This is a genomic window from Phycisphaerales bacterium (assembly GCA_020852515.1).
Taxonomy (GTDB): domain Bacteria; phylum Planctomycetota; class Phycisphaerae; order Phycisphaerales; family UBA5793; genus UBA5793.
Map to the genome: position 1 here is coordinate 461,372 of JADZAS010000013.1, position 115,343 is coordinate 576,714.

Annotated in this window: 104 protein-coding genes and 1 tRNA gene (2 of these 105 running past the window's edge); 49 read left to right on the forward strand and 56 right to left on the reverse strand. The window is 65.6% G+C overall.

Features of this window, described 5'->3' with window-relative positions; all coding sequences use genetic code 11:
* On the reverse strand, positions 1 to 805 hold the 5' end (the start) of the coding sequence (locus tag IT430_08065; GenBank protein MCC6907877.1) for a hypothetical protein. The gene continues 1,691 nt to the left of window position 1, outside the view; the window shows 805 of its 2,496 coding nt (coding positions 1–805); it begins with the start codon at positions 803 to 805; its stop codon lies off the left edge, out of view.
* Between the two features lie 196 nt (positions 806 to 1,001).
* On the opposite strand from IT430_08065, the gene IT430_08070 reads away from it, so the two are divergent.
* The 3 genes from IT430_08070 to IT430_08080 all read left to right on the forward strand — a co-directional run bounded on the left by IT430_08070 (position 1,002) and on the right by IT430_08080 (position 3,506).
* Positions 1,002 to 1,382 carry an STAS/SEC14 domain-containing protein gene (locus IT430_08070; GenBank protein ID MCC6907878.1) on the forward strand — a complete coding sequence of 127 codons (381 nt, stop codon included), beginning with the start codon at positions 1,002 to 1,004 and terminating at the stop codon, positions 1,380 to 1,382.
* 60 nt (positions 1,383 to 1,442) lie between these two features.
* On the forward strand, positions 1,443 to 2,309 hold the full coding sequence (locus IT430_08075) for an alpha/beta hydrolase (GenBank protein ID MCC6907879.1): 867 nt from the start codon (positions 1,443 to 1,445) through the stop codon (positions 2,307 to 2,309).
* 177 nt (positions 2,310 to 2,486) lie between these two features.
* Positions 2,487 to 3,506, forward strand: a complete 1,020-nt coding sequence (locus IT430_08080) for a hypothetical protein (protein ID MCC6907880.1) — start codon at positions 2,487 to 2,489, stop codon at positions 3,504 to 3,506.
* A 110-nt stretch (positions 3,507 to 3,616) separates the two neighbouring features.
* Here IT430_08080 and IT430_08085 read toward each other — a convergent pair whose 3' ends face one another.
* The 6 genes from IT430_08085 to IT430_08110 all read right to left on the reverse strand — a co-directional run bounded on the left by IT430_08085 (position 3,617) and on the right by IT430_08110 (position 11,991).
* On the reverse strand, positions 3,617 to 5,140 hold the full coding sequence (locus IT430_08085) for a VCBS repeat-containing protein (protein MCC6907881.1): 1,524 nt from the start codon (positions 5,138 to 5,140) through the stop codon (positions 3,617 to 3,619).
* A gap of 29 nt (positions 5,141 to 5,169) precedes the next feature.
* Positions 5,170 to 6,741 carry a hypothetical protein gene (locus tag IT430_08090; protein ID MCC6907882.1) on the reverse strand — a complete coding sequence of 524 codons (1,572 nt, stop codon included), beginning with the start codon at positions 6,739 to 6,741 and terminating at the stop codon, positions 5,170 to 5,172.
* Positions 6,742 to 6,753: 12 nt separating this feature from the next.
* Positions 6,754 to 8,313 (reverse strand): hypothetical protein, encoded by a 1,560-nt coding sequence (locus IT430_08095; protein MCC6907883.1) that lies wholly within the window; start codon positions 8,311 to 8,313, stop codon positions 6,754 to 6,756.
* A 27-nt stretch (positions 8,314 to 8,340) separates the two neighbouring features.
* Positions 8,341 to 9,837 carry a hypothetical protein gene (locus IT430_08100; protein ID MCC6907884.1) on the reverse strand — a complete coding sequence of 499 codons (1,497 nt, stop codon included), beginning with the start codon at positions 9,835 to 9,837 and terminating at the stop codon, positions 8,341 to 8,343.
* A 184-nt stretch (positions 9,838 to 10,021) separates the two neighbouring features.
* Positions 10,022 to 11,182, reverse strand: coding sequence for an alpha/beta fold hydrolase (locus IT430_08105; GenBank protein ID MCC6907885.1), 1,161 nt, complete (start codon positions 11,180 to 11,182; stop codon positions 10,022 to 10,024).
* Positions 11,183 to 11,232: 50 nt separating this feature from the next.
* Positions 11,233 to 11,991 carry a zinc ribbon domain-containing protein gene (locus tag IT430_08110; GenBank protein ID MCC6907886.1) on the reverse strand — a complete coding sequence of 253 codons (759 nt, stop codon included), beginning with the start codon at positions 11,989 to 11,991 and terminating at the stop codon, positions 11,233 to 11,235.
* A gap of 351 nt (positions 11,992 to 12,342) precedes the next feature.
* On the opposite strand from IT430_08110, the gene IT430_08115 reads away from it, so the two are divergent.
* Positions 12,343 to 13,047: a hypothetical protein gene (locus IT430_08115; GenBank protein ID MCC6907887.1), complete on the forward strand. Its 705-nt coding sequence runs from the start codon at positions 12,343 to 12,345 to the stop codon at positions 13,045 to 13,047.
* Positions 13,048 to 13,341: 294 nt separating this feature from the next.
* Here IT430_08115 and IT430_08120 read toward each other — a convergent pair whose 3' ends face one another.
* Positions 13,342 to 13,971 carry a hypothetical protein gene (locus IT430_08120; protein MCC6907888.1) on the reverse strand — a complete coding sequence of 210 codons (630 nt, stop codon included), beginning with the start codon at positions 13,969 to 13,971 and terminating at the stop codon, positions 13,342 to 13,344.
* A gap of 9 nt (positions 13,972 to 13,980) precedes the next feature.
* Positions 13,981 to 14,067 (reverse strand) — tRNA-Ser (locus IT430_08125).
* A 164-nt stretch (positions 14,068 to 14,231) separates the two neighbouring features.
* Here IT430_08125 and truB point away from each other — a divergent pair.
* Entirely contained in the window at positions 14,232 to 14,951 is a 720-nt protein-coding gene (gene truB, locus IT430_08130; GenBank protein ID MCC6907889.1) for a tRNA pseudouridine(55) synthase TruB, read from the forward strand.
* Here truB and metG read toward each other — a convergent pair.
* The 4 genes from metG to tsaB form a co-directional block, all read right to left on the reverse strand.
* Positions 14,944 to 15,300: a methionine--tRNA ligase subunit beta gene (metG, locus tag IT430_08135; protein MCC6907890.1), complete on the reverse strand. Its 357-nt coding sequence runs from the start codon at positions 15,298 to 15,300 to the stop codon at positions 14,944 to 14,946. The two genes, truB and metG, sit on opposite strands and share 8 nt — an antisense overlap.
* A 76-nt stretch (positions 15,301 to 15,376) precedes the next feature.
* A complete protein-coding gene (locus IT430_08140; protein MCC6907891.1) occupies positions 15,377 to 15,826 on the reverse strand; it encodes a hypothetical protein in 450 nt (149 codons plus the stop codon).
* A 93-nt stretch (positions 15,827 to 15,919) separates the two neighbouring features.
* The gene (locus IT430_08145) at positions 15,920 to 16,504 is read right to left on the reverse strand and encodes a response regulator (protein ID MCC6907892.1); all 585 of its coding nucleotides are present in this window, start codon (positions 16,502 to 16,504) and stop codon (positions 15,920 to 15,922) included.
* Positions 16,505 to 16,859: 355 nt separating this feature from the next.
* Positions 16,860 to 17,552 (reverse strand): tRNA (adenosine(37)-N6)-threonylcarbamoyltransferase complex dimerization subunit type 1 TsaB, encoded by a 693-nt coding sequence (tsaB, locus tag IT430_08150; protein MCC6907893.1) that lies wholly within the window; start codon positions 17,550 to 17,552, stop codon positions 16,860 to 16,862.
* Positions 17,553 to 17,761: 209 nt separating this feature from the next.
* Here tsaB and pdhA point away from each other — a divergent pair, with 209 nt between their 5' ends.
* The 4 genes from pdhA (at position 17,762) to IT430_08170 (ending at position 22,404) form a co-directional block, all read left to right on the forward strand.
* Positions 17,762 to 18,862, forward strand: coding sequence for a pyruvate dehydrogenase (acetyl-transferring) E1 component subunit alpha (gene pdhA / locus IT430_08155; protein MCC6907894.1), 1,101 nt, complete (start codon positions 17,762 to 17,764; stop codon positions 18,860 to 18,862).
* A 57-nt stretch (positions 18,863 to 18,919) separates the two neighbouring features.
* Entirely contained in the window at positions 18,920 to 19,918 is a 999-nt protein-coding gene (locus tag IT430_08160; protein MCC6907895.1) for a pyruvate dehydrogenase complex E1 component subunit beta, read from the forward strand.
* Positions 19,919 to 20,008: 90 nt separating this feature from the next.
* A complete protein-coding gene (locus IT430_08165) occupies positions 20,009 to 21,373 on the forward strand; it encodes a 2-oxo acid dehydrogenase subunit E2 (GenBank protein ID MCC6907896.1) in 1,365 nt (454 codons plus the stop codon).
* Between the two features lie 119 nt (positions 21,374 to 21,492).
* Positions 21,493 to 22,404, forward strand: coding sequence for a hypothetical protein (locus IT430_08170; protein MCC6907897.1), 912 nt, complete (start codon positions 21,493 to 21,495; stop codon positions 22,402 to 22,404).
* Between the two features lie 83 nt (positions 22,405 to 22,487).
* On the opposite strand, the gene IT430_08175 is transcribed toward IT430_08170, so the two are convergent.
* Positions 22,488 to 24,056 carry a hypothetical protein gene (locus IT430_08175; GenBank protein MCC6907898.1) on the reverse strand — a complete coding sequence of 523 codons (1,569 nt, stop codon included), beginning with the start codon at positions 24,054 to 24,056 and terminating at the stop codon, positions 22,488 to 22,490.
* A 114-nt stretch (positions 24,057 to 24,170) separates the two neighbouring features.
* Here IT430_08175 and IT430_08180 point away from each other — a divergent pair, with 114 nt between their 5' ends.
* The 6 genes from IT430_08180 to IT430_08205 all read left to right on the forward strand — a co-directional run bounded on the left by IT430_08180 (position 24,171) and on the right by IT430_08205 (position 30,352).
* Positions 24,171 to 24,662: a hypothetical protein gene (locus IT430_08180; protein ID MCC6907899.1), complete on the forward strand. Its 492-nt coding sequence runs from the start codon at positions 24,171 to 24,173 to the stop codon at positions 24,660 to 24,662.
* A gap of 151 nt (positions 24,663 to 24,813) precedes the next feature.
* Entirely contained in the window at positions 24,814 to 26,376 is a 1,563-nt protein-coding gene (locus IT430_08185) for a VCBS repeat-containing protein (protein ID MCC6907900.1), read from the forward strand.
* Positions 26,377 to 26,470: 94 nt separating this feature from the next.
* Positions 26,471 to 26,830 carry a CoA-binding protein gene (locus IT430_08190; protein ID MCC6907901.1) on the forward strand — a complete coding sequence of 120 codons (360 nt, stop codon included), beginning with the start codon at positions 26,471 to 26,473 and terminating at the stop codon, positions 26,828 to 26,830.
* Positions 26,831 to 26,866: 36 nt separating this feature from the next.
* On the forward strand, positions 26,867 to 28,270 hold the full coding sequence (locus tag IT430_08195; protein MCC6907902.1) for a short-chain fatty acid transporter: 1,404 nt from the start codon (positions 26,867 to 26,869) through the stop codon (positions 28,268 to 28,270).
* The gene (locus IT430_08200; protein ID MCC6907903.1) at positions 28,252 to 28,659 is read left to right on the forward strand and encodes a hypothetical protein; all 408 of its coding nucleotides are present in this window, start codon (positions 28,252 to 28,254) and stop codon (positions 28,657 to 28,659) included. Before IT430_08195 ends, IT430_08200 begins: the two co-directional genes overlap by 19 nt.
* Before the next feature lie 340 nt (positions 28,660 to 28,999).
* A complete protein-coding gene (locus IT430_08205) occupies positions 29,000 to 30,352 on the forward strand; it encodes a hypothetical protein (GenBank protein MCC6907904.1) in 1,353 nt (450 codons plus the stop codon).
* A gap of 122 nt (positions 30,353 to 30,474) precedes the next feature.
* On the opposite strand, the gene IT430_08210 is transcribed toward IT430_08205, so the two are convergent.
* The 4 genes from IT430_08210 to IT430_08225 form a co-directional block, all read right to left on the reverse strand.
* The gene (locus IT430_08210) at positions 30,475 to 30,984 is read right to left on the reverse strand and encodes an N-acetyltransferase (protein MCC6907905.1); all 510 of its coding nucleotides are present in this window, start codon (positions 30,982 to 30,984) and stop codon (positions 30,475 to 30,477) included.
* A gap of 47 nt (positions 30,985 to 31,031) precedes the next feature.
* Positions 31,032 to 31,919: a methyltransferase domain-containing protein gene (locus tag IT430_08215; GenBank protein MCC6907906.1), complete on the reverse strand. Its 888-nt coding sequence runs from the start codon at positions 31,917 to 31,919 to the stop codon at positions 31,032 to 31,034.
* 151 nt (positions 31,920 to 32,070) lie between these two features.
* Entirely contained in the window at positions 32,071 to 33,897 is a 1,827-nt protein-coding gene (locus tag IT430_08220; protein MCC6907907.1) for an ABC transporter ATP-binding protein, read from the reverse strand.
* Between the two features lie 80 nt (positions 33,898 to 33,977).
* Positions 33,978 to 34,922: a GNAT family N-acetyltransferase gene (locus IT430_08225; GenBank protein MCC6907908.1), complete on the reverse strand. Its 945-nt coding sequence runs from the start codon at positions 34,920 to 34,922 to the stop codon at positions 33,978 to 33,980.
* A 111-nt stretch (positions 34,923 to 35,033) separates the two neighbouring features.
* Here IT430_08225 and IT430_08230 point away from each other — a divergent pair, with 111 nt between their 5' ends.
* Both IT430_08230 and rpmA read left to right on the forward strand, forming a co-directional pair.
* Positions 35,034 to 35,663 (forward strand): hypothetical protein, encoded by a 630-nt coding sequence (locus tag IT430_08230; protein MCC6907909.1) that lies wholly within the window; start codon positions 35,034 to 35,036, stop codon positions 35,661 to 35,663.
* Positions 35,664 to 35,730: 67 nt separating this feature from the next.
* On the forward strand, positions 35,731 to 36,018 hold the full coding sequence (gene rpmA / locus IT430_08235; protein ID MCC6907910.1) for a 50S ribosomal protein L27: 288 nt from the start codon (positions 35,731 to 35,733) through the stop codon (positions 36,016 to 36,018).
* A gap of 171 nt (positions 36,019 to 36,189) precedes the next feature.
* On the opposite strand, the gene IT430_08240 is transcribed toward rpmA, so the two are convergent.
* Complete coding sequence (locus IT430_08240; protein MCC6907911.1) at positions 36,190 to 37,485, reverse strand: glycosyltransferase; 1,296 nt, start codon at positions 37,483 to 37,485, stop codon at positions 36,190 to 36,192.
* 57 nt (positions 37,486 to 37,542) lie between these two features.
* Here IT430_08240 and IT430_08245 point away from each other — a divergent pair, with 57 nt between their 5' ends.
* The 5 genes from IT430_08245 (at position 37,543) to IT430_08265 (ending at position 41,010) form a co-directional block, all read left to right on the forward strand.
* A complete protein-coding gene (locus tag IT430_08245; GenBank protein MCC6907912.1) occupies positions 37,543 to 37,914 on the forward strand; it encodes a multidrug efflux SMR transporter in 372 nt (123 codons plus the stop codon).
* A gap of 162 nt (positions 37,915 to 38,076) precedes the next feature.
* Positions 38,077 to 39,324 (forward strand): DUF1573 domain-containing protein, encoded by a 1,248-nt coding sequence (locus tag IT430_08250; GenBank protein ID MCC6907913.1) that lies wholly within the window; start codon positions 38,077 to 38,079, stop codon positions 39,322 to 39,324.
* Between the two features lie 47 nt (positions 39,325 to 39,371).
* Positions 39,372 to 40,052 carry a rhodanese-like domain-containing protein gene (locus IT430_08255; protein ID MCC6907914.1) on the forward strand — a complete coding sequence of 227 codons (681 nt, stop codon included), beginning with the start codon at positions 39,372 to 39,374 and terminating at the stop codon, positions 40,050 to 40,052.
* Between the two features lie 19 nt (positions 40,053 to 40,071).
* Positions 40,072 to 40,620, forward strand: coding sequence for a DoxX family membrane protein (locus IT430_08260; GenBank protein MCC6907915.1), 549 nt, complete (start codon positions 40,072 to 40,074; stop codon positions 40,618 to 40,620).
* 6 nt (positions 40,621 to 40,626) lie between these two features.
* Entirely contained in the window at positions 40,627 to 41,010 is a 384-nt protein-coding gene (locus IT430_08265) for a hypothetical protein (GenBank protein ID MCC6907916.1), read from the forward strand.
* Here IT430_08265 and IT430_08270 read toward each other — a convergent pair.
* The 5 genes from IT430_08270 to IT430_08290 all read right to left on the reverse strand — a co-directional run bounded on the left by IT430_08270 (position 40,928) and on the right by IT430_08290 (position 44,084).
* Positions 40,928 to 41,524: a hypothetical protein gene (locus IT430_08270; protein MCC6907917.1), complete on the reverse strand. Its 597-nt coding sequence runs from the start codon at positions 41,522 to 41,524 to the stop codon at positions 40,928 to 40,930. The two genes, IT430_08265 and IT430_08270, sit on opposite strands and share 83 nt — an antisense overlap.
* A gap of 2 nt (positions 41,525 to 41,526) precedes the next feature.
* Positions 41,527 to 42,672, reverse strand: a complete 1,146-nt coding sequence (locus tag IT430_08275; protein MCC6907918.1) for an ankyrin repeat domain-containing protein — start codon at positions 42,670 to 42,672, stop codon at positions 41,527 to 41,529.
* An 8-nt stretch (positions 42,673 to 42,680) separates the two neighbouring features.
* Entirely contained in the window at positions 42,681 to 42,860 is a 180-nt protein-coding gene (locus IT430_08280; GenBank protein MCC6907919.1) for a hypothetical protein, read from the reverse strand.
* A gap of 15 nt (positions 42,861 to 42,875) precedes the next feature.
* Complete coding sequence (locus IT430_08285) at positions 42,876 to 43,106, reverse strand: hypothetical protein (protein MCC6907920.1); 231 nt, start codon at positions 43,104 to 43,106, stop codon at positions 42,876 to 42,878.
* A 144-nt stretch (positions 43,107 to 43,250) separates the two neighbouring features.
* Positions 43,251 to 44,084 (reverse strand): sterol desaturase family protein, encoded by an 834-nt coding sequence (locus tag IT430_08290; protein ID MCC6907921.1) that lies wholly within the window; start codon positions 44,082 to 44,084, stop codon positions 43,251 to 43,253.
* Between the two features lie 479 nt (positions 44,085 to 44,563).
* On the opposite strand from IT430_08290, the gene IT430_08295 reads away from it, so the two are divergent.
* Positions 44,564 to 45,217 (forward strand): VWA domain-containing protein, encoded by a 654-nt coding sequence (locus tag IT430_08295; GenBank protein MCC6907922.1) that lies wholly within the window; start codon positions 44,564 to 44,566, stop codon positions 45,215 to 45,217.
* A gap of 83 nt (positions 45,218 to 45,300) precedes the next feature.
* Here IT430_08295 and IT430_08300 read toward each other — a convergent pair whose 3' ends face one another.
* Together IT430_08300 and IT430_08305 are read right to left on the reverse strand one after the other, a co-directional pair.
* On the reverse strand, positions 45,301 to 45,951 hold the full coding sequence (locus IT430_08300) for a type II secretion system protein (protein MCC6907923.1): 651 nt from the start codon (positions 45,949 to 45,951) through the stop codon (positions 45,301 to 45,303).
* Positions 45,952 to 46,116: 165 nt separating this feature from the next.
* A complete protein-coding gene (locus IT430_08305; GenBank protein ID MCC6907924.1) occupies positions 46,117 to 47,880 on the reverse strand; it encodes a response regulator in 1,764 nt (587 codons plus the stop codon).
* A 228-nt stretch (positions 47,881 to 48,108) separates the two neighbouring features.
* On the opposite strand from IT430_08305, the gene IT430_08310 reads away from it, so the two are divergent.
* Genes IT430_08310 through IT430_08325 form a run of 4 tightly spaced genes read left to right on the forward strand, consistent with a single transcriptional unit; the run spans position 48,109 to position 53,419 of the window.
* Positions 48,109 to 49,059, forward strand: coding sequence for an ATP-binding cassette domain-containing protein (locus tag IT430_08310; protein ID MCC6907925.1), 951 nt, complete (start codon positions 48,109 to 48,111; stop codon positions 49,057 to 49,059).
* Positions 49,056 to 49,775 carry an ABC transporter permease subunit gene (locus IT430_08315; protein ID MCC6907926.1) on the forward strand — a complete coding sequence of 240 codons (720 nt, stop codon included), beginning with the start codon at positions 49,056 to 49,058 and terminating at the stop codon, positions 49,773 to 49,775. Before IT430_08310 ends, IT430_08315 begins: the two co-directional genes overlap by 4 nt.
* Positions 49,766 to 51,949: a Gldg family protein gene (locus IT430_08320; protein ID MCC6907927.1), complete on the forward strand. Its 2,184-nt coding sequence runs from the start codon at positions 49,766 to 49,768 to the stop codon at positions 51,947 to 51,949. Before IT430_08315 ends, IT430_08320 begins: the two co-directional genes overlap by 10 nt.
* 30 nt (positions 51,950 to 51,979) lie before the next feature.
* Positions 51,980 to 53,419 (forward strand): DUF4340 domain-containing protein, encoded by a 1,440-nt coding sequence (locus IT430_08325; protein ID MCC6907928.1) that lies wholly within the window; start codon positions 51,980 to 51,982, stop codon positions 53,417 to 53,419.
* Positions 53,420 to 53,432: 13 nt separating this feature from the next.
* On the opposite strand, the gene IT430_08330 is transcribed toward IT430_08325, so the two are convergent.
* Genes IT430_08330 through IT430_08365 form a run of 8 tightly spaced genes read right to left on the reverse strand, consistent with a single transcriptional unit; the run spans position 53,433 to position 63,672 of the window.
* Positions 53,433 to 54,368 (reverse strand): hypothetical protein, encoded by a 936-nt coding sequence (locus IT430_08330; protein MCC6907929.1) that lies wholly within the window; start codon positions 54,366 to 54,368, stop codon positions 53,433 to 53,435.
* Positions 54,368 to 57,199, reverse strand: coding sequence for a hypothetical protein (locus IT430_08335; GenBank protein MCC6907930.1), 2,832 nt, complete (start codon positions 57,197 to 57,199; stop codon positions 54,368 to 54,370). Before IT430_08335 ends, IT430_08330 begins: the two co-directional genes overlap by 1 nt.
* Positions 57,196 to 59,859: a hypothetical protein gene (locus IT430_08340; protein ID MCC6907931.1), complete on the reverse strand. Its 2,664-nt coding sequence runs from the start codon at positions 59,857 to 59,859 to the stop codon at positions 57,196 to 57,198. Before IT430_08340 ends, IT430_08335 begins: the two co-directional genes overlap by 4 nt.
* The gene (locus tag IT430_08345; GenBank protein ID MCC6907932.1) at positions 59,840 to 60,262 is read right to left on the reverse strand and encodes a biopolymer transporter ExbD; all 423 of its coding nucleotides are present in this window, start codon (positions 60,260 to 60,262) and stop codon (positions 59,840 to 59,842) included. The genes IT430_08340 and IT430_08345 overlap by 20 nt, the downstream gene beginning before the upstream one ends.
* Entirely contained in the window at positions 60,262 to 60,699 is a 438-nt protein-coding gene (locus IT430_08350) for a biopolymer transporter ExbD (protein MCC6907933.1), read from the reverse strand. The genes IT430_08345 and IT430_08350 overlap by 1 nt, the downstream gene beginning before the upstream one ends.
* Positions 60,696 to 61,517: a MotA/TolQ/ExbB proton channel family protein gene (locus tag IT430_08355; protein ID MCC6907934.1), complete on the reverse strand. Its 822-nt coding sequence runs from the start codon at positions 61,515 to 61,517 to the stop codon at positions 60,696 to 60,698. The genes IT430_08350 and IT430_08355 overlap by 4 nt, the downstream gene beginning before the upstream one ends.
* Positions 61,514 to 62,677, reverse strand: coding sequence for a hypothetical protein (locus IT430_08360; GenBank protein ID MCC6907935.1), 1,164 nt, complete (start codon positions 62,675 to 62,677; stop codon positions 61,514 to 61,516). Before IT430_08360 ends, IT430_08355 begins: the two co-directional genes overlap by 4 nt.
* Positions 62,674 to 63,672 carry a VWA domain-containing protein gene (locus tag IT430_08365; GenBank protein ID MCC6907936.1) on the reverse strand — a complete coding sequence of 333 codons (999 nt, stop codon included), beginning with the start codon at positions 63,670 to 63,672 and terminating at the stop codon, positions 62,674 to 62,676. The genes IT430_08360 and IT430_08365 overlap by 4 nt, the downstream gene beginning before the upstream one ends.
* A gap of 313 nt (positions 63,673 to 63,985) precedes the next feature.
* On the opposite strand from IT430_08365, the gene IT430_08370 reads away from it, so the two are divergent.
* The 3 genes from IT430_08370 to tnpA all read left to right on the forward strand — a co-directional run bounded on the left by IT430_08370 (position 63,986) and on the right by tnpA (position 66,419).
* Positions 63,986 to 64,717: a UMP kinase gene (locus tag IT430_08370; GenBank protein MCC6907937.1), complete on the forward strand. Its 732-nt coding sequence runs from the start codon at positions 63,986 to 63,988 to the stop codon at positions 64,715 to 64,717.
* A 141-nt stretch (positions 64,718 to 64,858) separates the two neighbouring features.
* A complete protein-coding gene (locus IT430_08375; GenBank protein MCC6907938.1) occupies positions 64,859 to 65,749 on the forward strand; it encodes an undecaprenyl-diphosphate phosphatase in 891 nt (296 codons plus the stop codon).
* Positions 65,750 to 65,966: 217 nt separating this feature from the next.
* Positions 65,967 to 66,419, forward strand: a complete 453-nt coding sequence (gene tnpA, locus IT430_08380; protein MCC6907939.1) for an IS200/IS605 family transposase — start codon at positions 65,967 to 65,969, stop codon at positions 66,417 to 66,419.
* A gap of 133 nt (positions 66,420 to 66,552) precedes the next feature.
* Here the strand turns inward: tnpA and IT430_08385 are convergent, their stop codons facing one another.
* Complete coding sequence (locus IT430_08385; GenBank protein MCC6907940.1) at positions 66,553 to 67,521, reverse strand: alcohol dehydrogenase catalytic domain-containing protein; 969 nt, start codon at positions 67,519 to 67,521, stop codon at positions 66,553 to 66,555.
* A gap of 5 nt (positions 67,522 to 67,526) precedes the next feature.
* On the reverse strand, positions 67,527 to 68,354 hold the full coding sequence (locus tag IT430_08390; protein MCC6907941.1) for a HEAT repeat domain-containing protein: 828 nt from the start codon (positions 68,352 to 68,354) through the stop codon (positions 67,527 to 67,529).
* Between the two features lie 169 nt (positions 68,355 to 68,523).
* Between IT430_08390 and IT430_08395 the strand changes: the two genes are divergently transcribed.
* Complete coding sequence (locus IT430_08395; protein ID MCC6907942.1) at positions 68,524 to 69,759, forward strand: insulinase family protein; 1,236 nt, start codon at positions 68,524 to 68,526, stop codon at positions 69,757 to 69,759.
* 33 nt (positions 69,760 to 69,792) lie between these two features.
* Here the strand turns inward: IT430_08395 and IT430_08400 are convergent, their stop codons facing one another.
* The 5 genes from IT430_08400 to IT430_08420 form a co-directional block, all read right to left on the reverse strand.
* Positions 69,793 to 70,185, reverse strand: a complete 393-nt coding sequence (locus IT430_08400) for a hypothetical protein (protein ID MCC6907943.1) — start codon at positions 70,183 to 70,185, stop codon at positions 69,793 to 69,795.
* Between the two features lie 153 nt (positions 70,186 to 70,338).
* Positions 70,339 to 70,776, reverse strand: coding sequence for a hypothetical protein (locus IT430_08405; GenBank protein ID MCC6907944.1), 438 nt, complete (start codon positions 70,774 to 70,776; stop codon positions 70,339 to 70,341).
* A gap of 131 nt (positions 70,777 to 70,907) precedes the next feature.
* Positions 70,908 to 71,201 carry a hypothetical protein gene (locus tag IT430_08410; GenBank protein ID MCC6907945.1) on the reverse strand — a complete coding sequence of 98 codons (294 nt, stop codon included), beginning with the start codon at positions 71,199 to 71,201 and terminating at the stop codon, positions 70,908 to 70,910.
* Positions 71,202 to 71,203: 2 nt separating this feature from the next.
* Positions 71,204 to 71,974 (reverse strand): hypothetical protein, encoded by a 771-nt coding sequence (locus IT430_08415; protein MCC6907946.1) that lies wholly within the window; start codon positions 71,972 to 71,974, stop codon positions 71,204 to 71,206.
* Between the two features lie 213 nt (positions 71,975 to 72,187).
* A complete protein-coding gene (locus tag IT430_08420; GenBank protein MCC6907947.1) occupies positions 72,188 to 72,868 on the reverse strand; it encodes a class II aldolase/adducin family protein in 681 nt (226 codons plus the stop codon).
* Positions 72,869 to 72,981: 113 nt separating this feature from the next.
* Here IT430_08420 and IT430_08425 point away from each other — a divergent pair, with 113 nt between their 5' ends.
* The 4 genes from IT430_08425 to speB all read left to right on the forward strand — a co-directional run bounded on the left by IT430_08425 (position 72,982) and on the right by speB (position 76,664).
* A complete protein-coding gene (locus IT430_08425; protein ID MCC6907948.1) occupies positions 72,982 to 73,230 on the forward strand; it encodes a hypothetical protein in 249 nt (82 codons plus the stop codon).
* 4 nt (positions 73,231 to 73,234) lie between these two features.
* The gene (locus tag IT430_08430; GenBank protein ID MCC6907949.1) at positions 73,235 to 73,603 is read left to right on the forward strand and encodes a helix-turn-helix transcriptional regulator; all 369 of its coding nucleotides are present in this window, start codon (positions 73,235 to 73,237) and stop codon (positions 73,601 to 73,603) included.
* Positions 73,604 to 73,752: 149 nt separating this feature from the next.
* Positions 73,753 to 75,738 (forward strand): biosynthetic arginine decarboxylase, encoded by a 1,986-nt coding sequence (gene speA / locus IT430_08435; protein ID MCC6907950.1) that lies wholly within the window; start codon positions 73,753 to 73,755, stop codon positions 75,736 to 75,738.
* 41 nt (positions 75,739 to 75,779) lie between these two features.
* Positions 75,780 to 76,664, forward strand: coding sequence for an agmatinase (speB, locus tag IT430_08440; GenBank protein MCC6907951.1), 885 nt, complete (start codon positions 75,780 to 75,782; stop codon positions 76,662 to 76,664).
* An 86-nt stretch (positions 76,665 to 76,750) separates the two neighbouring features.
* Here the strand turns inward: speB and IT430_08445 are convergent, their stop codons facing one another.
* The 5 genes from IT430_08445 to IT430_08465 form a co-directional block, all read right to left on the reverse strand.
* A complete protein-coding gene (locus IT430_08445) occupies positions 76,751 to 77,776 on the reverse strand; it encodes a Gfo/Idh/MocA family oxidoreductase (protein ID MCC6907952.1) in 1,026 nt (341 codons plus the stop codon).
* Between the two features lie 25 nt (positions 77,777 to 77,801).
* The gene (locus IT430_08450) at positions 77,802 to 78,785 is read right to left on the reverse strand and encodes a hypothetical protein (protein MCC6907953.1); all 984 of its coding nucleotides are present in this window, start codon (positions 78,783 to 78,785) and stop codon (positions 77,802 to 77,804) included.
* A 150-nt stretch (positions 78,786 to 78,935) separates the two neighbouring features.
* The gene (gene rpsG / locus IT430_08455) at positions 78,936 to 79,430 is read right to left on the reverse strand and encodes a 30S ribosomal protein S7 (protein MCC6907954.1); all 495 of its coding nucleotides are present in this window, start codon (positions 79,428 to 79,430) and stop codon (positions 78,936 to 78,938) included.
* A 184-nt stretch (positions 79,431 to 79,614) separates the two neighbouring features.
* Positions 79,615 to 79,986 (reverse strand): 30S ribosomal protein S12, encoded by a 372-nt coding sequence (locus IT430_08460; protein MCC6907955.1) that lies wholly within the window; start codon positions 79,984 to 79,986, stop codon positions 79,615 to 79,617.
* A gap of 606 nt (positions 79,987 to 80,592) precedes the next feature.
* Positions 80,593 to 81,387, reverse strand: a complete 795-nt coding sequence (locus IT430_08465; GenBank protein ID MCC6907956.1) for a hypothetical protein — start codon at positions 81,385 to 81,387, stop codon at positions 80,593 to 80,595.
* Positions 81,388 to 81,810: 423 nt separating this feature from the next.
* On the opposite strand from IT430_08465, the gene IT430_08470 reads away from it, so the two are divergent.
* The 5 genes from IT430_08470 (at position 81,811) to IT430_08490 (ending at position 91,037) form a co-directional block, all read left to right on the forward strand.
* Complete coding sequence (locus IT430_08470) at positions 81,811 to 83,832, forward strand: right-handed parallel beta-helix repeat-containing protein (GenBank protein ID MCC6907957.1); 2,022 nt, start codon at positions 81,811 to 81,813, stop codon at positions 83,830 to 83,832.
* Between the two features lie 123 nt (positions 83,833 to 83,955).
* Positions 83,956 to 85,422, forward strand: coding sequence for a DNA repair protein RadA (gene radA, locus IT430_08475; GenBank protein MCC6907958.1), 1,467 nt, complete (start codon positions 83,956 to 83,958; stop codon positions 85,420 to 85,422).
* Between the two features lie 23 nt (positions 85,423 to 85,445).
* Positions 85,446 to 86,876, forward strand: a complete 1,431-nt coding sequence (locus IT430_08480; protein MCC6907959.1) for a serine/threonine-protein phosphatase — start codon at positions 85,446 to 85,448, stop codon at positions 86,874 to 86,876.
* Complete coding sequence (locus IT430_08485) at positions 86,873 to 88,369, forward strand: serine/threonine-protein phosphatase (protein MCC6907960.1); 1,497 nt, start codon at positions 86,873 to 86,875, stop codon at positions 88,367 to 88,369. The genes IT430_08480 and IT430_08485 overlap by 4 nt, the downstream gene beginning before the upstream one ends.
* 46 nt (positions 88,370 to 88,415) lie before the next feature.
* A complete protein-coding gene (locus IT430_08490; GenBank protein ID MCC6907961.1) occupies positions 88,416 to 91,037 on the forward strand; it encodes a hypothetical protein in 2,622 nt (873 codons plus the stop codon).
* Positions 91,038 to 91,086: 49 nt separating this feature from the next.
* Here IT430_08490 and IT430_08495 read toward each other — a convergent pair whose 3' ends face one another.
* Genes IT430_08495 through IT430_08505 form a run of 3 tightly spaced genes read right to left on the reverse strand, consistent with a single transcriptional unit; the run spans position 91,087 to position 92,854 of the window.
* Positions 91,087 to 91,902 carry a class I SAM-dependent methyltransferase gene (locus IT430_08495; protein ID MCC6907962.1) on the reverse strand — a complete coding sequence of 272 codons (816 nt, stop codon included), beginning with the start codon at positions 91,900 to 91,902 and terminating at the stop codon, positions 91,087 to 91,089.
* Positions 91,892 to 92,386, reverse strand: coding sequence for a hypothetical protein (locus tag IT430_08500; protein ID MCC6907963.1), 495 nt, complete (start codon positions 92,384 to 92,386; stop codon positions 91,892 to 91,894). Before IT430_08500 ends, IT430_08495 begins: the two co-directional genes overlap by 11 nt.
* Positions 92,387 to 92,392: 6 nt before the next feature.
* Positions 92,393 to 92,854, reverse strand: coding sequence for a hypothetical protein (locus tag IT430_08505; protein ID MCC6907964.1), 462 nt, complete (start codon positions 92,852 to 92,854; stop codon positions 92,393 to 92,395).
* Between the two features lie 240 nt (positions 92,855 to 93,094).
* Here IT430_08505 and IT430_08510 point away from each other — a divergent pair, with 240 nt between their 5' ends.
* The 7 genes from IT430_08510 (at position 93,095) to IT430_08540 (ending at position 104,207) form a co-directional block, all read left to right on the forward strand.
* Positions 93,095 to 97,138 (forward strand): PQQ-binding-like beta-propeller repeat protein, encoded by a 4,044-nt coding sequence (locus IT430_08510; GenBank protein MCC6907965.1) that lies wholly within the window; start codon positions 93,095 to 93,097, stop codon positions 97,136 to 97,138.
* Positions 97,139 to 97,269: 131 nt separating this feature from the next.
* Positions 97,270 to 97,524 carry a hypothetical protein gene (locus tag IT430_08515; GenBank protein MCC6907966.1) on the forward strand — a complete coding sequence of 85 codons (255 nt, stop codon included), beginning with the start codon at positions 97,270 to 97,272 and terminating at the stop codon, positions 97,522 to 97,524.
* Positions 97,525 to 97,849: 325 nt separating this feature from the next.
* On the forward strand, positions 97,850 to 98,080 hold the full coding sequence (locus tag IT430_08520; GenBank protein MCC6907967.1) for a hypothetical protein: 231 nt from the start codon (positions 97,850 to 97,852) through the stop codon (positions 98,078 to 98,080).
* A gap of 206 nt (positions 98,081 to 98,286) precedes the next feature.
* Positions 98,287 to 99,993, forward strand: coding sequence for an FG-GAP repeat protein (locus IT430_08525; GenBank protein ID MCC6907968.1), 1,707 nt, complete (start codon positions 98,287 to 98,289; stop codon positions 99,991 to 99,993).
* Entirely contained in the window at positions 99,986 to 101,737 is a 1,752-nt protein-coding gene (locus tag IT430_08530; protein MCC6907969.1) for an FG-GAP repeat protein, read from the forward strand. The genes IT430_08525 and IT430_08530 overlap by 8 nt, the downstream gene beginning before the upstream one ends.
* 185 nt (positions 101,738 to 101,922) lie before the next feature.
* On the forward strand, positions 101,923 to 103,176 hold the full coding sequence (locus IT430_08535) for an HlyC/CorC family transporter (protein MCC6907970.1): 1,254 nt from the start codon (positions 101,923 to 101,925) through the stop codon (positions 103,174 to 103,176).
* Complete coding sequence (locus IT430_08540; GenBank protein MCC6907971.1) at positions 103,173 to 104,207, forward strand: DUF21 domain-containing protein; 1,035 nt, start codon at positions 103,173 to 103,175, stop codon at positions 104,205 to 104,207. Before IT430_08535 ends, IT430_08540 begins: the two co-directional genes overlap by 4 nt.
* A gap of 50 nt (positions 104,208 to 104,257) precedes the next feature.
* Here the strand turns inward: IT430_08540 and IT430_08545 are convergent, their stop codons facing one another.
* The 6 genes from IT430_08545 to IT430_08570 form a co-directional block, all read right to left on the reverse strand.
* On the reverse strand, positions 104,258 to 105,385 hold the full coding sequence (locus IT430_08545) for a hypothetical protein (protein MCC6907972.1): 1,128 nt from the start codon (positions 105,383 to 105,385) through the stop codon (positions 104,258 to 104,260).
* A gap of 391 nt (positions 105,386 to 105,776) precedes the next feature.
* Positions 105,777 to 106,796, reverse strand: a complete 1,020-nt coding sequence (locus IT430_08550; GenBank protein ID MCC6907973.1) for an AAA family ATPase — start codon at positions 106,794 to 106,796, stop codon at positions 105,777 to 105,779.
* Positions 106,797 to 106,863: 67 nt separating this feature from the next.
* Positions 106,864 to 107,607, reverse strand: a complete 744-nt coding sequence (locus IT430_08555; protein ID MCC6907974.1) for an SIMPL domain-containing protein — start codon at positions 107,605 to 107,607, stop codon at positions 106,864 to 106,866.
* 181 nt (positions 107,608 to 107,788) lie between these two features.
* A complete protein-coding gene (gene ccsA, locus IT430_08560; GenBank protein MCC6907975.1) occupies positions 107,789 to 109,630 on the reverse strand; it encodes a cytochrome c biogenesis protein CcsA in 1,842 nt (613 codons plus the stop codon).
* Positions 109,627 to 112,065, reverse strand: coding sequence for a hypothetical protein (locus IT430_08565; protein MCC6907976.1), 2,439 nt, complete (start codon positions 112,063 to 112,065; stop codon positions 109,627 to 109,629). The genes ccsA and IT430_08565 overlap by 4 nt, the downstream gene beginning before the upstream one ends.
* A gap of 116 nt (positions 112,066 to 112,181) precedes the next feature.
* Positions 112,182 to 113,426, reverse strand: coding sequence for an amidohydrolase family protein (locus IT430_08570; protein ID MCC6907977.1), 1,245 nt, complete (start codon positions 113,424 to 113,426; stop codon positions 112,182 to 112,184).
* 126 nt (positions 113,427 to 113,552) lie between these two features.
* Between IT430_08570 and IT430_08575 the strand changes: the two genes are divergently transcribed.
* Both IT430_08575 and IT430_08580 read left to right on the forward strand, forming a co-directional pair.
* Complete coding sequence (locus IT430_08575; protein MCC6907978.1) at positions 113,553 to 114,401, forward strand: OmpA family protein; 849 nt, start codon at positions 113,553 to 113,555, stop codon at positions 114,399 to 114,401.
* Between the two features lie 103 nt (positions 114,402 to 114,504).
* Positions 114,505 to 115,083, forward strand: a complete 579-nt coding sequence (locus IT430_08580; protein ID MCC6907979.1) for a superoxide dismutase family protein — start codon at positions 114,505 to 114,507, stop codon at positions 115,081 to 115,083.
* A gap of 60 nt (positions 115,084 to 115,143) precedes the next feature.
* Here IT430_08580 and IT430_08585 read toward each other — a convergent pair whose 3' ends face one another.
* A protein-coding gene (locus tag IT430_08585; protein ID MCC6907980.1) for a hypothetical protein crosses the window boundary here: on the reverse strand, positions 115,144 to 115,343 show its final stretch. 568 nt of this gene lie beyond the right edge of the window; the window shows 200 of its 768 coding nt (coding positions 569–768); its start codon lies off the right edge, out of view — the gene reads right to left on this strand; the stop codon is at positions 115,144 to 115,146.

The following is a 115,343-nucleotide window of genomic DNA, read 5'->3' on the forward strand; positions in this document are numbered from 1 at the left end:
TGATGTTCGGATCGAGATTCGGATTGAGCGGATCGCGATATGGAGGCACGAACAGCCGCTCGCCGCTGCTGCCCTGCTGATGCACATCCCAGTAGATCTGCGGAAACCACTCCGTATAGAGCAGTTCGCTCACGATGCGTGTTTCGTTCTGCGTCAGCATGAACCAGTCGCGGTTGTTGTCGTGCCCGGAGTAGTACTGGTACAACTTGAGCAGGTCAGCGCCCTCGTGCGGCGTGCCGACGGTCTGGCGATACCAGTTCGTCACGTGATCGATGCCGTCCGGATTGGTCATGTAGAGCACGACGACCATCTTGTCGCGCGCGCTCTTCCACGGCTCATCATCTGACGTCGCCAGGGTGTAGGCGAACTCCATGCCGAACTGCACGCCGGCGCATTCGGTGGCGTGCATGGCGCACGAGACAAACAGCGTCACCCGCCCGTCGCCCGCGGCGCGCTCGATCTCCTCGGCGCTGCGGCCGCGCGGGTCGGCAAGGATTCGCGCATTGGCCTTGATGGCGTCGAGGTCGTTGAGGTTGGCCTCGCTGGAGATGATGCTGATGAGAAAGTCGCGGCCTTCGGTCGTTGTGCCGACTTTCGTGGTGATGACGTTTGGGCTTTCTTCGCCCAGGCGAAGGAGATAGGAACTGGTCTCCGCCCAGTCGGTCAGGGTGAAGTCGCCGCCAACGGGCCGGCCGAGGTGCTCGGCGGGCGACGTAACATCGGTGCCCGAGTGAACCGTGAGTCCCAGGGTCGGCTGCAGCGCCAAGCAGCCCAGCACACACGCCGCCACCATATCCCGCATCATGCCTGCTCCCGTCATCAGGTCTCTCCGCAACCGGCGCACCGCGGCGCCGGCGTGCACTCTAGCCAGCCGGGCCCGCCGCCGCGCCGCACCCCCGGCGGGCGACGGCGGGGCGCAGAGCGAATCCCTCACCCGCGGGGACGGGCGGGCGATGCACAATTGAGATGACACCGATCCGAAGATCGCAAGGAGGTCGAGTATGTCGCTCACCGTGCACGCTATTGAGATGACCACGCGCGCCGACGGCCGGACCATCGTCTTCCGCCTGACCGGCAAACTCACGCGCGATGACTACGAAATGTTCGTGCCCGCGCTGGAAAGCGCCATCGAAGAGCACGGGCGCATCCGCCTGCTCGTCGATCTGATGGACTTCCACGGCTGGACCGCCGGCGCCCTGTGGGAAGACATCAAGTTCGACGCCAGGCACTTCAGCGACATCGAGCGCGTGGCGCTCGTGGGCGAAAGCCGATGGGAGAAGGGCATGGCCATGTTCTGCAAGCCCTTCACCGCCGCCACGGTCCGCTACTTCAACACGGCGCGGCGTGATGAGGCGGTGCGATGGATCGAGGAGCCGAACTGATACGGGGATTTTTCGCCGCGGCCGGAACACTTCGCGGCGCAAACCGAATAATGCTGGCAGATGCGATGGCGTCTGCCATTCCGCCGCCTGCGCCCCGGCCGCAAGACGCGGCGCGTGCTCGGCCTGCTGCTCATCGTCGCGCTGGCGACCTACAGCTACGTTTACGTGCAGGTCGAGCGCTCTCAGTCGCCCACCGACCGGTACATGACGCTCGAGGACGGCCGGCGGCTGGCGTATCTCGCCATCAACGCCCAGCCGTCGCCGCGACATCGTGTCGTGCTCATTCACGGCGCTCCGACGCACGCAGGCAGTTGGCTCACGTTCATCCGCCGCTGCGCGTGGACGTTTTCCGACGTCGAGTTCATCATCGTCGATCGTCTCGGCTACGGCAACTCGGATCGCGCGAGCGAACCGAGTCTTGAAGCCCAGGCGCGCAGTCTCGAACCCTTCCTCCAGCCCGGCGTCATCCTCGTCGGCCATTCGTACGGCGGACCGGTCGCGCTGCGCGCCGCGGCGGATTATCCTGACCTCGTCGGCGGCGTCGTCCTGGCGGCGGGCGCGTGCGATGCGAACATGAACGACTCCCAAACACTGCGCTGGCTGCTTGACCAGGTTCCCATTGTCATGCCTCAAACCTGGGCGACGAGCAACCGCGAATTGCTCGCGCTCACCGATGAGAACCGGTCCATGCAGCCTCTGCCCGACCGCGTGCGCTGTCCGGTTGCGATGGTGCATGGCACGTGGGATCCGGTCTGCCCGCACGACGGCACGGCGCGCTACCTGCAGGAGCAGCTGGTCAACGCGGCGGGGTTTGATCTCGTCACGCTCCCCCGCGCCGGCCACAATGTGCATCTCAATCACCCGCAGGAGATCGCCGCCGAACTGCACGCGATGCTGACGGCTGCGGGTAGCCGCGCCACCAACTGAAGCGCCCCCGGAAAAGTCGCGGATTCTGATGCAGCACCGCCACCTGCCGCGTGATCGTTTGTCGCTGCGCGGATTTCGATGCCGGGCGCGCGGCGCAGTTACGAGTGTATCTGATGAACACCAGTCGCGCGAACGTCGTCGCGGCTGCTCATCAGCTCTCTCGAAAGGAGGCACATCATGTGCCAGAACAACTCTCTCATGGCGCGCACTCTCTGCGCCGCCCTTGCACTGGCCACGCTCAGCCCGCTGGCGCTGGCCAAGGACGCCACCATGACCTTCACGACGCCCAGCAATCGTCGCGCCGCTACGGTAAAGGTCAGTCTGGATCCGTATCGCGATGCCCAGGTCGTCATCCCCGCCGGCTCGACCGTGGAGCAGAAGCGCGACCTGATCCGCGATGCCATCAAGGCGGCGAACCCGAATCTGACGGTCGAAAACGTCGGCACGACCGGGCTGAAGATCAAGGACATCCACGACAACACCACCGTAACCTTCGACCCCGGCGAAACGGGCGAGGCCAATGACAAGATCGCCTGCGCCGCGCCGCCCAACGGAGCCATCGAATTCACCGGCTTCTTTGATCCGATGGACTGGAACAGCCAGCCCGCCGTGTTCACCGCCGGCATCGTCACCGACGTCGGCGAACTCACGGTCCAGGTTTCCGCGAGCGAACTCAACTTCCAGACCGAAGGCCCGATCATCTGTCAGGCGCTGTTTCAGCGGCTCGCGCCGCAGGCGCCTCAGTATGGCGCCAACGTACTGTTCGCGGGCGATCGCCTCGAAGTCTACTTCGATCCCGCGTACTCCATCCAGACCGGCGGCGTGATCTTCGGCAGCACTTCTCAGAGCCCCGGCAACTCCGGCTCCCTGAGCACCGGCCGGGCCACCGGCTATCACGCCCAGGTGACGGGCTCCTGCCCGGGCACCGTCGATCTCCACTGGAGCGGCGCCAATCCGGGTCAGCAGCAAGGCGTGGTCTTCGCGCTCAACACCGGCTCGTTTGTCGTGCCTAACGGCCCGTGCCAGGGCACGCAATTGGGCCTGGGCACGAGCGGCCTGCAGCTCTACGCCACCATCGGCACCGGCAACGGCTCGGGCACGATCAGCGCCTCGGTGAACCAGTCGGCGTGCGGCGGCTACGTGCAGTTGATCGCGCTGCCCTCCTGCGCGACGAGCAACGTGGCCCGCGTACCGTGATCATCGATTCGACGGCGCCTCTCGGATAGACGCAAAGGAGCGCGGCACACGCCGCGCTTCTTTCGTTCCATCATGATGCGGATGGTCAGCGGCCCATTTGCAGACCATCATCACTCCTCGATCCGCGCCGCTCGAAATGGAGTCTTGACCGAGTCGCGCCCGCCCGGGCCGCGCCTGACGACCGCCTGCGTGGTGAGAGTCACGAGCGGCGCCTGGGCCGGCACCATCTTGCTCAAGACGGCAATTCCCGATTCGTTCGCGGTGGCGGCGCCGAGGACGATCACCGGATCAAGCAGATCGAGCGTCGCCCCTCCGAGCAGCGACTGGCCGACGCTGTTTCCGGCACCCGTGATCGAGGCGAGGAACACCACCTGCTCGCCCGGGTTGGCGCGACGGACGCCAAAGCTCGCCTGCTCTCCGCGGACGAGCGGCGTCTGATGCAACTCCAAACGGGTTTGTGACGCATTTGGATAGACAACCGCTCCGTATCGGCCCGGCGTGGCGATGTCCCATCGCCCGTCTCCGTGAATCTCCTCCACCAGTACATCGCCCGCCCAGCCGCCGTGCAGCGTCCGCACACTGGTGAGGAATCCTGAGCCGGTGTTCTGCAGCACGTAGAGGTACAGGCTGCTGTTCACGGCGATGTCGAGGCGACCGTCGGTGTCAAAGTCGGCCGTAGCGACGGATACGACATATTCCTCCGGGATTTCCATATTGGGCCCGAACCGCACGCTCTGCTCTTCGGTGTAGAGCACGCGCACGAGCGCCGGTCCCGGGGCGTAGTAGTTGACTCTTGAGCCGACGAGGATGGTGTCGAGATCGCCATCGCCATCCATGTCTCCCTGCGCGATGCGGTCGAGGTCGTTCTCCGGCCAGGAGACATCGATCTGCTGCGACGCGAAGTTGCGCCCGTTGCCGTTGTTGAGCAGCAGCACAACGGCGCTGCCGCAACCCCAGTAGTACAGGCAGCCGCTCAGGTAGGCGATGGTGAGGTCCACATCGCCGTCCCGATCGACATCGCCGGGCACGATCTGCAGCGCACCGGGACCGAGGCCACCGCTGAAGTAGTAGATCATGCCGGACTCGCTTTGCGTGCGGCTGAAGTTCCAGATCGCGTTGACTTCGGGGTTGCGGCGAATGTGAACGATGTCGAGCCAGCCGTTGCCATCGAGATCCGCGAGTTCGAATGATCGCGCGAAGTAGTCGTAGCGGATGTGCTGGAATTCGCCGTTACGGCCGTCGCCGCTGTTGTACCAGATGGAGAACCCCGTCCACCAGGAATAGGTTTCGAGGAAGACGAGATCGACGGCGCCGTCGCCATCGACGTCGCCGGCGCGCATGGTTCCCTGCTCGCGCCCCAGCACGGGGACGATCGTGTCCAGCAGCAATTCACCCCCGCCCTGGTTGAGGTAGATGTAGATGGCATCCTCGTTGAGGACGGCCAGATCGTTCAGCGCATCGCCGTTGAGGTCGGCGACGACAGACGAGATGGCCGGCTGGGCGTCAACGTAATACACGGGCTGGCCGAACTGGATCTGCCCGTCGGCCGCGGTGCAGGCAATGGACCCGATTCCGAGGGCCGTCAGCGCCTGGGCGGAGGCGGCGCGACTTCTGTGTTGTTCTGGTTGACGCACGATGATTCTCCTGACCTCACACGACACTGCTATTGCACCCGCGCGGCGTTGCTGGCGACACACATCGAGAGATCCACCAACTGAATGAAGCCGCCGCACGCTGCCGGTCCGGCGTTCGTATTGAGCACGCGCGCGCCATGAGGATCGGAGCGGCCGGTCCAGACGATCTGCAACCGATTGGGGTCAAGGTACAGCTGCAGGCCGGCGCAGGGCATCCCGCCGGGAATCGTCTGCAGGCCCGGCGATGGCGAGAAGAGAATCGCCGCGTCGCCACCGGGGCTGGCGTTCGACCACTGCACGCTTGCCGCGCCGCCTCCCGGGCACGAGGCATCCACGGACAACGCAATGCCCGGCACCGTCAACTGGGCGGCGCGGCTGATGATCTGCCCGCACTCGCCCTCGATCACCACGTCATACGCCGCCGCATCGAGCGGCCAGACGCGGCGGATGATGAGTGTGTCCGTCGCGGCGCCGCGGATGTTGCCGCCATCGGTGAGATCGACGCCATCGCGACGCCAGCGGTAGGCGCGCGGCGTCTGTCCCGTGGTCGCGACGGAGAATACTGCCTCGCGTCCGATGGCGATGTCATGGTCCTGCGGATGCTGGCGCACCCACAACAGTGGCTGCATCTCCCAGGTATCGCTGTAATCGGTTCTGCCGGGATTGAGGCCCCCGCCGAAGAGCACGATGCGCTGGCGTGCGGCGTCGTACGCGGCGGCGCTCTCGTGCCGAACGAATGGCCCTTCGCCGGTCCGCGCAACTCGGCGCCACGTCTGGCCGTTCCACTCCCACGTTTCACCGGTCGAGACATCATTGGCAGAGCCGCCGAAGTAGACGGCCACGCCGCGCATTGAGTCGAAGGCGGTGGCTCCGCGCAGCGGCATTTCGGGTCCATCCGCCTCCAGCAGCGTCCACTCCGCGCCATCCCATGACCACGTATCACGAAAATTGTTCGTATCATCTGTGCCACTATGCAACATGCATGCCGCTCGCACAGTGTCGTATACCATCCGGCCGGAATAACGGCCGGGCGGACCGACTTCATTGGCCACGAGCTTCCACGCTGTCCCGTCCCACTCCCACGTATCGCGATAGAGATTTGAACTGCGGCTTCCGCCGAAGAGCACCGTCACACCGCGCCGCGCATCGAAGGCCATGCATGGGTCAACTCGCGGCGACGGGCCCTGCTCGGCGACGAGAGACCACTGGACGCCGTCCCACTCCCACGTGTCACCAAGCGTGCTGCTCCCGGAGCCGCCGAAGATGACCAGCCGATCGCGCCACGAGTCGTAGGCGATTCCGGCCCAGGATCGCGCGGGTGGTCCGCCGTCGGCGAGCATCGTCCACTCGGATCCATCCCACTGCCAGAGATCATCGTGTCGGGTGTTCAGCCAGTTTCCGCCACCGAACATGAGCGTGACGTGCCTCAGGCTGTCGTACGCCATGGCGTGCGACCGCCGCGCCCCGGGCCCGGTCTGGGCGACCTGGCTCCACCCGGCACACTGGCGCGCCAGCGCTGCCTCGCCGGCGCACAGGAGGATCGCGCACAGCGCCATCATCAATGCGAGAGATGCCGGCGGGGGCGCGTGTGATTCCCTCATATCGCATCTCCATCATCGAATGACGGCTGTGTTGCTCGTCACGCAGTAGTCCACATCGACGATCTGTATCGACCCGCCGCACGCCTGCGGGCTGGCTGACACATCAAGAGTCCGGCTGCCGTCGGCATTCGACACGCCGCGCCAGACGATCCGGGCTGACTGGTTCAGCCCGAGCGGCAGCCCGGCGCACGGCATTCCGGGCGGAATGAGCCGGAATCCCTGCGCATTGGCAAACAGCAGCGCCACGTCCCCGGCTGAACTCGCATCGAACCAGTGCACGCGGAGCGGACCGCCCTGCGGACACGTCGCATCTGCAGTTAGTCGCGTGTCGCGCACGACGAGTTGAGCCGCGCCGCTGGCGAGGTCTCCACAGTCGGCGGAGATGACGACGTCATAGCGCCCCGCGTCAAGCGGCCAGACGTGTCGAATCGTGAGCGTGTCGGTTATCGCGCCGCGGATGTTGCCGCCGTCGATCAGGTCGCGACCATCACGGCGCCAGCGGTAACCGCGCGGCGTCTGTCCGCGCGTCTCGACCGAAAACACCGCTGGCTGGCCGAGGCGCAGGATCTGGCTCTCCGGGTTTCGGATGAGGCGCAGCGGACCCTTCATGAGCCACGTGTCGCCATGGAGGATCTGGCCGGGCCTGGTCGAACCGCCGAAGAGCACGACGCACTCGCGCGCCTGGTCGTAGACGAGGGAGGAGAATTCGCGCTGGAGTGGCCCTTGTCCCGTTTCAGAGATGAGTTGCCATTCATAACCGTTCCACGCCCACGCATCACCGACGGACAGACTGTTCACGTATCCGCCGAAATAGATGGGCGCCTGCCGGATGTCGTCGTACGTCAGCGCGCCGCTGATTCCCATTCCCGGCGCGGAGTCCGACAGCAGACGCCACTGCGAGCCGTCCCACGACCACGTTTCATCCATCCAGCCCCAATCCTCGTCAAACCCGCCAAACAGCAGGCACTGCTGTCGCGCGCGGTCGTACGTGAGGCAAGCCTGCGAGCGGGCGGGTGGACCCTCGACGACAACCTGAATCCACGACTCGCCGTCCCAGAGCCACGTGTCTCCACTGGGCCCCGAGCCGCCGTAAAGGACGGTGACACCGCGAGCTTCGTCAAAGGTCATCGCGACGGAATAGCGGCGCCCGGGCCCGACTGAGAACTCATCGGCAACCTGCTCCCAGCTCTGCCCATCCCATTCCCACGTGTCGCCGAAGCGCGCACTGCTGAGTCCGGCGCCGCCGAACACGACGACGCGCGCGCGCCGATCGTCGTAGGCCATTCCGAAACTGCTGCGCGGCGCGGGGCCGCCGGAGGCGACCTGCGTCCACCCGCGGGCGTCCCAAACCCAGGTGTCATCGTACCTGGAGTAGTTCATGTCGGCGCCGCCGAAGAGGACGGTCCGTTGCACCACGGTGTCATAGACCATGCCAAAGGTGCGCCTCGGCACGGGTCCACTCTCGGCCGCGAGCGTCCACTCGACGCAGTGTTGCGCCTGGATGAGCGCGGGACAGCAGACGAGCATCAGCATGCCGAGCAGGAACGTGTACGGGCGCTGCGCTGGATTCATGCCGCTTCTCCCTCTCGGTTCGGGGCCTCACTCCACGCGCGCGACATTGCTCGTGGCGCAGAAGTCGAGATCGAGCAGTTGCAGTCGACCGCCGCATGCACCCAAACCCACCGAGCCGTTGAGCGTTCCGCCACCCTGATTGTCTGACTGACCGCGATAGATGATGCGCAGCCGCTGCGCGCCGAGTTGAAGCACGGTTCCCGCGCACGGCTGACCCGGGGGGATGGTCGTCATGCCGGCTTGCGTCGAAAACAGCAGCACCACGGGGCCGCCGGGTGAGCCGCCGGACCATTCGATGGTCAGCGGTCCTCCTTGCGGGCAGGACGATGCGACGCTCAGCCCCAGCTCGACGACCACCAGCGACGCATCGCGACTGAAAGTCTCGCCGCACGCGCCGCGCACCTGAACGCTGTAGAGACCCTGGTGCTCGATCCGCGCCGGGTCGATCGTAAGTGTGTCCGTCTGCGCTCCGTGGATCGAGCCGCCATCGAACAGCGGCGTGTTGCCGAACCACCACTGATAAGTAAACGGCCCGCCGCCGGCCGGCGTGACGCGAAACTCCGCGCGCCCCTCGCCGCCGACCACGACGTCCTGCGGCGACTGCTGCACCCACAGGCGCGGCGTCTCCGACCAGGTGTCGCTCCAGGTGTCCTGGCCGCGCCGGCCGCCGTATACGACGAGCTGCTGATTCACCGCGTCGTATGTCCCGCTGTGGTACGCGCGGGCACGGGGCCCCTGGGTACCGATGGGAATCCATCGCGAACCTGACCAGCTCCACAGATCAAAGAGGTAGCGCTGCGGATTCCACCCGCCGTGCATGATGATCTGCTGACGCTTGTCGTCGTAGACCATCACCGCGCCCTGGCGCGTCGGAGGCGGCTCGGCGTTGATCTGCTCCCATATCTGCCCGTCCCACTCCCATGTGTCGGCAAAATCGCGGCCGCCGAAGAGCACCGTGCGCTGGAGCAAGGGGTCGTACGCCATCGCGTGCTGCGCGCGCGGCGGCGGCCCACCCAGTGTCACCCGCGTCCACTGCTGCCCGTCGTACTCCCAGGTGTCTTCGTAGTCCGTGCTCAGCGTGCCGCCTCCGAAGAGCACAGTCACTCCTCGCTCCGCGTCGAACGCCATCGCGTGCCGGTATCGGGCTGGCGGCCCGATGACGTTAACTTCGCGCCAGGCGACGCCGTCCCACTCCCACGTATCGCTCTCATACGTGAAGCTCGAACTGCGACCACCGAACATCACCATCACGCCGCGCACCGAGTCATACACCATGGCGTGCTCGGTTCGCGCCTGCGGGCCGCCGGTGGCGACCTGATTCCACCGCTCGCCGTCCCATTCCCAGGTATCGCCAAGGGCGAAGCTGTCCGATGTCTTTCCGCCGTGCAGCACGACCACGCCGCGCTGCGTGTCAAACGCCATCACGGCCGTCCATCGCTGGCCCGGCCCTTCGCGGCTCAATTCGCTCCACTGGCCACATTCCTGCGCCAGGCCGCGCGGCGAAATGGCGGCCGTCAGTATCAATATTGCAATCGATATGGATCGTCTTCGCCCGAGCGTCCGTGGCATGTCACGCTCCGTTTCTCAGGCTGCCGCGCGTGGTGCATTGATCGGAGGCGCGACATCTGCATGATCATACCAGAAGACCGCCCATGACCCGCCGGCCGCAACATGGCGCGTGAAAATCAGGGTTGATTTCTCGCCGGGCCTACCGCTCGCTCATCGCGTTTCGCACGGGAACGTGCAGGCCGAGGACCGCGTTAACGATGGCCTCGGCTTCGTATTCGGCGGTGAAATGCCCGCCGCCTGGCCGCAGATCGACGCGCTGCACGGACTGGCCCGACCAGAGCCCGACCCACCGGTCGAGAGCCGGATACACGCGCTGGCCTTGCGCATCGACGCACCAGTCGATCCCGTCGATGCGCCGGCACTCCAGCGGCGGCGGGCACGTCGGATTTGCATTGGCATTGCAGCGCAGCGCACCGAACCACTTGTCATCCGCGCACATCACGAACGCAACAGGGCGGTCGCTCAACTGCTGCACCGCGAGTTCGACTTCTTCCATGAACGCAGGGTCGAGGCCGATGTAGTGATAGAGCCGATTGGTCGGCTGGATGGCGTCTTCGCTCAGCGGCAGGCCGGTGCTCACGTTGAGAAACGGGCCCCAGTACGCATTGCGCACGGCGAGATACGGCTGAGAGCCGGGCGGGCCGTAGAGACCGGCCACACTCTGCCCCACGCTCTTTGGCAGACTGCCGGTGCGCAGCAACTCCTCGGCGTTGCTCACGTTGTAGTTCACCCAGTCAAAGAGGAAGTGAAAGAGTGGCCGGTCGGATTCGTGCAGCGTCCAGCCCCAGGTGTTGAGCACGACGAGCGAATCAATGCGCTCCGGCGAGACACCGGCCGCGTGCAGCCCGATCGGTCCACCCCAGTCGTGAATGACGAGCGTGACCTCGTTCAGATCGAGCGCCTCTATGAACTGGGCGAGATTCTCCGCCTGCGAACGCGGCGAGTATGGGAATGAATTCGGATCGGGCTTGCTCGACATGCCGAAACCGAGCAGGTCGGGCGCGATGGTGCGATAGCCGTGCGCGCGCAGGCCGGCGATCACCTCGCGATAGAGAAACGACCACGACGGATTGCCGTGCACGAGCAGCACCGTGCCGCGCGGCTCGGGGGTGGCCCGTTCATCGACGTAGTGAATGACGCCGCCGGCGGTCTTGATGCAGTGATGTTCGAAGGGATAGAGGGCGGGATCGACCGCAAAGGGCGGTTCCCAGTTGGGCCCGCAGTCCTGGGCGAGGGCGGAAGACGCGGCGCCAAGGCACATCATCAGCCCGGCCGCAATTGCGAAGTTGGCTCCACGCATGACACTCTCCCGCCCCGGTCGAGTGTAGACGCGGGATTGGAGATGCACTGCTACTCTGCAGTCGGAACAGACGTGCTTGAAGCGGCTCCGACCGGCGCTCCGCACTCCGGACACTGGTTCGATGTGCTGCCGCGCAGGTCGTAGCCGCACTTCTGGCAAGCACCGGCCACGTATGGAGCCAGCAACCGATCGATGAGCCAGCAGGCAATGAGAATAACGAGAGCCGCGCCAAGGGCTGCGCCGATTACCTTGTATGCATACGGCCAGTAGATCGAAAGCTCGTATTGCCTGCCGAGTCTTGCCGGGTGATTGACCGATTGCCGCCAGAACGGGACGCCGAGTGAACCTGGGGGCCACAGTGCGAGCCGGTTGCCGAGCCAGGAGACGGGCGGCGCCTCTGACGCGACATCGGGTCCTCGAAAGCCGAACCACGCCACCTCCGCATCATCGACGATGACCTTCTCGCTGAGCGTCTCGACGATCCTGACTCGGTTGCTGTTGCGCTCAAGTTCCAGGTGCAATGGCCACGCGGCATTTGGTATGCTTCTCGAGGGATTCGCCAGATCCTTGACCGGCGCTGCCTTGACGCTCACATCACGAACAAGGTGCCAGGGCGCTTGCGAGACTTCTTCGCGCAGCTCGGCAACGTAGAGTGTGCCGTCGATCAGCGCCGTAAACCGCGTGGCCGACCACTGCGAATTCGGCTTTGTTTCGACGAACGGCTGCGCGAGCAGCCAGCCGGCCACGCACACGGTGATCAACAGCAGGACATTCCTGCCGATGCGAATCCACTTCCGCGCTCGCGACATCGTCGGTCTCCTTTCGGTCAACCTCTCCGTCTCGGCAGAGCGCTGCAGGCCGCCCGCTGCAGCAGACGCGCGGGCTTGGGAACTATTCGCAAAAAGAAAGCGGAGAGGGCGGGATCGACCGCAAAGGGCGGTTCCCAGTTGGGCCCGCAGTCCTGGGCGAGGGCGGAAGACGCGGCGCCAAGGCACATCATCAGCCCGGCCGCAATTGCAAAGTTGGCTCCACGCATGACACTCTCCCGCCCCGGTCGAGTGTAGACACGGGATTGAAGCAGCGCCAACGAGTCCGCCTTGCTGCGGCAGACAGCCATCGCGGCCATTGTCCAGTATTGCTGCAACGCAGTATGATTGTCCATGGGGCTCGACAGCGTCGAACTCGTGATGGAAGTCGAGGACGAATTCAAGATACGTCTTCCCGATTCTGAGTGTGAAAAAGTCCGCACGGTCGCAGACATCGCCGCGCTGGTGATTTCGAAGCTGCCGAGGTCGGACGGCGTCTGCGCGTCTGCCCGCACCTTCTACAGCCTGCGCCGCCAGATTGCCCGACTCACCAATCTCAGTCGCAGTGACATTCGACCCGGTGTTCAGCTCGCCACCTTGTTCCCACCCGCCAAACGACGGAAACAGTGGGCTGCTCTCCGCGCAGTGGAGCGCAATGTGCCGCACTTGCGAGCGTCGACCCGGGCCGAACGCACGCTCCTCTGGATGACCGGATTTCTTGGTCTGGCGTGGCTCACGTGTTCAGCCCTTGGATGGCTGGCGTATGGATTCTCGAGTGTTGCCGCCTTGTTTTCCGTCGGTGCATTTCTCGCGGGCGCGTGGCTCCTCACGGGCATCAACGCCCGCTTCGCGACGCACTTCCCCGCCGATTGTGTGACGCTCGCCGATCTCGTCCGCTTGACAATGCCGGTGCAGTTCCCCAATGCAGCCGGCGACCAGCTCATCTTTCAACACCGAGTCATGGAAGACGTTCGCCGCCTCACGGCAAACCAACTCGGCCTACCCCTCGATCAGGTTAAGCCCGAATCGCACCTCGTCAACGATCTGGGCATGGACTAAAGCCCAGCATCCGCGCGGACCGCGCTTGTGCAGCAGCACGCGTCGCGCCAACCGCGACCGGGCTTGCCAACTCATGCGTTCGAAAAAAGAAAGCGGAGAGAGCGGGATCGACCGCAAAGGGCGGTTCCCAGTTGGGCCCGCAGTCCTGGGCGAGGGCAGAAGACGCGGCGCCAAGGCACATCATCAGCCCGGCCGCGATTGCGAAGTTGGCTCCACGCATGACACTCTCCCGCCCCGGTCGAGTGTAGTCGCGAATTTGAAGCAGCGCTCCTGCGGACCCGGACCGCCCACTACTCATCGTTCATCCTGCTCCTTCAATGGGAACCACTTCCATTCGCGCGTTTCGATCAGCCGCGATTCCTCACCGTCGTATTCGTGGTTGTAGTGGTGCGAATGTGGCACGGGAACCCGCGGTTCGCCCTCCCTAAAACCAGCCGTGCGCAGAGCGGTGGCAAAGTCGTTGAGCGGACCGTACGCATAGATGAGATCATGCTGGTCGTACACGAGCTGGCTCTTGTTCCCATCGCCGATGATCCACACCTGGTGGCGACCGTCATTCTCAAAGTACTCGCGAAACTCATCCAGCAGTTGAGACACTTCGCCGCGTTCGTGCATCCAGGGCGACTCGTACCGGCCGGCGGCATGTTCGCTGGTTCGCGGCACGGCGAGCACGTAGAGCAACACGAATGGTGCCTCCATCGCCTCCATCAACTGTTTCATCAGGCGAACGTGATCGCCGCTGGGGCCAATGACGAGTCGATCCGGACCTCTCGTCGGCTGGCGCAACCATACGTTCTCGTGTCGATGGCGCACGTCTGCGCCGCTCTGCAGCACCGCGCCGAACTTGAACGGGCGGTCCGGTGGCTCACGCCACTTGCGCGATGCAAGGTGGAACATGCGGCGCCATGAGAAGCGTTCGCTCATGAAAGAAAGCGGAGAGGGCGGGATTCGAACCCGCGGTACGGTTTCCCGCACACACGATTTCCAATCGTGCACCTTCAGCCGCTCGGTCACCTCTCCACGGCTGGACGGACGCGATGAAAACCCCATCGCACCCGCCTCAAAAAGGTCAGGGCCACATGGTAGGCCGTCAGCCCGCTGGCTGCCGTTCGCGGGCCTCGTGCCGCCCGAGCACATGCTGACCTCCGCGCTCTTTGCGACCTTGGCGGCGAATAATCCCCTTCATGGCCGAGCCTGCCGATCAACTCGAACCACTCTGCGGCCTCATCGTCGTCGACAAGCCCTACCGCCTGTCGTCCACCTCGATCGTCCGCGTCGTCAAGCGCCGCGCACGCGGCGTGAAGACCGGCCACGCCGGCACGCTCGATCCGCTGGCCTCGGGCATTCTGATCTGCTGCATCGGCCGGGCCACGCGCTGGGTCGAGCGCCTCATGGCGATGTCCAAGACCTATGAGTGCACGATCGATCTGAGCGCGGTGTCGAGCACGCATGATCTCGAAGGGGTCATCACGCCGCTGGAGAATCTCACGCCGCCGGCGCGCGATGCGATCGAGAGCGTTCTGGCCGAGCGATTTACAGGGACGATCCTGCAGACGCCGCCGATCCACTCGGCGATGCGCATCGGCGGCAAGCGGGCGTACCACCTCGCGCGGCGCGGCCGGGAGGTGACGCTCGAACCGCGCCCGGTCCGCATAGACTCGATCGAAGTGATGTCCTGCGAGTGGCCGCACCTGACGATCCGCACGACCTGCGGCCGGGGCACGTACATCCGCTCGCTGGCGTTCGACATCGGCGCAGCGCTGGGCGTGGGCGGCTATCTGACCGCGCTCCGCCGCACCGCCATCGGTCCGTTCGATGAATCGCGCGCATTCAAACTCGACGATGTGCCGGACCCGATTGAGCAGGAGCACCTGATCGGGTTGGACGAGGCTGGACTCAACTGATCGGCGACCCCGGGGGCACCGGCTTGTCGATGGCCAACAGGATGACCTTTCGCGCTTCTTCGCCGTCGGTGAGGTCGCTGGCGGCGCAGAGCATGCCGTTGCTCACTTCGCCGCGGATCTTGCGCGGCTCAAGGTTGGCGACGATGACGATCTGCTTACCCACAAGCTGTTCCGGCTCGTAATGACCGCGAATGCCGGCGCAGATCTGCCGGCCGGCTTCGCTGCCGTCGTCGAGCTGGAGCACGAGGAGTTTGTCGGCGTTGGGGTGGTGCGCTGCGGCCCTGACGGTCGCGACGCGGAGATCGATCTTCGCGAAGTCGTCGTACTTGATGGGGTCTTTGAACTGCATATCGGCCTCGTGTTGGCGCGTGGTGTCGTTGGTTGGAATCCAGTTTAGCGCCATTGCCTGCGAGGGCGCAGGCGGCCTACGCCGTCAGGCCGCGGCGCTTGAGTTCGCTGGCCATCTTTTCCATGAAGGCGCGATCCTGCTGCGGATCAAACGGCCGCGCGGCGTCCCAGTCGTAGAACCAGATCGGCCGGGTGCGCCATTCGGCCGGCTCATCGGCGTAGCGCGGAAACAGATGCGCGTGCAGCGCCGGCTCGAGGTTTCCGAGGATCTCGTAGTTGATGCGCGCAGCGCCCGTAATGGCCAGCAGCGCTTCGCCGGCTTCGATCATGTCGGAAAGAAATGCACTGCGAGCGGCACCCTTAAGCGCGTTGAGATCGGACACGACCGGGTCGGGCAGCAGCAGGCAGTAGCCCGGCACGACCTGCCGGTCGCCTATGACGATCCAGCCGGAGTGGACGCGGGCGATGACGCGCGGGTTCGTGCCGGCGTTGGCCTGCGCGACGCGCTGGTGGATCAGCGTGGACATGGGCAAGCGTAGGACAACCGACGGCAACGAAGACGCCCAGGCGTCGGAGCCTGGGCGTGGAAGGAGATGAAAACGCGTGGGGAGTCGGGCGCTTCAGACTTCGAGCAGTTCGCCGATGCGCGCGACAAGTTTTTCGATGTTGAACGGCTTCTTGACGAAGTCGTCGGCGCCGGCCTTGAGCAGTTCGTTGATCTCGTCGGGATTGACCACGCCGGACACGATGATGATCTTCGTGTTGGCGAGTTCTTCGTTCTCGCGGATGCGCTTGCACACCACGTTGCCGTTGATGTCCGGCAGCATGTAATCGAGGATGATCAGGTGCGGCCGGAAGGACTCGGTGATCATGCCCGCTTCGTAGCCGGTCTGGGCCGTCTGCACTTCGAAGCGGTCATCGCGCGAGAGCACGTCGACGAAGAGTTCGATGATCTGGTCATCGTCATCGACGACGAGGATGCGCTTCTTGGCGCCTTCGATGAGATCCGGCGGAATGTCGTTCTCGCGCATGAACTTGATGAGTTCGGCGCGGGGGATGCGGCGGAAGCGCGAGCCGGGCACGCGGAAGCCCTGCAGCCGGCCGTTGTCAAAGCAGCGGATGATCGTCTGCTGACTGACCTTGCAGATGGCGGCCGCTTCGCCGGTGGTGAACACCTGCTTTTTGGAGATGTCGCTCACGGTCATCGCCCCCACTCGGCCTTGTGACTCGACTGGCGGTCACGCGCGGCCGTCATTTTGCCCAAACTTCCGATCAGGCCCAAAATGCCTACCTTACCTTCCTGCACCAATCGGCGAAGGGCCGCGGTGGCTTAACTGGTTCATGTCGCGGAAAGGGCGCAAAGCGTGCCGATTTTGCGGGCGGCTGGCGAATATCGCACCCAAGTCGTTGTCAGGACTTGCGTTGCTTCCCCCGTGCGGCAGGAGAGAATCTGCGTGCGCGCAGACCCCGTCTCTGTATCGCTCCGTCGCGTCCGGCGGTTCCGCAAAAGTGTGAGGAACTCGTAAGGTGGACCGGTAATTACCCCGAATGTGCCTCGGTTTACCGCTGTCGCTCCCGCCAGAGCCGAACCGCCTCTGGCTCGCGCGGGTAGATCGGCAGCAGATCGGCCGGAGGCGTGGGCGGATGCGATCGCTCCTGCTTGCGGCCGGCGGTCGAGACGTGTGAGGCGTCGGGCTGCGTGCAAACCAATCTAAGGCCATGAGCAGTGCACACTTGTGCGAGGTCCGCCACGCGATGCGCCGGCTGGTTCACCGCGACGGACCTGATGCCCGACGCGGCCGCCTCCTGCGTAATCTGCTGCAAATCAAGAACTTGTGCCTCGGCGGCGCCGCCGGCGCCGCTGGTGAGGGTCCAATAGCAGCCGCGCTTGCCCCCGAGGCAGATGAGCATGGGCTCGGACATGTCAACCGCCTCACGGATCGCATCGGCCTCGGGAATCGGGAAAAGAGCGCATCCCGTGGCGAACGCCAGCATCTTCGCCGCGGACACGGCAATGCGCAGGCCGGTGAAGCCACCGGGCCCGACGGAAACGTAGATGGTCCGCAAGTCCCGTGGTGTGGCGTTGACGCTCCGGAAGGCCCGGTCGATGGCTGGCATGAGGTCGTCGTCGTGCCGGGCGGCTTTGGAGACGGGCTCGAGGTGCAGCAACGAATCGCCCCGGGCCACGGCGACGGTGGCGTCCGGTCCGCTGGCCTCGATGGCCAGGGAGATGCTGTCGGCGGGCTCGGGCACTGGCCAAGTCTAACCGCAGAGGCTTGCCAAGCGACGACTCCGGCGCAGAGCCCCTGCGATGAGAAATTCGAGGCTCCGGCCCCGGACGGCGCGGACTCATTGCCCTCACGGGCCGATATTCATAGAATCATGTTTCGCTCTTGACGCCCCGGCATAACCTCTGAAGAGAGCGAGGAGGGGCTTGAGGCTCGCGTGAGGACCGCCCTGGCATGACCATGACTGACCCGCAGGCAGTGAGTCAACCCGTGGAGCGCGTAAGCGCCAAGACGCGCCTGAAATGGCTGCGCGACATGATGCTCATCCGCGAGTTTGAACTGCGGACGATGCAGGCGTACCAGGAGGCGAAGATCGGCGGCTTCTGCCACGTCTACATCGGGCAGGAGGCCTGCGCGGTCGGCTGCATCGCCGCGACCAATCCGGATGATCCGGTCATCACCGCCTACCGCGACCACGGCCACGCCCTGGCGCGCGGCATGGAGGCCCGCTACGCCATGGCCGAGATGTTCGGCAAGATCGGCGGATGCGCCAAGGGCAAGGGCGGCTCGATGCACTTCTTTGACAAGCGCACCCACTTCTACGGCGGGCACGCGATCGTCGGCGGACAGACCCCCATCGGCGCCGGCCTCGCGTTCGCCACCCGCTACGAAAACGAAGTGCTCGGTCAGGGCAAGAAGCGCGTCACGCTGTGCTTCCTCGGCGACGGAGCGCTCAACCAGGGCGCGCTGCACGAGGCGATGAACCTCTGCGCCATTCTCGATCTGCCGTGCATCTTCGTCGTCGAAAACAACCGTTATTCAATGGGCACGTCGATCGAGCGCGGCACGTCGATGGCCGACGATCTGTCGACCAAGGCGGCGGCGTACGGCATGCCCTACTTCCAGGCCGACGGCATGGATGTGTGCGCGGTGTACAACGTGATGAAGCGCGTCGTCGATCGCATGCGCAGCGAGCAGCGGCCGGCGTTCGTCGAGATCAGCACCTACCGGTACAAGGGCCACTCCATGTCGGACCCGCAGAAGTACCGCACCAAAGACGAGGTGTCCGAGTACGAAGCGAACGATCCCATCCGCCGGTTGGCCGATGCGTTGATCGAAGCAGGAAGCCTGAACGAAGACGGTTTCAAGGAACTGAACCAAAGCGTGCGCGATGAAGTCCGCGACGCCATCAAGTGGGCGGAGCAGTCGCCTGAACCGGACCCTGCGACGGAGCTGTACAGCGACGTCGTCACCGAGCCGTTCGGCGCGTATGGGCCGACGAGTCTTCCCGAGATGTGCGAGCACGAACCCGGCGAAGCGCCGGAGTCGCCCTAGAGGGCGCCGCGCGAGCGCTCGGCAGTCGGATCGAAGTCAATCAGCAGAGAGATTCACATGGGTGCTGCGGTAGCCACACGTCAGATACAGTTTCGCGAAGCGATACGCGAAGCGATGAGCGAAGAGATGCGCCGCGACAAGCGCGTGTTTCTGATGGGCGAAGAAGTCGCGCAGTATCAGGGCGCGTACAAAGTCAGTCAGGGCATGCTCGATGAGTTCGGCGAGAAGCGCGTCATCGACGTGCCCATCTCGGAAAACGGCTTTGCCGGGCTGGGCGTCGGCGCCGCCATGATGGGGCTGCGGCCGATCATCGAGTTCATGTCGTGGTCGTTCTCGCTCGTCGCAGCCGACCAGATCCTCAACAACGCGCCCAAGATGCTCTACATGTCCGGCGGGCAGTTCGGCTGCCCGGTCGTGTTCCGCGGCAACGACGGCGCCGGCGGGCAACTCGGCTCGACGCACTCGTGGGCCGTCGAGGGCCTGTTCGCCAACGTGCCCGGACTGCGCATTGTCATTCCCTCGACGCCTTACGACGCCAAGGGGCTGCTCAAGACGGCGATCCGCTGCGATGACCCCGTGTTCTTCCTTGAATCCGAGCGCATGCTCGGCAACAAGGGCCCGGTGCCCGAGGAGGAATACCTCATCCCCTTTGGCAAGGCGGACATCAAGCGCGCCGGCGGCGACTGCACCCTGGTCAGTTTCGGCCGGCCGGTGCACTTCTGCCTTGAAGCGGCTGAGAAGCTGGCCGAGGAGGGCATCGAGTGCGAAGTGATCGACGGCCGCACCATTCGGCCGCTCGACATGGACACGATTATCGAGAGCATCCGCAAGACGAATTACTGCGTAGTCGTGGATCAGTCCTGGCCCTTCGGCTCGGTGGCGAGCGAGGTCGCGACGCAGATCTACGAGCGCGCGATGGATCATCTCGACAACCGCGTGTACCGCGTGTGCAGCGACGACGTGCCGGCGCCGTACAGCAAGAACCTGGAGCAGGCCATGCTGCCCAATCCCGGCAAGATCATCAAGGCGGTCAGGCAGGCGATGTACCTGGAGTGACGTGTATCTCTGGCCTCTAGCCGTCGGCGGAAGCCGACACTTCTCGAACGACACTTTTCAGCGGGTGGAGCGATGGCAATTGAAATCAAGATGCCTCGTCTGTCGGACACGATGGAGCAGGGCACGCTCGTCAAGTGGCACGTGAAAGAAGGCCAGCAGGTCGAGTCGGGCCAGGTGCTGGCAGACATCGAGACGGACAAGGCGACGATGGAGATGCCGACCTACGACGCCGGCAAGGTCGCCCGGATTGTGTGCGAGACGGGCTCGAACGTCGCGGTCGGCGAGACGGTCATGATCCTCGCGGAAGAGGGTGAGTCGATCGAAGAGGCGATCAAATCGGTTGGAGCGGAGGCGAGTGAGGGTGAGAGCGGGGCCGGGGCCGAGCACGCCGCAGAGTCAAAGTCCAAGGCGCCGGCGGCCGCCAAACCCGCACAGGCGGCCGGCAGCGCCGCGGCGGCCGCCGCCGCGCCGTCACCCGGCGCCGGCACGAGCAACGGCGCCGGCAGCGCCAGCGGCGCCAGCGGCGCCAACGGCGCCGCCGGGCGCATGCTGGTGAGCCCGCTGGCCCGCCGCATCGCCGAAGAGAACGGGCTGGATCTCAAGTCCATCAAGGGCAGCGGACCGCAGGGGCGGATCATCAAGCGTGATGTCCTCGCGGCGCTCGGGCAGTCCGACGAGACTGGAGAATCGGAAACGGCTGCCGCGCCGGCAGCGCCAGGCGCAGCGGCAGCGCCCGTCTCGATGCCGGCCGCCCCGCTCGGCGGCAAGGTGGCGCTGAGCAACATGCGCCAGACGATCGCGCGCCGGCTGGTCGAATCCAAGAATACGATTCCGCACTACCAGGTGAGCGTGAGCGTCAACGCCGACCCCCTGCTCGATCTCCGCGGCACGCTCAACGAACAACTCAAGTCGCAGAACGTCAAACTGTCGGTGAACGACTTCCTCGTGCGGGCGTGCGCGCTGGCGATTCACCAGCATCCGCACTTCAACGCGGCGTGGAAGGGTGACAGTCTGCAGATCGGCGAGCGCATCAACATCGGCGTGGCCGTCGCGCTGCCTGAGGAGCGAGGCGGCGGTCTGGTCGTCGCCACCTTGCGCGACGCCGATCGCAAGGGTCTGCGGCAGATCTCCGCTGAGACCAGGGCGCTGGCCGACAAGGCGCGGGGCAAGGGACTGAGTCTCGAAGAGATGTCGGATTCGACGTTCACGATCTCCAACCTTGGCATGTACGAGGTGGACTTCTTCACCGCCATCATCAATCCGCCCAACGCGGCGATCCTCGCCGTCGGCGCGGCGATGAAGAAGCCCGTCGTCCGCAACGACGAGCTGGCCGTCGGCCACGAGATGAGTTGCACGCTGTCGTGCGATCACCGCATCATCGACGGCGCCAGCGGAGCGCGGTTCCTCCAGACGCTCAAGCAGTTGCTCGAGAATCCGGCGACGCTGCTGGTGTAGCGCCGCACTGGTTCGTCTTTTGTTGGGATTGCAAAGCAGGCGCCTTTTCGGTTAACATGCGCCCCATGAGCGGTCCGCAGTGGGCTGCTCCGTGGCACGTGTAGAAAGAGAGAGATGCAATGCGCAGAACAAGTGTGATCATGTCCGCGGCGGCGGTGGTGGCGGCCGGCTGGTGCACCGCGGCGGCGCTGGCCGATGGCCAGATTCCTGACCGGGCGACGCTGGACGCCATTCTGGGCGGCGGCCAGACGCTCGAAGACTTTGAGAGCTTCGTCATCGCCGACGGCGGCGCCACGGTTCTGGACATCGCCGTGCTCGATGACCAGTCGATCGCTTTGGGACAGGGGCCGGGTCTTGTGGAGGACGGAGCAACCTACTCCTCCACCACCCTTCAGTGGAACGGCAACGCGTACTACAGCCTGCAGAGCCGGACCTTCCTCGCCAACGCCGAGACGCTGACGATCACCTACGACCCCGTCGTCACGGCGATGGGCCTCGACGCCCGTGCGTTCGTCGGCTACGGCTACAACGGCTCGATGCGCGTGTACGACCTCAACAATGCGCTCGTGGGCACGATCAACTTTTCGCTCAGCAGCGGCGGAGCCGAGAATGTGTTCCTCGGCTGGGAGTGGAACGCGGGCATCTCGCGCGTCGAAATCGATGACTCCACCTGGTCCTGGAGCCCGGTGATAGATAATCACGGCTACGGAGAAGGCGGGACGACCTACCGCTGCAGCGTGAGCGGGCAGTGCCCCGGCACGCTCACCGTCTCCTGGCAGAACGCCAACCCCGGCCGCCAGCAGGGCATCGTCTTCGCGTCCAACACCGGCAGCTTCGTCATCCCCGGCGGCGTGTGCCAGGGAACGCAATTGGGACTCGGCTCGCAGAACATCCGTCTCGTCAACACCATCGGCACCGGCAACGGCTCGGGCTCGGTCAACGGCAACGCCGGCACCAGCGCGTGCGGAGGCTATCTCCAGCTCGTCGAAGTGCCGGGCTGCGCGACGAGCAACGTCGCCGGACCGATCTAATCCGGCAACTGATTTCGCTTCGTTCGAATCCTCACCCTCCGTGGGTGAGGATTTTTTTGTAGTCGCGAGTTCACCCGCGCCTGCTATTCGATCGCGCGCTCGACGACGTTGGATCGCCGTGCTTGCTGCACGCTCTGGATCAGGATGTCGATCGGCGGCGCGTTGCCGGGGATCGTGCGCATCAGCGTCGCGACGCCGTGCTGGTCTGCCGCAGCCGAGCCGATGAGCGTCGGCTGGTTGAGATTGAGCGTCACGTTGAGTTGCGGCACGAATGTCGAGCCGTAGCCGTTGAAGGTGTACACAAAGTACGTCGGCGCGCCCGGCGCGCCGCGATGGGACCGCAGCGCCGCCTGACCGCCGCGCACGAGACCAGTCGCCTCGAGCAGCATTCGCGTCTCGACACCGGCCTGCGCGAGGTGGATCGCGCCGGCGAAGATTTCTTCGGCCGTGGGCAGGATCTGGTTGGCCGGCAACAGGAATCCAAATTGCCCGGTATCGCGCAGTTCGAACGTGAACCCCCACGCAGCCCGCTCGGCGTAGGTGTAATCCTGCATGACGCCGCTGGACGGATAGAGACGCGTGTACCACGGCCCGGGCGAATACGGCATGTTGTGCACGGCCCGAATTGCGTTGGCGATCTCCTGGGCCAGCGGCGTGTACGCGCCGCCGTCGATGCTCGGGCTGGGCGTCCACGCCCAGGGGTAGAGGACGTACTGCGAGTAACTGTGGATGTCCACATGGCGCACGATCCATGGCTGGTCAAGCAGCAGATCGCGCAGGGCCGCGGTCTCGGGCTCGCTGAACGGCGCGGTGCCACGATAGAGGTCACTGCCCGGATCGCCAGATGACCCGACGCCGCCCCACTTGTACGACCAGTTGCGGTTCAGGTCGATGCCGAAGGTGCCGTTGCCGTTGTTGCGGCGGTTCTTGCGCCAAAGGCGGTTGCTCGTCCACGTGTAGACGTAGCCATCGACGTTGACGATCGGGATGATGTAGAAAACGTGCGAATCGACGAGCGCGGTGAGCGCGGGATCGACGCCGTATTGCCGGATGAGTTGATCGGCGATGTAGGTCGTGGTCATGCCGGCGACCCACTCGCGCGCGTGCTGCACGCCATTGAAGAGCACGCCGGGCACGCCCGGACCGGGCGCGGCGCCGGTGATCGCAATGCCTTTGATCGCGCGGCCCTCGACGCTCGTGCCGACCGTGAAGACGCTCGCGATGCCCGGCTGCAGCGCGGCCAGTTCATCGAGGTACGTGTTGATCTGGTCGTAGGTCTTGTAGTCCTCAAACCACAGGCCGGCGTTCGCCTGGCCGCGGCCGGCGGTGCGCGACTCGCGGTCGATGAGTTGCTGCACGTCGGCGATAAGCACCTCGTACGCTACGCCGGATGCGTCGAGCGCGGCGCGATTTTCGGGTGCGATGCGCACGTCGATCGGCCCGATGCCCACGCCGTGCGACCAGACGTCGGGCGTGAGGCGCAGCAGCGCTTCGAGTTCGACCTCGTTGCGCGGCACGGCGCGGACGATGGCGTGGCCGTCAAACCGCGCCCGCTGATCGACAGCCGCCGGAGCATCGGGCGGACTGGACTGCGACGAGGCGGCGGCCGTGATGCTGGCCAGAAGTGCGGCGGCGGCGATGAGGCGGTGCATGGCGTTCTCTCCCTCGGTGCGCGGTGGGCGCGATTCCAAGGGTAGTGTACCACAAAACGAGCCGGGCGAGGCGGCTAATCGCGCGCCTGGCCGGCTCGGCTATTATCCCGCACCATGAGCCAGTCTGCCGCAGCCGGCCGCGTTGAGGACCTGTTCATTACCGATCGCGAATCCGCGCCGATGCAATCCATCGCGCAGGTGAGGGCTATTGCGGGGCAGGGGCTCGAAGGGGATCGCTACGGCTCGAAGCGCGGCAAGTTCTCCGGCGGCGAGAACGAGCCGGTCGAGCCCGAGCAGCAGATCACGCTCATCGAGGCCGAGGCCATCGAAGGCGCGCGGCACGAGTACGAGATCGAACTGGCGCCGATCCAGGCCCGCCGAAACGTGCTCACGCGCGGCGTGGCGCTCAACCATCTCGTCGGCCGCGAGTTCAAAGTGGGCAACGAGGTTGTGCTGCGCGGCATCAGACTCTGCGAGCCGTGCGGCCACCTCGAAAAACTTACGCGCGAAGGCGTCCGCAAGTCGCTCATCCATCGCGGCGGCCTGCGGGCCGAGATCGTGCGAGGCGGGATGATCCACCGCGGTGACCCGATCGCCGGTGCCTGACACTTTCAAATTCGCATATTGCCAGCGCGATTCCGCGGGAACGGGGTGAAATTCCCGGGCGATCCGCCCCACTTGTGGTTCGTTTGGGAACATCAGCGCCGCGGATCGCGAACGAGACATTACAATGCCAGTGTCTCTGAGAGGAGGAATCATGCGCACTACACGTGAAGCGCGCCGCATCGCGGCGGCGCGATCGATCAGGTTGGTCAGCCTCGGTTCGGCTGCGATTGTGGAAGGAACACTCGGCCCCGCCGTCGCGCTGGCGCAGGCGCCGGAGTTCTATCCCACGGCGCCGGGTTCGCGCGACGTCGCTGCCGGCGATTTCAACCGCGACGGCTTTTCAGACCTCGCCGTCGGCTCATCAACGGGCGCCATCACCATCCTGACCAACGACGGGCTCGGCGCATTTCCCGATGCGCGCACTCTCAACACCGGCGGCGGAGACTACATGGAGGTTGCTGATCTTGATGGCGATCGCGATGCCGACATCGTCTCGGCTCTCGGCACCGCCGTGCGCGTCATGCTCAACGACGGCGCCGGCCAGTTTGGCGGCTCGCTCGAATACTCCGCTTCGGCGAACATCCACGGCGTGGCGATGGGCGATGTGAACAACGATGGGGTGCCGGACATCGTACTGAGCCAGTTCGCGGGCGAAACCTGGAAGTACGAAGTGATGCTCAACGACGGCCGCGGCGCGTTCTACTCCGTGGCCACCGGCGATTACGTCACGCTCGATCCCCAGCCTGCCGAATGGAGCGCCGTCACCGGCGACTTTGATGGCGATGGCGACGTCGATGCAGCAATGATGCAGCAGGGCTACGGCACGGGCGGCAACTACCACGCCGTGCACGTCCACCTGCTCATCAACGGCGGCGATGGCAGACAGTGGACGCGAGACACGCAGGTCTTCAATCAGGGCGACTTCGTCGATCCGCCGCAGCATCTCGTCGCGGGCGACTTCGACGGCGACGGTGATCTTGATCTCATGTACAACGACGGAGGCGGGTACGGCGGCTACAACGTGCTGCTGCGCCACCTCGCCAACGACGGCCACGGGGAGTTCTCCACGAGCTTTCTGTGGTCTCCCACGCTCGACAACTACACCAGGGGAGTCGCGCTGAGTGATTACGACGGCGACGGCGGCATTGACAGCGTCGCCGTCGTGAACATCGGCCAGGCGCAGCGGCAGTGCGCCGTCTACCTGCTGCGCAGGCCGGGCCAGTACGTGATCTTCCGCGACACCGAGCATGGCAAGGCGAATGCGCTGATCCTGCCGGAACTCAACGGTGACGGCTTGCGCGATGTGGTCACGGGCGTCTCATATCCTGCAGCGGGCATTCTCGTTTCGCTCAATGCGTACGTGCCGCCGCGGCCGGTGCTGATGCAGAGCCCGCTGCAGCGCGGCCAGGCGACGACGTTCACCGTCACCGGCGCACAGCCCGGCGAGCGCGTGCACTTGCTCTACAGCCTTGCGGGGACCGACATGTCCCTGGGCCTGAGCGTGCTCGGCGGCGTCTCGATCGATCTCACCCGGCCATTCTTCGCGTTCGCGTCGGCGACCGCCGATGGATCGGGCGAGGCGGAAGTCGTGCGGGTCATTCCGCCGCAGGCGCCGGCGGGCGCGATCCTGGCCACGCAGGCGGTCATCCGCCGCGGCCCGGGCGGCGCGGATTCCGTGAAGACCAACTTCATCACCGCGCCGATGGAGCCGTAGACGATTGCCCCGGTCGCATCGCGCAGTCCGATCCTAACATCCGGTCCAACCGGCAAGCCGGAGTGTCGCGCGGTGGGTCGGCGGGGAGACTCTCATGCGCATCATGATCATCGGCGCTTCGAACGAGCGGCACAAGTTCGGCAACAAGGCAGTGCGGGCGCATCTGCGGCAGAAGCACACCGTGCTGCCGGTCAATCCGAATGAGGAACAGGTGGAGGGTCAGCGCGCCTGGCCGACGGTGAAAGACGTACCCGGGCCGATCGATCGCGCTCTCTTCTATGTGCCTGCTCGCATCGGCCTGCAGGTGATCGACGCGCTGGCAGAGCGCGGCGACGTGAGCGAAGTCTGGCTCAATCCCGGCGCCGAATCAGAGGAACTCATCGCGCGGGCCAGGGAACTGGGCTTCGATCCCATCATGGCGTGCGCGATCATCGACATCGGCGAGCGGCCGTGAGTCTGCGAAGACGGCGGAGCCCTGATATCCTGATCCATGATCAGCAGACTCGGCTCCATCATTGCGGGCGTCTTTCGCCGAACATGTCCTGATCCTTTTGTCATCGCGATCCTTCTCACGCTGCTCACCGCCGGCCTGTGCTGGGGCCTGACCGACGCCGGGCCGACGGAGGTCATCGACGCGTTCATCGGCGGCAAGGGGATGTGGAACCTGCTGCTGTTCTCGATGCAGATGTGCCTCGTGCTAGTGACGGGGCACGCGCTGGCCTCCTCGCCGCCCGTGGCGTGGATGGTGCAGGCGCTGGCGCGCCAGCCGGGCAGCGCAGCACAAGCCACGGCGCTGGTAGCGCTGATCGCCGGCGCGTGCGCCGTGGTCAACTGGGGGCTCGGGCTCATCGTCGGCGCGCTCATGGCGCGCGAAGTCGGCCGGGCCATGGCGGGCAAAGGGATTCGCGTGCACTACCCGCTGCTCGCGGCGGCAGGTTATGTCGGGCTGATGGTCTGGCACGGCGGCCTCTCGGGCAGCGCGCCGCTCAAAGTGACCGCCATGAGCGATCTGCTCAACATCCTCGGCCCCGAACTCGCGGCGCAGATCCAGCCCATGCCCCTGCAGCAGACCATCGGCTCAACTATGAACATCGTCATCACTGGCGGCCTGGTGCTCGGCGCGCCGGCGCTGTTCATGCTGCTGCATCCCAGGAACGAAGCGGAGATCGAGACGTTCACCGACTTCCGCGTGCCGACGTACATCGGCGAGCCCGCGCTGGGATCGGACGATAAGGACGCCCAACTGCACATGGATGAGCCGCCCGCGAGTGTGCCCGAGTGGCTCGAGCGCAAGCCGTGGCTCGCGGGGCTGTTCGCGCTGTTTCTCGTGGCAGCGCTCGTGCAGGCGGTGCGGATGCTGCCGGGCATCGGCTCGGTCGATCTGAATCACATCAACCTGATCATGCTCATCCTCGGACTGGCGATGCACGGCTCGCCGGCTCGCTACGTGCGAGCGGTGGATGAGGCAGCGCGCGGCTGCGGCGGGATCATCCTGCAGTTCCCACTCTACGCGGGAATCATGGGCATGATGAGCGACACCGGCCTGAGCGCGCTGATCGCCACGAAGATGGCCTCGTTTGCCGATGCGCAGTCGCTGCCGCTCGTGACGTTCTTCAGCGCCAGCGTGGTCAACCTGTTTGTGCCCAGTGGCGGCGGGCAATGGGCCGTGCAGGGGCCGATCGTCGTCAAGACGGCTCTCGACGCGGGCGTCGACCCGGGCAAGATGGTCATGGCCCTGGCGTACGGCGACCAACTCACCAACATGCTCCAGCCGTTCTGGGCCCTGCCGCTGCTGGCCATCACCGGCGTACGGGCTCGGGACATCGTCGGCTACACCGCCATCGTAATGACCGCCGCGGCGGTGTGGATCGGGGTGTGGCTGCTTGTTCTTTGACGAGCCGCGCCCGCAAGAAATCTCGGATTTCTTCTCCACATTGCCACACTTGCCCTTGCACTCTTTCGAGAAGCGGGTACCTTGAAGCGGTCGGCGACCAGTACACTTCTCCGCCCTGGGATGTTCCGATCTACCGCATCGCAACCGAGGTCGGGACGAAGGCGGACTTCGTCGGGGCCGAATGGTGGGTAGAAGGGACTCCGGATTCGAACTTCACACTCCACAAGCAGTTCTTCTTCGGTAGCATCAATCCCGAGGAAACCTGGGAAGAGTTCATTGATCGCCGGGAAACGGATTCGCAGTTCTTTGGCGATGTGCGAGATCCCGGCTTTCTTCTCGATGATGTATTCGGCTGGTTCGCCCAAAACGGCTTCGCCGCCGCGTACTAGTCGGCGCTCCAGTACGACCCGGGATCAGAAAGCGTACCGAGCGAGTTCCTTGTCGAGGCCCTGCGCGGAACCAGAGTACGAGACGGATCGTTCTTCACACAGGGGAATGACACGGATCGCTTCAGTCCGATCGTGGATCTCTTCGAGACGGCAGGAGCTACGTACGAGATTAGTTCCTTCAGTCCGCATTCCGCCGCCTGCAGCACGAGTGTGACTTGCCCGGGGTGTGGGCAGTGACTGGCCCTTCGCGTGGAATCAGCGAGAGCCGATCCTACGTCTTCACGAGTGCCTCAGAGACGGCGAGGTGTCGATGTTCTCAAATAGGTTCATACCCACAGTAGTGGCCATCGGGATCACAATGAACTGTCCGGCTCACGCGCAGGAGTACCGGTACGCCCTCTTTCAACTCCCGTCGCAAAACGAGTCGCTCGGTGTTGATGCTTCAGGTGGACTGAATGCGGCTGGTGACGTGGTGGGAAGCGCACCCAACGAGAGCTTCTGGAATCCACGAGCGGTCTTGTGGCCGCTCGATGGGGGCGTTATCGATTTGGGAACACTCGGCGGCGACCTGGCCGGGGCGACCGCCATCAACGATCGTGGTGAAATTGTCGGCTCCTCGGGTTTCAAGCCTGGCGGAAGCTACTTCAAACGACGTGCTTTCGTATGGCGCGACGGCGAAATGACTGATCGCGGTACGCTCGGAGGCGAAACCAGCGTGGCGTATCAGATCAACAATTCCGGTGTTATCGTCGGCGAATCCGAGTTTGAGTTTGGCAACTCCGCAAGCGTTGGGTTTGTTTGGAGTGCCGGTCAGATGAGAGAGTTGGACGATCCTTGGCCAGATCGCAACGCCACGGATGTATGGGGCATTAATGACGACGGCAAGATAGTCGGCAAGGGGCTGAATGCACAGGGATTCCAGAGAGCCATGATTTGGGTTAACGAAGTGCCCAGTGATCTGGGGTCGCTTGCGGGAGGGGAGAGCGTGGCTTACGCCATAAACGAATTGGGCGATGTGGTCGGTCGCTCGGCGACTGCGAATGGCAGAGATCATGCGGTAATCTGGATCGACCAACAGATCATTGATATCCATGACGAGCAGTACGGCCCGTACAGCTGGGGGGATGACATCAATAACCAAAGGCAAGTCATCGGTTCGATTGGGAACCATATCGCGAGCCGTCGCATGTTCATCTGGGAGCCGGGACAACCAATGCGCCTGCTCAAGCACCTGATCCCTCCCCGAACGCGCTTGAATTGGCGTCTCGATCGGGGCAGGATCAATGATGTAGGCCAGATCTGCTCCACTGCAGAACCGGACGGCAATCCGGGCGCGACTTTCGCGCTGCTTCTGACCCGCGTCGATCCATCGATGAGTCTCGCCGCTCCCTTGCCCGGGACCGCAGGTACAGCCAACACCACCACCGTCAGTAACGCGAGGCCCGGCGCCCGCGTCATCTTCCTCTACTCCCGTCACGGCGGCGGGACGCGCATTCCCGGCTGCGACCTCCAGCAGAACGCCCTGCAACTCGATCAGCCGACCATCATCGGTAGCGCCATTGCGGACCAGAATGGCGTCGCGTCCATCACCCGCACCGTCCCCCTCATCGCCCGCGGCCAGACCATCCTCTTCCAGGCCGCGGTCCAGAACGAGTGCGCCATCAGCCAGTTGGTGGTGTGGCGGTTTGAGTAGACCATTCGACTCGGGGCCCCGCTCATGGTCGCGATGGGCGCTGCACCGGGAACCAGTTGGTCGGGGCCGAAGCATCGGTGGAAGTAGTCGCCGGCCGGATCCCGTCGTTCGATGCAGCTAGTTCACAACCGCAGATGCATGTGATGCTCGGCCGCGCTCTCGCTGCCGATGCGGATCGCATCTGGCTCGGTGCCCCACGTGACAAAGCCCAGCGACTCATACAGCGCGCGGGCCGCGGGCGTGCGCTCCGACACGCTCAGCCAGATGCACTCGACGCCCGGCCACGTACGCGCCGTGTTGATCGCAAGATTCATCACGGCCCGGCCGAGACCACGGCCGCGCGCTGCCGGCGAAACGTACACGCCCCAGATCAGCGCGCGGTGTCGCGTCTTACGTGGCTCCAGCCGCACGACCCCCGCCGACGCAAGCAGGCACGGCGCCGGTCGGTCGTCAAACGCGCCGGCGATGTCGTTCTCGTTCTCGGCCAGCTTCGCAGCAATGGCGCTCTCCACCACGGCAAAGTCATCATCGATGCAGCGCAGAAACGCCCACGACGACTCAACGAGCATCTCCCGCCGCAGCGCCGCATACGCGGGCGCATCATCGGGCGTGAGCAGGCGGATCACAGGCATGGGCGATGGTACGCCGGCTGCAACACCGCCTGGCGACGCGACGCGGATCAGACCTCAATGATCCACGAGGCGCGCTTGCCTCGGCGGTAATCGCGCGGCACATCGGTGCGGATAGGGATCTCGCTCCAGCGCGAAGCGCCGATGTGGCGCAGTATGAGATCGATGGCGCCGCGGCTTGGATAGGCGACCAGACCAGCGCTGCTGGCGCTGCGCACGTCGTGGGCTTCTTCCCAGTCCAGCAAGATGCTGGCGTCCCCGGCCGGGCTCACCGCGGTGTCGAGAACGATGCGCTCTCTGGCCATGTCGCGCGTCAACCTGAGCGCCGAGACCGGTTCGGGAAGGTGGTAGAGAATGCCGAGGTTGAGCACCACGTCGAATGTGCCGCCCAGCGCCTGGGGCGACATGCTCCAGAAGTCCAGAACTTTGAACTCGACGTTTGTTGCGCCGACGATGGAATTGACGAGATCGGCCTGCTCGATCAACTCCGGCCGGCTGTCAAAGCCGACGACATCCGCCCCCAGCAGCGCGCACTGAATGGACCAGAACCCCGAGTTGCACGCGATATCCAGCACGCGCTTGCCGGCCAGCGACCCGCCGCACGCCTCGACCAGCGGCGGCATGAAGTGGGCGAAGCGCTTCAGCGGGCGCGTCGGGTCGTTGGAGTGGGGCCCTGGATGATGATGCGCCGCGGCGAAGGACAGCCCTCCCTCAAATTCATGCGCGTAGTGCCAGAGATCGAACCGGGCAAAGGCAGCGCGGATGGCCTCGTCGCTCGGGCCGCCGGGTTTTCGGGGCAGCGGCCAGAACGGCTTGATCGACGGCAGGTGATCTCCATCTGACCGGGGTGCTCGTGCAGGCGCCTCCGCCCGCCGAATCTCATAGCCGAAGTAGCGGAAGGCTCTTTGCAGACGCGGACTCAGAGCATGCGTGGTCATGGTGGGTCTCCACAGACCGCAGACGGCCGGTCGCGGGGAAGGACCGCGCCGGCGCTTGGTGGCCGGTGCGCATGACTCATGCTACTCCGCATCGAGAGGAGCTCGCATGAGGAAAACCGCCTGCATTAACGAATGGCGAACGGAGACCGCTCTATGCCGCGTCCGTGTCGGTGAGCTGCGTGCGGCAGAGTTGCTGGTAGAGCGCGCAGCGGTCGAGCAGGTCCTTGTGGCGGCCGATGTCCACGATGCGGCCGCGATTCATCACCACGATCCGGTCGGCGTTGATGACCGTGCTCAGTCGGTGCGCGATAACCAGGCTCGTGCGGTCCTTGCAGAACTTGTCGAGCACGGCATTGATCTGCGCTTCGCTGTCGGCGTCGATCATGCTCGTCGCTTCGTCGAGGATGAGAATGCGCGGATTGCGGAGAATCGCGCGCGCGATGGCGATGCGCTGGCGCTGGCCGCCCGAGAGGGTAACACCCTGCTCGCCGACGATGGTGTCGTAGCCTTGCGGCTTGGCGCGGATGAACTCGTCCGCCAGCGCGGCATGAGCTGCGCCGACGATGCGCTGCTTGTCGATCACGCCGCTGCCGTAGCCGATGTTGTTGGTGATCGTGTCGTTGAAGATGACGGTTTCCTGCGTCACCACGCCGATCTGCTGGCGCAGACTCTTGAGCGACACCTCGTGCGCGTTCACGCCGTCGATGAGCACCTCGCCCGAGTCGGGATCGAAGAGGCGCGGGATGAGGCTGAGCAGCGTGGTCTTGCCGCAGCCGTTGGGCCCGACGAACGCCACGACCTCGCCATAGTGGATCTTCAGATCGATGCCATTGAGCGCCGGCGTCTGGGCGTTGGGGTAGGTGAAAACCACGTCGCGGAACTCGATGCTGGCCGAGTGGGGATCGAGGCGGCGGCGCGTGTCGCCGCGCGACTTCTCGACCTTGGTGCGCAGCAGTTGCACGAGGCGGTCGGCGGCGGCGGCGGCTTCGTAGATGTCGTTGGTCAGGGCCGTCAGCGGCCGCACCGACGCCCCCGCCGCCCCCAGCGCCATCAGCGCGCCCAGCGCCTGCGTGCGGTCGGCCGCGCCGTTGAGGATGTACCACGCGCTGATCCCGCCGAGCACGATGATGCCGATCATCGTAATCGCCTCGACCACCGGCGAGTTGAGCGCCTTGGCACCGCGGATGGACAGTTCAGCCGCAAGCAGGCGCTTGTTCGCCTGGTTGAAGCGGCCGACCTCCTGGCGCTCGGCGGTGTGCACCTTCACCACGCGGATGCCCTGGACCGACTGGGTGATGGTGGCGAGCATGAGCCCCGCCTGGCGCAGCGCCTTCTTCGACGCGGTCTTGATGCGCTTGCTGAAGTAGCGCACCACGCCCGCGAGCACCGGCGTGCCGATCAGCGCGATCAGGCTCATCTTCCAGTCGAGCACGAACGCCACGATCAGCGCCGCCACTCCCTTGAACAGTTCCGCCACCGCCTTGCTCGTGATGGCGGTAAAGCCGCGGCTCATCTGGTTCGAATCGCGCACGATGCGGCTGATCGAATCCATCGTGCCGTCGGCGACGATCGAGCGCAGCGGAAAGTGAATGACGCGATAGAACGCCGCCTTGCGGATGTTCGCCACCGTGCGGATGCACGCCGTCATTGCCAGGAGCGTGTGGAAGTACTTGGCGAAGGCCCCCACGATGGTCAGCGCGAACACGATGCACAGAACGACCAGTACGCCCTGGAACGGATCGGGCGGCAGCAGGTCGATCCACTGCTGCGGGATGATGTTGTTCCACTTCTCGTTGTACTCGGTGACGAGATCGGGCAGGTTGCGTGTCGTCGCGCCGAGCATCGCCTTGAGGACGATGGGGATGGTGGCGATGCCGGCGCCGAAGCAGGCCGCGGAGATCGTCGCCGCCATCAGGGCCAGGGCCACGGTCGTGCGGTATCGGAGGATGTGCCTGGCGAAGCGCCAAAAGTTCTTCATGGAAGAGTTATTATCGCCGTTCCGCCGCCGCGGAATAGCCCGCCCTGGAGATCGCGTTCGAATCTCACCCGACCCGGCGTTTACTCATCATCGGGCACTGGGCGGATGTACGCCAGTCGGCGATCGGTTCGGGCCAGCCCAAAGGACTTGTAGAGCGACAGGGCCGGAAAATTGTCTTGATCGACGGCAAGTGTGAAGCGAGTGTAGGGCCGCTCCGATAACTGGCGCAGCGCCAGGGCCATCAATCGGCGCCCAAGCCCCCGGCCGCGGTAACCCGCCCCCACGCCAAGATAGGAGAGTTCAACGGACTCCCCGTCGGCCAGCGGATTGAGCAAAAGCACCGCCGCAGGCTGCTGATTCCACAGGACCAGCGTCCACAGCAGCGGATCCTGCACTCCCGCGCCGACGTGATCAGCCAGGACATCGTCGATGTTGCGCAGACCGCACAGGGCCGGACAATCGAGGGTATCTCTGTAGGATTGCAGCAGGGCTTCCTTGAAGAGCGGCTCCAAGGGCGGCTCGTAGTGCAACAGTCTCACTTCCGCGGGCCACTGCGGCTCCGGGACCCCTGCGGCCCGCGACACGCGCCGCTCCATGTAGTTCAGCACCGCCAGCCGCGTGTACCCCGCCTGCTCAAAGGCGGCGGCGGTGAGCGGCTCATCGGGCTCCATCAGCACCTGCGTCAGGGCGATGCGGCGGTGGTCGAGGCTGCGGTGGGCGTGGCCGATCAGCCGGGCCAGCGTAGCCACTTCTTCGGGGTAGCGAGGGGCGGTCACAAAGAGCATCGCGGTGCGACCCGAATTGGGCAGGGCGATCAGCGCCGGCCGCAGCTGCCCGTGGTCGCCGGCCACGGCCCAGCACTGGTCGGCGTCGAGGCGCTGAGAACGGATGAACTCAAGGAACCGCCGGGCCGCCGCAGCCGAGGGGTCGCTCCCGCCTCCCACCACGTGGCGCAAGGCGTCGAGCAGCCGGTCCTGCGGGACCTGGAGGATGACGCCGGGCTGGAGGTGGGCAGGGGCGGACACGTAGCGGTCGCTCGAAAATGACGGATCGGCCGCCCAGCGGGTCTGGTCCGGCGGGCGAGTCTCGGGTATGCTAGGACTGCGCACTGCAGCCCAGCCGCCGGGAGATTTCAGATGTTTCAACTCAACCTGAGAACTCGACTTGCAGCCGCCCTCCTGCTGGCCGCTCTGGCCGCGATCATCGCCCCGGCTTCGCACAGCGCCTTTGCCGCGCCCGAGCCCAGCGCCCGGCCGCCGCGCTGGGAACTGCACTTCGAGGTCGTGCACGATCTGCGGCTCATCGAGCTTGACGACCAGTGGTACTGGTTCATGACCTACCTCGTCACCAATCGCACCGGCGAGGATCAGGTCTTCGTGCCCAATGCGGTTCTCGCCACCGACGCGGGCGACATTGCCAAAGACGGCGAAGACGTGCCCTATGAGGTCACGCAGGAACTTCTCAAACTGATGAAGAATCCCCTGCTCGAATCGAAGAATCAGATCATCGGGCAGCTCAAGACCGGTAAGGAATACGCCCGCGAAGGACTGCTCGTGTGGAAAGCCGGCACGCTCGATGACGTGCGCGACGTGCGCGTGTTCTTCGGCGGGCTGAGCAGTGACACGCAGGTCGTCAAGAACCCCGTCACCGGCGACGATGCGGTGGTGCGCAAGCACCTCGCCAGGCTGTATGACTGCCCAGGCGACCCCACGGCCGACCCGGCCGACGCCGTGCAATTGCGCAAGCAGGAGTGGATCATGCGCTGAAGCGCGGCTACCCTTGCCGGCTTTTCCCGGGATTCCGGGATGGATTTGAATACACGGAGCATTCGTCATGGCACATAAAAAGGGACAAGGCTCGACCAAGAACGGCCGGGACTCCAACCCCCAATACCGCGGCGTGAAACTGTTCGGCGGCCAGCAGGCCCAGGCCGGCTCGATCATCGTCCGCCAGGTCGGCACGCCCTACAAAGCCGGGTACATGGTCAAGCGCGCCAAGGATGACACGCTGTTTGCCATGTGCGACGGCACGGTCCGCTTCCGCAACCGCACCGTGGACATCATCCCCGCCGACGATTCGATCCCGCGCTACACGGCCGTGGAGACCGCGACGAGCAACTGATCGCCCGATCGAGCATGAATGACCTGCAGGAGCGGCCGGATTGCGGCCGCTCCTGTTCGTTTTTGAATCGCGGCGCCACTCTGCGCCGGCTCCGCTTGCTGAGTGCGAATCGCGTAACGAATGCAGCTCACGCAGAGGCGCAGAGATCACAGAGGTACTCGGGTCAAGGACTCAGCTCTGCGCACTCCGCGGCTCTGCGTGAGATCCTGCCTTGACGCCCGTGGTGCGAGCGTGCATCAGATCGGTCAACAGCCGCGCGTGCTCGGGCACGCAGCCCTGCTTCGAGCGGATAACCTCCAGGCCCGCGGCCGCGACCTCCGCGCGCCGCTGCGGACTGCCGAGCAGTTCGCGCACCACATGGGGCAGTTGTGCGGCGGTGGTTTGAATCATCCCCCCGCCGTCGAGCAGCGCGCGGGCGACGCTTTCGAAGTTGCGCACATCCGGGCCGACGATGACGGGCTTGCCCAGCGCGATGGGCTCCATCATGTCGCTGCCGCGCTGGTTGGAAAACGTGCGGCCGACGATGATGAGATCGGCCAGGGCGTAGGCGGCGCGGAGTTCGCCGATCGAGTCGAGCAGGAAGCGGAAAACGTACCTGTCCCGTTTATTGTCCTGCGAGCGGCGCACGCACGGCGCGAGCACGCGCGCCGCTTCGTCGAAGTGCTCGGGCTTGCGCGGCGCGACGATCAGTTGCACGTCGTCGGGCACGGCGGCGTCGATCAGCCCTTCCTCACCCGGCCCCGTGGAGCCGGCCACGACGATCGGCCGCTTGCGATCGAGCCCAAACAGTTCCGCGAGCCGGCCCGCCGCCTCGTGCAAGCCCTCCTGCCCTTGCAGCGCATTGTCCCACTTCATCGTTCCCACCACGCGCACGCGCTCCGGCCGCGCGCCCACGGCGATGAAGCGCTCGGCGATCGCTTCATCCTGCGCCACCACCAGGCTCAGCCGGCGAAACGACGGGCGCACGAGCGGGCCGATGCGCCGGTAGCGCGGGAAACTTCGATCGGAGAGTCGGCCGTTGATCACGGCGACGGGGATCCCCCGCTGCTCGCACAGCCGCGTGAAGTTCGGCCAGACTTCGAGTTCGACCAGCGCGACAAGATCGGGCCGCGTCGCATCGAGGAATCGCCGCACCGCCCGACTGAAGTCCAGCGGGTAGCGCACCACGGCGTGCTCAGCGGCAAAGAGCGCGCGGGCCCGGGCCAGGCCAGTGTCCGTCGTGGTCGCGATGACGATCTCGAACTGCGGGGCCAGACGCGCAACCAGGCCGCGGATCGCGTTCACCTCGCCCACGCTCACGGCGTGAAAGAGGAGGCGCGGCCGGCGCGGCGGGGGAAGCGGGTCGACCTGGCCGAGGCGGGCCCGCAGATCGATGCGCGGCTTGCCGCGCAACGGCCGCACGATGAGCCACAGCGGCGCCGTGACGATCGCAGCCAGGAAATAGACAACATCCATCACCAGCGACATGGTCGGGATTCTAACGCCACGGGGCGGTTGCCGATTGGCGCCCCGTAAAATCCGCGCATGACCATCCTTTACATGCTGCTGGCGATTGCGTTCGAGACCGGCTGGGCGGTGGCGATGAAGGCTTCCATTGGGCTGAGCCGGCCGGTGCCGGCGGCCATCACCATCGTCTGCTACCTGCTGAGCGTGGTATTTCTGGCCCTGGCCGCCAAGCGGATGGAACTGGGAGCCGCGTACGCCATCTGGGCCGGGTCAGGGGCCGTGCTGATCGCTCTGGCGGGGGCGGCGGTGTTCGGCGAGGCCCTCTCGCCGGGTCGGGTGCTCTCGATCGGCCTGATCGTCGCCGGGATCGTGGGCATTCATCTCTCCGGCAGCCCGCCGCCGGCCGCCCAGACGGGCCGGCAGAGCGCTTCTTTGGCCGATTCGGGCTGAAGAGCCAAGGTCGCGGCGGCAATGAGCCAATATTTTCTCCCGGACGTGACGCCCAAAACCGGGTCGTGCGTCTACTGTTTGTGATCGACACACATGGCCCGCCGGGCGACCAACCCGGCTTATCAGACGCGTTCGAGACGGCGCAAGAGAGGGGTTGACCTCATGGCAACGTTGAGCATTCGGCACCACGCAGCAATCGCAGCCACCCTGGGCGTTCTCGCCCTGGCCCCGGCGGCCTCGGCCCAGCTGTTCGGCCGCACCACGCCCGGACCCGACGGCGACACGACCTACGTCCGTGCGGCGAACATCAAGTTCGAGAACGAAGAGCACGACTTCGGCGTCGTGGCCGACACGAACCAGATCGTCTGCAACTTCGAGTTCACCAACGTCGGCAACGACATGCTGATCATCTCCGAAGTGACCAGCGAATGCGGCTGCACGGTGCCCGAACTCAAGGTGCGCGACTACCTGCCCGGCGAGAGCGGCAGTATCGAAGTGCGCTTCGAGCCCAAGGACCGCCCCGGCAAGCAGCGCAAGGCCATCACCATCAAGTCCAACGACGTCAACTCGATCAACGGCGAGCGCAAGATCTACATCGACGTGGACGTGCACCAGGCCGTCAAGCTCTCCACCCCCTCGCTGAGCATCGGCCGGCTCATCTACGGCAAGGGCGGCGGCGGCGAGGTGACGCTCACCTCAAAGCGCGACATCTTCGAGATCGTCAAGACGGACGTGGCGGGGTCCAATCTCAAGGCCGAAATCGTGAAGAAGGAAGAAATCACGGAGGCCGACGGCACCAAAGCGCAGGCGATCACCGTCAAGTTCACGGTCGATCCGGCGGCCCCGATGGGCTACCTCGATAGGCAGATTATGTTCACCACGCGCCTGAGCAAGGAAGACAGCGCCGAGACCATTGAACACCTTGTGAGGTTCCACGTCAGCGCGCACATCGCCGGGCAGCTGCAGGCCACGCCCGAGCGGCTCACGTTCGGCACGCCCGCCGCGGGTGAGAAGTTCGAGCGCCAGGTGACGATCTACAACCTGGCCAACAATCCGTTCAAGATCACCAACCTCCGCGTCGAAGCGCCGGAGAATCTCAAACTGACCGTCACGCACGACACCGTGACCGTCAACGGCAAAGACGTGCCCCGCGTGCGCGTCGAGGGCTACGCTCCGGAAGAGCGCGGCAGCTTCAACGGCAAGATCTTCGTCTCGACCGACCTGCCCAACGAGAAGGACCTTGAGATCACGTTCTTCGGCAGCGTCCGCGCGAGCAACCGCGGCCCGATCGTGATTCCAAGCCAGAAGCCCGCCGGCGAAACCGATGGCGACAGCGACGGCAGCGCCACCGGCACCGGGCCGGCGACCAAGGGCAAGCCCCAGGCGGATGACGACGGCGCCGACCACTGATCGAGCGCGCCGCCAGGCGGCCTGAAGTTCAACGCAGGGAGCGCAACATGGCGTGCAATCCGGTGAAGTGCGCGGGCATGCAGATGATCGTGCTGACCGCCGTGGCGGCCGGAGCGGCGACGCTGCATTACTCTTCCGCCACGAAACAGCGCGCGTTGATGGAGGACTTCCTCAAGGCATCAGCCGGGGGTTCGAAGGCGACCGCGCCTTCGAATGGCGCGCACGCCGCAACGACCGACCCCGCATCCGCCCAAGGGCCCGGCGAGACGCCGGGCGGCGATGAGGGCGCGGCGAATTCGACGCAGACTCCGACGGACCCAGCGCTCGACAGCGGGCCGGCGATCCTGCGCGGCCTTGAGTCGTTGATCACAGTTGAGCAGGCGGTGGAAATCTACAATCTGCCCTACGTCGATCCGCAGGCGCCGCTGGTGTTCTTTCTTGATGCGCGCGAGCGTGATGAATATGAGAAGGGCCACATCCTCGACGCCTACAACGTGACGCCGCAGAGTTTTTTCAACGACACGCTGCCCGAAGAGATGGACCAGTGGCCCAGGGATTCGATCATCGTGGTCTACTGCTCGGGCGGCGACTGCGATGCCTCGCACCTCGTTGAGACGCGGCTGAGGCTCGAGAAACAGTTCACGCGCGTCTACGTGATGGGCGACGGCTATCCGGGGTGGACGCGTCTGAACCTGCCGACCGACATCGGGCCGCGCCCGTCGAACTGAACCTCCAGCGGAGCAAGCCGTGGCTTCAACGTGCAATGAGAATCCAACGCTGCCCGCCGGCGCGCGAGCGGGCCTGCTCGTGGCGCGCCTCGTCATGGGCGGCCTGTTTCTCTTCAGCGGAGCGGCCAAACTGGGCTGGGTCTCGACCCTGAAGTCCATCGGCCCGCTCGAAGGGCTCGGGAGACAGGGCATCGACCCGGCCGCCTTCGCCGGCACCATCAAGGGCTTTCGCATCCTGCACCCAGACCTGATTCCCGCGGCTGCGTTCGCTCTGCCGTGGCTGGAAGTGGTGTGCGCTGCGGCGCTGATCATCGGCCTGGGCACGCGCGGGGCGGCGCGCATCGTCATCGCGCTGCTGCTGATCTTCTGCGCCGCGATGATCAGCGTCATCGTGCGCGACATCGACGTCGACTGCACGTGCTTTGGCAAGTTCCTCGGCGGCGCGGTGGACTGGCTGAGCATCGCCCGCAACGTCGCCCTTATGGCCGTCATGTGGCCGGTGGCGAAATGGGGCGCGGGAACGCTGGCGCTCGAGCACACGCTGATGAGACGGCCGGCGCAGGCGTGATTGCGGATGGACATCCCGATCGAAGAGATTCGAACGAAGTGGCGTGCATTGGCGGAAGCCGGCACGTTCGCTGAACTGTTCACGAGCGCCGAGACGCCTGTCGCGATCATCAAACCGTCGCACATCTATCACTATCGAGTTGACGACGAACTCACTCTGGAACTCGCGTTGATGGTGGTCGTGCATCCCGGAACCGGCGGACAGGCGCTCACGGCCATTCCACTTGAGGGCGTGGGTGACATCCGACCGAGCGACTACGTACCGCCGCCGGGCTCGATGGCCGAGCAGGGCGACTTTCACTGTGAGATCACTTCCGACGCGGTCGAGCAGTTCTTTCGTGACCAGCAGCGACAAGATCCGACTCCGATCGATTCTGCGCCGCCGACGTGAGACGCGGCACGCGGCAGCCGCACTCGGGGCAGGTGATGTCGTGCTCGAGTGCAGCGGGCAGGTGGCCGTGCAGGTCATAGCCGCAGAACGGGCAGATCGATTCATCGAGATTCGCGAGCAGCTGGTAGACGGCCAGTCGATTGCGCCTCACATTCCAGAGGTGTTGCGCGGCGCCCATAACGACAAAGCCGAGCATCCCACCGGCCCAGAGAATGATGATCTCCAGCATCAGATACCGGCGCGGAGGCAGCAGAAGCGCCGCAAGCCGTCCGCCGAGCAGCATACCGATGACAAATGGCAGGATATACAGCATGAGAAATCGCCACAGCCGTCGCGACTGGCTCTCAGCAGGGGTGGCCACGACCGTCAACGCAAAGACCCGATCGCGAGGATCGGCCAGTCGGGCGAGTTCAGGGATCGACCATGTGTAGATCCACGCGAGGCCCGCGTACCACGCTCGGCCAGCCGCGCCCTCCACGCAGGTGTGCAGGCGATCGTACCAGCGGCCGTACATGATCAACGCTTGCCCGCGGCGCGCTCGGCCTCGGCTCGCGCGATGGCCTGCCGGGCCAGGGCCTGCACCTGCAGCCGCTCATCGGTCGTGTTGTGCGCCGCCCAGTCGAGCATGTTTGTTTCGCTGTTGTAACTGCGCTCCAGCGGGTCGGCGCCCGCATCGAGCAGCGTCTGCAGCGTGGCGGCGCGGCGATGGTGCGCCGCGATCGTCGCCAATGGCGGGCGGTTGCGAACATAGCGCAGGGTGTGATTGGGATCGGCGCCGGCGGCACAAAGCAGCGCGATCATGGCGGGATCATCCGCCTCGACCGCGGAATACAGCGGCGTCCACCGACCTTCCCCTTCGGCGTTGGGCGCTGATCCGGCTTCGAGCAGTCGCCGCGCGAAGTCCAAAGAGCCGAAGCGGCTCGCGGCCCAGATGAGCGGCGTGAACTCGTAACGATCGCGCGCGTGGATCGAGGCGGGATTCTCGCGCAGCATCTGCTCGAATGCTCCAACGTCCTGGCGGATGATCGCCTGTGTGAGCGGGGGAAACCCATCGAGGCTGCCGGGCCCCGCCGGGAACTCGCCGCGCATGTACATGTCATACACTGCGGAAAACATCGGCCCGAAGTCGTTCTGTTTCAGGTTCGCAACGAGTTGGGCTGTGATCCACTTTCGATCGGTTACAGGCAGGAGCAGCAGACTGACTGAGAGATCACCCGCCGCGTACAGGGGGACTGAGGGCCAGTCGAAACCGACGGCTTGATTTGGATCAGCGCCGAATTCAAGCAGCAGTTCAGTGAGGTCCACGCTGCGCGCGCTTGGGAGGGCTGCGTAGTAGAGCGGCGAGAGCGAATCCGCATACAGGTTCGGATCAGCGCCCCCTTCGAGTAGCGCCTCAACCATCTCGACGTACTCAAGTTCGATGGCGGTGACGAGAAAGGTGCGCGTCTTGACGACATCGAAGTCGCCGGCGAGCAGAATCCCAATGAGCTGGCTGCGCACGAAACTGAGATTCGGATCGGCGCCTTCATTGAGGAGTCTGGCAGCCAGCGCAACGTCGTTGGCGAGCACCGCGTCTCCCAGCCGGCCGCTGTTACAGCCGGCGCTGAGCAGAAGACACAGCGCGAGCGGAACCGCCATGGCAAGCCCCGTCGGTCGTTCCATGGATAACTCTAGCTGCAGTCACAGGAGTGGCGAGAACCCCTGCTCGACGCGGCCAGACCGATCATCAGCAGGCAGACGAAGAGGAGAATCGACTGCACGACCGTGATCGAAGGCGTGCTGAACGTGATCAGCGCCACAGCCAGAATGTAGAAGATCGAACGCAGAATCGGGTGGCTACGGACGGCCATGCAGAATGGTACCTGTCAGAATGTCCAGATCACCTCGATGAGCAGTTGGATGATGATCAGAAGCAACGGCAGCCCGACTCCAAGCCCAACGAAGAGAAGCAGGACCAGATTCACCGGCACGCGCAGACGCGCTGAATCAGGGGATCGAAACGTCCGGTCATCGCCGGGGTCGAATACGCGGCCGCACTCCGGGCAGCGGTGCTCGGCGAGATTCTGCAGGTCGTAGTTGCACGACAGGCAATGCACACCACATGATACAACACGATCGAGGTAAAGTATGATGCACGGGATCCCGACACAGGGGTAGGTCAGGTGAAACCTGACAGAACAGCGCGAACCGGAGCGGCGGCGAGCCTCGCGTGCTCATCGCTGCGCGCGGCCGCCGAAGTGTCAGGCTCTGGCGTGATCTACTGATTCGCCCGGCGGATGGCCACGCTGGCTCTTCACGGGGCCGAGGGGGGTCAGGAGCATTCCGCGCAGCGTGTCGGTGTCGGCGGCACTGTAGCCATCGAGGCCGAGTTCGATCTGCTGCACCTCATCGCGGACGCGGTACGTGCCGAACACGCGGTCCCACAGAGAGAAGATCGCCGAGTAGTTCGAGTCGGTTTCGGGCGCCCAGCGCGAATGGTGAACCCAGTGCATGCGCGGCGTGACGATGATCATGCGCAGCGCGCGGTCGAGAGGCGCCGGGATGTTCACGTTGGCGTGATGAAAGACGGAGGTCGTGAGCAGCAGGATCTTGAAGACGAGGATGTGCAGCACACTGACGCCGAGGATGGGAACAGCCAGCGCCAGGCCGAACATGGACATGATGATCTCGCCAGTGTGGAAGCGAAACGCCGTGGTCGAATCGACCTCGGCGTCGTGATGGTGCACGGCGTGAAAGCGCCACAGCAGCGGCGTCTTGTGCCAGAGGATGTGCAGGAGGTAGTGCCAGAAGTCGAGCAGCAGCAGAGCCGCGGCGAACGCGAGCAGCGGCGGCAGTTCAGGCGCGAGATGGAGCAGGCCGATGTGATGCTCGCGCGAGAGCAGCGCCAGCCAGAGAATCAGCGGCGGGAAGACCAGCGCGCACAGCAAGCCATTGGCGACTCCAAGGACGACGTTGCGCATCCCATGGGGCGTGCGGCTGCGGGGCCGGGCGATGAACGGCGCCCAGCCCTCGGCGACCCAGATGATCATCAGCGCGGCCGCCGCAGCGGCGGCGGGGCCGGTGCTGTCGAACATGTCTCTCCTCCACCCGGAGTATTCACCGCCGGGATTAAGCCTTGATGAGCGGGCAGCGGGGAAAGTCAGCGGTCAGGTCAGGTGAAACCCGACAGCAGCGCGAACCGGAGCGCCGGCGGGCCTCGTCCTGATCGCTCCGCAAGGCCGCCGATGGCCAGGCTCTGGCTTGCAAGGCGGCCGGCGGCGCTTGCAAGGCGGCCGGCGGCGGTGTAGCATCGCCTTGGCCTTGTTGCCGCGCTCCCGTGGGCCGTCCAACTGCGTGCCCGGGTCCGATGCGGCCGTCACACAACCGAGTCGAAGCTATCGGCGCCCAAGCGGCGCCTTGCCGTCGCGCGCCTGCCAGGGATGCAGGCCGCGCCGCATGGGCGCGCGTGCCCGGGCGCGGAAAGGAGCAGCACATGAACTGACCCTTCGCAATCGCCACAGACGCGTTGCGAGCCACGAAACACTTTCACATTTTCATTGAAGAGGAGTCCACCATGACAGACTGCAACCTGGCCGACATCACCCTGGTCATCGACCGCAGCGGCTCGATGAGCCACGTTCGCGCCGAAGCGGAATCGGGAGTGAACGCTTTCATCCGCGAGCAGGCCGCCGCCCGCGGACAGGCCAACCTGACGCTGGTCCAGTTCGACACCGAGTATGACTTTGTGCATCGCGGCATGCCCATCGGCGACGTGCCGCCGTACACGCTTGAGCCGCGCGGCTGCACGGCGTTGCTTGACGCCGTCGGACGCGCCATCACCGAAGCCGGCCAGCGGCTCGCGGCCCTGCCGGAAGAGGCCCGGCCCGGGCTGGTGGTGTTCGCCATCGTGACCGACGGCCACGAGAACAGCAGCCGCGAATTCACCAGGCAGCAGGTGCGCGACATGATCACGCACCAGCGGCAGGTCTACAACTGGCAGTTCGTATTTCTCTGCGTCGATGACAAGGCGTTCGACGAAGCGGTCGATATGGGCGTCGATCCGGCGGCGACGTCAAAGTACGAGCAAATCGACACGAGTCGTGCCTACAGCGTCCTGTCCCGCGCCGTGTCCCGAGGGCGAACCAGCGCGATGGCGCATGATCGCCAGTCGATCGAGATTCTGGATTCAGAGCGGCAGGAGTTGCAGCCGCAGCCGCCTTCGAAGTAGTGCTGAAGCAAGATCCATTTGAGTCCATCAGGCGCGCCCCGTCGGCTCAACCCGGCGGGGCGCTTTGGCTCGTACCCCGGCAATCAGCGCTGCGGATACTCCGCCGGCAGCGGGTCGGGTCGCCAGGTGCGGCGGTGAAGATCGTCTTCCTTGAGCAGGTCGGCCCCGCCGTCGGCGACGTGCTGGTCGCCGTACATGAAGTTCACCTGCTCGCTGTGGCGCGGCGACAGGTCCATGCCGCGCACCATGAGGCGATAGGGGCTGTCGGCGAAGATGAGATCGACGCCCGTGAGGCGCTCGGGCTTGACGCCGCGGAAGCGCCAGTTCAGGCCGTAACTCTGCTCGCTGGTCGGGATCGCCTGCGGGCAGGGGATGCGCCAACTGGGCGGCTGGGCTGGCGCGGCGGCCTCCGCGTCGAGCAGCTTCTTCGCAAAGTCCCTCGAACCCGGGGGCGGCTGCTGGCCGAAACCGAACGTGCCGCGATACCCGTAGTCCGATCGATCAGCGACCGTTTCGAACCGCACGGGCTGCAGGTCGTACGCCGACTCGGCCCAGCGGTCGAGGTCGAACGCCTGCTCGAAGTGCAGCAGGCCGAGTTCGTGCAGGTTGGAAGCGCAGGCCGTCGTGCGCGACGCGGTGCGGGCGCTGGCCAGAGCCGGAGCAAACAGCCCGACGAGCAGCGCGATGACGCCGACGACGATGAGCAGTTCGAGCAGCGTGAAGCCTCGGCGCATGATGACACCCTCCAGCCGGCGCCGCGATGGCGTGCGCTTCGGATGTCGTTGCATCGGAAGAGTTTGCCCGGCGTTGAAGGGGCAGGCGGCAATTCGGGGCGCACCGGCAGCGCCGCAGCTGATCTGGATCGAGCCTGCGGATCACACCGGCTGGGCGTTATCGGATCAGGCGGACTTGGGACGCGGACCAGAGGACAGACGCGCGGCCTTGAGCACCTCGTCGAGCAGTTGATCGATCTGGAACGGCTTGAAGAGCACGCACTGCAGGCCTTCCTGGCTGGCGCGGACGATCGAGTGGTGCGGGTCGTAGCCAAAGCCGGTCATCAGGATCACGGGCACACGTTCATCGAGCCGGCGTGCGGCGGCGAAGACCTGGTAGCCGTTCTGGTCGGGCATTGAAATGTCCGAGATCACCAGATCGACTTCGCCGGCCGACGAGCGGCCGAGCATGTCGATGGCCTCCTGCCCGCTCTGGCACACCGTCACGAGGCAGCCGCGCTTGCTGAGCACGGCGTGGATGGTCTCGCGGATGTTCGGCTCGTCATCAGCCACGAGCACGTGTTTGTTGAGCAGCAGCGGATCGATCTCCGAGTTCTCGATCGCCTCCTGGATGCCGAGAATGCTCTTGGGCCCCTTGGCGACGTCTTCGACCTTGCGCCGCACGAGGCTCACGAGTTTGAGCACGCGATCAATGTGCTTGAGCGCGACCGGATCGGTAATCACCTTCTCGCGCAGCGCTTCGGCCTCGGCGGTGATGTCGTTGAGCGGATGGCTGATCTCGCCGATCACGTTCACGGCCACGGTGCCGCTGGTCGTGACGCGCTCGACCACGAGCAGATCGAGGATGTTGAGCGCCAGCGCGATGTAGCGGCCGAAGATTTCAGCGATCTGCCGGTCGTCCTCGCTGAAGGCGCCGGGGCTGAGCGATTCGATGTTGAATACGCCGATGACCTGGTCGTGCAGGCGCAGCGGCACGCTCAGGCTGCTGGCCGCGTTGTCGAGGCCCGGCAGGTAGCGCGGATCGTTCTGGACGTCGTGGCAGATGTAGCTGCGCCCGGTTGCGGCGACGTAGCCCGAGATGCCGTTGCCCGTCGTCTCGGCCCGCAGGTCGTAGTCCGCCACCGACTGCGGCATGCCGACGGTCATGACCGGCAGCAGGCGCTTGCTCTCCTTTTCGAGCAGGTAGATATTGAAATGGTCAAAGTGCATCAACTCGCGCGTGAAGTTGATGATCTTCTCTTCGAGCAGCGTGAGGCGCTGGGCGGTGTTGAGCGACGAGACGGCTTCGGATTCGATGCGCACCAGTTCGCTGCCTGCCGCGTCGATCGCGTCGAGTTGCTGCTGCAGGCGGCGGCTCTTTGTCGTGTCCCACACGATCGCAAGGATGCGCAGCCCGTCGCCGTTGCCGCGGCTCGTGTCGATCACCGGCGAGGCGATCATCTCGTAGAAGCGATTGTCCTCGGTCTGGAACGCGAAGCGGCGGCTGGAGTCTTCGTTGAGTTCGACCTGCTCGGAGAAGAGCCGCGCCGTCTCCTGGCAGGTCCGCTCCACCTTGCGCGTGACGGATCCGTTGAACTGCTGGTACTTGCGGTTGGCCCAGACGAGATTGCCGGCCGAATCGCACAGGCACACGCCTTCGCCCAAGGCGCTGAGAAGCGTGCCCGTCTGCCCCTCGGCCAAGGCGCGCTCGAGAGGCATGAGGCTGGAAGGATCGGCAAGGACCAACGAGCCGCTCGCCGCTTCCTGAGCTGCCTCAGCGTCGCCGATGAAGCGCAGATCAAAGTGCTGGCACAGACCTGCAGCAATCCTCGAGTTCGGCTCGATCGCTCCGTCGAGAACGAGCAGACGCGGTCGCCCCTCGGTCTTGAGCGGCTCAGAGCCGTTCGGCTGGGCCTTGGCGCTCTCGGTGGAATGATTCGTCTCAGCCATACTACGGTCTGGTCCGCCCTCCGATGTCGGGCCGCGGGGCAACGAGCCGCACACGGCCGAGTGGCAGTGTAGAATCACCGCCGCGTCAGGCAATGATACGAGCGCGGCGGGACCGGCGGGTCGGATCGTCGTGCCGGTTCGCGGCGGCTCGTGCGTCCCGGGGAACTCCGAGCCCGGATCGCAGGCGGGCAACGGTGGTGGCCACTCCAGGTAAGCGAGGTTCCATGCATGATCGAGATTGATCATCTCACGAAGTGCTATGGCTCTTTTCGCGCGGTGGGCGACGTCACGCTGAGCATCCCCGACGGCCAGGTGCTCGGCCTGCTCGGCCCCAACGGCGCGGGAAAGACCACCATGATCCGCGTCATGACCGGCTATCTCCCCCCCACCAGCGGCCGGGCTTCCGTCGAGGGATTCGACAGCGTGACGCAGTCGCACGAAGTGCGCCGCCGCCTGGGTTACCTGCCTGAGTCCAACCCGCTCTACGGCGAGATGCGCGTCGTCGAGTACCTCGATTTCCGCGGCCGCATCTTCGGCCTGGCGCGCGAGGCGCGGCGCAAGGCCGTCGATCGCGTTGTCGAGCGCTGCTGGCTCAAGGAGATGCGCCGGCGGCAGATCGGACGTCTGAGCAAGGGCTACCGCCAGCGCGTCGGCCTCGCCGCGGCCATGCTTCACCAGCCGCCCGTGCTCGTGCTCGACGAGCCGACGTCCGGCCTCGATCCGATCCAGATCCGCGAGACGCGGCATCTCATCCGCGAACTGGCCGGCGACCACACCATGGTTCTGTCGAGCCACATCCTTCCCGAAGTCGAAGTGACCTGCGATCGGATCGTCATCATCGCGCGCGGCGGCATCCGGGCCGACGGCACCGTCGATCAACTCAAGCACAAGGCGGGTGATTCGCAGCACTACGTCCTCGAAGTCAAGCCCGCCGCAGGCGCAAACGGCTCGATCCGCGAAGCCATCGGACGGATTTCCGGCGTGTCTCGCGTGGATGAGACGAACATCGACGGCTGGACGCGGTACGAGATTACCGGCGGCGCGAGTGCGGTGGACCTGCGCGAGCCGCTGGGCCGGCTCGTGGCCGAGTCGGCCCTGCCCTGCCGCGAACTGCATCGCGAGTCCGGCTCGCTTGAGCAGTTGTTCGTCCGGATCACTTCGGAGGTGGATGCATCATGAGCCAGATGGTGGCCATCGCCCGCCGCGAGTTTCTCTCCTTCTTCAGCACGTCGGTGGGGTATGTCGTCCTCGCGCTGTACCTGCTCGTGAGCGGCCTGATCTTCGCGCTCTCGGTGCTGCACACGGGCGTCGAAGCGTCGATGCGGCCGTTCTTTGATCTCTCGCTCTTCCTGCTGCTGTTCATCGCCCCGGCGATCTCCATGCGGCTGCTCAGCGAAGAGATGCGTCTGGGCACGATCGAGTCGCTCATGACCTGCCCCGTCAGCGATGCGCAGGTCGTGGTGGGCAAGTGGATCGGAGCCGTAGGCTTCTTTCTGGCGATGCTGGCGCCCACGCTGCTCTACCCGCTGGTGCTCGAGTGGTACTCGGCGCCGGACTACGGCTCGATCTTCGCCGGCTACTTTGGCCTCATCCTCATCGGCTGCCTCTATCTCGCGCTGGGCACGCTGGCGTCGTCGATCTGGCCCAGTCAGATTCTGGCGTACCTGGTCGCGGTGTTCTTCTGGCTGCTGGTCGTCGGGCTGACGAGCTGGCTGCCGCGCTTCATCGGCGAGCCTTGGTCGTCCATCCTGTACAAAATGAGCATCGACCTGCGCTACAGCAACGACTTCTCAAAGGGAGTGATCGACACCTCGACGATCGTCTATTTCGTTTCGGGCATGGTGATCTTCCTGGTGGCGGCGGTCAAAATCGTGGAGTCGCGACGATGGCGGTAAGCAAGAACAAATCTCAGCAGGCGCCGCAGCAGGAGACGGCTTCGAGCCGGCGCCTTAAGTATGGCCTGAGCGTCGGCGTGCTGCTCCTGTCGCTGCTCATCATCCTTGGCGTGGTCAACTGGCTCGCCTCAGACGCGGCCTATCGCATGGACCTCACCGAGCGCGGCCGCTACTCCATCAGCCAGCAGACGCGCAACCTGCTCAAGTCGCTCGATGAGCATGTCACCATCACCCTGCTGTTCGCCGAGAGCGATCCGACGCTCAACACCGACGAGCAGCGGCTGGTTGCGTCGCAGCGGCGCGAGATCGAAGATGTGCTGCGCGAACTGCGCAACAAGAGCGACAAGATCGAAGTCGTGCGCATCGATCCCACCGACCATCGCACGATCACGCAATACGACGAACTCATCGCCCGGCTCAAGGAGATCTACGCCGAGGAATCCGCAGCGTACGAAGCGGCGGCAAGGGAAGGCCAGGCGGCGCTGGAGCAACTCGCCACGTTTGCCGCCCGGCAGGGCGAGGTGCTCATCGGCGCGATGGGTGAACTGCCCTCCGACCACGTCTCGCGCCGGGACTTCCAGACCATCACGCTCGTGCTCTCTTCCGTGATCCCGCGCGAGAGCCAGGCGGCGATCGAAGCGATCGACGAATCGCTCAAGGACTCGCCGATGACAGGCGCGCCGTTTCCCGATCTGGCAGGCGCGGTCTCGATCGTCCGGGCTGGCGCCGACCGGGCCGGCACGCTCAACCAGATCGCCGATTTCTTCGAACAGTCGATCGACGCCGGCACGCTGCCCGAATCGCTTGCGGGCAAACTCCAGCCGAACATCCAGGCGTACCGCGACATGGCGTCGTCGCTGCTCGATGAGCAGGAAAGGGTCGACGATCTCAAGCCGCTCGAACTGAGCAAGATCAACTCGGCTTTGCGCTCGCGCAACTGCGTGCTGCTGACCAGCCCGACGCGCGCCACGGTGCTGTCCTACAGCCGGCTCTTCCCGCCTCCGGGCGCGCAGCAGGCGGCCGAGGAGGCCACGGCCGGCGTGCGGCGCTTCGCGGGCGAGACGGTGCTTGCTTCGGGCATTCGCCAACTCATGCTCACCGATCGGCCCAAGGTGATCTTCTGCCACTCCGAGCAGGCGCCGACGATTCTCTCCGGCCGGCCCGATCGCCTTGATCTCGCCTCGGTCGCCAGCCACTTGCGCGACTTGGGCTTTGACGTACAGGAGTGGAATGTGAACTCGGGCCCGCGCCCGACGATCGAGCAGACGACTGGCCAGCCGGTGTGGGTCATCCTGCCGCCGGCGCCGACGGGCCAGCAGATGATGACCGGCGCTGAACTGGCCGATGCAGCCAAGCAACTCGTCGCCGAAGGCGCCAACGTGATGATGAACTTCTTTCCGGGCCTCGTGGCCGGTCTCGGGCAGCAGGACCCGTGGAACGGCGCGATCGAGCCGTTGGGCGTCACCGCCGACACCGGTCAGATCATCGTCGAGCAGATCCCCCTGCCAAATGGGCCGCCTCAGACGGACCCGACGCACGTCTTCGTCGACTTCCTCAGCGAGAATCCGATCGCCACGGCCGTGCGCGGTGAGCCGACCCAGTTGAGCCTTATGGTGCCGTTGCAGCTCGACTCCGACGATACCGCCGAAGACAAAGACCCGCCGGACGAGGATTCGCAGGGCGAATCGCCGCAGCAGCCGCCTGCGGATTCGAACGTCCACAAGACGCCTCTGCTGCAACTCAAGCCCAGCGAGCGCATCTGGGCGACAGACGTGATGAACCTGATGCAGGGTGGTCAGATCAATCCGCCCGCCGAGCGGCGCAAAGAGCCGTACACCGTGGCCGCCGCCGTAGAGCGGCGAGGTGACTTCGGCCTGCAGCGGGCGCTCATCATCGGCTCGGCCCAGTGGTGCTGGACGGCGCAGGTCGGGCAGTATGACCTTTCCATGGGTCTGCCGATGTACCCGGGCAACAGCGAGCTCTTCGCCTCCGGCGTGTGCTGGCTGGCCCATCTTGATGAACTCATCGCCCGCAGTCCGCGTGCCGAATCCGTCGCTCGCATCGAGAATCTCGGCTCCGGCGCGCAGATTTTCTGGCGCTGGGCATTGATCGGCGGCCTGCCGGTGTTGAGCCTTGTGGCGGGCATCTTCGTGGCCGTCAGCCGGCGAGGCTAGGCCGACGGCGCTTCAACTGGAGATCGAGGCATGAACATTCGTCTCACGCTCATCGTGCTCGTGCTCGCCGTCGTGGCCGGCGTCGTGGCGATTATCAAACTGCGCAATCCCGCCCCGCCATCCACGACTCAGCCCGCCGCGGGCACGCGCCTGCTCAGTCCCGATGAATTCAATCCTGACGACGTGACGCGCATCAGCGTGGAGAAGGGTGATGAGCACTACACCTTCGAACGGGACGGCGAGCAGTGGTGGCAGACCGAGCCCGTGCGATTCGAGATGGTGACCTGGTCGATCCGCATGCTCGCCACGTCGGCTGCGGACCTCACCATCTCCGAGACCATTGCCGCGCGCGATCTCAAGGGAGACCTCACGGCTGAAAAACTCGGCCTCGATCCGGCCATGGCAACCGTGACGCTTGACGCCGGCGACAAGCAGTTCAATCTCTACCTCGGTCGAATTGCCGCGGGCGGCAAGGCCTACGCGCGGCTCGCGCCCGAAGGCGAGGTGAGCATCGTGGAAGACACGCTCCACCGCCGCGTGTTCGACTCCTCGCCGCGCGAATGGCGCGTCAAGAACCTCTTCCACGGCGTCGGTGCGGATGCATCGCGCATCACCATCGAGCAGAGCGAGTCCGGCAAGACCACCAGCCTCGTCAGGACCGCCGGCAAGTGGCGCCTCACGCTGCCCATCGACACACCGGCCGACGAGACGGCGGTCTCGCGCCTCATCGGAACGCTCGGCTCGCTGCAGGTCGAGAGCTTCGTCGATGACAATCCCGCCGACCTTGCCGACTTCGGCCTCGACAACCCCTGGGCGACGATCACTGTTGAAACTGACAAGGTCGATTCCGACGGCAAGGTCACGACGAATCGCGAATCAGTGCTGCTGGGCAGCCCATTCGACCTGCAGGACGCCGCCCGCTACGCGAAGCTCGCCGACCAGCCGCCCGTCGTCAAGGTGCGCGCCAACGACATAAGGACGCTCACGCCCGATCCGGCGTCGCTGGCTTCCCGTGCCGTGGTGACGCTGCCGCGCCAGGATGTTCGCGCCTTGGTCATCGATGGCCAGGAGGGCCGCTTCCGCCTGGAGCGTAATCTCGACGCATGGACGATCACGCACGATGACGGCTCGACAGCGCCGGCGCGCACCGAAGCCGTGATCAGCCTGCTTGATCAGTTGACGCTGCCCTGCCAGGGTGTCGAGATCGCCGCCAGCGGCGCTGCGGTCGATGGCAGTTACCTCGGCAAGGTCGCGGTCGAAGGCTTCAGCAGCGGCACCGTCGCCGAGACGACGTGGTACCGGCGCCAGAAGGATGATGCGGCGCAGCTCGTCCTGGCCGACGGCTCGGGCGCGCTGCGCTGGCGATCAATGGTCAACGTCCCCGAACTCGTGGCCGAAACATTCGCAGCCGGCGCCGCCACCGGCGGCGGCGAAACCGGCGCCACCAACGAGCCCGAACCGATCAAGTGATCGAATCGCGCCCCTACGGCAGCGTCCACTGGCCGTCGCGGTAGACGGTGAGCGTCGTGTTGATCTCGTACCACCGGGGCAGCATGCTCAGGTCGAGCACCGGGCGGGCACGGGCCTGATCGACGGCCATGCGCGCCGACCACGACGCCTGCTCACCGGATTGCAGGGCGACCTCAAAGAGCAGCATCGAATCGAGGTCAGAGGGCGCGATGCGCTCGCCCGGCTCGCCGCCGCAGATGTTGCAGATGATGAACTGCTGTCCGCCGCACAGAGCGCACTGGCCCGGCGAAGCGCCGCCGTGGCACGAGGGGCACTTGATGATGCGCTCGTTGCGGCAGGTGGGACAGCGCGGGTAGTTGCGGCAGAAGGACATGATCTGGCCAATGGAGCCGAAACTCCGGCCGAACTCCTTGGCGAGCCGCTGCGTGGCGTCGTTGAGTTCGAGCGCGGCCAGCGCCTTCTGCCCGTCGCCCTGGCGATAGAAACCGAGCATCGAAGACAGCAGCGACGCGGCGCGGCGGAACTCGCTCTCCGCCTCTTTCAGGCCCAGCGCTTCAGGCGACTCGACTGTCTCCGAATCGGACAGCAGCGCCGCCAGCGAGCGCAGGTCCCGCTCCTCCATCGACCGGCCGCGGCGCTTCTCGATCTCGGCCATCGCGAGGCATGCGCTGCGGCCAAAGCGATCGCCGTCGAGCCGCGCCGCGAGCACGAACAGCCGCACCGCCAGGTCGAGTTGATTCTCGTCAATTGCCTCCTCGCCAAGCAGAAAGTACGCCTCAGGATCGGAAGGCGACAGCTGTTCGAGCCTGGCATCCATGCTCGGCGCGTCTTGGTTCGTCGGCGACGATTCCGCCGGCGCTGCCGCAGCCGGGGGCGACTCCTGGGCGAGAATCGGCCGGGGCGTCAGGAGCAGCAGACCGCAGAGCATCGTGATCAAAGCGCGTTGCATCAGAATCCACCTCCTCGCGCCGCCTGACCGAAGCGCACTTCCCACACCTTGGTCAGCGCCCGTTCGGCGATGAGCAGTTGCTCCATGGCGTTGCGGCTGGCGGCGAGTCGCTGCGTCGTCGATTCGAGCAGGGTGGAAAGCTCTTGCCGGGCGGCCGGCCGCTCCGAAGACGTGACGTAACACGCTGCTTCGAGCGTGGCCATCTGCCACGCGTGGAACCGGCCGATCGGGTCGTCGAGCACCGCGGCGCGGATCGCGGCGCGGTGCGTGATCTGGTGCAGCGTGGCCGGAAGCGGCGCGATGGGCTGCATCGGCCGGGCGACCTCGACCCACTGCTCGAAGCTCAACTTCGCCGCCTGCGCCGGATCGAGGCTCGATGGAGTGGTGCGCAGCAGACGATCGCCATACACCGCGGCCAGCAGGTCGGCCAGCGAGTCGATGACGGCGTTGGCATTCAGCGCGCCGCGCAGGTATGCCGCCCGTCGAAGCAGCGCCAACCGCGCCACGCGATACCACTGCTCGTCGCGCGGATCGGGGAGGTTCTCAGCGGTGATGCGCTCGATCGCGGCCGAGAGCGCGCCGTCGGAGCGGTCGGGGATCATCTTGTCCGCCAGCGCGAGCAGGACGTTGGGCCCCGACGCGTAGGAGCCTGCGATGGTGTCCAAGGCCACCTCGCGCATCTCGCGCGGCTGGCCGTTGAGCGCGATGTCGGCGAGCACCGCCGCGTTGATCGGCCCCAGTTCGCCGGCGATGTCGCTGGGCAGGCGCTCGATGAGTTGCTTCATGCCTTCCCGATCATTGTCTTTGGCGGCGCGGAAGTACTGCACGGCCCACTCGCCGTCGCCGCCGATGGGCGCTTCGGCCCGGCCGGGATTGTTCGCCGTCGCCAGACGCGCATCAGCCAGGCGCGATTCGGCGCCGGCCAGCAGCAGCGCCGCATCTTCTGGCCGGCCCGCCCAGACGAGCGCGGCGGCGCTGTTGTGAAAGGCCGTTTCGATTGTCTGCACGAGGATTTCGCCATGTGTGACGCGCACCGGCTCCACGAGCAGGCGATCGGCGCGCAGAATCCAGTCGTCGATCCCGGTGCGCGCCGGCGCGCCGCCAGCCGTCTGGCCCGCGGCGGTCCACGCTTCGGCCAGTCGCTGGCGCAGGTCCGCCCGCTGCTGGGCGCCCGCGTCGGTGGGCACGATGAACGAATCGTCGAGCCCCGGAATGGCGCCGGTCGAGACGATCCACGCTGAGACGACGGCGAGGTCGTCGGCCGAGACGCGCGGCTCATCCCACCATGCCAGCAGCGCGCTCCGCGCCGCCGCTGACGTGCTCCACCGCACCGCAGAAAAGAGCGCGGCGAGTACGCGGCCGGCGCTGTCCGAGGTGGCGACGTCGGGCCCTTCGATCAGCAGTTGCCGCGCCGACTCGAGCGCCAGGTCCTCGGCCTGATCTTTGTCGGAAACAGTCGTCACGCACTGAAGCCAGGCGATCCAGCTTTCCACGGCGCCGGATTCGATCGTCACGGCGCCCACCAGCGGCATGATCATCTCGCGCAGCGCAAAGCGGGCCGCGGCGTCGAAGTCGCCCGAGCGCGGCGGAGCGCCGGTGGGCACGTGCCGGCGCCAGTGCTGCTCGACCACGCTCCGCACCGGCGCGGGCAGGTCTGGCTCGCGCATAAGCACCGCGAGCATGCCCACGGACCAGGCGCGGCCGGTCAGCCCGTCGGGCGCCATCCATCGCGTCTGCTCGGGGTCGAGAAGCGACACGAGCGAAGCCGCGCTTGGCTGGTCACGGCCGAGCCGATAGATGGCCGAGACGAGCACATCGCGCAGGCGTTCGCGGCCGGCGCTGTCGAACACCATCCACTGCTTGCGGCCCTGTGTTGCTGCAGATGCGAAGAGATTCAACGTGGCCTGGTCGAGGGTCGAAGCAGCGGCCGAATCGCGATCGAGCTGTTCGAGCACGCCGGCAAAGGTCTGCGACATGGGGCTCACCGGCAGGCTGATGGTCTCGTTCTCGATGGCCGGCAGCGTCGGGGCGGCCGGGCGCTTGATCGGCGCAGCGGGCGCGTTGAGCGCAGCCGTCACTGCCGGGTCGGGCTTGGGACGCATGACGTTGATCTGAAAAAACACCCACACGGCGAACGGAACGACGATCGCCGCACAGGCCAGAAAGGCCATCATTGCCACAAAGAGATTGCGCTTGGCCGCCTCGTGCGCATCGCGATAGGACAGAACGTCGGAGACGTTGAGCGCCGGCGCGGCGTCGAGTCCGCCGGCAAACGCGGCGGGCGGCGGGCCGACCAGCGGTGTGTCGCGCGGCGTGGCCAGCGTGACGGGCATGGTGAGGATGGCGTCGAGCAGCGCTTCGCCCGACACGCCGTGTTGGGCGCCGGCGGCGATGATGCGGTGCCGCGCCTTGCCGTTCCACCCTCCGGCCGACACCCACGCGGCCAGCAGATCGCGCAGGAACGCGGGCGGGTAGTTCGGCGCGCCTGAGCCGGTGCGGGCCGAGCCGTTCGAAGCCGCGCGAGAAGCGGGCGCTACCGGCGCGGCCGACGCCGCCACACTCAGTCGCGCCTTGTGGTAGTCTGCGATGAGCGCCCGGCGAGCCTCGGCGTTAAGCAGCAGCGAGGCCGCGGCGCGGATCTCGCGGCGCAGCGCGTCGGCCGCCGCATCGTCCGAGCCCGCGCGGACGTTGATGCGAGCCAGCAGCGAATCGACCGCCGTCTGCACATGATGCGGCTCGCATCGATCGGGAGTCAGCCCGAGCAGTGCGAACGGGCCGATGCGGCCCGAGGTGGTGCCGAGAATCTCAAGCCGAAGCGCTTCGGGGGTCATTGATCGCCCCCCTGCCGCTTCATCTGCTCGTGCAACTCGCGGATCTTCGCGCCCCACGGCTCCGGGCCATAATCCGGATGCAGCAGGATGTGCTGGCTCATGACCTCGCGGGCCCGCGCGGGTTCGCTGCCATGGAGCAGGCGCATGAAGTGATAGCGCGCTTCGTACCACTCCGGCGCGGATTCAGGGGACCCGGTCATGGCCGTGCGCCAGTGCTGCAGCGCTTCGTCGGCGCGGCCGCGGCTCTCCGCAATGATCGCGGCGCCGCGCAGCACGCGAAAGTGACGCGGCTGAGCTTCGAGCAAGCTGGCGAACCAGGATTCGGCGAGTGGACGCAGTTCGGCGTCGGCGCCTTGGGTCATGGTGTCCAGGGTCAGCGCCGCGTCGGCGACGTTGAGCATGATCGCCGCTGACGCCGGTTCGGCAGCCGAAGGCGGATCGCCCGCCGACCGCAGCGCCCGCCGACCGTGCAGCACGACGCGGCGAAGCGTCTCCTCAAGGCGCGCGTCCTGTTTGAACGTCTGCCAGTCCTGCACCGCGTAGGTGTAAAGCGCCCGGCTGGCGGACTGGGCGAAGGCACTGTCTGGGTCGGACTTCCATAACTCTTCGCACCACCTGGCCGCTTCCTCGAAGCCGCCCGAGAGGATCTGCGCCTGGAATCGGCGGTAGTCGAGTTCGCCGGCAACCGCGGAGAGGTCGATGAGCCCCGCCGCACGGGCCGTTTCGAGGCGATCGAGAATCTGTCTCGCCTCGCTCACGCGCGCCACGCCGCGCGTGAGCAGCACGTCAAGCACGCGCCGGGCCCGCGTGAGATACTGCTCGCGGGCGGCGGCGTCGGCGCTGCCGATGAACGCGCGGCGTTCGTCGGCCTCAAGCAGCGGCATGGCCACCTCGAGATACTGCTGCGCCGCCTGGATCCGCCGGTCCGCCGGCGCGTCGCGAAACAGTAGAAAGAGCATGCGTTCGGCCTCGGCCCGTGCGGCGCCGTAGGCATCGCTGCTGGGTGGAATCGCCAGCAACTCCTCAACCGCCTGCGGAGACGGGGTCGCGTCCGCCGTGGCCTGGCGAAAACGCACGCGGCCGGCGCGGCTGCTGGACGGGAATCGCTTCACAAACTCCTGCAGGGCCCGGTCGAGGTCGGCGGCCCACTTTGGATCACTCTCATTGGCGGAGGCCAGGCGTTCGCGGCAGACGATGCTCATCCACATGGCGGACTCGGCTTCGTCGCCGGTGAGTTCACGCGACGTGTCTTCAAAGAGGCTCGCGGCTGGCGCAAGACGTCCCTGGAAGTACTGTGACCAGGCGACGAGCAGGCGCGCGTGCCGTGCTGCATCGGGCCACTGCCGCGCATCGCGCCGGTCGGCCGTCGTGGTCAGCAACCGTTCAGCCGCGGCGTAAAGCGCGATCATGTTCGGATCGGTGGCCGGCTCGTCGCCATGATGAGCCTCGCGCGCCGCTTCGTAGGCCTTTATCGCGGGCACGTAGGCGAGGATGAAACTGTCGCCGCCGAGCGAATCGAGTCGAAAGACATCGGCAATCTCGATGACCTGGTGCAGTTCGCCCATCTGCGCCAGCATATTGACGGCCTCCTCGCCCAGCCGGCGCGACTGCGCATCGCCGGTGGATTGCGATTGCTCAAGCGCGAGCACGGCAAAGAGGCGCACGAGCGTGGTCGTCAGGCGGCCTTCCGAGCGCCACTTGGCGATGGAGAGTTCGATCTCATCCCATTGACCCGCGGCGAAGAGCACCACGAGGCGATAGCCGGGCAGAATCGCCTGCACGCGCGGCGACTGCGGATTGGCCGCCTGCACGTTGTCGAGCCACGCAAGGCCGGTCTGCGCGCGTCCGGCCTGGGCGTGACACAGCGCGATGCCGATGGCGGCGCGGGCGGCGTGCTCGGGGCTGAGCATCGACTCGGGCACATCTTCAGGCTCGGGCGGCGCGCCGTCAAACTGCAGAATGTCGCCAAAGAGTTGGATCGCCTGGTCAAGGCCCGACGTGCCGCCGCCGAGCCACGCCTGGTAGTACCGCGCCCATCCGCCGTAGTAGGCCGCCTGCATGGCAAACGTGTCCAGTTCGGCCAGTTGGGCCTCGATCGTCTCTGAATCGACGTTTGACGTGCCGAAGTCGGTGCTCTCCAGGCGGCGGATGCGTTCGCGGAAACTGGCGTGGCTGTCTCCCATCGCGGCCGCCACTTCGCCCATCAGGCGCGCCGCGGTCTGCCGCTCTTCATCCGTCGCGCGGCGCAGCCGGTGGAGTTCGGCCAGGCGCTCGGCGCGGAGATAACTCGCCTTGTGGATCGTCAGGCGGAGCGTTTCCGTATTGGCCTTGGGCACGCGCTCGAGCATGTCGCGGCTCTTGCGCTCCCAGTGGGCCCGCTCGCGATCGTCGCCGGTCTCATCCAGCATGCGGCCGTAAAGCACCGCGAGACGCTCGGCCAGCGGAATGCGCTCCTCGCCCAAGGCCTCGCCGAAGCGGCTCTCGAGGCGCGCAATGACCAGATCCGTCAGCCCGTGCCGTTCGAGATACTCCACCACCGGGTCGTCATCGCGCGTCGGCGAAGCCTGCGCGCGAGCCAGAGAGGCGCCGGCGGCGATCACCACAGCGCTCATCAGCAGGCCGATCAGGCGTCGCAACGGACTATTTCGATTCGGGGACATACGTCACCTTCTCAAACCCGGCGTCGCGGCAGCACTGGATCGCGCCGACGGCAAAGCCCACCGGCACCGAATCTGATACGCGCACAAACACCCCGAGTTCGTGCGGCAGTTCGCGCAGCAGTTCGAGCAGTTCGCTGCGCGTCGCGATGACGCGCGAGCCGACGCGGTAACCCGGCTTGCCGTCAATCACCTCCACGGAGAGCACCTGCGGGCTGAAGTCGGTGCTGCGGCTGGCGCTGCTGACCTGCTGCGTCTGTATGTTGGGCGTCAGTTGCGACTCGGACGGCGTAATGATCGATGAAAACAGAAAGAAAATGAGCAGCAGAAAGACCACGTCGATCATGCTCGCGAGGTTGAGCGGCACGCGGCTGCGGTTGTCGGGCTTTTTGGACTTGAAGTTCATCAGCGGGCCGGCTCCGTCGCCAGTCGCCAGCGCCACACGCCGCGCTCGCGGAGGTAGGCGCCCAGGTCGTTGATCCACTTGCTTGCGCCGCGCTGGTCGGCGCGAATCACCACTTCGAATTCGCCCATCGTGCGGCCATCCTCGCGCAATCGCATGATTTCGCGATCGATGAGTTCCTTCACGGCGGCCTGTCCCATCTGGCGCTCGCCGACAATATACCGGTCCGGCCCTTCCACGAGGACGTTGACCACCAGCGGGGGCAGCGCCGCCCGCGCTTCGGCCTCGCCCTTCTCCTCAGGCAACTCGAGTTCGGCCCGGGCCCGCTCGACAAACTGCGCCGTGGTCATGAAGAAGATGATGAGGAGAAAAATGACGTCGATCATCGCGGTGAGATCGAGTTCAGGCAGGTGAACGCGCTGTTGGGCGGTGAACCTCACGTACCCACCCTCGCAGACGCAGCCGGGGGGGCGGCAGGCCGCGTCGGGCCGCTCGGAGCGGGCGCGGACATCGGGCGCGCCGGCGCCGCGGCCGCCGCACGGGCGGCGCCGGCCGGCGGAGCGCCGGTGGGCTCAAGCCCGACGGTGATTTCTTCGATGGTCTGAGCCGCCAGTGCGGCATAATGGTCGATGCGGTTGCGCAGATATGAGAACACCGCCATCGTCGGAATCGCCACGCACAGACCCATGAGCGTCGTAATCAGGGCTTTAGAGATGTCCGCGGCGAGCAGTTCGGGGCGCGCGCCGCTGCTTGAGATCGTGCTGAACGCGCCGACCATGCCGATGACGGTTCCGAGCAGGCCGAGCATCGGCGCGATCGAGCCGATCAGGCCCAGCGCATCGGTCTTGCGGTAGAGGCGGGCCACTTCTTCGGCGCCCGCTTCTTCGATGGCGTCCTTGAACTCGAACGGGCCGAACGCGCTGCGCTGGTAGCGGTTGAGCCCCTGCGCCAGGACGCGCGTGAGGAACGAATCGTTCTCCACGCGCTTGCAGACTTCGAGTGCGCCGACGACGTCGCGGTTGATGAGCAGGCCCTGCAGAGCTGCGACGAGGTGCGGCGGCACGAGGCGCTTCGGCTGAATCGCGATGATGTTCATCACCGCCAGCGTGGCCGCCACGAGACTCAGGAGGATGATGATGTATCCCGTCAGACCGCCATTGTTGATCTGCTCGAGCAGCGTCATGCCGCGGGGCTCCTCATCCTGCGCGAGCAGAAGCAGCGGCTGGAGCATCGTGGTAGCGAGAACGCCCATGGTCATTGCTTTTTCTCCGTGGCGGCGATGCGTGGCGCTGCTGCCGCGTCGTTGAGGGGGTGCGTCGGATAGTCGAGCTTGAGTTCAGCGCGGAGCGAGGCGGCGTCCTCCGAACGGCCGAGATCTTCGAGCGCATCGGCCGCGGCATCGAGGGCGAAGCCGGCGAGATAGGGCTGCGGGCCGCCGAACAGTGCAGGCACAGTCAACAGATCCACCAGCCCGCCGCGCTGCGTATCCACATCGCTCACCACCACGCGCGCCAGGCCGCGCGCGAAATACGCCCAGGGAGTCAGCGGGCCGGTTTCGCGATACAGCCGCGCGAACGTGCGGTCAACTTCGACGGGAAAGGGTTTGACTTTTTCCACGGCGGCGAGCACTGCGGTGACCATCAGCGCCGCGGGATCGCGCCGCCACTCTTCATCGAGGTGATAAAACAGCGCCGCATCCTGCACTCGAGCACCCAGCGCCAGTCGGGCGCCGCGGGCATACAACGCGGCGAGGCGCTCCGTCGCCGGCGCATCCACGACGTAATGGTCCAGATCCGAGAGCAGCTGCTCAACGCCCACGGTGCGCGTCCACAGCGGCGGCAGTTGCGGGCACACGCCGCTCGATGGATCGACAATCGGCGCCATGTCGAGGTACGCCGCCGGCTTGATGCCGCTGTTGAGCAGCCGGTGCATCTCAAGCCAGGGGATCACGGCAGCCGCGCGGGCGCTCCGCGCCAGGCGGCAGCGCAGCAGGCCCTCGGCGACGACCAGAGCCGTTGCGTCGGTCCGCCCCATCATCTCACTGAAAAGCGGATCGAGAATCGGCTCGGCTGCGGCGTAATCCTGCCGCTCCACGCGACTGCGGGCCCGCCAGAGTTTCTCGCTCAGATCGCGGAACTCGGCGAAGCGCTCCGCAAAACCTTCGCGATCGGTTTCGAGCAGTCGCACGCGGTCCCACGTGTAGAGCGTATCGATGCTGTCGCTGGCCCGCGCGACGCGAAAGAGCACGCCGGCGTCATCGACCTGCACGGCGCGACCTTCGACCGGATTCTGTGATCCGCGCGCAAAGAGGCGGTCGGCGCGGCACACCGGCGCGGCGAAAGCCAGAACGACCAGCCCGAACCAGGCAGAGCAAAGCCGCAGGCCGTCGCGATGGGAGTGCAGCCGCATCAGCCTCACGGTGGCCCTCCGCCGCCGCCCGGGTTGGGCACGCCGAAGTCGGGCACGTAGCGATACTCGCCGCCTGATTCCTTGGCGATCTGCCGCATGATCTCTTCGCCGCCGCGGGAGCCGAAGATAATGGTGTTGATCTTGGTCCGCCGGCCTCGCGTGTTGAGGGCCCGGACGAAGCCTGGCAGCACTTCGGTCTGCTGGCCGTCGGTCATGAAGTAGATGATGTCGGGTCGCGGTTTGAGTTTGAACGCTTCCTCAAACGCCGGGGCCGGCTCGGTGCCTCCCGCCGACACGAGGCGGCTGATCCACGCGCGTACCTTGAACTTGGTCTGCTCATCCGCCTTGTACCAGCGGTACTGATCGTTCATCGCAAAAGCATTGTCGCTGTAGGCAATGATCAGAAACGAAGCGTGCTCGGGAAGCGCGTTGATCGACTCGACAAGATTGCGCTGCAGCGTGCCGATGCGGTCAGCTTCGGACATCGAGCCGGAGACATCCACGATGTAGACGAAGCGGTTGCCGCGCGCTTCGATGCCGAAGAAGCTCGTTCCCGCGCCGCCGCCGCCGAGCATCTGCCCGGGGCTGAAGTCCTCCCCGGCGCCGCCCAGCGTGTCCACCGCTCCCGGGTCGGCCAGATCGACCGAGACGCTGGCTGGATCGGCTTCAAACAGTTCGGCCGGCGACTCGGCCGAGACGGTGAGACTCGGGTCCATCGGCGTGGGGATCGCATCGGAAGGGTCGTCGAGTTTGGTCAGTTCCTCCTCGGCGAGCGTGGCGAACTCGATCTGCACCTCGCCATCGCCTCGAATCGGCGGGTTGATCACCAGGATCGCGGCGATGAGCAGAAACAGCGCGTGGAGGAAGATCGACACCGCCGGAGCGATCACCTTCTCAGGCTTGCGGTACTGCGACGTGTGCCGCGACTCCTCCGCAAGCACTTCGTAGACATCGGGCTTGGGCGCCGCGGTCTCGTTGAGATTGCTCGTCGGCTCGTGGTTCATGCCTGCTCCTGCCCCTGCAGCGGCAGCTCTCCTGCGTCCGTTGCCTCGCCTCGACCCGGCTCGCGTGGCTGGCTGCCGGCCCGTGCGGTTCCGGCAGCGACTGGGCCGCATTGGTCTGTTCGGCTGCACCCCCGAAGCGGTTGCGGCCGAGAAAAACACTCGTGCGATTCCATCCTATCGGATGCGCGGCAATGCCCCGGCAATCACGAAACAATTATAGGACAACCATATCTTCCCATTCGGGCGTCGCTCGCGCTTGACCCTCACCGCCCCGCCGACTCCAATGCTCGAACCCGCTCACCCAGGAATCCTCATGCCCGAGTCGTCCCGCTATCGGAAAGTCCTGCTGAAAGTCTCCGGTGAGAGCCTGGCTCAGACCGGCGCCCTGGGCATCGATCCGGAGGCCCTCAACCTGCTGGCCCGCGAGATCATCGCCGCCATCGAGACTGGGACCTCCGTTGCCGTGGTCGTCGGCGGGGGCAACATCGTCCGCGGCGCTGCCTTGGCCAAGGCCGGGCTCATCCCGCAGGCCAGCGCCGACTACATGGGCATGCTCGGCACGATTATTAACGGCATCGCCCTCAAAGAGACGCTTGACCAACTCGGCCAGCCGGCGCGACTGCTCTCGGCCCTCAACATCACCTCCGTCGCAGAGCCGTTCATCCGCGGACGGGCCCTGCGGCACATGGAAAAGGGCAGGGTCATTATCCTCGGCGGCGGCACGGGCAACCCCTTCTGCACCACCGACACCGCCGCCGCCCTGCGCGCCACCGAACTCGAATGCGACATCATCCTCAAGGCCACCAAGGTGGATGGCGTCTACTCCTCCGACCCCAAGACCGATCCCAAGGCGAAGCGCTACGAGCGCCTGACGTTCGATGAAGCCATCGCCGCGCACCTCAAGATCATGGACCTCACAGCATTTTCCATGTGCATGGAGCAGAATCTGCCGATCGTGGTCTTTGACTTCAAAGTGCGCGGCAACATCAAGGCCGTCGTCGAGGGCCGGCCGATCGGGACGATGATTACGTCCAGAGGCGGGTGAGAAGTTCGCTGCGCAAAGGCCGAAGAAACGCTCCGCTGCGCAAAGCCCTCGCGTCGCGGCTAACTGAGTGCGCTTGTAGTAGTTGCTCGGTACCTCGATGCCTTGATGCCTTGATGCCTCGATGCCTTCCGCTTCCCTCCAATGACTCCACTCCAGGCTGCCATCCTCGGGCTCGTTGAAGGCATCACCGAATTCCTGCCCATCTCTTCGACGGGCCATCTCATTCTCACCTCGTGGCTGCTCGGTCTCGACACGCCGGAGATGAAGTCCAGCGTCGATGCGTTCAACGTTGTCATTCAGGGCGGCGCGATTCTGGCGGTGCTCGGGCTCTACTGGCCGCGCGTGCTGCAGATGCTGCGTGGCCTGATCGGCCGCGACGGGGCCGGGCTGAAACTCGCCATCAACCTCATCGTCGCGTTCCTGCCGGCGGCCGTACTGGGTCCGCTGCTCGCTGAGACGATTGAAACGTACCTGTTTCGTCCGGTGCCCGTCGTGGCGGCTCTGGCGACCGGCGGGGTGTGGATGATCGCCATCGATGTGTGGTACAAGCGCTGCCATTCCCACGCCGGCGGGAATCCACCCGGCGAACAACCGTCCGCCGACTCCCAACTCGCGTCCATCGGCACAACCATCGAAAGCATGACCGTCGCTCAGGCGATGCTCATCGGCCTGTTCCAATGCGTGGCGATGTGGCCCGGCACGAGCCGGTCGATGATGACCATCGCCGGCGCCATGATGCTCGGCCTCAAGCCCAAACACGCCGCCGAATTCTCCTTCCTGCTCGGCCTGCCCACACTCGCGGGCGCGTGCGTCTTCAAGGCAATGAAGAACACCGATGACCTGGCGCAACTCGGCGCCGTGCCGATCCTCGTTGGCGTTCTCGTCGCCACGATCTCGGCAGCGCTCGCCGTGAAGTGGCTCGTCGCGTTCCTCAACAAGCACGGCCTGACCGCGTTCGGCGTGTATCGACTGGTACTTGCTGCCGTCTTCGGCGGCTTGGTGTTCGGTGGCGTGGTAACGCTCGCGAACTGATCGTCGGTAGTCCCGCAGAACTACACTCGCAAAGCGCGTTCTGGCTTTCGCCCCGAAGGGGCGCTCGAATGTAGCCACGGGTGAAGCAAAGCGCGGGCGCAGCCCCGCAAGCGCAACCCGTGGAAATCGCACGCGTTTCTCTCTCCGCCCCGAAGGGGCACGCGAGATTCATCACACAGTGACAGGCAGGAATGACAAACGACGTCAACAATCCCACATGTCCGGCACTTATTCACAACTGCTGCTGCACATCGTCTTCTCCACAAAGCGCCGCCAGCCCTGGATCAACGAAGAACTCGCGCCGCACCTGCACGCATACCTCGGCGGCATCGTCCGATCCGAAAAAGGAACGGCCTACGAGATCGGCGGCGTCGAAGATCATGTCCACCTGCTTGTTCGCTGGCGACCCGACGAATCGATCTCCAACCTGCTCCGCAACATCAAAACACGATCATCCCGTTGGATTCACGAAACCCGCACGGATCTCAAGTCATTTGCGTGGCAGGAGGGCTACTCCGTCTTCTCCGTGAGCAAGTCGCAGGAGCAGGTAGTTAGAAACTACATCCAGCGACAGGTCGAGCATCATGCGCGCGAGGACTTCGCAACTGAACTGATTCGTCTGCTCAAAGCGCACGAGATCGAGTACGAAGAACGCTACGTAATTGACTGACGCTGCCGTGCCGGTTGAGTCGCGAGCCCCTTCGGGGCGAAGCGAATAAACTCGCATCTCTTCCACGGGTTGCGCTCACCGAGCTTCGCTCCACCCGTGGCTACACTCACGCGCCCCTCCGGGGCGAAAGCAGCTACACCTCCAACAAGACTTTAATCACCCCCGGCTGCGCTGCTGTCTGCAGCGCTTTCACCCCGTCATCAAGTTTGAACCGGCGCGAGATCAAACTCGCCACGTCCACCTGCTTGCGCAGCAGCGCATCGACCGCGTCGGGAATCGAGCCGCAGCGGCTGCCGATGATCTCTATCTCATTGATGACCACCGGCGAGAGGTCCGTCTTGCGCATCGTCGGCGCCACGGTCGTCTTGAGCAGCACCTTGCCGCGCGGGCGCACCAGTTGCAGCGCCAGCTCCAGCCCTTCGGCCGAGCCGGTGCAATCGACGACCACATCCTGATCCGCCCGGCGGCCGATGTCATCCACATGCCGGTGCTTGATGCCCCACTTCGTGCACAGGTTCATTTTGTCCGGATGCTTGCCGATCAATCGCACCGATGCGTTCAGTTGCGCCATCACTTGCACGCACAGCAAACCAAGCCGCCCGTCGCCGAGCACCGTGATGTACGGCTTACCCTCGACGTGCAACTGCCGCGCCGCGTGCAGCGCTGCCGCCAGCGGCTCGGCGAACACGGCCGTGTCGTTGTCGATCGATTCGGGCACTTCGACAAGATTGATCGCCGGCAGGGTGAAGCGATCCGCAAAACACCCGTCGCGGCCGAGAATCCCAAGCACCGTGCGATTGCGGCAGTGCGTGCTCAGCCCCGCCCGGCACATGTCGCACTTGAGGCAGACGGCGTTGATCCCCCCCACCACGCGCTTGCCGGTCAGCCGCCGCGTGTCCGGCCCGCTGATCGACTCGACCACGCCGACGAACTCGTGACCCAGCACGCCCGTGAAGCCCATGTAACCCCGGCAGATTTCCAGATCCGTCGAGCAGACGCCGAGTTTCAGCGGACGGATGACCGCTTCGCCTTCGGCCGGGGCCGGCTCGGCGCGGCGAACATCAAGCGAAAGCGATTTGCCGTCGAAGACGAGAGCGCGCATCGGCTTCACGATCCCGGCGCGGCGGCGGGCGCAGCGGACGCGGCATCGGGGTAACCCACCGGCACGCCAGGCTCTTCAAAGACCGGCCGGCCAAAGGGCGTGATCGTCTCGAGCAAAGTCTTGTCGCGCGTGTAGACGGGATACGTGTAGACGCCGCCCTTGGCGAAGGGTTCGGCGGCTTTGCGGCTCCAGTCGAGCCAGGCGACGGGATCGGTGCCGAAGTTCTCGCCTGTGAGGATGCGAAGCGACCGGCGCGCGTGCACGGCCACTCCCAGCGAGCGATCGTCGAGGCCGCGGATGAGCCCCTCGATGACGCGGCGCTCGCGGTACTGGCCCAGCGCGGTGGCGGCGGCCATGCGCACATCCACATCTTCATCTTCGACCATCGCCGCGATGAGCGGCGCGACCGCCTGATCGTTATGGATGCGCTGCAGGCCCTTGGCGGCCTCCCAGCGGACCAGTTGCGACGAGTCCTCGAGCGCCTTGGCCAGCAGCAGCGCATCGGCCGGCTGGCCGTTCAGACCGAGCGCATGAGCGCTGGCGGCGCGGACCATCGGATCGGTGTCGGCGACGGCCTCGCGGTAGACCTTGAGATAGGGCTCTTCGCCGCCGAAGGGCGCATTGCTGATGAGCGTGATGCCCAGGCGGCGCTTCTCGGCGTCGCGGTGGAACATCCACGCCGCCGCCTGGCTGGGCGAAGGGGTGTTGAACTTGAGCGCTTCGCCGATGTCCTGGCCCGCCGTCTCGCAGCCCGCCAGCGAGCCGAGCAGCGCTGCTCCCACTGCGAGAGCGGCCGCGATGCTCAGAGACCGCGCCTGTCGTGCGTATGCCATGGCCATGCCACCACTGAAAGAACGTGCACCCGAACCCATCGAGCCGGCCGATCGACCGAAGGCACATCATAGCAGGTTGGCGCAATAACCGCCTGCGGACCGTGCCTGCCAACCCTTCGGCTAGAATCGCCTTTGAGCCTCAATTGTGACCCGCCAGAGAGATGCCGCGATGCCCCACATCGAACGATTCGACCTCGCCTGCGGCATGCCGCTGCTCGTCGAGCGCCACGACACCGCCTCGTCGGTCGCACTGACCTGGCTGCTGCCGCTGGGCAGCGCCTCGGATGAGCCGGGCCGGATCGGCGCGAGCACCGTCCTGGCCGAGTGGCTCTGGCGGGGGGCGGGCGATCTCGATTCGCGCGGCCTCTCTGACGCTCTGGACCGCTGCGGCGTGCAGCGATCCAGCCACGTCGGCGGGCGGCACCTGTCCATTTCCGCCACGCTCATCGGTTCGCGCCTCGCCGAGGCCCTGCCGATCCTTGCCTCCGTCGTCACCCGGCCGCGCTTCGAAGACGCGTCCTTCGAAGCCGTGCGCGACCTGACGCTCCAGTCGATCGAAGGCCTGCACGATGAGCACCAGCAGCGCACCATGCTGCTGGCGCGCAGGCACTTCTTCCCCGAACCGTTCAACCGCTCGGGCTACGGCGAGGCGGACGATGTCAAGCAACTCGCGCCGGAGGCGGCGCGGCAGGCGTGGTCGCAGTGGGCCCGGCCCGGCGGTTCGATCCTCGCGCTCGCAGGCGATGTCGATGGCGCCGCAGTGGCGAAACAACTCGATGAACTCCTGAGCGGATGGAGTGGTGGAACGGTCGAACCGAAGCCGCAGGCGTGGCCGGCGCCGGGGATGCACCACGAACCCGAGACGATCGCGCAGGTGCATATCGCCGTCGCGGCCCCGGCGCCGCCTGAACCCGATGCCAACAACATGAAACAGCGCATCGCCACGGCGGTGCTCAGCGGCGGCATGAGCGGGCGGCTCTTCACCGAGGTGCGCGAGAAGCGGTCACTGTGCTACAGCGTGCACGCCTCGTATGCGGCCGGGCGCGACTTCGGCGCGATCTTCGCCTACTCGGGCACGACCGCCGAGCGAGCCCAGGAGACGCTCGATGTGCTGATTGCGGAACTCGAGCGCGTGCACAGCGGCGTGGATGAATCGGAATTCGCGCGTGCCGTAGTCGGCCTCAAGTCGCGCCTGGTCATGCAGGGCGAATCGACCAGCGCCCGGGCGTCGTCGCTGGCCCACGACCTCTACAACCGCGGCGCAGCGCGCACGCTGGATGAGGTGCGCGACCAGGTGGATGCGGTGACGCTGGAGGATGTGAACGCCTATCTCGCCGGCCGCAGCGCGGGCCCGTTCACGATTGTGACCTTGGGGCCGAAGGGTTTGACGCGACGGGAAGTCTGATTCTCACGCAGAGACGCGGAGTTCGCGGAGAGGTCAGCGGCGAGGAGAATGATCCGTTCCACACTCCGGGCAGCGGCCGCTGGTCGATCCGCGCAGATCATAACCGCACTTGCGGCAGCGCGGAATGCCATCCGGAGGCCTCAGGTCAAAAGCAGCAGCGAGATTCCATCCGGTCGGCAGCAGCCCCGCAAACAACCACATGCAGCCAAGCGAGGTGGCGGGAGTTTCTGTTGGGGAAGTGAAAACCACCGTATAAAGAGAAACCAACGTGACGTAGTACGCAATGGTGCCGACCGTGTGAATGCGCCACTTCCATACGCGTTGGTGGAAGGAGCGGGCCCGCAGCGCCCAGATGGCCCACGTGGTGCCGGGAGCGCCGACGAGAAAGAGCAGGCAAAGCACAAGCCCGGGTCCACCGATGTCCACTTGCAAACTCCTGAACGCGCCGACCGCCCCACACCGGCAACTATACGAACGGCGCGCCGCCGATGTCGCCGCCACCGCAGAACGATTCCATCCTCGGTTGTGATGCCAGGACCGAAGGCGTTCCCACGGGCACGACAAGTCCGAGTCTAGCGATCAGTTCTCAGGCTCAACATCTGGATCTTCATCGAGTTCGCCCATCACCAGGACTCGACGAACGTCCGCGTACTCCAGGGGGATCATCCGCTGCGCCGTCTCGGGGTCGGGGTAGTGCACGATGCGATGGCTCCAGAGTTGTTGCATGTCAGCCATGTCTCCATCGCACATCTCGCAGAAATACTGCAGCCGCTCGTCTTTGCCGTGCAGGAGGACCGCCCACGCTGTACCGTCGTCCGCGACGTCCACCACGGCCACAACTGCGTCGTCCGGCAGGTCGCCGAACTCGATCTCATCGCTCGCCTGAATCAGAGCGCAGACGAACTCCGGCGATGTCATCATGTCGTCGATCCACTTGTCGCCAAACAGGAGGGTGCACCCGGGAAGCGCGACGAGCGAAACAATCAGCACCAGTACGACTGCACGAGACTCCGTCATGATCCGGCCCTTTCCGGTGCAACTCTGCGCGCAGGCTCGCCTGCAATCGCGACGTCGGCGCGTCTGATCCCATTCCCTCGATTCACCGGTATTCTTTCAGATCATCGGCGCCGGACGCTGCGGAGAGTTCATCACCCTTCCCACATCCGCAACCCCACAAACAACGCGCAACCGATCACGCCGCCAACCGCGCCGAGGACGCACAGGCGCCTGCCCAGCAGGTGCGGGTTGCGGTCGATGTGGCGCCAGCCCATCACCGCCACGACGATCGCCGCCAGCGACAGCGGCACAAAGACCAGCCCGTCGATCGGCGCTGCCAGGCCAAGCATTCCCGCCACCAGCGCATAAGGACTGCGCGCTTCGACAAACTCGCGGCCCCACTGGGCGCGCTGGGCTTTGCCCGGCATGTCACGACCAAACAGCACCGTTACCGGCTCCGCGAACTGATCGCCTTGCTGATGGGCATGAGCAGGTGCGGAATGACCCGGTCGTGCGCGATTTCCTCGGCTGTCGCCGCGAGCATTTCAAAGATTCTCGGCAGTTCTTCGATGTGCTCAATCGGGCCGATGCGGCGCAGGCTCAGGAACACGCTGATCGGCTCATCGCCGCCGCCCGAGTCGGCCGGGGGCGGGCTGTCCTCGCTCGCCTCGGATTCGCCGCTGCGCGTCTTGACTTCGAAATTCACCTGCACCTGGCGCTCGGGATCGAGCGCGAAGGTGAGGAACGGCTGCACATCCATCGCGATGAGCCGGTCGGCATCGACCACGCGGCCCAGCGGCGTGTCGGCCAGCAGCGCCTCGTACACGATGTCATCGTGGTTGCCCGGCGCTTCGAGATCGAAGCCGAACATGAGTTCGAGGTAGTCCACATCCAGCGGGCTGATGCTCAGGTAGAACGGCGCCACCTCAAGCAGCATGCGATGGAGCTGGTACGCCTGCGCGAGGCTTTCAGGGTTGACCGTGCCGCTGCGCGCGGCGGTCTGGCGCAGGGCGACCCAGTCGTACTGCCCGGCGCTGGAGGTCGATTCAAGAGCCAGTTCGCCTTCGAAGCGCCGGAAGCGGTTCATGGTGGGGCGAAACTTGCGGATGCGGTCAAAGAGGTCCAGGACGGTCTCCCGCCCGGTCGGCAGGTCCATCTTCAGCGCCAGTTTCTGGTTGATGTAGAAGTCGGTGCACAGGGCGCTGAAGCTCGTGGCCATCGCCGATCACCCCCTTTCGAGAGGCAGAAAGTCACTCAAGCGGTTGCGGGAAGGGCGTTTTTCAGCCCTCGCAGCCATTCCGGCCGCGCCGATCCGTAAACAATACGCGGCAGAGAGGGCTTTGGTTGGGTTCAAGAGGAATTTGGCCCTGATACCTGAACGCCGCAATGCACTTCTCGATGCCTCGGCGCCCTGATGCCTGGATGCCTCATTTCAGTCCCGATCGTCGCCCAGCCCCCACATCTCGCGCTTGACCTTCAGCAGATCGGCCATCTCCGTCTCGCTCAGGCGGCGCATCTTCCCCAGCAGGCTCAGCTCGATCACCAGACGGCAGTAGGATTCGAGCATCTCCAGCCGGGCCAAGGCGGTCTCGAGCGAATCGCCCAGCGTCACCGTGCCGTGGTTGCCCAGCAGCATCGCGGCGGTGTGGGACGTGAGCGCTTCGGCCGTCGCCTCGGCGAGCAGGCCGGTGCCGGGCGTGACGTAGGGCACGATGGGAATGCGGCCCAGCAGCAGTTCCGCCTCGGGATGAACCGCTTCGGGCAACGGCTCACCCGTGCATGCCCACGCCGTGCTCCGCGGCGCGTGCGAGTGGATCACGGCTTCGACGTCGTGGCGGGCGCGGTAGACAGCCAGGTGCACCGCCCGCTCGCTGCTGGGATGCGGGCCGTGGATGAGCGAGCCGTCCTCGACGCGCACGACGCACATGCTGTCAGAGCGCATGTCGCCTTTGCTCACTCCGCTGGGGGTGATGATGATGAGGTCATCGTCGAGGCGCGCCGAGATGTTGCCATCGCTGCCGGCGCAGAAGCCCTGCCGCCACATCCGCTCGCCGACGCGGCAGATCTCGCTGCTGATCGAGTCGTACAGGTCGATGGGAAACGGCAGCCCCATGCGGCAAGTGTACTCGACCCCGCCGGTGGCTCAAGCAACCGAACCCAGAGCCAGCCGGTTGACAAGCGGCGCCGGGCGTTGTATTATATGATAACAGCGGCAAGGAGAGGCGAATGCCCTGGCTGGAAGTGATCTGGATTGACGGGCCAAAGGGCAACGTCCAGCACATTGCTTTGCACGGAATCTCTCCCGCGGAAGTTGAAGCGGTGTTGCAGAACCCGCTCGACGGCGATGTCAGCGAATCATCGGGTCGCCCGATCGCTTTCGGACGGACGCCCAGCGGACGATTCCTGGCGGTGGTCTACGAGCCGATCGATGAGATCACGGTTTATCCCATTACCGCATTTGACGTAGAGGAGTAATGACATGCCTCAACCCATTCGCAGGTCATCCAAAAAACTTCCGTCCCACCGCGTCCGCGAACTGAATCGCCTTGCTGAGCAGATCGACCGCGACGAGGGGGACTCGATCAGGCGACGAGGCCGCGCCGTCCGGGCCCGGCACGACGCCCTGCGCGACATCGTACAACTCCTCAAGGCCGAGCGGCAGCGCCTGGGACTGAGCCTGACCGACGTGGGCGAACGGTCCGGGATCGGCAAGGCCAACCTGTCTCGGCTCGAAAACGACCCCGATCCGAATCCGACCATCGACACGCTCATGCGCTACGCCGACGCACTGAACAAGGAGATTCGGATCGACATCACGGACCCGCCGCCGCAGCGCCGATCGGCATAGCGGCCAAGCAGCAGACAGATGCTGATTCGCGATGCGATGCTGCTTGACGAATGCCTGCCCAGGCGAGGGGGCGGTACCGTGCCGGCCCATCGTCGCCATCACCGGCAACTGCCCCTCAACCCCGCCGCCGCCTCGTCTACAATTCACCTATGACCACAATTGCCAAGCCCGGGCGCGGGGTGCTCGACCCCGCGTGGACCATCGACGACGCCGTTGACCTCTACGACATCGAAGCGTGGGGCAAGGGCTATTTCAGCATCAACAGTTCGGGCCACGTCGTGGTCCGACCGACGCGCGACGCCAAGGCCGAGATCGACCTCACCGAGGTCATCGACGGCCTCAAAGAGCGCGATATCCACTCTCCGGTGCTGCTGCGCTTCAACGGCATCCTCCAGACCCGCCTGCAGGACATCGCCGGGGCCTTCCGCACCGCCATGGCCGAGAACGAATACCGCGGCGCCTACCGCGCTGTCTATCCCGTCAAGGTCAACCAGCAGCGCCTCGTCGTCGAAGAGGTCTACCGCTTCGGCAAGGAATTCGAGTTCGGCCTCGAGGTCGGCTCCAAGCCCGAACTGCTCGCCGTGCTCGGCATGACGCCCGACGCCAATGGCCGGCTGATCGTCTGCAACGGCTTCAAGGATGACAAGTACATCGAGGCCGTCATCCTCGCCACCAAACTCGGGCGCAACATCATCCCCGTGGTCGAGAGTTTCCACGAACTGCTGCTCATCGCCAAGTACGCGCAGAAGTACGACGTGCGGCCGAAGATCGGCGTGCGCGTCAAGCTCGCCAGTCAGGGCGTGGGGCGGTGGAAGACCTCGGCGGGAGCGCGATCGAAGTTCGGCCTGTTCGTGAGCGAAATCCTCCGCATGGTCGATTTCCTCAAGGAAAGGGACATGGCTGACTGCCTGCAACTGCTCCATTGCCACATCGGCAGCCAGATCTACGACATCCGCCACGTCAAGACCGCCGTCAACGAACTCGCCCACGTCTACGTCGAACTCGTCAAGCTCGGCGCCGGCCTCAAGTACATGGACGTCGGCGGCGGCATGGGCGTCGATTACGACGGCTCGCAGACCAACTTCGAATCGTCGATGAACTACACCCTCGTCGAATACGCCAGCGACGTCGTCTATCGCATCAAGACCGTCTGCGAAGACCACGACGTCGAGCACCCCACGATCGTCACCGAGTGCGGCCGGGCCATGGTCGCTTACCACAGCATTCTCGTGTTCAACGTGCTTGGCAGCAGCGGCCTCGACCGATTTCCCATTCCGCAGTCGATGGACGAGGCCGGCGCGCCCGAAGAGGAGATTCCCCAGCCGATCTACGACCTCTTCGAAGCGTATAACAGCGTCGGCCCGCGCCGTCTCGTCGAGGCCTACCACGACGCCATGCAGGCCCGCGACGAAGCGATGAACCTCTTCAACCTCGGCTACATGACGCTGCGCATGCGCGGCATGGCCGAGCGGCTCTTCTGGGGCGTGTGCGCCAAGGTGCGCGATGTCTGCCGCGGCCTCGAATCCGTGCCCGAAGAATTCGAAGACCTCGAGGTCATCCTCAGCGACACCTACTTCTGCAACTTCTCGCTGTTCCAGTCGCTGCCTGACTCGTGGGCCGTCGATCAGATCTTCCCCGTCATCCCCCTGCAGCGCCTCAACGAGCGGCCCACGCGACAGGGCGTGCTCGCCGACATCACCTGCGACAGCGACGGCAAGATCGACCGCTTCGTCGATCGCCGCGACATCCGCAAAACGCTGGAACTGCACGAAGTCGCTCCGGGTGAGGAGTATTACCTCGGCGCGTTTCTCGTGGGCGCCTACCAGGAGACGCTGGGCGACCTGCACAACCTCTTCGGCGACACGCACGTCGTGCACCTGAGCATGGATGACAGCGGCGACTGGTCCATCGATGAACTCATCGAGGGCGACAAGGTTCGCTCCGTGCTCGGCTACGTCCAGTACGACGTAGACAAACTCGAACAGACCCTCCGCCGCGACTGCGAGCAGGCCGTCAAGAACAAGCGCTTCACCGTGCGCGAGAGCCAGTTGCTGCTGCGTTTCTACAAGGACGGCCTTGAGAGTTACACCTATCTCGAACCCGGCAGCACCGCCGGCCCCAAGAACGCCGACTGACCGCCTTTCCAATCGCCTTGCTGAGCTGATCGAGAGCGACGATGGCCTACCACCACCAGCCGCGCAACCCCGGCTTCCTCGACCTGCCTGCCGAGATGCGCGATCCGCTGCACTCGCGCTTTGCCGTGCTCCCCGTGCCCTACGACGAGACGAGCAGTTGGCAGAAGGGCGCCGACAAGGGCCCGGCCGCGATCATCGACGCCTCGGCCACGGTCGAATGGTACGACATCCAGACCAACTCCGAGCCCTGCCGGCGCGGCATCACGACGCTGCCGGCCATCGAGTGGAAGGGTTCTTCGAAGGAGCTCGCCGAGCGCGTTGAGGCGGCCGTCGATGCGATCTTCGATCGCGAACAGCTGCCCATCATCCTCGGCGGCGAGCACAGCGTGTCCATCGGCGCCATCCGCGCCGCCGCCCGCCGCGTCAAGGGCCTGAGCGTCCTTCAGATCGATGCGCACGGCGACACGCGCGAGGAGTACGAGGGCAACACCTACAGCCACGCCTGCGTCATGGCGTGGGCCCGGCAGTGGTGTCCGATCGTGCAGGTTGGCATCCGCGCCATCGACGCCGCGGAGGCGGAGACGATGGAGCCCGATCGGGTCTTCTTCGCGCACCACATCGTGCAGAGCGCCGATGCGTCGTGGATGGATCGCGCCATCGACCTGCTCAGCGATGATGTCTACCTCACCATCGACCTCGATGCGTTCGATCCGAGTCTCATCCCCGCGACCGGCACGCCCGAGCCCGGCGGGCTGTCGTGGAATGAAGTCGATCGCTTTCTCAGTCGCGTTGTGGCCAAACGGCGCATCGCGGCGTTCGACGTGGTCGAACTGCTCCCCATGCCCGGCCACCACGCCAGCGCCTTCGCCGCCGCCAAACTCGTCTACCGCCTCATCAGCATGATCGTCGCCCGCGAACCGACGTGAGCCAAAAGTCGGCAACGCTCTGAATGTCTGGAGCACCAACGGTGCGCCCCATGACAGCCCGCATCGGGGCTGAACTGCGTCGCCCATCAAATCCGCACTCGCACACTCTCTCCACGGGTCGCGCTCTCCCGCGCTGCGTCGAAGATCTCGACTACGCGCAACGACTGCCGGGCCGTGACCAGCAGGGGTTGCCCGTCGCGCACCGCCTCGAGAAAGTTGCGGTGCAGATCGGCCGGCGGTGGCGTCTGCGTGATGATCTGCTCAGCCTCGTCCGTGTTTCGCGCCGTCGCCGACTCCCAGTGGCCGATCAGCGAGCCGCGCTCGCCTACCACGATCCACTTGCATGCCGGGCCGATGGGCGCGACATCGCTCTTGCCCACCAGCGCCCGCGAGCCATCTTCGAAGAGCAGATCGATCATGAAGTGATCATCGGCATCGCCGTAGTGCACGTGCCGCACTTCGCCGAGCACCATGACGACGGAGCCGGCGTCATGCATGAGCGTGAGGACCTGGTCGAGCAGGTGCGGCCCCCAGTCGAGCATCGTGCCGCCGCCCAGCGCCGCGGTGATGCGCCACTGCTGGTGGAACTCGGGCGCTCCGAAGCGCGTCGCCGGCTCGCGCTCGAAGAGGCGATTCTCGACGCGCAGCGGCCGGCCGATGAACCCACTCTGCACGATCTGCCGCACGCGAAGAAAGTCCGCGTCCCAGCGCCGGTTGTGATAGACGCTGCACAGTACGCCGCAGCGCTCGCAGAACTCGCAGATGCGCTGCCCCTCGGCGGCCGTCATCGCCAGCGGCTTTTCGATGAGCACGTGAATGCCGCGTTCGGCCAGCGGCTCCACCACGCTCAGCCGCACGCTCGAATGCGGCGCCACCAGCGCCGCCTGCACGCCGCTGGAAGCGAACTCATCCATGTCGCTGCAGACCTGCGGCACACCCAGCGCCCTGGCCGCCTCGCGCCGCGCGGGCGTGACGTCGAGCACCGCCTGCACCTGCCAGCCCGCCTGTCGCAGCGGCGGCAGGTGATACAACTCCGCCATGCGGCCGAAGCCGACGATGCCGATCTTCACCGGCTCACCGGTCCCGTTGCCCCCTGCCATGCCAGTAGCCATGCCTGCCTCACCCGCGCCCGCCGCATCACGGCTCGTGCCGGTTCAGGTACGCCGTCCACTTCTTTACGTCCGACGATCGGATCGCATACGTGCTGTAGAGCACATCGGCCGGCTGCGCCGCATACACGACGACATCGCGCACCACCTTCGACTCGGGGCCGGGCAGATCCTCGATGTAGCGGATCAACTGCCAGCGCTGCTCGATGGTGATGCTGTCATCATTCATCCGCTCGCGCAGCGTGCGCGTGATGCGCGACTTCACGGCCCGCGTGTCGCAGGCCGCGGCGATGCGGCCCTGCAGATCGAAGATGAGCACACCCAGCAGCCGCATGCCTGTCTCGGGCATCGCGTCAGCGAGCATGTTGCGGAACTTCAGCGCCGGCTGGTTGAGCAGTTCCACCTGCTTGTCGTCAAAGTGAATCGCATCCCACCGCCGCTGGAGTTCGGCACGCACTTCGGCGTTGCGGCCGGCATCCAGCGCCAGCCGCTCGAGCGCTTCGTGCGACTGCGTATCCGCCGAAGCGCAGCGAAGCAGGCGCGGCAGGTTGCCGATGAGCCGCTCGTAGGCATCGCCGTCCATCGCGCCCCAGTTGGCGTCGAAACTGAGCAATTGCCAGCGGATGTACCCGTCCACCGCCGCGTCTTCCCGATCCTGCACGGCGGCGACGGCGTCGTGCAAGTCGCGCGGCCGAACGAAGTATTCGAACGATTGGGCGAAGTCCGCCTCCTGACGCGGCAGATTGCCGGTGGCGCGAAACTGCCGCCCCTCTTCTCGCAGTCGTTCGATGGCGATGTGCAGCGCCGTATCGGGCGCGACGAACGCCGGCTTGTCATTGCCCGGCGAAGCGGTCGCCGGCGCCTGTGGTTGAGGTTGAGGTTGAGCGGGCTGCGCGGGCGCGGGTTGCTGGGCGGGTGATCCCCCAGCGCCGGGCGACTGAGCCAGCGCGACACCGGTCGTCGCCAGCACCGCCGCCGTCACTGCGCTCTGGATGGCTCGCCACGTGTGCATACCGCTCCCGTCCATCCACCGAGCCATCTTACTGGCAACCCGGCCTGCGAGCAACAGGGACATTCCACCGGGCCGGCGCCCCCACCCAGAAACGAACAGCCGCAGACTGTCGCCTGCGGCTGCCGGTGTCATTTGTTTGTCGCGAGGAACTCAGAACGCGAAGTGAGCAAACGCCTTGTTCGCATCCGCCATGCGGTGCGTGTTCTCGCGGGTCGTCATCGCTTTGCCTTCGCCCTTGGCGGCGTCGTACAACTCGCGGGCGAGGCGGTCGCACATCGGCTTGCCCTTCTCGCCGCGCGAGGCTTCGAGAATCCAGCGGAACGCGAGGCTCTGCTGCCGCTTGCGGTTCACCTGCACGGGCACCTGGTAGTTGGCGCCGCCGACGCGCTTAGATCGAACCTCCACCTGCGGGCGGACGTTGTTGATCGCCCGCTCGAAGATCTCGATCGCCGAGCGCGGCAGGTCCTGGTTCTTGTCCTTCTCGAGCCGGTCGGCGATGCGTTCGAGCGCATCATACACGACGCGCTCGGCGACCGATTTCTTGCCGTCTTTCATCACGCAGTTGATGAAGCGGGCGAGCGTGGTGTTCTGAAACTTCGGGTCCGGCCGCAACTGCTTGTCTGACTTGGTGATCCGTCCTGCCATTGCAAACTCCTGTCTGGCTCATCCGGTCGATCATGCGATCGACCCGTCTGTTCACCGCGCCGGCTGGCGAGGCCGGGAGCGATTACTTGCCGTTTGGTTGTGCCGCGCTCACTGCGAGCGCGGGTAAGGTGCGTTGATGCTCAACCGGTTGCGACGGCGCTCGCTGAGCGATGACCGGCGGCGCTTACTTGCCGCGCTTGGCGCCGTACTTCGATCGGCCCTGCTTGCGGCCGTCCACGCCGAGGCAGTCCAGCGCCCCGCGGACCACGTGGTAGCGCACGCCGGGCAGATCGCGGACGCGGCCGCCGCGGACGAGCACGATCGAGTGTTCCTGGAGGTTGTGCCCTTCGCCGCCGATGTACGCGGTGATTTCCTTGCCGTTGCTCAGGCGGACGCGGCAGACCTTGCGAAGCGCCGAGTTGGGCTTCTTGGGCGTGACCGTCTTGACCTGCAGGCACACGCCGCGCTTCTGCGGGCAGGCGGCAAGGTCCTTGACCTTGCTCTTGGGCTTGGGCGAGACGCGGGGATTGCGAACCAATTGATTAATCGTCGGCATACCGACCGGGCTCCGTATCTGTCAGCGTTGTCGAAAGGGGCGTCCCACCAGGGAAGTCGATCCCGCATTCCGAGACGGCAATCGTAGCCCCGGCCCGGCGGCGGTCCAGAGGAGTGATTGGGTGAGTGGGGTGAGGGGTGAAGGGGTGAAGGGGTGAGCGGCGCCAGCCGTCGTCGGCTTGCCATGAGCGAGGCCGCGAGTCGATTGGAAGCCGATGGTCACCCAGCGAGCCCAAATCGGCATCGAAGCGACGAGGAGTGGCCGCGAAGAGGCACAGAAGGCGCAAACGGGAGTGCGGGTGTGGGAGAAAGCATCGGGGCACTGAGGGATCTGGGCATCGAGGCAGCGAGGCGATGAACAACGCCCGGGCATAGCCATGCCTGGGCCGCCGTCGCGCCAGGTTGGGAGACGCGTCTGGAAAATCGACGGAGAGCGCCGGGCTGGTCGCGGCGAGACATGCGGGATGGTAAGTAGGTCGGGACAAGGCTCGGCGCAGGCCCGGCGGTCGGGCGGCCGATGCGCGAGGCACATCGAGCCTGTGATACACGCAAAGCCCCCGCCCGGGATCCCGTTCGATCGCCCTCACGGCAAGCAGAACAGCGGCCCCTACGCGACTCGATCACGAGGCGTGCCGCATTCGGGACACACGGGGTGGGCAGCGCCGCGAAGGTCGTAGCCGCAGGCGGTGCAGCGCCCGGCGCGGCGGCGGAGGTGGTGGCGCGTGATTGGCACGAGTGTGAACGGAACGAAGAGGACGGCGACATAGAGAAGAGTGTTAATGATCGCGCCGGGCCAGATGATGCGCAGCGGGATGACGCGCGGGGTAATGGTCCGTGACGACTGCATGTTCTCGACGACCAGACCATCTTCCACTTCAAACTCCCCGCGATCCGGCCATGGCCAACGCCCAAAATAGGACGCACTGCGCCACGGCCAACCACAACCGACTTCGATCCCGATTGAGAGCGATGGCGCCTGCACACCAGACGGAAACGGGCGCGGCGCGACCTTCTCGGGTCGTAGCCACGATGGCGGTCTGGCTGGCAGATAAGTCGTCGGAATACCTGAACTCTGACCCCAGATGACTTCCTGCCACTCGAGCCGCTTCCAATCGGGCCAGACCTGATAGTCGCTCACATCCTGCAGGTCTGACCCCACCGCGACCGAGAAAACAAGGCCTAGCACATCTTTGCCCGGCGCGCGCCTGCAATCGACTTCGAGACGGAGGCTTCGATCCCCTTCCTGCGCGGTGGCTGCGAGCAACCTCTTTCGAATGGTCGGGGACTTGACCACACCGAAGCCCACGGCGACGAGGTACTGAACGACCGCGCCCAAGAGGAGGCAGAGGACGGCGCGTCTGGCGAGTCGGCGGAAGGCGCCGGGTTGGTCGCGGCGGGGCATTGGGGGATGCTATGTAGGTCGGGACAAGGCTCTGCGCCGGCCCGGCGGTGGGGCGGCCGATGCGCGAGGCACATCGAGTCTGTGATACACTCAAAGCCCCCGCCCGGGATCCCGTTCGATCGCCCTCACGGCAAGCAGAACAGCGGCCCCTACACGACTCGATCATGAGGAGTGCCGCATTCGGGACAGACGGGGTGTACGGCGCCGCGGAGGTCGTAGCCGCAGGCGATGCATCGGCCGGCGCGACGGCGGAGGTGGTGGCACGGCTGCTTTTGCAGGTTTCCGATAATCTGCGGGTTTTTCCTTGACAGCGACGCCCGATTCCCTCATGCTCTACGGACAGAGCGCCTGACCCGTTGACCGGGCGCGGCGAACGCCTCCCTACCTGACCGCCCAGCACAGCGGACGAAGAGGAGCCCCATCATGTTGTTTTGCACGAAGTCGATGTTCGGTGCGCTCGCGCTGGGCGCGGTCCTTTCACTTGGATCACTCTCCGTCGGGCAGACGACGTACTACGTCAACGGCTCGTGCGGGAACGATGCATGGACGGGACTCTCACCGGTGTGCGAAGCGCCGGATGGCCCGAAATCCACGATCCAGGCCGGGATCAACGCGGCAAGTGATCTGGACACGGTTCGGGTGGCGGATGGTGTGTACGCCGGCGAGGGGAACAAGAATCTCACGTTCTTCCAGAACGAGGTGATCCTTCAGTCGGTCGGCGGGGCCGAGAACTGCATCATCGACTGTGAAGGCGACGGGCGCGCAATCAACCTGGACTCGGGCGAACCCCAATTCATCACGATCCAGGGATTCACCGTGCGCAACGGCATGGCGCCCGGAGGCGGAGGGATCTTCATCGCCGGCGTGGATGCGAGGGTGATCGAATGCGTGATTGACAATTGCACCTCGGCAGGTTCGTCTCTGGGCGGCGGAGGGATTCTGGTCAACAGCGACTCGAACTTTGTAACGATCGCGCGGACCAGCTTTCGCTCCAACCTCGCCTATCTCGACATCGGCGCGGGCCAGGGCGGAGGAATGACGATCGCCGGCACAGCGATTGTCGACATCCAGAAGTGCACGTTCAGCGACAACGGTGCGACGGGATTGGAAGGACGCGGGGGCGCGCTGGCAACCAACGGGAGACCTGAGGTGAGCGTCACGGACTGCTCGTTCACGGGCAGCAGCGCCGTAGGTGAAACGCCGGGCCGCGGCTTTGGCGGAGCGATTTACAACGAAGCATCTTTGCTGGCCTTCATCCGTTGCCGCATCACCAGCAACGTTGCAACGGGGTGGAACCAGCAGGGCTTTGGCGGCGGCATCTACAACGCTGGCATCTTCAGCGCCAGCGACTGTCGCATTGAAGACAACGAAGCATGGGACGGCGGAGGCGTGTATGGCCGCCAGTGCACGCTGACGGACTCTTCAATCCGTGACAATCGGGCGTTTGGAACTGGTGGTGGGATCTGGACCTCTCACTGCTTGATAGAGCGCTGCGACATCATTGGCAACGAAGCGGCGGTCGACGGCGGAGGAATCGCCAAGTCCGGTCCCATTTTCGAGCTTCGTCAGTGCAATGTACGCCACAACACCGCCGGGCGCGACGGCGGTGGATTATGCGAAGTTGAGTCTTATTCTGGAATGTCGGTGTGGCAGTCGCTTTTCGCGGACAATTCCGCGGGCCGCAGCGGCGGTGCCATCTGCGGAGATTCACTCGACTTTGGCGATGTCAGGGAAACCACCGTCACCCACAACAGCGCTGGTGCAGAGGGCGGCGGATTCTATCTCAACAGTCAGGGGAGCGGCAAGATCTACAGCGTTCTGATCTGGGGCAACACCCCCGACTCCCTGGTGATTGCCGCGGGCGATGGCGACCCCCACTATTGCAACATCGAGGGCGGCTGGGCTGGCAGGGGCGATTTCGAAGCGCCGCCGCGCTTTGTCAATCCGGAGCAAGGCGATTACCGCCTGAGCGCCGGATCGCCCTGCATCGACGCGGGAGACGGGCGCAATGGGCGCGGCGAGTTTGATCTCGACGGACTCCCTCGCGGCATCGATGATCCGGGCATGCCAGATGCCGGCACGGGTCCGCTCGACATCGGCTGCTATGAGTTCCAGGGTACGACTGACGAATTCGTGGTCATTCGCCCGCTTCCGGGCGCGGCAGGAAGGCCTAACACGGTGAACGCGGCTGGAGCGCAGCCAGGCCACCTGGTTCGATTTGTCTACGGATTTCGTGCAGGCCTGACGGAGATTCCGGGCTGCCCGGGAGTGACCCTCGACATCGTCGAGCCGCGCTTTGCCGCGCAAGCCACCGCGGATGTCGAAGGACGCGCTTCGGTGACAATGCAAGTGCCCTGGCGTGCTGTCGCAAAGCAGATTATCCTGCAAGCGGTCGATCTGGAAGCATGCGAGGTGAGTTCGTACGTGTGGTATCAGTTCCACTAGGCGGCGTTTGCATGGATCGAACACCGCGCGCTGTCGCGTGCGGCTCGTTGATCCCATTCCTCGCTCACACTTCGGGCTCGCTTTGGGGCCGTTGATCGCCGTCTGTTTGGCTACAGTCTCGCCATGGCCAAGGTCCGCCGATCGTTTGTGTGCAATCAGTGCGGCTCCGTGTCGCCCAAGTGGGTTGGCAAGTGCGGCGAGTGCGGGGCGTGGGACTCGCTCGAGGAGTTCACGCCCAGTGCGGCGGGCGGGTCGGAGAAGAAGGACCCGCAGCGCGGGCTGGCCGAGGCGTGGGCGGCCGAGGGGGAGATCGCGGCGGGGAATCCTGAGGCCAGGCGGCTGGATGAGATCGAGCCGCTCGACGTGCCCCGGCTGGCCACGGGCATCGGCGAGCTGGACCGGGTGCTGGGCGGCGGACTTGTGCCGGGCTCGACGGTGCTCATCGGCGGCGAGCCGGGCATCGGCAAATCGACGCTGCTATTGCAGGCGGCGGCGCGCATCGCACGGATGGGCCAGCGCGTTCTGTATGTGACGAGCGAAGAGAGCAGCCAGCAGATCCAGATGCGGGCGATGCGATTGGATGTCAACGGGCGAGACGCCCGCTCCACCGGGGACGCCCGTTCCACCAGTCCCGCGGATCTGTTTGTTCTCGCCGACACGAACCTTGCGCGGATTTTTGCGCAGGCAGGCAAGGTCCGGCCGGCGGTGATGGTCATTGACTCGGTGCAGATGATCTACAACGCGTCGCTGGACGCCTCGCCGGGCTCGATGACGCAACTGCGGCGCTGCTGCATGGAACTGGTCTACCTGGCGAAGGCGACGCAGATGGCCATCGTGCTCGTGGGCCACGTGACCAAGGACGGCCAGGTCGCCGGGCCGCGGCTGCTCGAACATCTTGTCGATGCGGTGCTGTACTTTGAAGGCGATCGCTACCACGCGCACCGGATCGTGCGCGGCGTGAAGAACCGCTTCGGGACCACATTAGAGATCGGCCTGTTCGAGATGGGTGAGTTCGGGCTGGCCGAGGTGGTTGACCCATCGGGCGTGCTGAGCAGCGAGGCGGGTAGCGGCGTGGGCAAGCCGGGCTGCGTGATCGTGCCGGCGATGCAGGGCAGCCGGTGCTTCATGGTGGAGGTGCAGGCGCTGACGGCCAGCGGCATTCTCGGTGCGGCCAGGCGGCGCGTGTCGGGATTGGATGCCAATCGCTTGAGCATGATTCTGGCCGTACTGGAGCAGCACGCGGGCTTGCGCCTGGCGGACCAGGATGTGTTTGCCAGCGTGGTGGGCGGGATGAAGGTGGCCGAGCCGGCAGCGGACCTCGGCCTGGCGCTGGCGATCGCCGGCAGCCACCTGCGCAAGGCGGGGGCGGCGGGGACCGTCGCACTGGGCGAAGTGGGTCTGAGCGGCGAGGTGCGGCGGGTGAGCCAGATGGAGCAGCGACTGCGAGAGGCGGCGCGGCTGGGCTTCAAGCGGGCCCTCGTGCCGGCCGGGGCCGCGGCGGACAAGGGACCCGCAAAGAGCAAGGGCGCCAACTCAATTGAAATCGTGCCGGTGCGATCCGTAAGCAGCGCGTTGGAACGCTGGCGTTAGAATGAGCCCGGAGCAACGCAGCCGTGGCACTGATCGAGCAGGAATTCGGGCAGGCGTATCAGGCGGAACTCGCGACGCTGATGCGGCGGCGGTTTCGGCTGTTGTGCGCGGTGTGGTCGGGCATACTCATCATCCTGCTCATTGCCGACCTGGCGGACTGGTGGGGGCAGTGGTGGCGCTTCGGGGCCCAGATCGGCGCGCACGGGCTGCAACTGGTGGTCATCGGCGCGATGTGGCGGCGGCACGAGGCGCCGGCAGTGCGGCGCGACGAACTCCTTCGCCTCTCCTTCTGGATGGTTGTGCTCAACGCGGCGATCGCCAGCGTGGTGTTTCACCTGGCGGTGGGCGAGGGCGGCGTCGGGCTTCTGCGCGTGGGAGTGGGCTACCTGCTGGCGTGCCTGATCCTGCCGTGGACGCCGAGGCAGGCGCTGCTGCCGGGCGCGGCGGTGTGGCTCGTGTGGGTGCTGGCGCAACTCGGCCTGGCGCGGGTGGAGTTCGGCATCGGGCTGCTGGCGATGGATGTGCTGGCCGGGGCGCTGGTCGTGCCGGCTGGTTTGCTCGAGTGCTGGATCCGCACGCGGGCCATCGGGCGGCGCGTCGAGTCGGATTCGCTGCGGCAGCATTATGAAGAGTTCCACCGCGAACTGTTCGACGCGCGCAAAATGCACGAGGCGATCTTTCCCAAGCCGCGCACGAGCGGGCCGATCCGCTTTGCGTTTCGCGATGCGCCGCGGCTGGGCATCGGCGGCGATCTGCTCGCGGCACACGAGTCGCCAGACGGCTCGCTGAATCTCATCCTGCTCGACGTGGCAGGCGATGGCATCGCGGCGGCGCTGACGGTGCACCGGCTGCATGGTGAGATCGAGCGGCTCTTTGCCGAGTCGGCGTACCTGCGGCCGCGCGAGGTGATTGCGGCGCTGGATCGATACGCACATCTCACGCTGGCGCCGCACGGCGTGTTCGCGACTGGATTTGCCATGCGCTTTGAGGCCAGCGGGGCAGTGCGCTGGTGCGGCGCGGGGCATGCGCCGGCGTTTATCCGGCGCGGCGACGGGTCGGTAACCAGGCTCATCTCGACGACCTGGCCGCTGGGGGCGTCGGACCGCCTGTGCGAGGAGTGCGAGGAGCGCATCGAGGCGATGGAGCGCGATGATGCGCTCATCGCCCACTCCGACGGCGCGTGCGACTGGCGCAACCGCAAGGGGCAGTGGCTGGGCTACGGCGGGGTCGAGGCGATCGTGCGCACCACGCGCGTGGATGATGCGCTGCAGTGGCCCGAGGCGTTTCTGCGGCAACTCAATACCTTTCGCGGCTGGCACGGCGAGCCGGATGAGGATGTGTTGATCGTGGCGGTAAGCGTCGGCCCGGCCGCGGCGTCGCGCACGTCGCTGCGCACGAGCCGGTTCTTCTTTTCGCGCGAGGCGAGCGCGGCGACGGTCGAGGCGGCGACATGAGGCCGATCGCACCGCCGGTGGTGTCGGCATCGACTTTTGAAAGCGAGATCGCGCGCCTGCTGCGGCTGCGCTTCACGTGGCTGGTGTCGCTGTGGCTGGCGTTGGTGGTGGTGCAGTACGCCATGGCGCTGGCGATCCAGACGTGGCTGCCGACCACCGGCGTGGAGCCGCCGGTGCGCTGGCTGGAGAGCCCGATTCTCATGTCGCTGGCGGCGGCGCGGCTGGCGACGCTGGGCGTGGCACTGGTGCTGGTGCGATCGGTCATCACCTCGGGCGCGGGGGTGCTGCGCTTGGCGTACTGGGTGCTCGTGCTGACGGGGTTGTGCTCGATCGGCGCGGCGGTGGGCGAGCAGATCGCGATGCCCGAGGCGTCGATGAGCATGGGCGCGATGGCCTGGCCGATTGTGGGCATTGCGATCTCGCACTTCTTTGCCTGCGCGCTGCTGCCGTGGACGCCGGGGCAGGGCGTCAAGCCGCTGCTGGTGCTCTACCCGGCGTGGATCATCATCACGGCGCTGGTCGAGCGGTTCTCCGTGCTGCACGTGGCGACGGGGGTGTTCATCGCGCCGTCGATCAACGGGGCCGGGCTGCTGCTGTGCTGGTGGCGCATCAGCCGGCTGCGGCATACGGTGGAAATCACGCAGCTGCGCCGGCAGTTCAGGCGCTCGCGGCGCGACCTTATTGACGCGAGGAAGATCCACGAACTGCGCTTTCCGCGGCCGGTGCGCGGCGGGCCGATCCAGTTCAACTATTCCTATGAACCCATGCGCCAGGTGGGCGGCGACTTTCTGCACGCGCACCTCGACGAGCGAGGCTGCCTGCACGCAGCGCTCATCGACGTGACCGGCCACGGCATTCCCGCGGCGCTGACCGTCAACCGCGTCGATGGCGAGGTGCAGCGCTACTACGCCGAGCATCCCGATGCTTCGCCGGGCGAGGTGGCGCGGGCGTTGAACCGCTATTTTCACCTCGTCATGTTCCGCCACGGCATCTTCGCCACGGCGTTTATCTTCCGCATCAGCCCGGACGGCGCGATGGAGTGGGTCAACGCGGGCCACCCCCCCGCTTTCATCCGCCGCCGCGACGGCTCGCTCGAGGCGCTCGAATCCACGACGTTCATGCTCGGCGCGGCGCCTGACGAGGCGTTCGAGCCTGAGATGCAGACAGCGCGGGTGAATGAGGATGAACTCGTGGTCATCTACACCGACGGCGCGACCGAGGCGGTGGATGAGCGCGGCCGGCAGTTCGGCGTCATGGGCGTTCGGCAGGTTGTTGAAAGGTGGCAGCCGGAGATGCATCTGGATCTGAGCGACCTGCTGCCCCAGGCCGTGTGCCGGTACCGCGATGGGGCGACGCGCGATGACGTGCTCATCACCACGGTGCGGCTGGCGTCGGCCGCGGCTGTGGAGACGATTGCGGCAGGCGCGGCGGCGGCTTCAGCTCCTGCGGAGGTGGCGCGGGGCGCGGTGGTCGGCGCGACAATGCCGGGCTGACCATTCCTACAATGCGGTGCGCAGAAGTTTGTCAGTAGTTCGACTCATGAAGACGCGTCATCTGTTCAACCTGATCGCCCTGCTCGCGCTGCTGGCCGGCGGCGCGGCGCGGGCGCAGGGTCTTGATGAGCAACTGGACCAGGACCAGTTCCTCAAGGGCCTGGCGGAGTACGGTCTGGATGATCTGCTCGACTACGTGCTCGAATCGAGCAGCGCCGGAGATGCGGCGCTGACCGAACTGGTCGAGATCGCCCACCTGCAGGCCTCGCTGGCGGATGAAGAGCTTGACAGCGAGGCGCGGAGCCTGACGATCGAGCGCCTCGTCGGCGCGCGGCGAAAACTGATCGACGCCCACCCGAACGATCCGCGAATGCCGCTGTGGCAGGCGGATCTCGCGTTCAACCTGCTCTTTCTCAAGACAGCGCAGAGCGCGCTCGATCTGACCATCGAGTTCGGCATCGCCAGCGAAGCGCAGTGGGAGCAGATGCGAGCCGCGGCGAGTGAAGCGCTGCGCCTCGTGGATGATGCGACGGTGGGTCTGTCTGATGAGATTCTCGATCTCGAGGAGGATGAGGACTTTGCCGGCAGCGCGGCAATGCAGCAGCGGCATCGGTATCTGCTGCAGGTGGAGCAGCGCCAGCGGCTGCCGTTTCTCAATGCCGCGGCGGCGTACTACAGCGCGCTCGCCGGCGCGGGCGCGGATGACGATCTGTGTAAACTCGTGGCCGAAACGCTCACGCCGCTGCTGGGCGAACTCACCGAGCCGTGGCTCAGCCGCGGCCGATCGATGGCGGCGATGAGTCTCGTGCGGCTGGGGCGCTACGACGAAGCGCGGCTGCACTTTGACACGCTGCTTGGCGCGAGCGGCGCGGACGCCGTCGCGCTGCTGCGGGCGCGACTGGGAATGGTCGAACTGCTGCGCCGCTCCGAGGGAACTGCGGCGGCGGCCGCGGCCCTGGACAAACTCGCCGCCGCGGCCGAGATCCGGCGCGATCCGTTTACGTTCCTTCTCATCTGCGACCAGCGATTTCTCGACGCGGTGCGCGGCGCGGCCGACGGCGACACGCCCATCGACCTGCGTGCGACGACGGGGCAGGCCGCACAGCGGCAGGTGGATGACGCCGTGCGCGTGTACCGCGCCTATCTCGACAACGACCTGCTGCCGCTCAACGCGGCGCAGCGGCAGGAAGTGGTGGCGGGTCGCTGGCGCTCGATTCTGCCCGACTCGATTCCGCTCTCGGATCTGCCGCCCGAGATGGCGCTGGCGCAGGCCGAGCGCATGGCGGGTGATCCGCAGCGGCAGAACGAAGCGACAGCACTGCTCGAATCGCTGCTGACGCGGCACGGCGATGATCCGCAGATCACGCCGCGCGTCATGCTGGCGCTGGCCAGCGCCCACGCAGCGCGCGGCCAGGCGCCCGAAGCGGCGCGCCTGCGCATGGACGCCGCAGCGCGCTTTCCGCTCAGTCCGCGGGCCCAGCAGTCGGCCGAGCAGGCGGCGGCGCTGCTTTCGGCCGCGGTGCTCGATCAACCGGACTCGCCTGAACTGCAGGCGCTCTACGAGGAAGCCCTGGCGCTCGTCGTCGAGCGCTTTCCGCAGGCGAGCCTGTTCGACCGCTGGGCGTACGAGCGCGGCCTGCTGCTTTCGCGCCAGCAGCGCTACGGCCAGGCGGCGCACAATTTCAGCCTCGTAGCGTCGGAGTCGGACCTGTATCCCGATGCCGCGTTCCAAGCCGTGCAGATGAAGTGGAACGAAGCGCAGGCGACAGGCGGCGCCGACCGCGAGGTCCTGCTGCGCGAGATGATCGGCGGCGCCGAGCGCGTGGTGCGCCTGCTCGATGCGGCGCTGGCCGGCCCGGGCGTGAGCGACTCGCGGCGGCAGGATCTGCGCTACTACCGCGTCGCCGCGGCGGTGCGGGCCGCGCAGGCCCAGCGCGATCTGGGCGAGCATGATGCGGCTCTCAAACGGCTTGAAGGGCTCGAAGAGGGCGAGGGCATCGACAACGTGCTGGCGGCGGAGGTCATCGACGCGCGCATCTCGGTACTCGAAGCGCTGCAGCGGACCGAACAGATCGAAGCGGATCTCAAGGAACTGGCGCAGCGCTCGCCGCAGCGGGCCTTGAGCATCATCACGCGCATCGGCAACCAGCGACTGGCTGAAGCGCGCCGCCTGATCGACGCGGGCGATGAGCAGGCTGGGGCAACCATGGCGCGCGAGCGGATCGTGCCGATCTCCAGCCTCGGCTGGTCGATCGCCGGGCCGCTCGATCATTCAAGCGAAGCGTGGGCGGCGGCGGGGCTGTGCCAGGCCGAGGCGCTCCGCCTGGCGGGTGATTGCGATGAAGCGCTTGGCGTGTACGAGCAGGTGCTCGTGTGGCGCGAAAACTCCGCGGAAGCGACGCTGGGCCGGTCGGAGTGTCTCTTTGCGATCGATCGGCTGGGCGAAGCGCTGCCGGGCTTTCAGCGGATTGCAGCGGCGTCGGCGGAGCGGCGCGATGCGAACTTCTGGCTCGCCGAACTCCGCATCCTGCAGATCTTCGACCAGGCCGGCCGCAATCTCGAACGCATCTACCCGCGCATTCAGCGCCTGCGGCTCATCGACGGCCAGCTCGGCGGCCCGCGCTTGCGCCGGGAGTTCGCGGTGCTGGAAGATCGGCACGCACCGTAAGAACATGCGGGCCATCCGCGACGGCGCTGCGCCTTTGTCGCGGCTGCCGTCAGCGCGAGGACTCTCGCGCGAGTACGAGATTCACGTCGCGGGTGTAGCCAGTGATCTGGATGGGCTGCCAGTCGAAGTCGTAGGCGGCGACGCAATCCAGTTCGCTTTCTTCGAGCAGGCCGAGCCACTGCGACAGGTTGTACGAGCGCAGGTCGTAGTGCGACTCGTGAGTCGATCGCCCAGAGGGCTTGTCCACGATGAGGTGGTTGATGATGCGCTCGCGGCGGCGGGGGCGATCGGGCGGGACGTTGAACATGACGTGCCGCACCCTGCAGCGGCCGCGCCGCGCGATCCACACCTCTTCGCCTGGCTGCGGATCGTCATAATCGACCAGATCGATGCCCAGTACGTACACACCGCCGCGCTTGAGCGAGCGGGCGATGCAGTTCAGATGCGACAGCGCCTCGAGCGGATCGAGGAGGTGGCGGAAGGTGTTGATGAGATTGAACGCGATGTCAAACGTGCGCGGCCGCACGAAGGTGGCCATGTCACCGAGGCAGAGTTGGGCGCTGAGGCCGCGCGCCTTCAGGCGCCGCCGGGCGTAGTCGAGCATGATGGGGCTGGCGTCGTAGCCAAGAGCGTTGCAGCCGCGGGAGGCGAGGACGCGCAGAAATCGGCCGGTGCCGCAGGCGGGTTCGAGCCAGCGCCGCCCGCCGGTGCCGTGCCTTTCGTTGATGCGCTGCAGCTGGGTGACTTCGGCGGCGGTGCCGGCTTCGTGCACGATGTCGTACCACTGCGGGCAGTCGTAGAGCGAGAGCGGCTGGGCCGGCTTGTCGCGCGACTCGGTCGCGCGGCGGGCGGTCTTACGAGCCATCCGCGCTGCCGAACTCGACGGTGACGGACTCCGTAAAGGAAACCGTGGGCACGCGCACGCCGGTGTCGAAGAGCACCTCGCCGAGTTGCCCGGGCGCGATGTAGGAGAGTTTGCCCGAGACGACCAGCGCGTGCACGCCGGCGAGCGGACCTCCGGCGGCGCCGGCGGGAATGACCACGGGCAGGACGATGCTCTGGGTGCCGAGGCGGCGCAGGGTGGCCTGCGCGGCGCGGCGGGTCTCGATGAGGCGATGCCCGTCGAGGGAGGCGGAGTAGTTGAATTCGACGAGCGGGACAGGATCCGGATTGTCGTTGGTCAGTTCGAGCGTCAGTTCGACCAGCGAAGCCTCGGGCCGCTGCTCGACGACGCGGGCGCTGACCAGGTCGATGCGCGGCGCTTTGGTCGTGTCGCAGCCCGCGGCGAGCAATGCCAACAGCGCAAGAACGAACGCACCGGTGACGCGAAATGAATGGCTTGAGATCATGCACCGCTAGGGTAGCGGCGCGGAGACGACCCGTCGATTGTGGAACAGCAGCCACTGATCGCTCTGCTGAGCCTCGCCGATGGTGACCGTGTTGTTGAAGGCGCCCATTTCCTGGGTGTACACCGCCCAGCGGACCGTGAGCATGATGAGAATGCTCGCGGCGATCCACGCGGCGATTTCGCCCTGCCGCCGGTGCCGAACCACGAGGATTGTGGAGATGCAGGCCGAGATTGAGCCGACTTTGAAGAGGACCAGCGCGAAGGGATTCTGCTGGCGGATGATGAACGCCGCAAACGGGTTGACTTCCTGCATGCCGAACGAGTTGAGAAACGTCCAGGTGACGAGCAGATCGCCCAGGCTCAGCATGGCGATAAGGACCACGAGCAGACACACCCGCCGGCACCGGGCCTGCGCAACCGGGGAGGTCACATCCACCTTGAACCGAGATTCGATGTACCGTTCCAGCACTGGCTCGCCCTCTCCGACCTTGTCTGACTGTCGGACCGACTCAACAAAAGTTCATCCCGAAAGATGGAAATTCCCTTCGTCGTGACGCCACGCACTCCCCGATCGGTATAGTCTTTCACCGCCAGGATTCCGATGCTCAAGCCTACGTCCGATCACCGTCTTTGCAAACGAAAAACACCCGGTTTCGCCCTGATTCTTGCGATCATCGGCCTCTGCTGCCCCCTTGCCGCTGGCCAGACCGTGGCGCCGACGCCCGTGTTCATCGATGACTCGCCCGAAGCGAGTCAGTGGTTCGATCAGGCCCACGACCAGGTGCGGATCGGCAACACCGCCGAGGCCCTCCGTTTATACCAGCGGCTGCTGGACCAGTTCCCCTATCGCCTTCTCAGGGCTGCCGACCAGGAATTCGCGTTCGTTTCGGTGCGCCAAGGGGTCCAGGAAGTGCTCCTCGGCCAGCCCGATCTGCTGGCCGCGTACGTGGAGGTCAACGAGCCGGTCGCTCATCGATTGCTTGAAGAGGGCCGGGCGGACGAGGTTTTCATCAGCCGCTTCCTCACGCCGGCGGGGCTTACGGCCGCGCTGGACGTCGCCGAGTCGATGATGGTGCGGGCGAGGTTCGACTTTGCCGCCGACGTGCTGACGGAGTGTCGGCAGCACCCTCGACTTGCGGGCGAAGCGCAAAGCCGGTGGGGCATGCTGTCGGTGCTCACGGGCGTCTATGGCGGCCGGCCGGGTCTGGTTTCGCAGGCAATTGAGGCCATCGCGGATCGGCCCGAATCGAAGCGACTGCGTGAACTGGCCGAGCGGATCAGCGGGACGTTCGAGCAGCCGCCGCCCAGCGACGCCGAGAGTTCGGCAGCGCTGGATCGCGCCACGCTGGCGCAAATGGGTAAGTCGCCGACCTGGCGCCACGACCTCGAGAATTTCCGCTCGATTCCGATGCGCACGCGGCGCGGCGGCATTCCCGAGCCGGCGCAGCGCAGCGACGAGGAGACGGCAAGGCTGCTTTCCATCATCCCGACTGTCACCAGTGACTTTGTCTTTATTCACAACGGCGTCACGCTCACCGCGCTCGACCGCTTCGATGGACGCGAGCGCTGGGAGGCCGATTACGGCCTGACGGCATCGTCCGACGACGGTCGCTTCCCGAGCATGCTCGATTCCACCTCGATTCAGAATGATCCGACCATCGCGGCGGTGGACAAGGATCGCGTCGTGGCGATCGTGATGCGTCCTGCGAGCGACCCCGATCTGCACACCCTGGTCATCTGCCACGACGCCAACACCGGCGAGCGGCTGTGGACGACGACGCCCGGCGGCATCAGCGACGAATTGAGCGGCGCTTCGTTCATCGGTATGCCGATCGTGCACGACGGACTCGTGATTGTGACCGTGCGCAAGCAGACGCTGCGACTGGCGTCGGACTACCTGGCGGGGGTGGACCTGGCGACGGGACGGCGCGTGTGGCACCAGCATCTGGCGAGTTCGGCGATCTTCGGCTATTACGCGGTGCTGCCTTCGACGCGCCCGCTGCTGGCCGACGGCACGATCTACTTCTCCACGCCGCTGGGCGCGATGACGGCGATCGATGCGCGAAGCGGGCTGGTGCGCTGGCTGCGCGTGCACGAACCATTCGGCGCGCGGATGCGCGGCGACCTCACGCCGCCGAGCACGTACGACACCATGCTCATGACGCCCATCGGCGTCATCGGCTTCACGCCCAGCAGGCGCGGCATCGTTGTGCTCGATCCGCTCACCGGCGCGCAGCGCTCGTTCCATGCCGCCACATCCTGGGGCGACCCGCTCTATCTCGCTCACGGCGACAATGCACTGCTGGCGATCGGCCCGCCGCTCCCGGGCCAGTCGATCACGCGCATCGCCCTGGACGGCCTCGATCACCCGGCGGGAAACTGGATTCCGCTGCGCCCGGACGAGTTCATCAACGGCCGCGTGACCACCGGCCCCGGGCGCGTGCTCGTGCCGACGAATCAGCGGCTGCGCATCTTTGACGCCAGCGGCAAGGAACTCGAGTCCGTCGAGATCAATCAACTGGCCGTGCCGGTGATGGTGGGCGGCGAGGTATTGCTGGCGTCGGCCGAGCGGCTCGAGTCGTTCATCCCTTATGAAATCGGCGAGCCGCATCTGAGGGCGCGGCTCGAGGCCAACCCCCACGACCCGAACCCGGCGATCAGTCTGGCGCGGCTGGCGTTTCAGCATCGCCGGCTCGAGACGCTGATGACTTCGATCGACCGCGCCATCGACATTATCAACGCCGACCCGCTCAGCGAGATCAACAGCACGGCCCAGGAGCGCCTCTTCGCGGGTCTGCTGGACATGGCCCCTCACTCGGTGCTGCCTGATGAACTGTCCGACGCGATCTACTACCGGCTCGAGTTGCTGGCCGCAACGCCCCAGCAGCGCCTGGCGTTTCTGCTCAGCCACGCGGGAAGCCTGGCCCAGGCGGGGGACGCGGCCGGGGCGATCGATTCATATGAAGCAGTGCTGACGACTCCAGCGCTCATCGACGAGCCGTGGACTGAGCAGGGCTCGACGCGCCGCGCCGGCGACGTGGCGCGATTCCGGTTGACGGCGGTGGTCGCCGACGGCCATCGCGACCTATACCGGCCGTATGAGGACACGGCGCAGCGCGAGTTCCAGTCCGCTCGCTCGCAGGGCAGCGCCGATGAACTGCTCCGGGTAGCGCGGCGCTATCCGCTGGCCGAAGTCGCCTCGAGCGCCTGCATCGCCGCTTCGCACCAGTTGCGGCTGGAGGGGCGCACGGATGCAGCCGAGGCGGCGCTGCGCTTCGGCCTGAGTCTCCAGCCGGTGCAGCCGGCGCTGGGCCGCGTCCGCTCTGAACTGCTGCAGATATACGAGGCCACCGGCCAGTGGTTCGAGGGCATGCAATTGCTTCGAACCGTGGAGCGCGGCGACGCGACGGCAACCGTGCCGCTTGTCGAGGGCCGGCCGCTCTCGATCGACGAATGGCGGCAGCGCTTTGCATCACTGCTCCCGCCCGGCGAGCGCCTTGCGGCGATCGGGCCGCTGGGACAACTTGCCGACATCAAAGAAGGCCAGACGCTGCTCACTCCGGCGGTCGGTTCGCCGTCGTCGCAGTACGCGCTGGTGCGCGACAACCGGAATCTCATCGGCTACGACTCGAGCAACCGCGCGCAGTTCATCGAGATACTCGACTCACCCACCAAGGAACTGCTCGCGGTGGACGGCAGCGTGGCGCTGCTGGGCGTGCTCGCCAGCCGCGGCGACCGCATCGTCGAAGCGTACGACATGGCCCAGAAGCGCACGCTGTGGCGCTCGGGTGATTTTGACGGGTGGTTCGAGCGCAACGACGGTTCGCGCCCCAGCGGCAGGCTGTTTCCCGCCGTGACTGCCGATTCCGTCATCCTGGCCGAAGAGACCGGGCGCATTGGATGCCTCGATCGGCGCACGGGTGAGGTCCGGTGGGCCATCACGGCGGACATCGACGCCGTCAAGTCCGTCAGCGCTTCCGACTCGCTGCTGCTCGTGGCGGGGGCGACACAGAGCGGCGGGCGGCGCGGCCGGCGCGAAGTCGAATCCAATCACGTCCTGCTGCTGCGACCGCAGACCGGCGCGACGGTCGTCGACATCGAGACGGATCGCTTCGTGCCGCTGGACTTCGCCGTACTCAGTCCGCGCGGCGAGGTCGTCTATGCGACGCAGGGACGGATCTTCTGCTTCGACTCGCTGCGGCGCCAGCAGCGCTGGGCCATCAGCGATGAATCGCTGGCCGATCCGAAGTGGGCGGGACTGACGGGCTCGAGCCTGCTCGTGTTCCGCGGCGACGGCCAGGCCGTGAGTATCGATCTCGATACTGCAGCCATCACCGCCCAACCGATGATCGCCCCGATCGACAGCGGCGAATCCGATCCGCGCATCGTTCGCCACATGGACCGCTTCGTGCTCAAGGCGCACAACGGCGTGTACGTGATCGAAAGCGACGGGTCGATCTCCGGTCTCATGGCCGGTTCGGGCCGCGTGAACGCCACGGTGCAAGGCGTTGCGTGCGCCGCTGACCGCATCATTGTCGTTGTCACGGTGGACAATGCCGCCCGGGGCCTGCCGCGCTCCGTCGAGATGCACACGCTCGATCTCACCGGCCGCCGCATTGATCAGCCTTACGAACTCGACGATCGAACGGAACTGCCCGGGCCCAACGGCATCCAGGCGCTCGACGGGCTGGTGGTGGTGGATGCGGGGCGTGATATCGTGTTCATGCCCGCGCCGGTGGGCTTGGGGCCGTGAGCGCTGAGGCGCGCGGTGGGACGCGGTCGCGCTCCGCGGCGCAGAGCCTCCGCGTCGCCGCTCACTGACATCCTCGGCGCCTTGTTGCCTCGATGCCTCGATGCCATCGCCCACGCTACACTTGCCGCGTCATGACGAACTACGAAACCACGAGCCTTCACGCGATCCGCATGTGGTGCGAAGCCAACGGATACTGGCCCGGACATGTGGCCGGGGACAAGACTCGCATCCGCATCGGCGGCGGCACTTTTGCCCCGCCCGAAGAACTCGAACTCATGGACTGGGAAGACTGGTACGAACAGTTCAGCAAGCGTCAACTCAAGTTCGTCTACGATCCCACGCAGGGCTGGTACGACCTGCAGTCGCGGAACGTGAAGCCGGATTGAAGGGCCCTTCGATTGGAGATCCCGCATCGCGCCGGGGGTCAGGGCCCGCCTGCGTGGAAGTGTCGTACTTTTTCTCGCCAGACCCGCCAGGTGAACCAACGTTGATGCCATGCAGGGGTTTTTCCTTGACAGGCGGTCAGAAATCCGGACAATGAATGGCGTGTATTGAGATTTCGCCGGAGAGGGCTCATCCCGGGAGTTTGGCTGTGGGCAAGGTCTACCTCTTCGCGGGGGCGTCGACTATCCCAGCACCGAACAGGATGCAGAGGCCTACGCCAAGTTCGTCTTCGATGGCGAGGCGACAGGCGACAAGTTCGGCCAGGCCCTGGCGTCGGGAGGAAACATCAACGGCGATGGTGTTAACGACATCTTGATCAGCAGCAACCTCTACGACGTCACCGAACAGAGCCCCCAGACCGATGTCGGCCGAGTCTACGTCTTTCCGCTTCCTGATTACGCGACCAATGGGTGGCCCGAGGAGCAAATCGACTGTCTTGCTTCGAACGAACGACTATCGCCCTACTTGGGTCGATCCATCATTTTGCGGGTGATGTAGATGGTGCATCGCCGCACAACGATGATCTCATGATCGGCTGTCCTGGGTGGGACGCGGTGTTGGCACCGAACAAAGACGACCGAGGCGGTGTGTACTACCGAGACTTCTAATGGTGTTTTGTGTCGGATGCAGAATCCGATCCGACACACCCCGCAAACTAACGGGACGAATCGAGGACGCACGTTTGCGTGGAATGGGAGTCGAAGATGGTCATTCGGTCACTTGGTCTTAGCGTGCTTGGCACCATGACTGGACTCGCCGCCGCTGCGGGTGCTCCGACCAATCTCCCGCCCTGTCCACCAATGCAGCTCGAACAGCTAACCGCACCTTCGTGCACCGAATTCCAGACGTTTGGTCGGCGACTGGCGGTGTTCGATGGACGACTCGCGGAGGGGCACTACGAGCAAAGTGGCGGCAAGGTGCGGACGTATGTGCTTTCGGGTCCATCGCAATGGACGTTCGAATCAGAGTTGAGCCCGCCCGGCTTGCACCCCATCGACAACTTCGGAGCCTCCATTGAGCTCGCCACGCCAGACCTGTTAGCGGTCGGACGATCGCAGGAAAGTGGCGATGTGTACACGGCTGGAGTCGTCGATCTGTTCAGTTTTGATCACCAGATGGGGCAGTGGGCTTACATCCAAATGCTGACTGCGCAACCCCGAGTGGCCAATTCTTGGTTCGGTCATGAAGTGACTTGGGCAAGAACCGGTGAACGTTCCGTGTGCGTTGTTGGCGCGCCGGGGTCAGATGGACATGGTCTAATCGGTGCCGTACATGGGTTCACAGCAGATGTGCAGGGTGTCTGGAGTCAAGCGTGGAGCATTGAAGCCCCTGATCAAGCGCCCGAAGATGCCTATGGCTTTGCACTCGATCACATTGAGGGAAACGGCGTAAGTGTTCTGGCGGTGGGAGCGCCAGGCCATGCGTATGTTGCTCGTCAGTTGCCCGGCACCGTCTACTTCTATCGGTTTGATGCAGTCAACGATGAGTGGATCGTCGAAGCGCAGTTCCAGGCTCCCGTTCCTTACGACCAGGATTTCTTCGGCTATGACGTCGCAATTGGTCTCGTAAACGATGTACCGGGCGTCACCCATCGCGTGGCCGTCGGTCGACCACACGAAGGCGGCAATGGGGCACCCACGGGACGAGGCGCGGTTTATGTGTATGACCGGCAAGACGACGGCTCATGGACGCTTGAGGCGCACATCACGCCGCCGACTCCAAACCCCGGTCAGATACGCTTCGGTTGGTCGGTGGACCTGAACAAGGATGGAGCGAACCGTCTTATCGTCGGCGCCCCAGTGGACTCAGCGTTCGGTGGTGGATCGGGATCGGCGTACGTACTTGAGCGCGACAGTCGAACTGGCGAATGGGTTGCGGTTCAAGGCTTGAACGGACACGACAGCACCGCCAACGATCTGTTCGGCTCCGAACTTGTTCTCGGCAACGGTGAGTCAGAAGGTCAGGCCATTGTCGGCGCCGAGCAGTGGAACTGCCCAGATCGCGGCGATGAGTTCACGGTCGGCGCGGCGTACATCTTCGACCTCAAGCCCGGGCAGCCCGGCAGCTGTCCGCCGCCGGTGCTTACCTTGCAGAAGGTTCCCGACTGCTTCAGCGGGCCGGGTGGGGAGATTGAAGTCCGCTGGTTTCAGGCCACGCCCGACCAGCGGGCCCGCATCGCCATCCTCTACGCCAAGCGCACCGGCGGCTTCGTCATCCCCAACGGCAACCCCTGCGCCGGCACATCGCTGGGCCTTGGCTCGCTGGAACTGCAAGTCGCCTTTACCGGCTCGGCCGGCCAGTTCGGCGCCGGCCGCGTCAAGACCAGCATCCCCCGAGCCGCCTGCGGCGGCTACCTCCAACTCCTCGACGTCACCCGCTGCAGCCTGAGCAATGTCGTGAGGATTGAATAGCGAAGCGATTGGGAAAGAGAGATCAACTCGCGTGCCTATTTTCATCCAAAGCATTCTGATCGCGGCGTCGAGTGTGCTGTGGACGTCAGCAGCGCTCGCGCAGTCGCTGTCGTGCCCGCCGGAGCAGTTGCAGCAATTGACGGCGCCCTCATGTGACGGGTTCCAAACGTTTGGTCGAAGACTCACCGTATTAGATCACCGAATGGCTGAAGGACACTTTGAGAGCGGCGGCGGTCAAGTGAGGACGTATCTTCTTGAAGGACCGCGCCACTGGGAGTTCGAGGCTGTTCTTCGTCCAGGCGATTTGACTGCGTTCGATGCGTTTGGCAGTGCTGTCGCTTTCCTTCGTGACGAGCAGGGAAACGAACCATTGCTTGCTTGCGGCAGTCAGAGCAAAAGTGATCTTGCGCCAAGCGCGGGCAAGTCGTACGTATTCGCACTGAACGGATCTGGTGAGTGGATCGAGCAAGCGGCAGTGCTGCCCGATGTGATGGTTGAATACGGGTGGTTCGGCCGGGCGCTGGCGTGGGCAACAGCCAGTCAGCGCACATTCGTCATTGTCGGGGCGCCAGGCTCCGATGGGCACGGCGTGCTCGGGTCGGTCTATGCCTTCCGCCAAGATGGTCAGGGGAATTGGAATCAGGCCGCGCACCTTCAGGCGCCGGACGGCACTTCTGACAACTCGTTTGGACTGACCCTCGATGCTGTCGAAGGAAACGGACAGACACTGCTTGCGGTCGGCGCACCGGGTCAGGGATATGTCGGTAATCGTCAGCCAGGTACCGCCTACTTCTATCGGTTCGATCCTGTCAATGAACAGTGGACGCTTGAGGCGCAATTCGAAGCGCCTCAACCCGTCGATCAGGACTTCTTTGCTTACGACGTTGCACTTGGTCTGGTGAACGATATCCCCGGTGTGACCCATCGTGCGGCAGTAGGTCGCCCGCATGAAGGCGGCGGCGGCGCGCCGACCGGCTCGGGGGCGGTCTACATCTATGATCGTCACGAAGATGGCACATGGACGCTCCAAGCCCACCTTACTCCTCCCGTCGCGAACCCCGGACCAATCCGCTTCGGTTGGGCCTTGGATATCGAAGAGGTTGGGGCTCATCGCCTCATTGTCGGAGCGCCGGTGGATTCCGCATTTGGGAGCGCATCCGGCTCGGGTTTCGTGTTCGAGCGAGATGGCGGCACGGGAGCGTGGAATCCAGTCCAGGTTCTCTTCGGTCACGATACCGATGGCAACGACCTCTTTGGCTCAGAGTTGATTCTGGGCAATGGCGCTTCGGCCGGTCAGGCCATTGTCGGAGCCGAGCAGTGGAACTGCCGAGATCGCGGAGATGAGTTTACCGTCGGCGCCGTCTACTCATTCGACCTCGACCCCGGCAGCGGCGGCGCCTGTCCGCCGCCGGTGCTCACGTTGCAGAAAGTCCCCGACTGCTCCAGCGGGCTGGGCGGTGAACTCGAGGTCCGCTGGTTCCAGGCCACGCCTGACCGCAGCGCCCGCGTCGCCATCCTCTTCGGCCGGCGCACCGGCGGCTTCGTCATCCCCAACGGCAACCCCTGCGCCGGCACGCCGCTGGGCCTTGGCTCGCTGGAACTGCAAGTCGCATTCACCGGATCATCCGGCCAGTTCGGCGCCGGTCGCGTCAAGACCAGCATCCCCCGAGCCGCCTGCGGCGGCTACCTCCAACTCCTCGACGTCACCCGATGCGCCACCAGCAACGTCGTGAGGATTGAGTAGGAAGGGATCAAGGGCTTAACTTTGCGATCTGGCCGCGACGCAGGTATGAGCGAGCATCGGGGCCTCTCTGGATGCCCGCCTGCGCGGGCATGACGAGGAAAACGCGATCGCAGCCTGCGTGGCGCCGTGCCGTCGTCCCGCCATCCGGCCGTCACCACGGACGCGAAAGCCCTATGATCGGCGCCATGTTCCCATGGGGCTCGGCTGACATTCCACTGCTGCTCGTTCTGCCCGTCGCGGTAGTTTTCAGCGCTGCGTTCAGCGGGACGGAAACGGCGCTGTTCGGCCTGCGGGCCCACGAGCGCCGCGACCTGGCCGAGCAGAACGACGCCGTCTCCCGCGCCGCCGCGGCCTTGCTGGCCAACCCGCGCATGCTCCTCATCACGCTGCTGCTGGGCAACATGACCGTCAACGTCACCTACTTCGTCGTCTCCTCGGTGCTGCTGCTGCGCATCGACGACACGACCGCGGGCCAGGCGGAGGCGGTGCTCGCCTCGGTGGTCATGCTTGCGGCGATCATCCTCTTCGGCGAGGTGCTGCCCAAGCTGCTCGCCGCCGCGCACAGCCGGCTGTGGGTGCGCTGGACGGCGGTGCCGCTGCTGGCCCTGCACGGCTTTCTGGCGCCGGTTCGGCTGCCGCTGAGCCGCTTTATCATCGAGCCGCTCATTCGCCTGGGAGTCTCGCCCGGCCGCCTCGCCGCCATCAGCCACGACGAACTCGACTCGCTGCTGGAAATCTCCCGCGATGCGCACGTCATCGACCGCGATGAGTACGAACTGCTCAGCGACATCGTGCGCCTGAGCCGGCAGACGACGCGCGACATCATGACGCCGCGCGTGCGCATGGGCGCGTTTCCGATTGACGTGGAGCGTGGCCAGCTGCTCGACGAGGTTCGCCGGTCGCGCCTGGCGCGCGTGCCGATCTTCGAAGGCAGCCTGGACACGATCGTGGGGGTGCTCAACATGCGCCGGTTTCTGCTGGACGAGTCGCTCACGGTGCCCGCAGCCATGGAGCCGCCTACGTTCATTCCCGAACTGGCCACGCTCGACCGCCTGCTCGAGCACTTCCGCACGACGCAGACGCGCCTGGCGCTGGTGGTCGATGAGTTCGGGCAGACGACGGGGATGGTGACGCTCGACGACGTGATGGGCGAGTTGTACGGCCGGGCCGCCGAGCACGCCTCTGACCGGCACCTGGTCATGCTCATCGGCCTGGGCCGATGGATCATCGACGGCGATCTGAACATTCACGACTTTGCCGACGCATTCGCGATCGACATCGAGTCGCCGCGCATCTCCACCGTGGCCGGGCTCGTCTCGCAGGAACTGCAGCGCGTGCCGAAGCTGGGCGATTCGGTGGTGGTCGGCGCGTATCGGCTGATGGTGCGCGCCGTGCGCCGTTCGCGGGCGGTGTCGGTCGAAGTGGAGGTGATCGAATGAGCGTCCTGACGATCGCCTCGGCCCCCGCTGCGGCGCCGGCGCCCGAGTGGTGGTGGTGGCTCGTGTATGCGGTGCTGTTCGCGGCGGGCCTGCTCGGCTCGGCATTGTTTTCCGGGCTTGAAACGGCCATCTACTCGATGAGCCGGCTGCGACTGATCGTTCGCCAGAGCCGGGGCGAACGGGCCGCCGCCACGCTGCGCGGCGAGACTGCCGATGCGCAGCGCATGATTTCGACGCTGCTCATCTCCAACAACATCTGCAATTTCGTCGTGTCGTTTGCCATCACGGCCATTCTGACGGCCGGGCTGCGATGGGGCGAAGCGAAGTCGATTATCGTGCAGGCTCTGCTGCTCACGCCGGTGCTGTTCATTTTCGGCGAGACGATCCCCAAGGAGATCGGCCGGGCCCGCGCCGACGTCGTGGCATATCCGCTGGCGCCAATGCTGCGGTTCGTCCGTCGCATCTATTCGTGGACGGGCATCCTGTGGTTCTTTCAGAGCGCGAGCCGGCTGCTCTCGCAACTCGTGGGCGGCAGCATGACCGGCGCGGTGCTCAGCGCGCGGGCCCGCATTGCGGCGCTCATCGAAGAGGGCGTGGGGCACGGCACACTTTCGGCCCGGCAGACGGACATCGTGGACCGCGCGCTGTCGCTGCGGCAGATCACGGCCGGCAGCCGCATGGTGCCGTGGAAGCGCGTGCAGGCGCTCGATGCGCAGGACACGCTCGAGAGTCTGCGGCGGCGGCACGCGACGCTGGGCTATGCGCGCTATCCGGTGGTCGATCGCGGCGGCCGGGTGGTCGGCGTGATCGAACTCATTGACCTCATCGCCGCCGGACCAGGCGCGACGGCGGGCGAGGTCTGCCGGCCGGCGCCGTTCGCAGGGGAGTCGATGGATGCGCGCGCGGCGATCGCGATGCTGCGCAAGCTCGGCGCCGTGATGGGTGTGGTCGGCACGCCCCAACAGCCGCGCGGCATCATCACCCTGCGCGGCCTCGTCGAACCATTGATGGCCGAAGAGGAAGGTGAGTGATGCCTTGAGCCGAGAGCCCCGACCGGGCACCACGCTCATCTACGTTCCGGTCATTCAACGATCGCCACATTGCTCGGCCTACACGACTCCACATCGAACAGCTGTATGGAGCCTCCGCATGCTCCTGCGCCGTGATCAACCACCATCTCACCACGCCCGGTCAAGTCGGAGAAGCCGGAATCGACGATGCGGAGGTACGCTCGCTCGAGGCCAAGCACCGTACCGGCGCATGGCCCACTGGGAAGAGTGAAATTTCCAGGTCCCGCAGCATAGAGCAAATGCACCTCTCCTCCGGGCGTAGCGCAGGCCCAAGCCACGGCTCCATCGCCACCGCCCGGGCAACCGGAATAGAGGCTTCTCATGTGGATGGTCCCGGAGCAGCCATGGAATGCCCATGTATCCGCAAACACCTGCCGGGAGGCTTCGCCGCCGAAGAGGAGCATTTCGCCCCGTGCCCTGTCGAACGCCATAGCATGGGCCGATTGAGCATCCGGGCCGGAAAGTGAAATCCGAGTCCAGCGCTGGCCGTCCCACTCCCAAGTGTCGCCGAAAACTTCGGGACTGTCGTAGCCTCCGTAGAGGACCGACACTCCGCGAACGCTGTCGTACGCCATGGTGGCTTTATGGCGGCGCGATGGCCCTTCCTCTGACCTCAATGTCCAGGCGATTCCATCCCAGGCGTAGGTACTCCCTCCAGCGAAGAGAACGGTCTCGTTCCTCATCTCGTCGAAATCCATCACATGGAAATAGGACACCGTCGGTCCATCATTGTCAATAAGAGTCCATTCCTGCCCGTTCCATTCCCATGTGTCCTTTCGCCGAAGCGTCCCGCTGTACCCGCCATAGAGCACGGCGACATGTCGAGCGCTGTCGTACGCCATGGCGGTCCCGAATCTTTTTGAAGGTCCCGTGTCGGCGACCTGTGTCCACTGGGCTCCGTTCCATTCCCATGTGTCATCATAAACGTCGCCATACTGGAGGCGTCCGCCGAACATGAGCACGACACCACGTTCGCTGTCGTAGACCATCGAGTGCTCGGCTCGCGGCGACGGACCGTCCTCCGCGACCAGCCTCCACTCAGTGCCATCCCACTCCCAGGTGTCTCCGAAATCCCCGCCGAAATGCGAGCTTGAACCCCCGAAGAGAACGACGACCTCTCGATCGCTGTCATATGCCATCGCGGCGTCGATTCGCGCCGCCGGGCCAAGTCGAGACCGAAGTTCCCACTCGCCGCAACACTGAGCGCGCACAGCCGCAGCGGGACACAAAACACCGAAGAACATGGCGAGACTCGTGATGAGGGCGAGTCCGATTCTGCGCAGAGCAACCGGTTTCATCGTTCACTCCTCCATAAGGGCTGGGGTCTTTGCGGTCCATGAAGGACTGCGATTTGGCGCACTCTAACAGAAAGTCCACCGGACTGTCAAGCGGCGTCTTTGAGGAAAGAGCCGCACGACGACCGTACCGACCCTCAGGCCCACAACCGAAGCAGAACCGGAACTCCGTCGGGTGGCGCAGCGGAAAAAAGCGCAGGCAAGGCATTCCTGCGTGAGCAGCCGTCGCGCGAAGTCAGGCCCCCACGCCCACGCCGGCGTCGACCGGCAGCGTTTCGAGGATGTTCTGCAGCACCGAATCGGTGCTCAGGCCTTCGGCTTCGCCTTCAAAGTTGAGCAGGCAGCGGTGGCGCATGGCGGGGAGCGCAGCGCGCTTGATGTCGTCGACGGCGACGTTGGCCCGGCTGTCGAGCAGCGCGAAGACCTTGCCGGCGAGGACCAGCGCCTGGGCGGCGCGGGGCGAGGCGCCGAAGCGCAGGAACTGGTTGACCATCGGCGTGGCGTACTGTTCGTTGGGGTGCGTCGAGAGCACCGCGCGCACCGCGTAATCCTGCACGTGCGGCGCGACGATCACCTGCCGCACCAGCCTCTGATAGTTGACGATCGAGGGCCCGTCGAGCACTGACTGAATCTCGGGCGACTCGCTGCGCGTGGTGCGGTTGAGGATCTCGGAGAGTTCGTTGCGCTTCGAGTAGCCGACGTTGAGCTTGAAGAAGAAGCGGTCGAGCTGGGCCTCGGGGAGCGGGTAGGTGCCTTCCTGCTCGATGGGGTTCTGCGTGGCCATGACGAAGAAGGGCTGGTCGAGCATGTGCGTCTCGCCGCCGACGGTCACGCTCTTTTCCTGCATGGCTTCGAGGAGGGCGGACTGGGTCTTGGGCGTGGCGCGGTTGATTTCGTCGGCCAGCACCATCTGGGCGAAGATGGGCCCCTTCTGGAAACGGAACTCGCGGCCGTGTTCGGTCTCGACGACGATCGTCGTGCCGGTCACGTCGGCGGGCATGAGGTCGGGCGTGAACTGGATGCGCGAGAAATCCAGCTGCAGGGCCTGGCTGAGGGAGCGGATGAGCAGCGTCTTGCCCAGGCCGGGCACGCCTTCGAGCAGGCAGTGGCCGCCGACGAAGAGGCAGACGAGCACGCCGTCGATGATCTCCTCGTGGCCCACGATCATCTTCTGGACCTGCGACTTGACCTTCTGGTAGTCCTCGCGGAACTTCTGCGCCTGGGCTTCAACGGCTGCTGGATTGCCTGTGGCCATGCGAATCCTCCTCGTGTGGGCGATGATAGGCGGACAGCAGCCTCGCCGGGGACGGCCCTGCGGCCCGCTAGTCGATGGCGTACTCCAGCGTGACCACGGCCTTGGTCACCTTGCGCAAACTCTCGGTGTCGTTCATTCCCGTCGAACTCACCTCGGTCGAGTAAGCGGGGGTAATCTGGAAGACGCCCTGGCTGGCGCCGCGCAGCGCGCCGACGTGATTGCCGCTGCCCGTGACGAGGCGCGCCGCGCGCTCGCGGCCGTTGGCGGTGGCTTCGGCCAGCAGTTCGAGTTTGAGGTCGTCGAGTTTCGTGTAGAGGTACTGCGGGGCGTTGGCCTGCAGTTCCACGCCGCGCCCGATGAGGGCGCTGGCGTCGCGCGCAGCCTCGGCCACCGTCTCAACCTGGGGTGATTCGATCGACAGACGCTGGGTGAGGACGTACGACTCGATGGCGTTGGTGGCGTTGCCGCGCTCGTCATGCGCGTGCAGCGTGTCGATCTCCACGGGCGCCAGCGCCACGCCGGCGGCGCTGAAGCCCTTTGACTCAAGGTAGGCGAGCAGTTGTGACCGGTTCTCTTCAAGGCGCGCGTACGCCGCGACGAGTTCCGGCTCGCGACTGACCAGGCGGGCCGACCACGTGGCGAGGTCGGAAGTGATGTCGCGCTCGGCATATCCCTTGACGGTGATCGTCTGGCCGCGGATGCGGACGCGCTCGAAGCTCCGCCTCGCCAGTTGCGTGGAGATGACGACGCTGAGGGGCAGCGTGAGGCCGAAGATGATGAGCCAGAAGAGATTGAGGCGCGACGATGACATGACCGACTCCTGTGGGCGGCGCGAACGGCAGAATTGAAATGGAGAAGCAGCCGTCTATCGACGCAATGGGCGCGAGAGCCGCAATCGATAACTGCGGACGTGGAGATCGCCGGGGAGCAACGGTTGTCGTTGACCGGACGTTGATACCCGCCTGCGCGGGTATGACGACGCCCTGTCTCGCTCACGCGTACGCGTGCAGCCCCGGCAGGAGGAGGTTCACGCCGAAGTAGGTCCAGAGCATGATGAAGAAGCCGACGATGCTCAGCCACGCGGTCGTCAGGCCGCGGTTGGGCGCGGCGAAGCGCACGTGGATCACGATGAGATAGACGATCCAGGTGATCAGCGCCCAGGTCTCCTTGGGGTCAAAAGCCCACCATCGGCCCCAGCTGTGATCAGCCCACCATGCGCCCAGCAGGATGCCCACGCCGAGGATCCAGAACGCGAGTTGGAGGATGACCATCTGCGCGTGGTCGAGGTCGCTGAGCAGGCGCTGGCGGCCGACGTTGACGGGCCCCCCGCCGTCGCCGGCGCTGACGGTCACGGTGCCGACCCCGGCCGCGGCAAGCTGGACCGTGGCGGCGCTGCGGCCGGCGAGGTAGTGCACGAGCAGGTACACGATACTGACGATGAACCCCAGCGCGATCATGCCATAGCTGAACAGCACGATGTTCACGTGGTAGAAGAGGATGTAACTCGTGTTGAGGATCGCCGCCTCGCGGCCGATGTCGGCGCCCGGAATACCCTTGAGCGTCGCGGCCATGAGCGCCAGGAAGCCCACCCCCGCCGCGGCGACGCCGAAGATCGGCTGGCGGCGCACGAACATGGTGATGGTCGCAAAAAGGCAGGCGCCCAGGCTCAGGCCCCACATGGACTCAAACTGATTCTGAATCGGAATGCGCTCAGCCAGCACCCAGCGGATGACAAAGCCCGTGAGGTGGATGGCCAGGCCGGCCAGCAGCAGGCCCACGCCGAGGCGCTGGAGCGTGATGCGGCCGGTGCCGAAGGCGATGAGCAGCGCGACCAGCGCGAGGAAGTAGAACGTGTAGCCGAAGATGAAGTTGTTGCCGCCGTTGTAGAGGCGCTCGAGTTGCCCGCGCCAGGCGGGGGGATAGTGCTCGGCGTTGATGGCCGGCACGATCACGGCGATGTCGCGCACAAGCGTGTTGACCTTCTGCGCGTCGCGGGCCCGCCAGGCGTTGCCGAGCTGGACGAACTTCGAGTTGAGTTCGGCGTTGCGCGAGACGTGCATCCAGTCGCCGTCCTCGCTGGCCGGGGCGATGAGCAGCAGCGTGGCGTGCGGGTCGCTGAAGCGGTTGAAGGAGGTGAGCAGTTGCGACATGCCGCGCGCAAAGGTGAGATCAGCGCGGAACGGGCCGTTGATGAGTTCGGCCTGGCTGATGATGATGTTGGGGGAGAGGCGCGTGGCTTTCATCCACCGCTCCTGCGTGCCCGGGTCCTTGGGAAACGCGGTCTCGACGATGCCTCGTCGCATCGGCAGGTACTCGACGCTGATGATCGGCTTGTCGAGGTAATACGGCTGGTCGGCCATCAGATCGAGGTAGGTGAACAGCGCCGCATACTTGAGTTTGTGCGGCGAGGAATCGCCGCTGCTCTGCACGACGTCGTGGTAGTAGCTGTGGCCGGTGATCTCGCTGATCGTGTCGCGCGCGACGGTGTCAAGAATGGCCACGCGGCTGTTGTGCATCACCGCCAGTCCGGCCAGGGGCGAAAGGTCAACGCTACGGGCAAAATCGTACTTCTGAGCCGGGCTCGAGTCAGACTTGAACCGCTGCGGCGAGGCGGCCAGCGGGTTGCTCATCGCGGCGTTGAACATCTCGGTCGGATGCGCGTTGCCCGCCGGGCCGCGCTGCGGCGCTGCCGCGGCGCCTTCGCTCTGGCTGCCCAGACCGGCGTGCGGGTCGGGCGCCGCGTCGTCCTGCGCCAAAGCGCCCGCGGGCGCGAGCAGCGAGGCCGTGGCGGCTGCGAAGACGGCCATGATTCGGGCGGCGGCGGTGATACTCATGCGTTGGCTCCCACCAGTTCTTCAGAAGGCGTTGCGGCGCTTTGGCGCGCGGGTCGGGGGTACTGGCCCTTTTCGAGCTGCTCCTGGATGACTCTCTTGCGCCGGCGATTGAGCGCGGGCTTGATGTAGAACGCCCACGGGATGCCCACGCCAATGAGAATCGCCCCCACTGCAATCACGTAGATGCCCGGGTTGTTGCCCACGCCCAGCACGGTGAATCGCTGATTCACCGGGTCCCATCCCGCCTGGCTGAACTTGTACTGCTCGGGCACCACGAAATTGCCCAGCCACGCGAGGCTGTTGGCGGCGAAGTTGCGCTCGTCATTCCACTCGAACGGCCGGCGGTAGATGTAGGGGCGATTCAGTTTGGTGATGTGCTCAGAGCCCTCGCGGTCGTCGGGTCCGCTGTAGACCTGCACGGTCGAGATGTAGTCGCGCGGCGTCTCGGTGCCGGGATAGGGCACCATCTCGAAATCCTTGAGCGCCAGGGCGAAGCTCGGCAGGGCGCGGCGAAGCCGGCCGAACGCGAGGTTCACCAGCCCCACCTCCGGCACATCCACGCGCTCGATGCGCAGAAACTCGTAGTCGGAATCGAGATACTGGTTGAACGGCAGCCAGCGCTGCATCGTCGTCTTGGTGCCGTCGGCGCGGCGGACGGAAATCTCGACGTCGAGAAAGGCGTGGAAGTACGTGCCGCGCGCGCTGCGGTCCTGCTCCTCGGCGGGCACGGAGATGACGTCGAGGCGCTGCGTGGTGCGGGCCCAGAAGTCGTCGAATCGGAAGCGCATTTTCGTGCCTTCGAGTTCGCCGACGATCGAGTCGCCGTCGGACACCGCAAACTCCTGCACCTGCCCGCCGGGCACGCGCTCGATGACGCGGTACTCGGGCTTCTGTGCGTCCTCCTGCACGACCCAGAGATACGTCTGGCTCGCGTCGAGATAGACCACTTCGATGGCAGGATCCGGCGGCACGCGCCGGGGCTGCTGGCCCGCAGCGCCGGGCAGGAAGTCCTGCGAGAGTTCGGGGTACTGGTGCAGCACGCTGCGGGTGAACGTGCGGCCGTCGGGGGCGGTGAGTTGAAAATTGAGCCTCGCCGATGAAGCGCCGCGGTACCCGGCCGACACCAGGGCGAGACCTTCGCTGGGCGCCTGCATCTGCTGCATGTCAATCTTCCAGCCCGTGTCGCCGACGTCGATGTGCTGGCCTGGGCGGATGGTGTAGGTCTGCTCGAATTCGGGACCCGGCAGCCGCACGATGATGGCGTGATCGCCCTCGCCGGGGAAAGGCGTGGTGAGGTCGGCCAGTCGCTTTGCGGTTGGCTCGACGAGATGCTCGACGGTGAGGCCGGGCAGATGGGCCGCGCCGGAGGCGCGGCTCTGGGGCATGCCGCCGATGAGGCGCTGGTTCCAGTTGAAGTTTCGGCCGTCGCTGCCTTCGAGTTCGAGGTGCACATCCAGAGACGGGTTGATGGCGCCGTCGCCGTTCACCCAGGTTGGATGCTGCACGCCGTAAGGGATCACGCCGACCACGTCGATCTCCAGCGAAGGCGGGAAGAGCTCGGCGAAGTGTTCCTGCGCGTGCATGGCGATGTCCGGCGCGTACTCCGAGCCCGCGGGGGCGTCGTTGTAGCGGGCCAGGCCCTTGAGCGGGTGCACGAAGAGGCGCGCATCGCCCTGCCGCCACGCGTACACGGCCGGGACAATGGCGTCGTAGAAGACACTCTTGGGCGGGCTGTTGCGCACGAGCCGGATGTCACCCTCGACCTTGCCACGCTCGTAGAAGATGCTGCCCAGCGCGATGAGCACGATGCCGGTGTGCACGGTGAGAACGCCGATGTTGAGGAAGGTGAACTCAATGCGGCGGATGGTCGCGGTGACCATGTTGAGAACAAAGGTGACGAGCACGAGTTTGAAGGGCCACCAGGCGTAGAACTCGATCTCGCTCATTTCCCACGAGGGCAACTGGCGGAGCACCGTGCCTCGGTACTGCTCGACGAAGTCGGCAAAGAAGCGCACGCCGCGCGCCGGATGGCCGGTGGCTGCGACGGCCGGCTCGTAGCGGATCAGCGGCCAGAGGGTGACGTACCACAGTTCAAAGGCCGCCAGCGCCACGCCCAGGCCGAGGACGAAACGGAGCGCAAACCTCCACTCGCGGCTCAGTCCCTGGCCGATGACCACACCCAGGCACCACTGCGTGCCGCCGACGGCGACGACGACGAACAGCAGCAGGGTGAAAAGTTCGAAGAGTTTGGTGGGGATCATCGCCCACAGCCCGATCGGGACGCTGGCCAGTGAGCCGTAGAGGGCGATGAGCACGAGCAGGATCACCGCAAGGGTGATCGAGCTGAAGGCGGTGAGGATCCACCGCACCGGGGTCAGCGCGCCGGTCAGGTGCTGCTGGTCCCACGATTTGACTCGCCGCCACTTTGCGCTCATTGAACTCGATCCACCGGGAGGTTTCGCCGCGCCTGGGCGACGGGCCCAGAACTATAGTGCGCGCCGGGGGCGATCAGGGCGCAAAAAGGCCGTGATCGGGGCTCGACCCCAGCCAATCACCACGCTTGCACCACCCACTCGATCGGCCCGGGCTCATGGAGCACCTGTACGAGCGCATCAGCCGGGTCGTTCGGATCGAACTCGACGGCGATGAGCCCCGCGCAGGGGCCGGGCTGGAGGGTGACCAAATCCCAGTCGAATCCAAGCGACGCCGCGCCGCCAATCGTCGCACACGCAAGCAGAGCCACTGCGCCTATCCGATCGCGGCGGTGCAGCAGTGACACTTCATCAAGAATCGAGATGCGGTCGGTGCGGTCGAGATTGATCGCCGAGTCCGTACCCAGCGCGAAGCGACGCCACACTGGTTCGGGCGGGAAGCGGTAGGGAGCACGTCCAAAATAGGCGGTGGCGCGAGGACAATGCACGATCGACATTCCCCGCAGTTCAGGAAGAAACTGCAGGCGCTGGTCAACGTCTACGTGGTTCATGTGAACGGCCAGCCATCGCACCGGCCTGATGAATAGGCCGGCGATCGCTTCGAGGGGATGTTTGCCCAGCGGCTCAATGGACTCATCCCATCGGTCGATGCGCCGCAGGAAATCGGCGAAGGGCCCGGTCGCAGTGCGCGCGAACTCGATTTCGGCTTCCGTCTCGGCGAGGTGGGTCGAGAACGGCACGCCTCGTGACTCCGTCAGGCGAATCGCGGCCTTGTACACGTTCAGTCCCGCGCTGTACGGTGCGTGAGGCTGAAGACCGAGTTGGACGCGGTGATTCCGGTCCACTGGAAACTCGGTGCACGTGCGCTCCATCGCCTCAATCGCCTGCTGCTGGCGGCTGCCGAGGCCGAAGAACTCGACGAAACTCACGCCGTGGAGCCGGCCGTCGGCGCGGAGCGTCTCAAGAGGCACGGTCGAACCGACGCCGGCAATGTCGCCGATGATCGCCGTGCCCCCGGCGATGCTCTTTTCGATTCCCAGCCGCACCGCCGCCTTGATCGCCTCGCGTCCGATCGGCCGGCTGGCCATGACCATTTGGATCCACTCGATGAAGTCGCCGCAGTACGGCATCGGGCCGATGCCGGTCAGATCGAGATGGGCGTGGGCGTTGACGAGGCCGGGCAGGATGAGATGGCCCGGCCGCTCGATCACGGTCGCGCCGCCCGGGCACGGGACGGCCTCGGGCGGGCCGAAGGCGATGATCCGCCCGTCACGCCAGTGGATGGCGCCGGGGCGGGCTGGCGGGCCGATGGCGTCCTGAATGGCTCCGGCGAGGATGTAGAGGTCGTTTTTGACGCTGGACATGCGACTTGGCCGATGCAGAGCGGCGCGGGAGAGTTTCTCGCCAGACCCCCGTACGATACACTCCATCGCGGTCGCGGCGACGCTTTCGCTGCCGCTGATGCCCCCCACGAGGAAGGATGGACCACCATGAGGTTTCTCACCGCGACGCTGAGCCTGGCCGCATTGATCGGCGCTTCGAGCCTGACCGGCTGCACCCAGGGCACCGTGGATGATCTGCGCAACGCTAACCGCGTGCAGGCGGCGCGGATCGCCGAACTTGAGCAGAATGTCGAGTCGCTCAACTCGACGACGCAGGCGCTTCGGCAGCAGGTCAAGCAGGCCGACTCCAGCGCCCTCGAGGCGGAACGCCGCCGCGCCGAGGCGGCGTCGCAACTGCAGTCTGCCATGGCGATGTACGCCGATCTCGAAGAGCGCCTCAACAGCATCGACCCGGTTATGCTGCCGCCCGAACTCGACGAGGCCCTGCGCCAGCTCGCCGCGGCCCATCCCGAGCTCATGGTGTATGACCCGAAGCGCGGCATGGTGCAACTGACCAGCGATCTCACCTTTGACCTTGGCAGCGCCGATCTCAAGGGTGAAGCGCAGAGTTCGCTGCAGCAACTGGCTGACGTGCTCAAGGGCGCTTCGGCCTCGACCTATGAAGTGCGCATCGTTGGCCACACCGACAACGTGCCCATTCGCAACGTCGGCACGCGCGCCAAGCATCCCACCAACGTGCACCTTTCCGTCCACCGCGCCATCAGCGTGCGCGATGCGATCGTCGGCGCCGGCGTCGCGCCGGGACGATGCAGCGTCGCGGGCTGGGGCGAGTTCCGCCCGGTGGTGGCCAATCCGGCGGCCGGCGGCGCGCGGGCCAACCGGCGCGTCGAGATCTTCCTCGTACCCTCCACATACACGGGCGGGGGAAGCGAAGGCACGCCTGAAGCCGCGCCCAGCGCCGAGCCGGTTTCCGCCGAACCCGAGCCGCTGAAGTAACCCATCCCATCCAGTAGTCCGATCTCTTACGGCTCATCCCTGCGGAGCGGTCTAGAGTTGCCATTCAAAGTGGCAAGTTTGACCAAACCGACAGGGGAAAGCAATGTACAGGCAGCAACTCTTCGCGCTGACGACGGCGATCGCGCTGAGCGCTTCATCGGGGCTGATCGGATGCTCGTACAACGATCATGATGCAGAGCCGAGCCAGGCGTGGATGGGCATCCACCGCGCCACCGCCGCCGTCCAGCCGACGGAGGGCAGCACGGTCTCGGGCGTCGTCACGTTCGAAGACGTCAGCGGCGGCGTGCGCGTGCACGCGGAGATCACGGGCCTGACGCCCAATTCCAAGCACGGCTTCCACATCCACCAGTACGGCTACTGCGGCTCGACCGATGCGCTGTGCACCGGCGGGCACTTCGACCCCGCGAACACGAATCACCACGCCATGCCCGGCGCCGGCGAACGTCATCACGCCGGCGACATGGGTAACCTCGAGGCCGACGCCAACGGCAAGGCCGTATATGACGCGGTGATCAAGGGCTTGTCCGTGGCGGGCAGGCACGGCGTGCTCGGCCGGGCCGTGATCATCCACGCCAACCCGGATGACGGCGGACAACCGACGGGCAACGCCGGCGGCCGAATCGGCGTGGCCACCATCGGCATCGCCCAGCCGGGCCAGTGAGTTGCTGTCTGTCCCGGCCCGGAGTGCCGGGGCTTTTCGCCCCGACTATGCCCAGGACACTCATTCCGCCGGCTGCACTTCGAACTTCGACACCTTCTGCTGGCGGGCGAACTCGCCGGTGATCTTCATTTCGCCCGATTCGGGCTCGCGGCCGTGGGCGCTGAGCCAGCGCTGGCCCTCGGCGAACATGACGCCGAAGTCGTCGCCGGACATCTCCGCGGCCGAGTACTCCGCCCGCGCGATGGGGATCAGGCGAAACA

Coding starts and splice junctions, on each gene's coding strand:
- ccsA (MCC6907975.1), bottom strand. CDS start 109,630: ATGAGTATCACCGCCGCCGCCCGAATCATGGCCGTCTTCGCAGCCGCC.
- IT430_08330 (MCC6907929.1), bottom strand. CDS start 54,368: ATGCAACGCGCTTTGATCACGATGCTCTGCGGTCTGCTGCTCCTGACG.
- IT430_08305 (MCC6907924.1), bottom strand. CDS start 47,880: ATGGCTGAGACGAATCATTCCACCGAGAGCGCCAAGGCCCAGCCGAAC.
- IT430_08515 (MCC6907966.1), top strand. CDS start 97,270: ATGACGAACTACGAAACCACGAGCCTTCACGCGATCCGCATGTGGTGC.
- IT430_08375 (MCC6907938.1), top strand. CDS start 64,859: ATGACTCCACTCCAGGCTGCCATCCTCGGGCTCGTTGAAGGCATCACC.
- IT430_08365 (MCC6907936.1), bottom strand. CDS start 63,672: ATGAACCACGAGCCGACGAGCAATCTCAACGAGACCGCGGCGCCCAAG.
- rpmA (MCC6907910.1), top strand. CDS start 35,731: ATGGCACATAAAAAGGGACAAGGCTCGACCAAGAACGGCCGGGACTCC.
- IT430_08170 (MCC6907897.1), top strand. CDS start 21,493: ATGCGCAGAACAAGTGTGATCATGTCCGCGGCGGCGGTGGTGGCGGCC.
- IT430_08490 (MCC6907961.1), top strand. CDS start 88,416: ATGAAGACGCGTCATCTGTTCAACCTGATCGCCCTGCTCGCGCTGCTG.
- IT430_08180 (MCC6907899.1), top strand. CDS start 24,171: ATGAGCCAGTCTGCCGCAGCCGGCCGCGTTGAGGACCTGTTCATTACC.
- rpsG (MCC6907954.1), bottom strand. CDS start 79,430: ATGGCAGGACGGATCACCAAGTCAGACAAGCAGTTGCGGCCGGACCCG.
- IT430_08090 (MCC6907882.1), bottom strand. CDS start 6,741: ATGAGGGAATCACACGCGCCCCCGCCGGCATCTCTCGCATTGATGATG.
- IT430_08195 (MCC6907902.1), top strand. CDS start 26,867: ATGATCAGCAGACTCGGCTCCATCATTGCGGGCGTCTTTCGCCGAACA.
- IT430_08120 (MCC6907888.1), bottom strand. CDS start 13,971: ATGAGCGAACGCTTCTCATGGCGCCGCATGTTCCACCTTGCATCGCGC.
- IT430_08445 (MCC6907952.1), bottom strand. CDS start 77,776: ATGGCTACTGGCATGGCAGGGGGCAACGGGACCGGTGAGCCGGTGAAG.
- IT430_08420 (MCC6907947.1), bottom strand. CDS start 72,868: ATGGGGCTGCCGTTTCCCATCGACCTGTACGACTCGATCAGCAGCGAG.
- IT430_08405 (MCC6907944.1), bottom strand. CDS start 70,776: ATGACGGAGTCTCGTGCAGTCGTACTGGTGCTGATTGTTTCGCTCGTC.
- truB (MCC6907889.1), top strand. CDS start 14,232: ATGGCCGAGCCTGCCGATCAACTCGAACCACTCTGCGGCCTCATCGTC.
- IT430_08210 (MCC6907905.1), bottom strand. CDS start 30,984: ATGCCTGTGATCCGCCTGCTCACGCCCGATGATGCGCCCGCGTATGCG.
- IT430_08550 (MCC6907973.1), bottom strand. CDS start 106,796: ATGGCCACAGGCAATCCAGCAGCCGTTGAAGCCCAGGCGCAGAAGTTC.
- IT430_08340 (MCC6907931.1), bottom strand. CDS start 59,859: ATGTCCCCGAATCGAAATAGTCCGTTGCGACGCCTGATCGGCCTGCTG.
- IT430_08555 (MCC6907974.1), bottom strand. CDS start 107,607: ATGTCATCGTCGCGCCTCAATCTCTTCTGGCTCATCATCTTCGGCCTC.
- IT430_08295 (MCC6907922.1), top strand. CDS start 44,564: ATGACAGACTGCAACCTGGCCGACATCACCCTGGTCATCGACCGCAGC.
- IT430_08460 (MCC6907955.1), bottom strand. CDS start 79,986: ATGCCGACGATTAATCAATTGGTTCGCAATCCCCGCGTCTCGCCCAAG.
- IT430_08470 (MCC6907957.1), top strand. CDS start 81,811: ATGTTGTTTTGCACGAAGTCGATGTTCGGTGCGCTCGCGCTGGGCGCG.
- IT430_08145 (MCC6907892.1), bottom strand. CDS start 16,504: ATGACCGTGAGCGACATCTCCAAAAAGCAGGTGTTCACCACCGGCGAA.
- IT430_08465 (MCC6907956.1), bottom strand. CDS start 81,387: ATGCCCCGCCGCGACCAACCCGGCGCCTTCCGCCGACTCGCCAGACGC.
- IT430_08320 (MCC6907927.1), top strand. CDS start 49,766: ATGGCGGTAAGCAAGAACAAATCTCAGCAGGCGCCGCAGCAGGAGACG.
- IT430_08080 (MCC6907880.1), top strand. CDS start 2,487: ATGTGCCAGAACAACTCTCTCATGGCGCGCACTCTCTGCGCCGCCCTT.
- IT430_08190 (MCC6907901.1), top strand. CDS start 26,471: ATGCGCATCATGATCATCGGCGCTTCGAACGAGCGGCACAAGTTCGGC.
- pdhA (MCC6907894.1), top strand. CDS start 17,762: ATGACCATGACTGACCCGCAGGCAGTGAGTCAACCCGTGGAGCGCGTA.
- IT430_08485 (MCC6907960.1), top strand. CDS start 86,873: ATGAGGCCGATCGCACCGCCGGTGGTGTCGGCATCGACTTTTGAAAGC.
- IT430_08355 (MCC6907934.1), bottom strand. CDS start 61,517: ATGACCATGGGCGTTCTCGCTACCACGATGCTCCAGCCGCTGCTTCTG.
- IT430_08245 (MCC6907912.1), top strand. CDS start 37,543: ATGACCATCCTTTACATGCTGCTGGCGATTGCGTTCGAGACCGGCTGG.
- IT430_08230 (MCC6907909.1), top strand. CDS start 35,034: ATGTTTCAACTCAACCTGAGAACTCGACTTGCAGCCGCCCTCCTGCTG.
- IT430_08565 (MCC6907976.1), bottom strand. CDS start 112,065: ATGAGCGCAAAGTGGCGGCGAGTCAAATCGTGGGACCAGCAGCACCTG.
- IT430_08335 (MCC6907930.1), bottom strand. CDS start 57,199: ATGACCCCCGAAGCGCTTCGGCTTGAGATTCTCGGCACCACCTCGGGC.
- IT430_08075 (MCC6907879.1), top strand. CDS start 1,443: ATGCGATGGCGTCTGCCATTCCGCCGCCTGCGCCCCGGCCGCAAGACG.
- IT430_08185 (MCC6907900.1), top strand. CDS start 24,814: ATGCGCACTACACGTGAAGCGCGCCGCATCGCGGCGGCGCGATCGATC.
- IT430_08270 (MCC6907917.1), bottom strand. CDS start 41,524: ATGTACGGCCGCTGGTACGATCGCCTGCACACCTGCGTGGAGGGCGCG.
- IT430_08265 (MCC6907916.1), top strand. CDS start 40,627: ATGGACATCCCGATCGAAGAGATTCGAACGAAGTGGCGTGCATTGGCG.
- IT430_08570 (MCC6907977.1), bottom strand. CDS start 113,426: ATGTCCAGCGTCAAAAACGACCTCTACATCCTCGCCGGAGCCATTCAG.
- IT430_08425 (MCC6907948.1), top strand. CDS start 72,982: ATGCCCTGGCTGGAAGTGATCTGGATTGACGGGCCAAAGGGCAACGTC.
- IT430_08255 (MCC6907914.1), top strand. CDS start 39,372: ATGGCGTGCAATCCGGTGAAGTGCGCGGGCATGCAGATGATCGTGCTG.
- IT430_08175 (MCC6907898.1), bottom strand. CDS start 24,056: ATGCACCGCCTCATCGCCGCCGCCGCACTTCTGGCCAGCATCACGGCC.
- IT430_08450 (MCC6907953.1), bottom strand. CDS start 78,785: ATGCACACGTGGCGAGCCATCCAGAGCGCAGTGACGGCGGCGGTGCTG.
- IT430_08280 (MCC6907919.1), bottom strand. CDS start 42,860: ATGGCCGTCCGTAGCCACCCGATTCTGCGTTCGATCTTCTACATTCTG.
- speB (MCC6907951.1), top strand. CDS start 75,780: ATGGCCTACCACCACCAGCCGCGCAACCCCGGCTTCCTCGACCTGCCT.
- IT430_08535 (MCC6907970.1), top strand. CDS start 101,923: ATGTTCCCATGGGGCTCGGCTGACATTCCACTGCTGCTCGTTCTGCCC.
- IT430_08160 (MCC6907895.1), top strand. CDS start 18,920: ATGGGTGCTGCGGTAGCCACACGTCAGATACAGTTTCGCGAAGCGATA.
- IT430_08290 (MCC6907921.1), bottom strand. CDS start 44,084: ATGTTCGACAGCACCGGCCCCGCCGCCGCTGCGGCGGCCGCGCTGATG.
- IT430_08495 (MCC6907962.1), bottom strand. CDS start 91,902: ATGGCTCGTAAGACCGCCCGCCGCGCGACCGAGTCGCGCGACAAGCCG.
- IT430_08545 (MCC6907972.1), bottom strand. CDS start 105,385: ATGGCATATGACAGCGATCGAGAGGTCGTCGTTCTCTTCGGGGGTTCA.
- IT430_08240 (MCC6907911.1), bottom strand. CDS start 37,485: ATGTCGCTGGTGATGGATGTTGTCTATTTCCTGGCTGCGATCGTCACG.
- IT430_08315 (MCC6907926.1), top strand. CDS start 49,056: ATGAGCCAGATGGTGGCCATCGCCCGCCGCGAGTTTCTCTCCTTCTTC.
- IT430_08430 (MCC6907949.1), top strand. CDS start 73,235: ATGCCTCAACCCATTCGCAGGTCATCCAAAAAACTTCCGTCCCACCGC.
- IT430_08095 (MCC6907883.1), bottom strand. CDS start 8,313: ATGAATCCAGCGCAGCGCCCGTACACGTTCCTGCTCGGCATGCTGATG.
- IT430_08070 (MCC6907878.1), top strand. CDS start 1,002: ATGTCGCTCACCGTGCACGCTATTGAGATGACCACGCGCGCCGACGGC.
- IT430_08140 (MCC6907891.1), bottom strand. CDS start 15,826: ATGTCCACGCTGATCCACCAGCGCGTCGCGCAGGCCAACGCCGGCACG.
- IT430_08165 (MCC6907896.1), top strand. CDS start 20,009: ATGCCTCGTCTGTCGGACACGATGGAGCAGGGCACGCTCGTCAAGTGG.
- IT430_08370 (MCC6907937.1), top strand. CDS start 63,986: ATGCCCGAGTCGTCCCGCTATCGGAAAGTCCTGCTGAAAGTCTCCGGT.
- IT430_08220 (MCC6907907.1), bottom strand. CDS start 33,897: ATGAAGAACTTTTGGCGCTTCGCCAGGCACATCCTCCGATACCGCACG.
- IT430_08575 (MCC6907978.1), top strand. CDS start 113,553: ATGAGGTTTCTCACCGCGACGCTGAGCCTGGCCGCATTGATCGGCGCT.
- IT430_08395 (MCC6907942.1), top strand. CDS start 68,524: ATGCCCCACATCGAACGATTCGACCTCGCCTGCGGCATGCCGCTGCTC.
- radA (MCC6907958.1), top strand. CDS start 83,956: ATGGCCAAGGTCCGCCGATCGTTTGTGTGCAATCAGTGCGGCTCCGTG.
- IT430_08325 (MCC6907928.1), top strand. CDS start 51,980: ATGAACATTCGTCTCACGCTCATCGTGCTCGTGCTCGCCGTCGTGGCC.
- speA (MCC6907950.1), top strand. CDS start 73,753: ATGACCACAATTGCCAAGCCCGGGCGCGGGGTGCTCGACCCCGCGTGG.
- IT430_08275 (MCC6907918.1), bottom strand. CDS start 42,672: ATGGAACGACCGACGGGGCTTGCCATGGCGGTTCCGCTCGCGCTGTGT.
- IT430_08385 (MCC6907940.1), bottom strand. CDS start 67,521: ATGCGCGCTCTCGTCTTCGACGGCAAATCGCTTTCGCTTGATGTTCGC.
- IT430_08390 (MCC6907941.1), bottom strand. CDS start 68,354: ATGGCATACGCACGACAGGCGCGGTCTCTGAGCATCGCGGCCGCTCTC.
- IT430_08105 (MCC6907885.1), bottom strand. CDS start 11,182: ATGCGTGGAGCCAACTTCGCAATTGCGGCCGGGCTGATGATGTGCCTT.
- IT430_08500 (MCC6907963.1), bottom strand. CDS start 92,386: ATGATCTCAAGCCATTCATTTCGCGTCACCGGTGCGTTCGTTCTTGCG.
- IT430_08345 (MCC6907932.1), bottom strand. CDS start 60,262: ATGAACTTCAAGTCCAAAAAGCCCGACAACCGCAGCCGCGTGCCGCTC.
- IT430_08300 (MCC6907923.1), bottom strand. CDS start 45,951: ATGCGCCGAGGCTTCACGCTGCTCGAACTGCTCATCGTCGTCGGCGTC.
- IT430_08310 (MCC6907925.1), top strand. CDS start 48,109: ATGATCGAGATTGATCATCTCACGAAGTGCTATGGCTCTTTTCGCGCG.
- IT430_08525 (MCC6907968.1), top strand. CDS start 98,287: ATGGTCATTCGGTCACTTGGTCTTAGCGTGCTTGGCACCATGACTGGA.
- IT430_08415 (MCC6907946.1), bottom strand. CDS start 71,974: ATGGCCACGAGCTTCAGCGCCCTGTGCACCGACTTCTACATCAACCAG.
- metG (MCC6907890.1), bottom strand. CDS start 15,300: ATGCAGTTCAAAGACCCCATCAAGTACGACGACTTCGCGAAGATCGAT.
- IT430_08540 (MCC6907971.1), top strand. CDS start 103,173: ATGAGCGTCCTGACGATCGCCTCGGCCCCCGCTGCGGCGCCGGCGCCC.
- IT430_08215 (MCC6907906.1), bottom strand. CDS start 31,919: ATGACCACGCATGCTCTGAGTCCGCGTCTGCAAAGAGCCTTCCGCTAC.
- IT430_08580 (MCC6907979.1), top strand. CDS start 114,505: ATGTACAGGCAGCAACTCTTCGCGCTGACGACGGCGATCGCGCTGAGC.
- IT430_08115 (MCC6907887.1), top strand. CDS start 12,343: ATGGGGCTCGACAGCGTCGAACTCGTGATGGAAGTCGAGGACGAATTC.
- IT430_08110 (MCC6907886.1), bottom strand. CDS start 11,991: ATGTCGCGAGCGCGGAAGTGGATTCGCATCGGCAGGAATGTCCTGCTG.
- tnpA (MCC6907939.1), top strand. CDS start 65,967: ATGTCCGGCACTTATTCACAACTGCTGCTGCACATCGTCTTCTCCACA.
- IT430_08250 (MCC6907913.1), top strand. CDS start 38,077: ATGGCAACGTTGAGCATTCGGCACCACGCAGCAATCGCAGCCACCCTG.